At 61.0% G+C, this 113,534-nt stretch carries 105 protein-coding genes, 5 tRNA genes, 1 pseudogene and 1 riboswitch (2 of these 112 running past the window's edge); of the genes and pseudogenes, 55 read left to right on the forward strand and 56 right to left on the reverse strand.

Annotated features, from left to right (window positions below):
* The 7 genes in view from AB1495_RS12670 to thiD are tightly spaced (at most 1 nt apart) and all read right to left on the reverse strand, a layout consistent with a single transcriptional unit that may run on beyond the window.
* A protein-coding gene (locus AB1495_RS12670; protein ID WP_074635048.1) for an ABC transporter substrate-binding protein crosses the window boundary here: on the reverse strand, window positions 1–716 show its 5' portion. 223 nt of this gene lie to the left of the window's left edge; only the first 716 of its 939 coding nucleotides appear in the window; it begins with the start codon at window positions 714–716; the stop codon falls past the left edge of the window.
* A complete protein-coding gene (locus tag AB1495_RS12675) occupies window positions 703–1,725 on the reverse strand; it encodes a ThiF family adenylyltransferase (protein ID WP_074635047.1) in 1,023 nt (340 codons plus the stop codon). The genes AB1495_RS12670 and AB1495_RS12675 overlap by 14 nt, the downstream gene beginning before the upstream one ends.
* Entirely contained in the window at window positions 1,704–2,300 is a 597-nt protein-coding gene (locus AB1495_RS12680) for a thiamine phosphate synthase (protein ID WP_037944071.1), read from the reverse strand. Before AB1495_RS12680 ends, AB1495_RS12675 begins: the two co-directional genes overlap by 22 nt.
* Window positions 2,297–3,070 carry a thiazole synthase gene (locus AB1495_RS12685; protein WP_074635046.1) on the reverse strand — a complete coding sequence of 258 codons (774 nt, stop codon included), beginning with the start codon at window positions 3,068–3,070 and terminating at the stop codon, window positions 2,297–2,299. Before AB1495_RS12685 ends, AB1495_RS12680 begins: the two co-directional genes overlap by 4 nt.
* A 1-nt stretch (window position 3,071) precedes the next feature.
* Window positions 3,072–3,269 (reverse strand): sulfur carrier protein ThiS, encoded by a 198-nt coding sequence (thiS, locus tag AB1495_RS12690; RefSeq protein ID WP_005853074.1) that lies wholly within the window; start codon window positions 3,267–3,269, stop codon window positions 3,072–3,074.
* Entirely contained in the window at window positions 3,253–4,248 is a 996-nt protein-coding gene (locus tag AB1495_RS12695; RefSeq protein WP_074635045.1) for an FAD-dependent oxidoreductase, read from the reverse strand. The genes thiS and AB1495_RS12695 overlap by 17 nt, the downstream gene beginning before the upstream one ends.
* Window positions 4,245–5,051, reverse strand: coding sequence for a bifunctional hydroxymethylpyrimidine kinase/phosphomethylpyrimidine kinase (gene thiD / locus AB1495_RS12700; protein WP_074635044.1), 807 nt, complete (start codon window positions 5,049–5,051; stop codon window positions 4,245–4,247). The genes AB1495_RS12695 and thiD overlap by 4 nt, the downstream gene beginning before the upstream one ends.
* 67 nt (window positions 5,052–5,118) lie before the next feature.
* A riboswitch (TPP riboswitch) is annotated at window positions 5,119–5,219 on the reverse strand.
* A gap of 560 nt (window positions 5,220–5,779) precedes the next feature.
* Between thiD and AB1495_RS12705 the strand changes: the two genes are divergently transcribed.
* Window positions 5,780–6,970, forward strand: a complete 1,191-nt coding sequence (locus AB1495_RS12705; RefSeq protein WP_037944075.1) for a TAXI family TRAP transporter solute-binding subunit — start codon at window positions 5,780–5,782, stop codon at window positions 6,968–6,970.
* Between the two features lie 101 nt (window positions 6,971–7,071).
* Window positions 7,072–9,009 (forward strand): TRAP transporter fused permease subunit, encoded by a 1,938-nt coding sequence (locus tag AB1495_RS12710; RefSeq protein WP_074635043.1) that lies wholly within the window; start codon window positions 7,072–7,074, stop codon window positions 9,007–9,009.
* Window positions 9,010–9,045: 36 nt separating this feature from the next.
* On the opposite strand, the gene arsJ is transcribed toward AB1495_RS12710, so the two are convergent.
* The 3 genes from arsJ to AB1495_RS12725 are packed head-to-tail and all read right to left on the reverse strand — an operon-like array spanning window position 9,046 to window position 12,143.
* Window positions 9,046–10,299, reverse strand: a complete 1,254-nt coding sequence (gene arsJ, locus AB1495_RS12715) for an organoarsenical effux MFS transporter ArsJ (RefSeq protein WP_074635042.1) — start codon at window positions 10,297–10,299, stop codon at window positions 9,046–9,048.
* Window positions 10,296–11,294 carry an ArsJ-associated glyceraldehyde-3-phosphate dehydrogenase gene (locus AB1495_RS12720; protein ID WP_074635041.1) on the reverse strand — a complete coding sequence of 333 codons (999 nt, stop codon included), beginning with the start codon at window positions 11,292–11,294 and terminating at the stop codon, window positions 10,296–10,298. The genes arsJ and AB1495_RS12720 overlap by 4 nt, the downstream gene beginning before the upstream one ends.
* Before the next feature lie 6 nt (window positions 11,295–11,300).
* Window positions 11,301–12,143 carry a helix-turn-helix domain-containing protein gene (locus AB1495_RS12725; protein WP_074635040.1) on the reverse strand — a complete coding sequence of 281 codons (843 nt, stop codon included), beginning with the start codon at window positions 12,141–12,143 and terminating at the stop codon, window positions 11,301–11,303.
* Window positions 12,144–12,339: 196 nt separating this feature from the next.
* On the opposite strand from AB1495_RS12725, the gene AB1495_RS12730 reads away from it, so the two are divergent.
* Window positions 12,340–13,143: a thioesterase family protein gene (locus tag AB1495_RS12730; RefSeq protein WP_037944080.1), complete on the forward strand. Its 804-nt coding sequence runs from the start codon at window positions 12,340–12,342 to the stop codon at window positions 13,141–13,143.
* Window positions 13,144–13,220: 77 nt separating this feature from the next.
* Here AB1495_RS12730 and bioB read toward each other — a convergent pair whose 3' ends face one another.
* From bioB to AB1495_RS12775, 9 genes are all read right to left on the reverse strand, one after another.
* Entirely contained in the window at window positions 13,221–14,204 is a 984-nt protein-coding gene (gene bioB / locus AB1495_RS12735; protein ID WP_074635039.1) for a biotin synthase BioB, read from the reverse strand.
* Entirely contained in the window at window positions 14,201–14,758 is a 558-nt protein-coding gene (locus tag AB1495_RS12740; protein ID WP_005853098.1) for a biotin transporter BioY, read from the reverse strand. Before AB1495_RS12740 ends, bioB begins: the two co-directional genes overlap by 4 nt.
* A gap of 83 nt (window positions 14,759–14,841) precedes the next feature.
* Window positions 14,842–15,510 (reverse strand): GntR family transcriptional regulator, encoded by a 669-nt coding sequence (locus tag AB1495_RS12745; RefSeq protein ID WP_074635038.1) that lies wholly within the window; start codon window positions 15,508–15,510, stop codon window positions 14,842–14,844.
* Between the two features lie 45 nt (window positions 15,511–15,555).
* The gene (locus AB1495_RS12750) at window positions 15,556–16,461 is read right to left on the reverse strand and encodes a nickel/cobalt transporter (protein ID WP_074635037.1); all 906 of its coding nucleotides are present in this window, start codon (window positions 16,459–16,461) and stop codon (window positions 15,556–15,558) included.
* Window positions 16,446–17,096 (reverse strand): DUF1007 family protein, encoded by a 651-nt coding sequence (locus AB1495_RS12755; RefSeq protein WP_074635036.1) that lies wholly within the window; start codon window positions 17,094–17,096, stop codon window positions 16,446–16,448. Before AB1495_RS12755 ends, AB1495_RS12750 begins: the two co-directional genes overlap by 16 nt.
* Window positions 17,097–17,172: 76 nt before the next feature.
* Complete coding sequence (locus tag AB1495_RS12760; protein ID WP_074635035.1) at window positions 17,173–17,907, reverse strand: ABC transporter permease; 735 nt, start codon at window positions 17,905–17,907, stop codon at window positions 17,173–17,175.
* Window positions 17,904–18,839 (reverse strand): ABC transporter ATP-binding protein, encoded by a 936-nt coding sequence (locus tag AB1495_RS12765; RefSeq protein WP_074635034.1) that lies wholly within the window; start codon window positions 18,837–18,839, stop codon window positions 17,904–17,906. The genes AB1495_RS12760 and AB1495_RS12765 overlap by 4 nt, the downstream gene beginning before the upstream one ends.
* On the reverse strand, window positions 18,836–20,008 hold the full coding sequence (locus AB1495_RS12770; protein WP_074635033.1) for an ABC transporter permease: 1,173 nt from the start codon (window positions 20,006–20,008) through the stop codon (window positions 18,836–18,838). Before AB1495_RS12770 ends, AB1495_RS12765 begins: the two co-directional genes overlap by 4 nt.
* Window positions 20,009–20,019: 11 nt before the next feature.
* Window positions 20,020–20,934, reverse strand: a complete 915-nt coding sequence (locus AB1495_RS12775; protein ID WP_074635032.1) for an ABC transporter substrate-binding protein — start codon at window positions 20,932–20,934, stop codon at window positions 20,020–20,022.
* 208 nt (window positions 20,935–21,142) lie between these two features.
* Here AB1495_RS12775 and ampC point away from each other — a divergent pair, with 208 nt between their 5' ends.
* The gene (gene ampC, locus AB1495_RS12780) at window positions 21,143–22,309 is read left to right on the forward strand and encodes a class C beta-lactamase (protein WP_074635031.1); all 1,167 of its coding nucleotides are present in this window, start codon (window positions 21,143–21,145) and stop codon (window positions 22,307–22,309) included.
* A 33-nt stretch (window positions 22,310–22,342) separates the two neighbouring features.
* Here ampC and AB1495_RS12785 read toward each other — a convergent pair whose 3' ends face one another.
* On the reverse strand, window positions 22,343–23,503 hold the full coding sequence (locus AB1495_RS12785; protein WP_074635030.1) for an amidohydrolase: 1,161 nt from the start codon (window positions 23,501–23,503) through the stop codon (window positions 22,343–22,345).
* Window positions 23,504–23,628: 125 nt separating this feature from the next.
* A complete protein-coding gene (gene ftrA, locus AB1495_RS12790) occupies window positions 23,629–24,603 on the reverse strand; it encodes a transcriptional regulator FtrA (RefSeq protein ID WP_244268852.1) in 975 nt (324 codons plus the stop codon).
* Between the two features lie 97 nt (window positions 24,604–24,700).
* On the opposite strand from ftrA, the gene AB1495_RS12795 reads away from it, so the two are divergent.
* Window positions 24,701–25,090 (forward strand): nuclear transport factor 2 family protein, encoded by a 390-nt coding sequence (locus AB1495_RS12795; protein ID WP_074635028.1) that lies wholly within the window; start codon window positions 24,701–24,703, stop codon window positions 25,088–25,090.
* 54 nt (window positions 25,091–25,144) lie between these two features.
* Window positions 25,145–25,525 (forward strand): VOC family protein, encoded by a 381-nt coding sequence (locus AB1495_RS12800; protein ID WP_074635027.1) that lies wholly within the window; start codon window positions 25,145–25,147, stop codon window positions 25,523–25,525.
* 60 nt (window positions 25,526–25,585) lie between these two features.
* Here the strand turns inward: AB1495_RS12800 and AB1495_RS12805 are convergent, their stop codons facing one another.
* Window positions 25,586–26,131, reverse strand: coding sequence for a YaeQ family protein (locus AB1495_RS12805; RefSeq protein ID WP_074635026.1), 546 nt, complete (start codon window positions 26,129–26,131; stop codon window positions 25,586–25,588).
* Window positions 26,132–26,454: 323 nt separating this feature from the next.
* Between AB1495_RS12805 and AB1495_RS12810 the strand changes: the two genes are divergently transcribed.
* Both AB1495_RS12810 and AB1495_RS12815 read left to right on the forward strand, forming a co-directional pair.
* The gene (locus AB1495_RS12810) at window positions 26,455–26,925 is read left to right on the forward strand and encodes a (2Fe-2S)-binding protein (protein ID WP_037962516.1); all 471 of its coding nucleotides are present in this window, start codon (window positions 26,455–26,457) and stop codon (window positions 26,923–26,925) included.
* A gap of 40 nt (window positions 26,926–26,965) precedes the next feature.
* A complete protein-coding gene (locus AB1495_RS12815; protein ID WP_254794800.1) occupies window positions 26,966–29,230 on the forward strand; it encodes a xanthine dehydrogenase family protein molybdopterin-binding subunit in 2,265 nt (754 codons plus the stop codon).
* 284 nt (window positions 29,231–29,514) lie between these two features.
* Here the strand turns inward: AB1495_RS12815 and AB1495_RS12820 are convergent.
* Window positions 29,515–29,589 (reverse strand) — tRNA-Asn (locus AB1495_RS12820).
* Window positions 29,590–29,670: 81 nt separating this feature from the next.
* Window positions 29,671–30,582, reverse strand: a complete 912-nt coding sequence (locus AB1495_RS12825) for an MBL fold metallo-hydrolase (RefSeq protein WP_074635024.1) — start codon at window positions 30,580–30,582, stop codon at window positions 29,671–29,673.
* Between the two features lie 45 nt (window positions 30,583–30,627).
* Between AB1495_RS12825 and AB1495_RS12830 the strand changes: the two genes are divergently transcribed.
* Window positions 30,628–31,956 (forward strand): ATP-binding protein, encoded by a 1,329-nt coding sequence (locus tag AB1495_RS12830; protein WP_074635023.1) that lies wholly within the window; start codon window positions 30,628–30,630, stop codon window positions 31,954–31,956.
* 21 nt (window positions 31,957–31,977) lie between these two features.
* Here the strand turns inward: AB1495_RS12830 and AB1495_RS12835 are convergent, their stop codons facing one another.
* From AB1495_RS12835 to AB1495_RS12845, 3 genes are all read right to left on the reverse strand, one after another.
* Complete coding sequence (locus tag AB1495_RS12835) at window positions 31,978–32,400, reverse strand: lysozyme inhibitor LprI family protein (protein ID WP_244268850.1); 423 nt, start codon at window positions 32,398–32,400, stop codon at window positions 31,978–31,980.
* 164 nt (window positions 32,401–32,564) lie between these two features.
* Window positions 32,565–32,638, reverse strand: a tRNA-Gly gene (locus AB1495_RS12840).
* A gap of 89 nt (window positions 32,639–32,727) precedes the next feature.
* Window positions 32,728–34,764 (reverse strand): ASKHA domain-containing protein, encoded by a 2,037-nt coding sequence (locus AB1495_RS12845; RefSeq protein WP_074635021.1) that lies wholly within the window; start codon window positions 34,762–34,764, stop codon window positions 32,728–32,730.
* Window positions 34,765–35,003: 239 nt separating this feature from the next.
* Between AB1495_RS12845 and guaB the strand changes: the two genes are divergently transcribed.
* The 3 genes from guaB to AB1495_RS12860 all read left to right on the forward strand — a co-directional run bounded on the left by guaB (window position 35,004) and on the right by AB1495_RS12860 (window position 40,051).
* Window positions 35,004–36,452 (forward strand): IMP dehydrogenase, encoded by a 1,449-nt coding sequence (gene guaB, locus AB1495_RS12850; RefSeq protein WP_064215768.1) that lies wholly within the window; start codon window positions 35,004–35,006, stop codon window positions 36,450–36,452.
* Between the two features lie 38 nt (window positions 36,453–36,490).
* Window positions 36,491–37,651: an RsmB/NOP family class I SAM-dependent RNA methyltransferase gene (locus tag AB1495_RS12855; RefSeq protein WP_074635020.1), complete on the forward strand. Its 1,161-nt coding sequence runs from the start codon at window positions 36,491–36,493 to the stop codon at window positions 37,649–37,651.
* 114 nt (window positions 37,652–37,765) lie between these two features.
* Window positions 37,766–40,051 carry an ATP-binding protein gene (locus tag AB1495_RS12860; protein WP_074635203.1) on the forward strand — a complete coding sequence of 762 codons (2,286 nt, stop codon included), beginning with the start codon at window positions 37,766–37,768 and terminating at the stop codon, window positions 40,049–40,051.
* A 12-nt stretch (window positions 40,052–40,063) separates the two neighbouring features.
* Here AB1495_RS12860 and AB1495_RS12865 read toward each other — a convergent pair whose 3' ends face one another.
* Entirely contained in the window at window positions 40,064–40,657 is a 594-nt protein-coding gene (locus AB1495_RS12865; RefSeq protein ID WP_074635019.1) for a gamma-glutamyl kinase, read from the reverse strand.
* 206 nt (window positions 40,658–40,863) lie between these two features.
* On the opposite strand from AB1495_RS12865, the gene recA reads away from it, so the two are divergent.
* The 3 genes from recA to AB1495_RS12880 all read left to right on the forward strand — a co-directional run bounded on the left by recA (window position 40,864) and on the right by AB1495_RS12880 (window position 45,020).
* Window positions 40,864–41,934, forward strand: a complete 1,071-nt coding sequence (gene recA, locus AB1495_RS12870; protein WP_005853202.1) for a recombinase RecA — start codon at window positions 40,864–40,866, stop codon at window positions 41,932–41,934.
* 134 nt (window positions 41,935–42,068) lie between these two features.
* Complete coding sequence (alaS, locus tag AB1495_RS12875) at window positions 42,069–44,729, forward strand: alanine--tRNA ligase (protein WP_074635018.1); 2,661 nt, start codon at window positions 42,069–42,071, stop codon at window positions 44,727–44,729.
* Window positions 44,730–44,732: 3 nt separating this feature from the next.
* Entirely contained in the window at window positions 44,733–45,020 is a 288-nt protein-coding gene (locus tag AB1495_RS12880; protein WP_009826907.1) for a DUF1330 domain-containing protein, read from the forward strand.
* 180 nt (window positions 45,021–45,200) lie between these two features.
* On the opposite strand, the gene typA is transcribed toward AB1495_RS12880, so the two are convergent.
* The 8 genes from typA to AB1495_RS12920 all read right to left on the reverse strand — a co-directional run bounded on the left by typA (window position 45,201) and on the right by AB1495_RS12920 (window position 52,150).
* Window positions 45,201–47,018: a translational GTPase TypA gene (typA, locus tag AB1495_RS12885; protein WP_074635017.1), complete on the reverse strand. Its 1,818-nt coding sequence runs from the start codon at window positions 47,016–47,018 to the stop codon at window positions 45,201–45,203.
* A gap of 104 nt (window positions 47,019–47,122) precedes the next feature.
* Window positions 47,123–47,995 carry a mechanosensitive ion channel family protein gene (locus AB1495_RS12890; RefSeq protein WP_037944141.1) on the reverse strand — a complete coding sequence of 291 codons (873 nt, stop codon included), beginning with the start codon at window positions 47,993–47,995 and terminating at the stop codon, window positions 47,123–47,125.
* Window positions 47,996–48,109: 114 nt separating this feature from the next.
* Window positions 48,110–48,439: a multidrug efflux SMR transporter gene (locus tag AB1495_RS12895; RefSeq protein ID WP_005853213.1), complete on the reverse strand. Its 330-nt coding sequence runs from the start codon at window positions 48,437–48,439 to the stop codon at window positions 48,110–48,112.
* 92 nt (window positions 48,440–48,531) lie between these two features.
* Complete coding sequence (locus AB1495_RS12900; protein ID WP_005853215.1) at window positions 48,532–49,140, reverse strand: YitT family protein; 609 nt, start codon at window positions 49,138–49,140, stop codon at window positions 48,532–48,534.
* A 147-nt stretch (window positions 49,141–49,287) separates the two neighbouring features.
* The gene (locus AB1495_RS12905; RefSeq protein ID WP_009826912.1) at window positions 49,288–50,505 is read right to left on the reverse strand and encodes an NADP-dependent isocitrate dehydrogenase; all 1,218 of its coding nucleotides are present in this window, start codon (window positions 50,503–50,505) and stop codon (window positions 49,288–49,290) included.
* A gap of 173 nt (window positions 50,506–50,678) precedes the next feature.
* On the reverse strand, window positions 50,679–51,260 hold the full coding sequence (locus AB1495_RS12910; protein WP_074635016.1) for an HD family hydrolase: 582 nt from the start codon (window positions 51,258–51,260) through the stop codon (window positions 50,679–50,681).
* A gap of 3 nt (window positions 51,261–51,263) precedes the next feature.
* A complete protein-coding gene (locus AB1495_RS12915) occupies window positions 51,264–51,497 on the reverse strand; it encodes a hypothetical protein (protein WP_005853222.1) in 234 nt (77 codons plus the stop codon).
* Entirely contained in the window at window positions 51,497–52,150 is a 654-nt protein-coding gene (locus tag AB1495_RS12920; protein ID WP_005853224.1) for an alpha/beta hydrolase, read from the reverse strand. The genes AB1495_RS12915 and AB1495_RS12920 overlap by 1 nt, the downstream gene beginning before the upstream one ends.
* A gap of 173 nt (window positions 52,151–52,323) precedes the next feature.
* Between AB1495_RS12920 and AB1495_RS12925 the strand changes: the two genes are divergently transcribed.
* From AB1495_RS12925 to AB1495_RS12975, 11 genes are all read left to right on the forward strand, one after another.
* Window positions 52,324–52,794, forward strand: coding sequence for an Rrf2 family transcriptional regulator (locus tag AB1495_RS12925; RefSeq protein ID WP_005853226.1), 471 nt, complete (start codon window positions 52,324–52,326; stop codon window positions 52,792–52,794).
* 51 nt (window positions 52,795–52,845) lie between these two features.
* Entirely contained in the window at window positions 52,846–53,970 is a 1,125-nt protein-coding gene (locus tag AB1495_RS12930) for a cysteine desulfurase family protein (RefSeq protein WP_074635202.1), read from the forward strand.
* Window positions 53,971–53,999: 29 nt separating this feature from the next.
* Window positions 54,000–55,538 carry a Fe-S cluster assembly protein SufB gene (gene sufB, locus AB1495_RS12935; protein ID WP_139283776.1) on the forward strand — a complete coding sequence of 513 codons (1,539 nt, stop codon included), beginning with the start codon at window positions 54,000–54,002 and terminating at the stop codon, window positions 55,536–55,538.
* Window positions 55,539–55,543: 5 nt separating this feature from the next.
* Window positions 55,544–55,735, forward strand: coding sequence for a hypothetical protein (locus AB1495_RS12940; RefSeq protein WP_005853232.1), 192 nt, complete (start codon window positions 55,544–55,546; stop codon window positions 55,733–55,735).
* 31 nt (window positions 55,736–55,766) lie between these two features.
* Window positions 55,767–56,573 (forward strand): polysaccharide pyruvyl transferase family protein, encoded by an 807-nt coding sequence (locus tag AB1495_RS12945; RefSeq protein WP_074635014.1) that lies wholly within the window; start codon window positions 55,767–55,769, stop codon window positions 56,571–56,573.
* A 91-nt stretch (window positions 56,574–56,664) separates the two neighbouring features.
* Window positions 56,665–57,420: a Fe-S cluster assembly ATPase SufC gene (gene sufC, locus AB1495_RS12950; protein ID WP_005853235.1), complete on the forward strand. Its 756-nt coding sequence runs from the start codon at window positions 56,665–56,667 to the stop codon at window positions 57,418–57,420.
* Complete coding sequence (gene sufD, locus AB1495_RS12955) at window positions 57,420–58,703, forward strand: Fe-S cluster assembly protein SufD (protein WP_074635013.1); 1,284 nt, start codon at window positions 57,420–57,422, stop codon at window positions 58,701–58,703. The genes sufC and sufD overlap by 1 nt, the downstream gene beginning before the upstream one ends.
* Window positions 58,703–59,188, forward strand: a complete 486-nt coding sequence (locus AB1495_RS12960) for a hypothetical protein (RefSeq protein WP_005853239.1) — start codon at window positions 58,703–58,705, stop codon at window positions 59,186–59,188. Before sufD ends, AB1495_RS12960 begins: the two co-directional genes overlap by 1 nt.
* On the forward strand, window positions 59,185–59,784 hold the full coding sequence (locus AB1495_RS12965; protein ID WP_074635012.1) for a Yip1 family protein: 600 nt from the start codon (window positions 59,185–59,187) through the stop codon (window positions 59,782–59,784). The genes AB1495_RS12960 and AB1495_RS12965 overlap by 4 nt, the downstream gene beginning before the upstream one ends.
* Window positions 59,777–60,997 (forward strand): cysteine desulfurase, encoded by a 1,221-nt coding sequence (locus AB1495_RS12970; RefSeq protein ID WP_074635011.1) that lies wholly within the window; start codon window positions 59,777–59,779, stop codon window positions 60,995–60,997. Before AB1495_RS12965 ends, AB1495_RS12970 begins: the two co-directional genes overlap by 8 nt.
* Before the next feature lie 58 nt (window positions 60,998–61,055).
* Window positions 61,056–61,132, forward strand: a tRNA-Arg gene (locus tag AB1495_RS12975).
* A 40-nt stretch (window positions 61,133–61,172) separates the two neighbouring features.
* On the opposite strand, the gene AB1495_RS12980 is transcribed toward AB1495_RS12975, so the two are convergent.
* The 4 genes from AB1495_RS12980 to AB1495_RS12995 form a co-directional block, all read right to left on the reverse strand.
* Complete coding sequence (locus tag AB1495_RS12980; protein ID WP_074635010.1) at window positions 61,173–62,999, reverse strand: histidine kinase N-terminal 7TM domain-containing protein; 1,827 nt, start codon at window positions 62,997–62,999, stop codon at window positions 61,173–61,175.
* A 301-nt stretch (window positions 63,000–63,300) separates the two neighbouring features.
* Window positions 63,301–64,377 carry a dihydropteroate synthase gene (locus AB1495_RS12985; protein WP_074635009.1) on the reverse strand — a complete coding sequence of 359 codons (1,077 nt, stop codon included), beginning with the start codon at window positions 64,375–64,377 and terminating at the stop codon, window positions 63,301–63,303.
* Between the two features lie 16 nt (window positions 64,378–64,393).
* Entirely contained in the window at window positions 64,394–65,323 is a 930-nt protein-coding gene (locus AB1495_RS12990; protein ID WP_074635201.1) for a 5,10-methylenetetrahydrofolate reductase, read from the reverse strand.
* Window positions 65,324–65,371: 48 nt separating this feature from the next.
* Entirely contained in the window at window positions 65,372–65,668 is a 297-nt protein-coding gene (locus AB1495_RS12995; RefSeq protein WP_064215753.1) for a virulence factor, read from the reverse strand.
* A 261-nt stretch (window positions 65,669–65,929) separates the two neighbouring features.
* Between AB1495_RS12995 and AB1495_RS13000 the strand changes: the two genes are divergently transcribed.
* The 10 genes from AB1495_RS13000 (at window position 65,930) to AB1495_RS13045 (ending at window position 74,633) form a co-directional block, all read left to right on the forward strand.
* The gene (locus tag AB1495_RS13000) at window positions 65,930–67,045 is read left to right on the forward strand and encodes a Ppx/GppA phosphatase family protein (RefSeq protein WP_005853251.1); all 1,116 of its coding nucleotides are present in this window, start codon (window positions 65,930–65,932) and stop codon (window positions 67,043–67,045) included.
* Complete coding sequence (locus tag AB1495_RS13005; RefSeq protein ID WP_005853253.1) at window positions 67,045–67,833, forward strand: RlmE family RNA methyltransferase; 789 nt, start codon at window positions 67,045–67,047, stop codon at window positions 67,831–67,833. Before AB1495_RS13000 ends, AB1495_RS13005 begins: the two co-directional genes overlap by 1 nt.
* Before the next feature lie 249 nt (window positions 67,834–68,082).
* A complete protein-coding gene (locus AB1495_RS13010; protein ID WP_074635008.1) occupies window positions 68,083–70,944 on the forward strand; it encodes a monovalent cation/H+ antiporter subunit A in 2,862 nt (953 codons plus the stop codon).
* A 1-nt stretch (window position 70,945) separates the two neighbouring features.
* A complete protein-coding gene (locus AB1495_RS13015; RefSeq protein ID WP_005853256.1) occupies window positions 70,946–71,323 on the forward strand; it encodes a Na+/H+ antiporter subunit C in 378 nt (125 codons plus the stop codon).
* The gene (locus AB1495_RS13020; RefSeq protein WP_074635007.1) at window positions 71,320–72,966 is read left to right on the forward strand and encodes a monovalent cation/H+ antiporter subunit D; all 1,647 of its coding nucleotides are present in this window, start codon (window positions 71,320–71,322) and stop codon (window positions 72,964–72,966) included. Before AB1495_RS13015 ends, AB1495_RS13020 begins: the two co-directional genes overlap by 4 nt.
* Window position 72,967: 1 nt before the next feature.
* The gene (locus tag AB1495_RS13025; RefSeq protein ID WP_074635006.1) at window positions 72,968–73,459 is read left to right on the forward strand and encodes a Na+/H+ antiporter subunit E; all 492 of its coding nucleotides are present in this window, start codon (window positions 72,968–72,970) and stop codon (window positions 73,457–73,459) included.
* Window positions 73,456–73,725 carry a K+/H+ antiporter subunit F gene (locus AB1495_RS13030; RefSeq protein WP_005853262.1) on the forward strand — a complete coding sequence of 90 codons (270 nt, stop codon included), beginning with the start codon at window positions 73,456–73,458 and terminating at the stop codon, window positions 73,723–73,725. The genes AB1495_RS13025 and AB1495_RS13030 overlap by 4 nt, the downstream gene beginning before the upstream one ends.
* Window positions 73,718–74,077: a Na+/H+ antiporter subunit G gene (locus AB1495_RS13035; protein WP_005853264.1), complete on the forward strand. Its 360-nt coding sequence runs from the start codon at window positions 73,718–73,720 to the stop codon at window positions 74,075–74,077. The genes AB1495_RS13030 and AB1495_RS13035 overlap by 8 nt, the downstream gene beginning before the upstream one ends.
* A 186-nt stretch (window positions 74,078–74,263) precedes the next feature.
* A tRNA-Asp gene (locus AB1495_RS13040) sits at window positions 74,264–74,340 on the forward strand.
* 216 nt (window positions 74,341–74,556) lie between these two features.
* Window positions 74,557–74,633 (forward strand) — tRNA-Asp (locus AB1495_RS13045).
* 74 nt (window positions 74,634–74,707) lie between these two features.
* Here AB1495_RS13045 and AB1495_RS13050 read toward each other — a convergent pair.
* Window positions 74,708–76,084, reverse strand: a complete 1,377-nt coding sequence (locus tag AB1495_RS13050) for a M20/M25/M40 family metallo-hydrolase (protein ID WP_074635005.1) — start codon at window positions 76,082–76,084, stop codon at window positions 74,708–74,710.
* 337 nt (window positions 76,085–76,421) lie between these two features.
* Between AB1495_RS13050 and hemA the strand changes: the two genes are divergently transcribed.
* The 5 genes from hemA (at window position 76,422) to AB1495_RS13075 (ending at window position 81,990) form a co-directional block, all read left to right on the forward strand.
* Entirely contained in the window at window positions 76,422–77,645 is a 1,224-nt protein-coding gene (gene hemA, locus AB1495_RS13055) for a 5-aminolevulinate synthase (protein ID WP_037944163.1), read from the forward strand.
* Between the two features lie 117 nt (window positions 77,646–77,762).
* Window positions 77,763–79,007 carry a helix-turn-helix domain-containing protein gene (locus AB1495_RS13060; RefSeq protein WP_074635004.1) on the forward strand — a complete coding sequence of 415 codons (1,245 nt, stop codon included), beginning with the start codon at window positions 77,763–77,765 and terminating at the stop codon, window positions 79,005–79,007.
* Window positions 79,008–79,105: 98 nt separating this feature from the next.
* Window positions 79,106–80,239 (forward strand): flavodoxin-dependent (E)-4-hydroxy-3-methylbut-2-enyl-diphosphate synthase, encoded by a 1,134-nt coding sequence (gene ispG, locus AB1495_RS13065; protein ID WP_074635003.1) that lies wholly within the window; start codon window positions 79,106–79,108, stop codon window positions 80,237–80,239.
* A 60-nt stretch (window positions 80,240–80,299) separates the two neighbouring features.
* Window positions 80,300–81,454: a DNA cytosine methyltransferase gene (locus AB1495_RS13070; protein WP_074635002.1), complete on the forward strand. Its 1,155-nt coding sequence runs from the start codon at window positions 80,300–80,302 to the stop codon at window positions 81,452–81,454.
* Window positions 81,451–81,990 carry a GIY-YIG nuclease family protein gene (locus AB1495_RS13075; RefSeq protein WP_074635001.1) on the forward strand — a complete coding sequence of 180 codons (540 nt, stop codon included), beginning with the start codon at window positions 81,451–81,453 and terminating at the stop codon, window positions 81,988–81,990. The genes AB1495_RS13070 and AB1495_RS13075 overlap by 4 nt, the downstream gene beginning before the upstream one ends.
* 3 nt (window positions 81,991–81,993) lie before the next feature.
* On the opposite strand, the gene AB1495_RS13080 is transcribed toward AB1495_RS13075, so the two are convergent.
* Complete coding sequence (locus AB1495_RS13080) at window positions 81,994–82,476, reverse strand: disulfide bond formation protein DsbA (protein WP_074635000.1); 483 nt, start codon at window positions 82,474–82,476, stop codon at window positions 81,994–81,996.
* Window position 82,477: 1 nt separating this feature from the next.
* Window positions 82,478–83,221, reverse strand: a complete 744-nt coding sequence (locus AB1495_RS13085; protein ID WP_074635200.1) for a DsbA family protein — start codon at window positions 83,219–83,221, stop codon at window positions 82,478–82,480.
* A 139-nt stretch (window positions 83,222–83,360) separates the two neighbouring features.
* On the opposite strand from AB1495_RS13085, the gene AB1495_RS13090 reads away from it, so the two are divergent.
* From AB1495_RS13090 to AB1495_RS13110, 5 genes are all read left to right on the forward strand, one after another.
* Entirely contained in the window at window positions 83,361–84,503 is a 1,143-nt protein-coding gene (locus tag AB1495_RS13090; protein ID WP_074634999.1) for a pyridoxal phosphate-dependent aminotransferase, read from the forward strand.
* Window positions 84,504–84,571: 68 nt separating this feature from the next.
* Window positions 84,572–85,786: an N-acetylmuramoyl-L-alanine amidase gene (locus tag AB1495_RS13095; RefSeq protein ID WP_074634998.1), complete on the forward strand. Its 1,215-nt coding sequence runs from the start codon at window positions 84,572–84,574 to the stop codon at window positions 85,784–85,786.
* A gap of 128 nt (window positions 85,787–85,914) precedes the next feature.
* Window positions 85,915–88,467 carry a penicillin-binding protein 1A gene (locus AB1495_RS13100; protein WP_074634997.1) on the forward strand — a complete coding sequence of 851 codons (2,553 nt, stop codon included), beginning with the start codon at window positions 85,915–85,917 and terminating at the stop codon, window positions 88,465–88,467.
* A 103-nt stretch (window positions 88,468–88,570) separates the two neighbouring features.
* Entirely contained in the window at window positions 88,571–89,695 is a 1,125-nt protein-coding gene (gene prfB, locus AB1495_RS13105; RefSeq protein ID WP_005853284.1) for a peptide chain release factor 2, read from the forward strand.
* 116 nt (window positions 89,696–89,811) lie between these two features.
* Window positions 89,812–91,224 carry an amidase gene (locus AB1495_RS13110; RefSeq protein WP_074634996.1) on the forward strand — a complete coding sequence of 471 codons (1,413 nt, stop codon included), beginning with the start codon at window positions 89,812–89,814 and terminating at the stop codon, window positions 91,222–91,224.
* A 3-nt stretch (window positions 91,225–91,227) separates the two neighbouring features.
* Here the strand turns inward: AB1495_RS13110 and AB1495_RS13115 are convergent, their stop codons facing one another.
* Window positions 91,228–92,010, reverse strand: a complete 783-nt coding sequence (locus AB1495_RS13115; RefSeq protein ID WP_074634995.1) for a helix-turn-helix domain-containing protein — start codon at window positions 92,008–92,010, stop codon at window positions 91,228–91,230.
* A gap of 209 nt (window positions 92,011–92,219) precedes the next feature.
* Between AB1495_RS13115 and AB1495_RS13120 the strand changes: the two genes are divergently transcribed.
* The gene (locus AB1495_RS13120) at window positions 92,220–92,564 is read left to right on the forward strand and encodes a hypothetical protein (RefSeq protein ID WP_009826945.1); all 345 of its coding nucleotides are present in this window, start codon (window positions 92,220–92,222) and stop codon (window positions 92,562–92,564) included.
* Window positions 92,565–92,607: 43 nt separating this feature from the next.
* On the opposite strand, the gene ilvN is transcribed toward AB1495_RS13120, so the two are convergent.
* The 4 genes from ilvN to AB1495_RS13140 form a co-directional block, all read right to left on the reverse strand.
* A complete protein-coding gene (ilvN, locus tag AB1495_RS13125) occupies window positions 92,608–93,168 on the reverse strand; it encodes an acetolactate synthase small subunit (RefSeq protein ID WP_009826946.1) in 561 nt (186 codons plus the stop codon).
* Between the two features lie 76 nt (window positions 93,169–93,244).
* Window positions 93,245–94,996, reverse strand: coding sequence for an acetolactate synthase 3 large subunit (locus AB1495_RS13130; RefSeq protein ID WP_037944177.1), 1,752 nt, complete (start codon window positions 94,994–94,996; stop codon window positions 93,245–93,247).
* A gap of 334 nt (window positions 94,997–95,330) precedes the next feature.
* Window positions 95,331–95,993 carry a response regulator transcription factor gene (locus AB1495_RS13135; protein WP_074634994.1) on the reverse strand — a complete coding sequence of 221 codons (663 nt, stop codon included), beginning with the start codon at window positions 95,991–95,993 and terminating at the stop codon, window positions 95,331–95,333.
* Between the two features lie 32 nt (window positions 95,994–96,025).
* On the reverse strand, window positions 96,026–97,429 hold the full coding sequence (locus AB1495_RS13140) for a cache domain-containing protein (protein WP_074634993.1): 1,404 nt from the start codon (window positions 97,427–97,429) through the stop codon (window positions 96,026–96,028).
* Window positions 97,430–97,689: 260 nt separating this feature from the next.
* On the opposite strand from AB1495_RS13140, the gene AB1495_RS13145 reads away from it, so the two are divergent.
* The 3 genes from AB1495_RS13145 to AB1495_RS13155 all read left to right on the forward strand — a co-directional run bounded on the left by AB1495_RS13145 (window position 97,690) and on the right by AB1495_RS13155 (window position 102,258).
* The gene (locus AB1495_RS13145) at window positions 97,690–98,778 is read left to right on the forward strand and encodes a TRAP transporter substrate-binding protein (RefSeq protein WP_074634992.1); all 1,089 of its coding nucleotides are present in this window, start codon (window positions 97,690–97,692) and stop codon (window positions 98,776–98,778) included.
* 141 nt (window positions 98,779–98,919) lie between these two features.
* Window positions 98,920–99,888 (forward strand): TRAP transporter small permease subunit, encoded by a 969-nt coding sequence (locus AB1495_RS13150; protein ID WP_074634991.1) that lies wholly within the window; start codon window positions 98,920–98,922, stop codon window positions 99,886–99,888.
* A gap of 15 nt (window positions 99,889–99,903) precedes the next feature.
* Window positions 99,904–102,258 carry a TRAP transporter large permease subunit gene (locus tag AB1495_RS13155; RefSeq protein ID WP_037944179.1) on the forward strand — a complete coding sequence of 785 codons (2,355 nt, stop codon included), beginning with the start codon at window positions 99,904–99,906 and terminating at the stop codon, window positions 102,256–102,258.
* Window positions 102,259–102,354: 96 nt separating this feature from the next.
* Here AB1495_RS13155 and AB1495_RS13160 read toward each other — a convergent pair whose 3' ends face one another.
* From AB1495_RS13160 to AB1495_RS13170, 3 genes are all read right to left on the reverse strand, one after another.
* A complete protein-coding gene (locus AB1495_RS13160) occupies window positions 102,355–103,176 on the reverse strand; it encodes an arginyltransferase (protein ID WP_005853310.1) in 822 nt (273 codons plus the stop codon).
* A 67-nt stretch (window positions 103,177–103,243) separates the two neighbouring features.
* Window positions 103,244–103,690 (reverse strand): RDD family protein, encoded by a 447-nt coding sequence (locus tag AB1495_RS13165; RefSeq protein WP_074635199.1) that lies wholly within the window; start codon window positions 103,688–103,690, stop codon window positions 103,244–103,246.
* A gap of 69 nt (window positions 103,691–103,759) precedes the next feature.
* Complete coding sequence (locus AB1495_RS13170) at window positions 103,760–104,167, reverse strand: DUF2852 domain-containing protein (RefSeq protein ID WP_074634990.1); 408 nt, start codon at window positions 104,165–104,167, stop codon at window positions 103,760–103,762.
* A 227-nt stretch (window positions 104,168–104,394) separates the two neighbouring features.
* On the opposite strand from AB1495_RS13170, the pseudogene AB1495_RS13175 reads away from it, so the two are divergent.
* From AB1495_RS13175 to AB1495_RS13195, 5 genes and pseudogenes are all read left to right on the forward strand, one after another.
* Window positions 104,395–107,208: pseudogene (locus tag AB1495_RS13175) on the forward strand (glutamine-synthetase adenylyltransferase).
* Window positions 107,205–107,477 carry a hypothetical protein gene (locus AB1495_RS13180; protein ID WP_074634988.1) on the forward strand — a complete coding sequence of 91 codons (273 nt, stop codon included), beginning with the start codon at window positions 107,205–107,207 and terminating at the stop codon, window positions 107,475–107,477. The pseudogene AB1495_RS13175 and the gene AB1495_RS13180 overlap by 4 nt, the downstream one beginning before the upstream one ends.
* A 148-nt stretch (window positions 107,478–107,625) precedes the next feature.
* Entirely contained in the window at window positions 107,626–108,243 is a 618-nt protein-coding gene (locus AB1495_RS13185) for a DUF6778 family protein (protein WP_074634987.1), read from the forward strand.
* 57 nt (window positions 108,244–108,300) lie between these two features.
* A complete protein-coding gene (locus tag AB1495_RS13190) occupies window positions 108,301–109,527 on the forward strand; it encodes an RSP_2647 family RNA methyltransferase (protein WP_074634986.1) in 1,227 nt (408 codons plus the stop codon).
* Window positions 109,527–110,072, forward strand: coding sequence for an RSP_2648 family PIN domain-containing protein (locus AB1495_RS13195; protein WP_074634985.1), 546 nt, complete (start codon window positions 109,527–109,529; stop codon window positions 110,070–110,072). The genes AB1495_RS13190 and AB1495_RS13195 overlap by 1 nt, the downstream gene beginning before the upstream one ends.
* Here the strand turns inward: AB1495_RS13195 and AB1495_RS13200 are convergent.
* The 5 genes from AB1495_RS13200 to AB1495_RS13220 form a co-directional block, all read right to left on the reverse strand.
* Window positions 110,069–110,752, reverse strand: coding sequence for a M48 family metalloprotease (locus tag AB1495_RS13200; RefSeq protein WP_074634984.1), 684 nt, complete (start codon window positions 110,750–110,752; stop codon window positions 110,069–110,071). The two genes, AB1495_RS13195 and AB1495_RS13200, sit on opposite strands and share 4 nt — an antisense overlap.
* A gap of 111 nt (window positions 110,753–110,863) precedes the next feature.
* Window positions 110,864–111,289, reverse strand: a complete 426-nt coding sequence (locus AB1495_RS13205; RefSeq protein WP_074634983.1) for an OsmC family protein — start codon at window positions 111,287–111,289, stop codon at window positions 110,864–110,866.
* A gap of 84 nt (window positions 111,290–111,373) precedes the next feature.
* Window positions 111,374–112,561 carry a VWA domain-containing protein gene (locus tag AB1495_RS13210; RefSeq protein WP_009826960.1) on the reverse strand — a complete coding sequence of 396 codons (1,188 nt, stop codon included), beginning with the start codon at window positions 112,559–112,561 and terminating at the stop codon, window positions 111,374–111,376.
* Between the two features lie 3 nt (window positions 112,562–112,564).
* Window positions 112,565–112,738: a hypothetical protein gene (locus AB1495_RS13215; RefSeq protein ID WP_005853331.1), complete on the reverse strand. Its 174-nt coding sequence runs from the start codon at window positions 112,736–112,738 to the stop codon at window positions 112,565–112,567.
* An 18-nt stretch (window positions 112,739–112,756) separates the two neighbouring features.
* On the reverse strand, window positions 112,757–113,534 hold the 3' portion of the coding sequence (locus tag AB1495_RS13220) for a DUF2927 domain-containing protein (protein ID WP_005853333.1). Its footprint extends 587 nt past the window's final position; the window shows 778 of its 1,365 coding nt (coding positions 588–1,365); its start codon lies off the right edge, out of view; its stop codon occupies window positions 112,757–112,759.

Here is a 113,534-nt window from a genome sequence, read left to right on the forward strand (position 1 = left end):
TTCACGATATATTGCGTCGCTTTCTCGGTCGCGGCCAGAAACCGCGCGATCATGTCCTTATCCATCGTGTCGCGGTTGGCGACGTAGATCAGCTCGTCATAGGGCGGCAGACCCTCTTCCTCGACGTAGAAACAGGTGCCATCGACGCCTTCGATATCCATCTGGTTCAGTTCGAAATTGCGGAAGGCTCCGATGACCGCATCCACCTGACCGGACATCAACGACGGTGACAGCGACCAGTTGACGTTTACCAGCTCTACATCATCCAGCGACAGCCCGTGATGGGTCAGGATCGCGCCAAGCACGGCCTCTTCGACACCGCCGACAGAGAATCCGACCTTTTTGCCCGCCAGATCCGCAGGAGAGGCGATGGGACCATCGGTCAGCGCCAGCAGGCAGTTCAGCGGCGTGGCCACCAGCGTGCCGACCCGTTGCAGGGGCAGACCTTCGTGGATTTGCAGGTGCAACTGCGGCTGATAGGAAATCGCAAGATCCGCCTTGCCTGCGGCGACCAGTTTGGGCGGGTCAGAAGGATCGGCGGGGGCGATGACCTCTACGCTCAGGTCCTGTTCGGCGAAGTACCCTTTTTCCTGCGCCACGATGATCGGCCCGTGGTCGGGGTTCACGAACCAGTCCAGCAGCAAGACCATGTCGTCCTGCGCCAGCGCCGGGCCAGAGGTCAGCGCCAGCGCGGCCAGAATGTTACGAAGTTTCATCGGTTTGTCCTTTCAACGGGGAAGGCTCGCCCATGGCGAGCAGGGTAATGGGGCCATGCCAGTAGCTGGCCAGATGGGTCGCCGCCTGCCACGCGCGCAGGCCCGAACGGCAGGCGATCACCGCACGGGGTTGATGTGTCGGGCGGGGAGCGTTGCGGAGGAAATCGGGCAGGGTGATGTGCTGCGCTGTGGGTGTCGCGGATGTGGGGGCCTCATCCGGCCCACGCAGATCGACGACCCAATCGCTTGCGCGGATCTGCGAGGGCGCGACAAATCCGAAACCGTGGTCAGGCTCCGGCGCGGTATCAAATCGGAAGCCGCCAAAACGATAGGAGGCAAGATCAAAGCTGATCAATTGCCCCAAAGGGGACGGCGACAGTCCAAGGAGGCAGGCCAGCGCCATCTGTGCTTGTGCGGCACCGATCGTGGCGACAACCGGCCCCATCACCCCCGCCGTGTCACAGCTGGCCGCGCGGTCCGGCAGATCGGGGAATACCGCCCGCAGCGACGGCGCGCCGCCGCAGAACCCGCCAACATAGCCGCCAAACCCAAGGGCCGAGGCGCTGATCAGGGGCAGGTTCGCATGCAGGCAATGATCCGACAGCACATAGCTTGCTGCGAAGCTGTCGGCGCAATCCAGCACGAGCGTCGCATCATGGCACAGCTTTGCCACGGTATCCGGCCCAAGGGTCACGGGGTGGGCCACCACGGTACACGCGCTGTTGCGCGCGGTTAGGGCGCGGGCGGCGGCGGTGACCTTGGGCGTGCCGATATCGGCTTCGGTAAAGAGCGTCTGGCGGTGCAGGTTCGACAGGGCCACGTCATCACCGTCCACCAGCGTGATATGCCCCACACCGGCCCCTGCCAGCAGGGGCAGTACCGGCGCCGCCAGCCCGCCCGCGCCGACCACCACCACCCGCGCCGCCGCCAGCGTCTCTTGGCCCGATGGGCCGACCTGCGGCAGGATCATCTGGCGGGCATAGCGGTTCATCGGGTTGCCCCCAGCCATGCAGTGATGCGATCCTCGGGCGAGGGGTTCAGGGTGATGTCGGTCACCGCCGCGACGCAATCGGCACCGGCATCAAAAGCACCCGCCGCGCGGTCGACCGACATGCCCCCGATGGCCACAAGCGGGGTCTGCCCCACCCGCTCACGCCAGTCGCGCAGACGGTCCAGCCCCTGCGCGTGCCACTTCATTTGCTTCAGGATCGTCGGGTAGATCGGGCCGAGGGCGATATAATCGGGGCGCAGGTCCAGGGCGCGGGTCAGTTCGGCCTTGTCGTGGGTGCTGATGCCCAGACGTGCGCCCGCATTGCGGATGGCGGTGAGGTCGGCGCTGTCCAGATCCTCTTGTCCCAGATGGATAAAATCACACCCTTCGTCGAGCGCGATACGCCAGTGATCGTTGATGACAAGGGTACAGTCGTGTTTGGCGCAGATCGCCTTGGCCTGCCGGATGTCGCGCCGCAGGGCAGGGGCGGGCGTGTCCTTGATCCGCAGTTGCACCAGTTTGATGCCAAGGGGCACCAGCCGCTCCAACCAGGCGGCGCTGTCGAAGATCGGGTAGAAACGGTCCAGGGTCATTCCAGAAACGCCTTTCCGATCAGGGGGGTAGAGGGCGCGGCCATATCGCGGGGCGGCATCGGGTCCGCATCGGCCGCAAGCTGTCCGGCGCGGATCGCGGTGGCAAAGGCCTCGGCCATGGCGGCGGGGTCACCGGCTTTGGCGACAGCGGTGTTCAGCAGCACCGCGTCAAATCCCAGCTCCATCGCCTGTGCGGCGTGCGAGGGCAGGCCGATGCCCGCGTCGATCACCAGCGGCACGTCGGGAAAATGCGCCCGCATGGCGCGCAGCCCGAAAAGGTTGTTCAGCCCCATCCCCGACCCGATGGGCGCGCCCCAGGGCATCAGCACCTCGCAGCCCGCCCGCAGCAATCTATCCGCGACCACAAGGTCTTCGGTGGTGTAGGGAAAGACCTGAAACCCGTCCTCGCTCAGGATGCGGGCGGCCTCGACCAGACCGAAGACATCTGGCTGCAACGTGTCCTCCTCGCCGATGACCTCGAGCTTGATCCAGCGCGTGTCGAACACCTCGCGGGCCATATGGGCGGTGGTGACGGCCTCTTTCACGCTGTGACATCCGGCGGTGTTGGGCAGCACATGGACGTCAAGCGCGCGGATCTGTTCCCAGAAGTCCTGACCGGCGCGATCCCGCCCGCTTTCGCGCCGCAGCGAGACCGTCGCCACCGCCGCCCCGCTGCGCGCAAAGGCGTCTGACAGCACCTTGGGCGAGGGGTATTGCGCGGTGCCCAGCATCAGACCATTGGCAAGGGTTTCTCCGTAAAAGGGGCGCATCTCAGCCTCCTTGCATGGGGGCGAGCACTTCGATGCTGTCGCCGGAGGACAGGGGGTGGCTGGCCCGCAGGCTGGCGGGGATAAAGCTGCCATTGACGGCGGTAGCGACTTTCGCGCCGCCAAATCCTTCGGCCTCTAGCAGGGCGGCAAGCGTGGGCGCGTCACTGTCGAGCGGGGCACCGTTAAGCTGTAGTTTCATGGAAAATCTCCGGTGTTTTGGCGTCAAGGATCAGGTCCGCCACCATGGTCGCCAGCGCGGGGGCGAGCAGGAAACCGTGGCGATACAGACCGTTGGCGCGGATCAGATTGCCCTGCCGTTCGATGCGCGGCAGGTTGTCGGGGAAGGCGGGGCGGCTGTCGACGCCGATCTCTAGGATCTCGGCCTCGCCAAAGGCGGGGGACAGTGCGTAGGCCGCGCTCAGCAGTTCAAGCACGGACCGGACGCTGGCATGGGCACCGGCGCGGCCTTCGACCATTGTGGCCCCGAGCATGTAAATCCCGTCACCGCGCGGCACGACGTAGATCGGCACACGTGGGTGCAGCACGCGGATGGGGCGGGTGATCTCGATGTCGGGGCAGGACAGCAGCGCCATTTCCCCCTTCACGCCGCGCAAATCAGGCAGATCGGCGCGCGCGTGATAGCCGCGGCAATCAACGACGAGGCCGTCTTGCGCCAGCGCTTCGGGATCGGCCTCGCCTTGTTCGAAACTGGCCCCATCGGCCACCAGCCCGCGCCACAGCTCTGCCAGCGCAATGCGGGGCGACAGGTGGGCCTCGGTCTGGAAATAGAGCCCTTTGGCAAAGCGGTCGCCAAGGTCGGGTTCAAGCGCCGTGATCTCCGCGCCGGTCAGGGTTTGGTGGCTTGTCGTGCGACGGGCAAAGCGGGTCAGATCGCTGCTGTCCCGCGCCGGAGAGATCACAAGCGACCCGCGTCGGCGCAGCGATGTGGTGCGCTGCCCCCACCAATCTGCGGCGCTTTGGCCCAGCCGGATCACGGGTTCCTCGGCGCTTTCACTTTCGCAAAACGGGGCGAGCATGCCGCCAGCCCACCAAGAACACCCTTGCGGGCCGGGCTGGCGGGCGCGGTCGATCAGATGCACGCGCATCCCGCGGTCCAGCAAGACACGCGCGGTACACAGCCCCGCGACGCCCGCGCCGATGATGGTGACCTGCGTCATGACCAGACCGCGTGGAAGTGATGCACCGGCCCGTGGCCCGTGCCGATCTCAAGTTGATCCGCGGCGATGATGGCGCGGTGCAGATAGTCATGGGCGGCCTGTACCGCCGCGCCAAGGGGGTTGCCGTGGGCCAACCCCGCGGCGATGGCCGCGGCGTAGGTGCATCCCGTCCCGTGGGTATTGCGCGTGTCGATGCGCGGCGCGCTGAGCCATGTGACACGCTCTGCGGTGACCAGCGCGTCGCTACAGATATTGCCCGCGCTATGGCCGCCCTTCATCAGCACCGCCTTCGGCCCCATCTTTAGCAGCGCGCGGGCCTGCGTGACCATCTGGTCGGCGCTGTCGGCCTCGGGCTGGTTCAACAGGCGGGCGGCTTCGGGCAGGTTGGGGGTCAGCAGATCGGCGCGCGGCAGGATATCCGCGACCAGCGCTGCGACGGCGTCTTCTTGCAACAGCGCATCGCCGGATTTTGCGATCATCACCGGATCGACCACGATGGCCCCCCGAAACGCGGAGAGCGCAGCGGCCACCGCCTGAATAATCTGCGGAGAAAACAACATGCCCAGTTTGATCGACTGCACCGAAAGATCGGACAGCACCGCATCGATCTGGGCCGCGACGATGGGGGCGGGGATCTCGTGTACCGCGCTGACGCTGCGCGTGTTCTGCGCGGTCACGGCGGTGATCACGCTGGCGGCATAGACACCATTGGCCGACATCGCCTTGATATCGGCCTGAATACCGGCACCGCCGCCGCTGTCGGATCCGGCGATGGTCAGGGAAATGGGGGTCGTCTTGGTCACATGCTCGCCTTTCGGTGGTGGGCAAGCAGACGCAAGAATGAGCTTTGTGGCGTGGACCTAAGGCCGATGCACAAAGATACCCGTTCCCTACGCCGGTATTGCCCGGATCAGGTTCGACGGGTCGGTGCACGCACCTCTCAGCCCCCTAGGGCACCCCGACGGATAGATGTTGGAACTGCGGCCCCCGTGGGGGTGTGCAGCGTCGTTGCTTTAGGCGTAGCCAAGTTCGGCAAACGGTGCAAGCCGCAAAATATTCAACCAAAGGTGGCGATATTTTGGGCAAAACGGGTGCGGTTTGGACAGCTCTCCTGACGCTTGTCAGCCGAAACAACGCCTCGTAACCCAAAGCAACGTAACGTCACATTTCCCATATTCTGCGGTGTTAACCCTTTGGCATCAGCAAACTAGGGGTGATCGCGCAAAGACCCCGCGTGGCTGCGGTATCAAGTTCTGTTCTGCGGTATTGGCATCGAAATATCTTGCCCCTAGGCTGATTGACAGATTGAGTCGGATACCCTCGGGAGGAGGGGGCCGACACTCGGGGGGATGCGTTTTCTGGCCCGTTTTACGGGTCATACCGGACGCGTCGCGACAAGCATTGGGAGGTGCTGCGTGACATCTGCAAAGATCACATCTGCGTCCTGCGCATGGGCATCCGCAGCTTTTGCGGTGCCCGTGATCCTGCGATCCCGAACAATCCAAAGATGTACAACAGGGAGAGAGACCACATGAAGAATATGACACGTTTTGCCAAGGCCGCTGTCGGGTCCTTTGCGGTATCCATGGCGCTTTCGGGCGTCGCGATGGCGCAGGAGTATGAGTGGCCGCGCATGCTCGTGATTGCCACGCCGGGCACGTCGACAGGCAGCTTTGCCTCGACCAACGGTTGGGGGCCTGCGTTGCAAAAGGAAACCGGCACCACCGTGCGGATCGTTCCCGAAGACAGCGAGCCTATGCGCTACAAACGTTTGACCGACCGCGAAGATATCGCGATCGCGTCGGTTTCCGCGTCGGAAATGGCGTTGCAAGCGGAAGGGGTCGGCGGCTACGCCTCGGCGAAACCCATGCCGCAGCGGATCTTGTGGCACCACAACGACACGCCTTGGGGCTTTGTTGTGGCTGGCGATTCCGAGCTGCAAAGCCTTGAAGACATTGGCAAAGGCGGCGTGCGTGTCACCTCTGGCGTGTTCTCGCCCGCGATTGTCTCTGCGATCACACAGGCCCTGCCTGCCTTTATCGGCATGACGCCAGAAGAAGCACAGGAAAAGATCGAATTCGTCCCGGCCTCCAGCTACGGTGAAAACTGTCGTTCGGTTGTCGAGGGGAAGTCCGATGTGGCCTATTGCTCGCCGATCTCTTCCGTTCTGTCCGAAATGGAAGGCGCACCGGGCAGCATTCGCTGGCTGCCGATGGACCCCGCCAACAAAGAAGGCTGGGACGGCTACCTCAGCTACCGCCCCATGACGATCCCTTCGACCATCTCTATGGGGGTGAGCACCGCCAAAGGTGTCGAATCCATGACGTCGAACTTCGTCTATGCCGTGCCGGTCACCGCAGAAGAGGATTTCGTCTATAACATGGCGAAGTGGATGAATGAATCCCACGACAACTACAAAGGATCGCACGCGCTGGCGACCCGCATGTCGCTGGAGCATTTCCGCAACTTCCTGGATGCCAACCCGATCCCTGTGCACGAAGGCACGGTGAAATACCTGCGTGAAATCGGGGCGTGGACCGAAGAAGACGATGCCTGGAACAACGAGGCCATCGAGAAGATGGACGCGTGGATCGCGGCACGCAACGCCGGCATGAAAGAGGCGATGGAGCAGGGCGTCGAGATGAATTTCGAGAACCAGGAGTATCTCGACATTCTGGCCAAGCACACCGACGGGCTGGAGCCGTTCCGCTCGCGTCTGTAACGCCGCGCCGGACCGTCATCGACGGCATAAGACAGGACGGAGCACAACGTGCTCCGTCCTCCTAAGACACTGCCACAGCGCCCTTATTTTCAGGATCATCCATGTCAGCAACACAACACCCTCCGGCGGCTGAAACGGCTGTCGAACCCTCGTCCGAGACGACGCGACTGGGGGGATTATTCTCGTTCACCAGCATCGCTTTTGTGTTGCTGTGTACCTTTGGCCTCGGGATGGGGCTGGCCTATGTATTCGGCGTTCCCATCGGCGGGCGGCGCCTGATCGAGGGGCAGTACTACTGGGTCTTCATCGGCACCTTCCTTGCGGCGGCGTTCATCGCGCTGCCAGCGGTGAAATCGCACACCCATGTACCGATCTATGACATCGTGGCGGCCGCCGTGGGCTTTGGCATCTGCATGTGGTTTTCCATGTATGCATGGGAGATCGTGCAGGCGGGCTGGACCAATTTCTACGCGGGCGTCGTGCTTTGGCTGCTGATGCTTGAAGTCGCGCGCCGGTCGGGGGGCATCCCCTTCTTGCTCGTGGTGCTGGTGCTGGGGCTTTACCCGCTGGTGGCCGATTACTTCCCCGGTTTGCTGATGGGCATCCCCTATACGTTTGAACGCATGATCGAGGCGCATGTCTTCCGCACCGAAGGGTTGATGGGCATCACCACCAAGATCGTGGCCGAGATCGTGCTGGGCTTTCTGGTCTTTGCGGGCGTGCTGATCGCCACGGGGGCGGGGCAGTTCTTTATCGATCTGGCCAATGCGGGCTTTGGCAAGTACCGCGGCGGTCCAGCGAAAGTATCGATCGTGGCCAGCGCCTTTTTCGGGTCGCTGTCGGGGTCGATTTTCTCGAACATCGCGGGCACCGGGTCGATCACCATTCCGACCATGAAAAAGGTCGGCTACCCGCCTCATTACGCTGGCGCGATCGAGGCCTGTGCCTCGACCGGCGGGGTGGTGATGCCGCCGGTGATGGGGGCGATTGCCTTTGTCATGGCGATCACCATCGGTGTGGATTACGCGACCGTGATGGTGGCCGCGATCCTGCCGTCGGTGTTGTTCTACTTTGGCCTGATCCTGCAAGTCGACGCCTATGCCGCGCGCAAGGGGCTGGTGGGGATGAAACCCGAAAACCTGCCCTCGGCCCGCGAGGTGATGAAGCGCGGCTGGCCCTTCCTGCTGGTCATGATCTTTCTGGTCTGGGGCCTGCTGTATATGCGGTGGGAATATTACGCCCCGTGGTACGCCAGTGCGCTGATGATCGCGCTGAGCTTCCTGCAACGCGAGACCATGATGACACCTGCGCGCATCTTTGAAACGCTGCGCCAAGTGGGCACGCTGGTCACACAGACCGCAGCGATCATCCTGCCGATCGCCTTTGTGGTCAGCGCCTTGACCATCACCGGTGTGACAGGGTCGATGACCTCGGGGCTGGTCGCTTTGGGCGGGGATAACGTCTATCTCGTGATCGCGCTTGGGGTTTTGGCCTGCTTTATCATGGGCATGGCGGGGCTTGCGATTGTGGCCTACATCTTCCTTGCGGTGACGCTGGCACCCGCGATCATCGAAATCGGCGGGTTGAACACGGTCGCGGTGCACTTCTTCATCGTCTACTACGCGATGCTGTCGGTGATCACGCCTCCGGTAGGGGCTGCGGCGTTTCTGGCGGCGACGATTGCGGGGGCCAAGCCGATGCTGACCTCCTTCACCGCGATGCGGCTGGGGGTGGTGATCTACTTTGTGCCGCTGTTCTTCCTGTTCCAGCCTGCGCTGGTGCTGCAGGGCGATCTGACGCCGCTGGTCTATGTGCTGCCGTCGATCATCATCGGCATCACGCTGCTGTCCGGCGGGCTTGAGGGCTATCTGCTGGGCGTCGGTATGGTGCGGCCTTGGCTGCGCCTGCCGCTGGGGATCGCGGGCTTTGCCTTCAGCTTTCCGGGGCTGACGACGACGCTGGTCGCGGGGGTCGCCTCGGCCGTGCTTGTCGCGGTGATCTGGCGTGACAACCGCAACGGCGTGGTTGCGGTCCCTTAAGATTGGGCGCGCGGGGACATCCCCGCGCGCCGCAGTTCATGACGTTTGCGAAGGGCGCAGCTGTGCCGTCCCCAAGGCGCTCAGCGCCAGCATCAGCGCCGCGGTGCCAAGACACAGCGCCAGCCCCCCCAGTTGATAGGTGAAGCCTGACAAAAGCGTGCCTACCAACCGACCGGCCGCGTTGGACATATAGTAGAACCCCACATCCATCGTGACCCGCTTTGCATCCGTAAAGCTGAGGATCAGATAGGAATGAAGCGCCGAATTCACCGCGAAAATCGCACCGAACACCAGCAAACCGATGACAATCGTGACCGTCAACGCGGGGGAAGGCGCAGGCGTGATCCAGACCAGCGCGGCAAGCACGGCAGGCACGACGACCAGCGCAAGGTTCCAGTGGCGGGCCTGCGCGAGCGTGTCGCCCTCGGTCCGGCCTGTGGCCCGCAGTATCTTCGGGGCCCAGCCTTGCACGGCCCCATAGAGGATCGTCCACACCGCCATAAAGCTGCCGATCATAAAGAAAGCCTCCCGCTTGCTTTCGACGCTGCCATCGGAGAGCACGGCGTAGAAATAGATCGGGATGCCCACGACAAACCACACGTCGCGCGCCCCGAAGAGGAACAGCCGTGCGGCGCTCAGCCAGTTGATATTGCGGTTCTTGGACAGGACTTCGGTAAACTTGGCATCCTTGCGCCCCACCGGCAGGCCCGCGGGCATACCGATGATGACGCCGATCAGGATCACAAACAGGATCGCCGCCATCACCAGCGTCGACGGCACAAACCCCAGCAGCGCCAGCATCCCCGCACCCAGCAGAAAGCCAGCGCCCTTGACCGCGTTCTTCGATCCGGTGAGCAGTGCGACCCAGCGGAACAAGCCGCCCCCCGTGGTGGGGGCCAGCAGCTTGACCGCGGATTTAGAGCTCATCTTGGCCAGATCCTTGGCCACGCCCGACAGCCCCTGCACCAGCATGACAAAGACGACCGAGGCGGCGACGCTCCATGCCGGATCAAGCTGTGTCAGCGCCAGCAGCGCGACCACTTGCAACGACAGCCCCGCATAGAGCGTCGAGGTCAGCCCGAAGCGCGCCGCGATCCAGCCCGCCGACAGGTTGGTGACCACGCCCGCGATCTCGTAGAGCACAAACAGATAGGCCAGCTGTACCGGAGAGAACCCGAGCGTGTGAAAATGCAGCAGCACCAGCATCCGCAGCGCGCCATCGGTCAGCATAAAGGCCCAATAGGCGGCGGTGACAGTGATATAGGCGGTAAAACCGGCAGGGCGTGTCACAGCTGGCCGCCCACCATCAGCGCCACATCCACCAGACGGTACGCATAGCCCATTTCATTGTCATACCACGCATAGACTTTGACCTGTGTGCCATTCACCACCATCGTCGATGGCGCATCCACGATCCCGCTGCGGGTATCATTGGTGTAATCCGACGACACGAGCGGGCGTTCCTCAAAGCCCAGAATGCCCTTTAGCGACCCCTCGGCGGCGGTTTTGAACAGGGCGTTGACCTCTTCCACACTCGTCTCACGCTCCACCTCGAACACGCAATCGGTGATCGACGCGTTCAGCAGCGGCACCCGCACGGCGTGGCCGTTCAGCTTGCCGGTCAATTCAGGATAGATCAGCGTGATCGCCGTGGCGGACCCCGTGGTGGTGGGGATCAGGTTGGTCAGCGCCGATCGGGCGCGGCGCATGTCCTTGGCGGGGCGGTCCACGATGGTTTGCGTGTTGGTCACGTCATGGATCGTGGTGATCGACCCGTGTTTGATCCCGATGCCTTCCAGCAGCACTTTGACAACGGGGGCGAGGCAGTTGGTGGTGCAGCTCGCCGCGGTGACGATGCTGTGCGTGGCTGGATCATAGGTGTCGTCGTTCACGCCATAGACGATATTCGCCGTCGGCCCGTCCTTGACGGGGGCAGAGACAACAACCTTTTTCACGCCCGCCTCGAAATAGGGGGCAAGCTTGGCCTCTGTCTTGAACGCACCGGTGCAGTCGATCACCACATCCACCCCCTCCAGCGGCAGGTCTGTGATCGATTTGGTGCTGGTCACGGGGATACGCGTGCCATCGATGGTGATCGCATGATCTTCTGCGCTGAAGGTCGCAGGCCAGCGCCCGTGAACGGAATCAAATTCGAGCAGATGGGCGTGCATCTCGGGGTCGCCAACGGCGTCGTTGATAAAGGCGATCTTGGCCCCCTGTTCCAGCAAGGGCCGCAGGGCGAGTTTTCCGATGCGGCCAAGGCCGTTCAAAGCATAGGTTGTCATGGTGGTTTATCCTGTGGTCACTGGGTCGGCCCCGATGGCATCGACCCGTTTTTGCAATGCAGCGCGGTCCAGCGCTTCGAAAGGCAGGGCGGTAAAGGCCAGCAGCCGGTTGTGCAGCGCGCCATATGTCTGTTGGAAGGCCAGCCGGCGTTCCGCTTCTGTCCCTTCGGCTTTGACGGGATCGGGCATGCCCCAATGCCCCGACACAGGCTGGCCGGGCCAGGTGGGACATTCCTCGTTTGCGGCGTGGTCACAGACGGTAAAGACGAAATCCATCTGCGGCGCATCGGCGGTCTGGAATTCAGAGATATGTTTGGACCGCAGCGCATCGATGCTGTGGCCCTTGGCGTGCAGCATCTCGACCGCAAGGGGGTTAAGCTCGGACCGGGGCAGGGTGCCCGCGGAATAGGCGGTGAACCGGTCGCCCGCCATGTCCCGCAGGATCGTCTCTGCAAAGATGGAACGGGCGGAGTTGCCGGTACATACGAAAAGCACGTTGAATTTTGTCTGGGTCATCATCTGCGTCCTGTTAATGAGGTCAGAGAACGGGGGCGGGCAGAGATCAGCGCGCCCCCGACAACAATCCACGAACAACCCCGATACGACCTCGCCCGCCGCATCAAGGTTGATGGTATACAAGAGCCGCGTCCCGTCGCGCCGCTGCGAGATCAGCCCGACTTGCGTCAGCGCCGACAGATATACCGACGCCGTGCTGGATTTCAGCGCCAACACCTGCGCGATTTCCCCCGCAGGCAATGCATCGGGATAGCGCCGCATCAGCAGCCGAAACACGGCCAGGCGCTGTGGGTGGCTAAGGGTGGCGAGTCGGTCTGTGAGTAGTGCTTCCATATTTCATGAATATGTGAAATACAGATCAGGCGTCAACACCTCTCTTCGATCCCGCCAAAGGTTTTTTTGCCGCGGGGGTGCGTTCTTGGTGACGTGGCGTTTCAGGGGCAGGGTGTCTTGCGCGCCCTTGGCTTTGCGGGCATCGATTGGGAAACAGCGCGCCCGCGCGCGGTGACAGACGTATAAAGGACCCGACATGACAGATGTGACCCTGGCCGAGGTATTGGCCACAGCAGAGCAGGACGGCACCGCGCCGCGCTATCAGGTGCCAGAGAACTGGGCGCAGGGGCGTACGGCCTTTGGCGGATTTACCGGTGCCTTGCTGGTCAATGCGGCCCGTCGGGACCGCCCCGATCTGCCCGCGCTGCGGTCTGCGCTGATCAACTTTACCGCGCCCGTGTCGCAGCCGCCCACGATCCATGCAGAGGTGCTGCGCGAAGGGCGCAACATCACCACCATCGCCACCCGCGCCGAGATCGACGGCAAGGTCGCGGCAACGGGCACTTTTTCTTTCGGCCATGCGCAGGAAAGCCAATTGAGCGTAGGCCATACCGCGCCCGCCGCCCCCCAAGGGCCGGACGACACGCCCTCCTACTTCCCGCCCGCGCTGAAACGCCCGCCGGTACGGTTCTTTGTCAACTTCGAGGTCAAGCTGATCGAGGGCAGCCTGCCGTTCTCCGGTGCGGATCGCGGCTATGTCCGGATCTGGGCGCGGCACCGCGATCCGGCGATGTGGGGGACGCTCGAGGGGCTGATCGCCATTGGCGACGTGCTGCCCCCCGCCGCCTTCCCGATGATGACGCGGCCGGGGCCGAACTCGTCAATGAACTGGATCATCAACCTGCTGTCCGATCACGCCAACACCCGCGACGGCTGGTATATGATGGAGACACAGCTGACGGCGGGCAACGGCGGTTACAGCTCTCAGGTCATGCGGGTCTGGAATACAGATGGGGATATGGTCGCAGACGGCATGCAGTCGGTGATCATCTTCGCCTAAGCGCGAGCCGAGGCGTGACACGAAAAAGCCCGGCCCGAGGATATCAGGCCGGGCTTTTGCACGTGTCAGGGGCGGATCTACTGCGCCGCGATCTTGGCCGATCTGGACGCGGGCTTGGCCGGTGCCACATGCATGCCGAGCCGTTGCAGCAGGTCGTTGTCCTTCCACGTGGCCGGGTTTTCGGTGGTCAGCAGCTGGTTGCCCACAAAGATCGAATTCGCACCCGCCAGAAAGCACAGCGATTGCAGCTCGTCGCTCATCCCCGTGCGGCCTGCGGAGAGACGCACGACCGAGGCGGGCATCAGGATACGCGCCAAGGCCACGAGCCGGACCAGCGCAAAAGGGTCGACCTTTTCGGATTTTCCCTGAACCGGCACGCCTTTGACCGCGTTCCACAGGTTCACCGGCACGCTGTCTGGGTGGCTGGGCAGCGTGGCGAGGGTGACCAGCATGCTGATCCGGTCCGCCTCTGCCTCGCCCATCCCAAGGATACCGCCGCAGCAGACCTTGATCCCGCCCTTGCGCACATGTTCCACCGTCTCAAGGCGGTCTTCCATCGTGCGGGTCGAGGCGATCTCGGCGTAATACTCGGGCGAGGTATCGATGTTGTGGTTGTAGAAATCGAGCCCGGCATCCTTAAGCTTGGTCACCTGCCCGGGCGACAGCATCCCCAGTGTCATGCAGGTCTCGAGCCCCAGATCGGCCACGCCGCGCACCATGTCGGTCAGCTTGTCCATGTCGCGGTCCTTGGGGCTGCGCCATGCAGCCCCCATGCAGAACCGCTGCGCGCCCGCATCCTTGGCACGTTTGGCGGCGGCGATGACCTCTTCCGCGCCCATCAGCTTGGTCGCTTTGACGCCTGTGTCGTAATGCGCCGATTGCGAACAATAGCCGCAATCCTCGGGGCAGCCGCCGGTCTTGATGCTCAGCAGGCTGGCGGTTTCGATTGCCGTGGGGTCGAAATGCGCGCGGTGCAGCGTTTGCGCCTGATGGATCAGGTCGGGGAAGGGCAGCGCGTGGATCGCTGCCGCTTCGTCAAGGGTCCAGTCCGTGCGGATCATTGATCACGCCCTTTCAGCCGCGACAGGCCCGACAGCAGTGTCGCCACCAGCAGCACCTTGACCACATCGCCCAGCAGGAAGGGGGTCAGCCCTGCGGCCAGCAGCTTGGGTGCGGGCACGAACAGCGCCAGCCACGCCAGACCACCGGCATAGACCACGGTCAGACCTGCCAGCATCGCCAGCACGCGCCCGATCCAGCCGCGCCCCATCGCCAGCCAGCCGGTCAGACCCGCCGCCACAAGATAGCCCAGCAGATAGCCGCCCGTTGGCCCGACCATATAGCTAAGCCCGATGCCGCGTTCAGGCGTGCCGGAGAACACCGGAAGCCCCGCTGCACCGGCCCCAAGATAGGCCGCCATGGCCGCCAGCCCCAGACGCGGGCCAAGGGTGAGGGCGACAAGAAAGACCGACAGCGTGTGCAGGGTCATGGGCACGGGCCAGAACGGGATCTGGACCTTGGCCCCTAGCGTGATCAGCGCGGCACCGGCCAGCGCGAGGCCAAGCCCCTGCGCGAAGGACGGGTTACGGGGTAGGGATGTAATCGCAAGTGCCATCTGGTTTCCTCCGAGTGATAGCTTTCAAGGTCTACCCCAGTAGGACGAAGGACGCGCCTTCTGACAATTCAGATTATAGATAATTATCTGAAAAACTCGGAAGTGCCTGAACCGATTTGATTTTTTAGGGTGCGACTGCGCTTGCCGATCCACCCCACATGGCGCGAGAGCGTGGTGGAGGCCAGATCCACCTGACCTTTGCGCAGCGCGTCGAGGATCAGACGGTGGTCGTGATCGGTGCGGGCTTCCCAATTTGTCCGCCACGCCCGCAGAATGAACCGCGCGCTTGCCGCTTGCAGGTCGTCGATCGACCGCATCAGCCGCGGCATCTGGCAGGGTTCAAGAATTAATCTGTGAAAACAGCGGTTTGATTCTTCCCATTCATGTACATTCTGGGCGCTGTCGCCTTGCAGGTTGGCCTTATGCGCCTTGGCGAGGATATCGGGCGTCAGGTTTGGGGCGGCGTGCCGCAGGGCGAGCGCTTCGAGGCTGGCGCGCATTTCGGCGACTTCCCGAAGCTCTGCCATATCGAATAAAGTGACGCGAAATCCGCGTCTTGGCAGGCTTTCTGCAAGTGATTGTGTCTCTAGCAGGCGAAAGGCTTCGCGCACGGGCACATGGCTTGCGCCGAATTCCTGCGCGATGTGGTCTTGCCGCAACCGCGCGCCCGGGGCCAACTGCCCCGAGATGATGCGGTCGGCCAATATGCGCGCAATCCGGGCGGAGTGGGTCTCTGATCTAGGTTGGGTCATGGATTATAGATAGTTTTGACCGCCCCGCTTGTCGAGCGGGTAAACTCAGATCGCCCGCAGCAGCAATCCGCCCGCCAACAGGGCCACACCAAGCCCCGCGGCAAGCTCGATCAGGGCGGCGATCTGGGCTGCACGGGGGGTACTGGCCCACCCGGCAAGCACGCCGCCGCGCAACGCGCCGGCCCCCAGACCCACGGCGATGGTAATGGTCGCGGTGCCAAAGGCCATCGCGAAAGCACCAGCAATCCCGAGGCCTGCGATCCCCATCTGAAGCGTGATGATCAGCACGAACAACGCCCCCGTACAGGGCCGCACCGCGATAGATCCGATCAGCAGCAGCGTCTCGCGCAGGGTGGTTGCCTGTCGAACCTGTTCAGCGGTGGGGCCATGCGCATGGCCACAGGTGGCGCAGATACCTTCATGGTCGTGATGATGGTGATGATCATGCGGCGCGGGAAGCGTCGCGCGGAAATGGCGCAGGCCCCGCCAGAACAGCCACAGCCCGACACAGGCAATCGCGCCATAGCTGACGGGGGCCATAATCGCCTCTGTCAGCGAGATCATACGCTCGCGCCCCAAGTGCAACAGGCTCACGCCGGTATAGACCAGAGCCACCGCCGTCACGGCCTGACCCAGCGACGACAGCAGCGCAATCACCGACAGGCGCAGCATCGGCACAGCCTTGGCCGCGCCATAGCCGCCAATCAACAGCTTGCCGTGACCGGGGCCTGCGGCATGCACGACACCATAGGCGAAACAGGCGGAAAGCAGGGCGGTTACCGCCTCTGGCTGGCCCGCACGCACAGCACGCAGCGAGAGGGCGATGCTGTTTTGAAACGCGCGTTGATGCGCCGCAGCCCATTGCGCCAGCCGATCAAAGCCGCCGGTCCACCACAGCGCGGCAAGGGCGATGACCACGCCCAAGGCGATCACGGTCAGGGCGCGGCGCATGTCACATTCACCGTGGGGGCCATTTGCGCGCCGATATCCGGCAGACCCGCTTCGGAAGGATCGGTCTGGGCATCCAGCTGGGCAAGCTGTTGTTGCAGCGCCTCCATCGTGGCGGTGACGTCGGGCATGGCGACGCGCGCGCGACAGGTCGGCGCGCGCGTGGTGTCTATTGCGGTCGTGATATCATAGGCGGTGTAATAGGTCGCATCATAGGGTTTGATCGTGATCGCTGTCCCCGCGGGGATTGCGGTTTCCAGCGCGCGGGTGTGCATCGTGGTGATCTGTCCGTTGTCAAGCTGCGTCGCAATCTCGGTCGGGCCGGACAGCGCGATGGTGTTCGCCTCGGTGCTGAGGACCAGATCGCCGTTGAACCCGTCGACCCACTGCATGTCAAAGCCGTTCAGCGTCGCAAGCTCGGTTTCCGTGAGCGCCCCGTCGCCGTCGGCATCAAGGCCCATATCCTCGGTCACCAGCAAAGAATAAAGCGCGTCATATTGCCAGGTCACCCGTACATGGGTCAGTTGCCCTTGATCGTCGGCGACAAGCGAGAGCTGCGTGTCGATAAACACATGGGGGTGCGCGGCCAGCGGCGCGGCCCAGAGGGTGAGAACAAAGGGGGCAAGCTGTCTGATCATAGGGGTGTGATACAAGTCTTGGTCAGGGGGCGCAATTGCACGGGCGGCGGATCGGCGCGCTTCCACTCGGCGCGGTTTACGCACCCATGCGACGGCTCAGGTAGCGTTCAAGCTGGGCCATCGCGTCATAGATAAGCACCGCAAAAAGGCCCACGATCAGCCCGCCCTGCAGCACATAGGCGGTGTTGTTGGTCAGAAGCCCGGCGATGATGACTTCGCCCAGGGTGCGTGCGGCAACGGTGGAGCCGATGGTGGCGGTGCCAAGGGCAATAACGACGGACAGGCGGATCCCGGTCAGGATCACGGGCAGGGCGAGGGGAAGCTCCACCCGCCACAGGCGTTGCCAGCGGTTCAGCCCCATGCCGCGTGCGGCCTCCATCGTGGCGGGGGGCAGGGTTGATAGGGCGGTGATCGCGTTCTCGAAGATCGGGAGCAGCCCATAAAGAAACAGCGCCACCAGCGTCGGCCCCGCCCCGAACCCCAAGGCAGGCACGGCAAGCGCCAGCACCGCGACGGGGGGGAAGGTCTGACCGATGTTGGTGATCGTGCGCGACAGCGGCAGGAAGGACGCGCCCACAGGACGGGTGACAAAGATCGCCAGTGCCACCGCCACCAGCGTCGCCGCAACAGAGGCAAGGGCCACCAGCCCCAAATGGCTGAGCGAGAGCGACAGCAAAGAGCTGCGCGCGTAAATGACCGGACCACCCGCCGGGGCCAGCGGCGCAAAGAGCGGCGCGAACCAATCGGGCCGTAGCACCAGAGCGAGCAACAGCGCCAGCAAACCGGCGCGTAGCAGGTTGCCCGCTGTCATGCGTGCACCTCGGCGCGGGCGCGGATCGCGTCCAGCGTCACGCGGCCGATGATCTTGCCCTTATCGGTGATCGGCACGGCGCTGCGTCCTGTCCACAGGCAGGCCGACAGCGCGTCGCGCAGATTTGCCTCGCGGGGCAGGGGCGCGCCGTTGGCAGGACCGTCCTCCATCACGTCAGCCAGCGGGGTGAGGGAAAGCAGCCGCAGCGGGCGTTCGACATCGCCCACCATATCGGCCACAAAATCGGTCGCGGGGTGGGTGATGATCTCTGCCGGGGTGGCATGCTGCACCAGCTTGCCACCATCCATCACCGCCACGCGGTCGCCCAGACGAATGGCTTCCTCCATATCATGGGTCACGAGGATGATGGTGGAGCCGAGCGTCTGCTGGATGCGGCGCAGATCCTCTTGCGCGCGGGTGCGGATGATCGGGTCGAGCGCGCCAAAGGGTTCATCCATGAGGATCAGATCAGGGCGCGAGGCCAGAGCCCGTGCCACGCCGACCCGTTGTTGTTGCCCGCCCGACAGTTCAGTGGGGTAGCGGTGGCGGAATTCTTGTGGTGCCATCGAGAAGAGATCAAGCAGTTCGTCCACGCGGGCGTCGATCTTGTCACGGGTCCAGCCCAGCAGTTGCGGCACCGCGCCGATATTGCGCGCGACCGTGTGATGCGGGAACAGCCCGTGCCCCTGAATGGCATATCCGATCCGCCGCCGGAGGATATGCGGTTTGACGTCGAGCGTTGATTGTCCGTTGATCCGCACCTCTCCCGAAGTGGGCTCTTCCAGCCGGTTGATCAGCCGCAAAAGCGTTGTCTTGCCCGAACCGGATGTGCCCACAATAACGGTGATCGTGCCGGTATCAATGGTCATCGACACGCCATCGACGGCGCGGGCGCTGTCGTAGACTTTGGTGATATTGTCGATCTCTATCATGGGGTCTCCTTGGGGAGGCGGCGGGTCAGGTCGACCAGAATATCCATCACGATAGCCGCCGTCAGGGCCAGCGCGACCGTGGGCAGCGCGCCCAACAGGATCAGGTCTGTCGCGGTCTGGTTCAGCCCTTGGAACACGAATGTGCCAAAGCCGCCGCCGCCGATCAGCCCCGCGATGACCGCCAGCCCGATGTTTTGGACCAGCACGATACGCAGGCCGGTGAGGATCACGGGCAGGCCGATGGGCAGTTCCACGCGCCACAGGCGTTGCGCCGCTGTCATGCCGATCCCGCGCGCGGCGTTCAGGGCTTGCGGCGGCGTGGCGGCCAGACCGGCCACGGTGTTTCCCACGACGGGCAGCAGCGAATAGAGCACCAGTGCGACAAAGGCCGGTGCGAATCCGATGCCCGCGATGCCCATGCTGCGCGCACCGGGCACGGTGGCACTGACCCAGCCCAGCAGGGGGATCATCAGCCCGAACATGGCGAGCGAGGGGATGGTTTGCAGAAAGCTCAGCACCGGCAGGATCGCGCTGCGCAGCGCGGGCTTGCGGTGGCTCAGAACGCCGATGGGAAAGCCGATCAGCCCCGCCATGCCAAGCGACCCGAAGGCCAGCCACAGGTGACGCGTCGCCTCGGACGCGAAGGCGTCACGGCGTGCCGCAAATTCCTGCATCACTGACAGCGGTGCCAGCGCACCAGAGCCGAGCACGACGGACAGGGCCCCCAACACCGCTGTCAGCAATAGTGCGCGCTGAAAGGGCCCCGGTTTCATCGCGGTGATCGCATCGGCCATGAGCAGGGCAAAGATCACCAGCAAGCACCAGAACCCCGCCGCCGGAGAGACCCTTGCGTAATCGCCCGCGCCCTCCAGCAGCGCTGGCGCGCCCTGGACGAGCAGCCACAGCAATCCCGCCAGCCCCACAAGCGGCCCCGCCAGACGCAGCCCCACGTGTCTTGCAGGCAGGCCTAATGCGAGTCCCGCCAAGATCGCTGCCAATCCGGGGATCATCTGCGATACGGGGACCACCGCCCAGATCGGCACCGCGTCCCCCGCCACGATGCGGTTTGCGGCCAGCGTCATAAAGGGGGCCAGCATCGCTGCGGCCCCCAGAACGGCAAATAGAACCCCCGGCGCGGATAGCCGCGCCCGAGGGGTCTGCAAGGACATCGTGCCCCGGATCAGTCCAGCACCCCGGCTTGGGTGAGGTAATCACGGGCCACGGCCTCTGCCGGTTCACCGCCCACCTGAATCCGCCCGTTGAGCTTTTGCAGCGTCGCCATATCCAACCCCTCGAAAATGGGGTTCAGCACCTCGGGGATCGACGGGTATTCGGCCAGCACCTCGGCGCGGATGATGGGGGCGGGCTCGTAGACGGGCTGCACGCCTTTGTCATCCTCCATCACCACCAGACCTGTGGCCCCGACACCGCCGTCGGTGCCATAGACCATCGCGGCGTTCACACCCGATGTGCCCCGTGCGGCGGCCTGGATCGTGGCCGCTGTATCGCCGCCGGACAGGATCACCGTCTGGTCCGCGTTCAGTTCAAACCCGTAGGTGTCCTGCATCGCGGGCAGCACCGCGGGGGAGGACACAAACTCGGTCGAGGCCGCGAGCTTGACCGTGCCGCCCTGCGCGACCCATGCGCCGAAATCGGACATGGTGGTCAGTTTGTTGTCTTGCGCCACGGGGCCGGTCACCGCGATGGCCCATGTGTTATTGGCAGGGGCAGAGGTCAGCCATGTGACATCGTTTTGCGCGGCGTCGAGCTCGGCCGCGCGGGCGTGTGCGGCTTCGGCGTCTTTCCACACGTCGCTGTCTGCTTCGTTAAAGAAGAAGGCCGCGTTGCCGGTGTATTCGGGGTATATGTCGATCTGGCCGGACAGCAGCGCCTCGCGGACAACCTGCGTGCCGCCCAGTTGCAGGCGGCGTTCGACAGGCAGGCCCGCGTCCTCTAGTGCAAGGGCGATGACATTGCCCAATAGCCCGCCTTCGGTGTCGATCTTGGACGAGACAGTGATGTCGGCGGCCGCGGCCGAGGCCAATGCTACGGTAAGGGTCGCGGCGGATACGGTGATACGAAGGGAATTTTTCATGAGATGCAGGCTCCTTGGCGTAAAAAGTGACTGGTTTGCACAACTTGAGGATCAAGGTAGCGGGCAAAGCCGGGAAGCCAAGGGAAATTACTGTGAAAGCGGCAAGCGGCGGGGCGCGCATCGGTCCGCCCGCGCATTTTCGCATTTGTGCGTTGAAGCCGTGCCGCTTAATGACGTCGGCAAAACTCATAAATAGGTCGAAGCAGATATGAAATCCCCCAACCTCGCGCTGGCAGTCGTGCTGTCGGTCCCCTTTGCTCTTCCCGCGTCGCTGTTCGCACAAAGCGCCAAAAGCGAGCAGATTGTCGAGATCGCAGGTGCCAGCTTTGCGCCGGTAATCGAGCAGTATGGCATCCCCGGATTGGTCGTGGGCATCACCTGGCAGGGGCAGCACAGCTTCTATGCAACGGGTGTGGCGGCGCGCAAAGGCAATGTCGCGGCGACGCCGGATACGATCTTTGAGCTCGGGTCGATCAGCAAGATTTTCACCGCGACGTTGGCCGCATTGGCTGAAGACCGCGGTATGCTTGATCTGGATGCGCCTGTGTCGGACAGCATACCCCAGCTTGAGGGGGCCGCTTTCGGCGCAATAAGGCTGGTTGATCTATCCACCCATGTCACCGGTGGCTTGCCGCTTCAGGTTCCCGGCGAGGTGGGCAATGTGCCCGAGCTGATCCGCTGGCTAGAGAGCTGGCAACCGCCGCAACCGGGGACACGCAGCTATTCCAATGTCAGCATCGGCTTGCTGGGGCATATTACGGCGCAGACCATGGGGATGTCCTTTGCCCAAGCGGCTGAGGATGTGCTGTTTCCCGCGATGGGGCTTGGCAGCACCTATGTCGACGTGCCGGATGACGCGATGGATCGCTATGCCTTTGGCTATGACCGCAAGACGGATGCGCCCATTCGCGTTAACCCCGGCGTGTTGGCAGATGAAGCCTATGGGGTGAAATCGACCGCCCGCGATATGCTGCGCCTGCTGGATTTGGAGCTGGGTCGCGGCGGCGCAGATCCCGCGCTGACCGCAGCGCTTGAACGCACACGGCAGGGGCAGGCAGAGACGGCCTATTACACCCAAGACATGATATGGGAGCAGTACCCTTGGCCTGTCGATGTCGCCAGGATGGAGGCGGGCAACGGCTATGACTTTATCCTGTCGCCCCAGCCCGCGACCCGCCTGACCCCACCGTTGCCGCCGCAGCGTGACGTGATCCTGAACAAGACCGGCGCGACCAACGGGTTCGGCGGCTATGTCGCGCTGCTACCGGGGCAAGACCTTGGGATCGTTGTGCTTGCCAACCGCAACTACCCGAACGAGGCGCGGGTTCGTGCGACCTATGCGCTGATCACCGATTTGCTGGCGACGCAGGACTAGCGGGCTTGGCCGGCGCGTTCAGAAGGGGGCGGGTTACGCTGTGCCCAGAAGATCTCGGGCGATGCGGTCAAAGATCCCGCTGCCGATGGGGATAAGGTCATCGGGGAAGTCATAGTCGGGGTTGTGCAAGGCCGCGTGATCCTCCCCCGGTCCGAGACACAGCATCGCGGCTTTGGCCCCCCAGCCGAATACGCCGAAATCCTCGGAGGCGCGCATGGGTACGTTTTCCTCGCCAAAGGGCACGCCGATCGCCGCCATCGCTTTGGTTGCTACGGCATAGGCGTCTGCGTCGTTGATCGAAGCGGCGAAATGATCGTGCACCTCGAAAGAGACGCCAAGACCGTATTCAGCTGCAATCGTTGATGCGATCTCGCGCGCGGCGGCCTCAAGGTTTTCCAGCCCCGCATCGCCGGCGGTGCGCAGAGTGACAAACACCTCTGCTGCACCCGGCGCGATGCCGAAAGTCGGCTCTCCTATAGTGGCGTGGGTGACGGTGACCAGCCGGAAGTCGTCGTTGCGCGGGCCGCCGTCGCCGTGGCCCAGATCATCCAGCGCGGGGATAAGCCGTGCCACCGCGAGCGCGGGCGATACCCCGTCTTGCGGGTCGGCGGCATGGGCAGTTTTCCCGCTGAGCTTGACCTTGAGCCCCATCGACGCGCAGTTGATCAGCCCCACGCGGGTGGAGACAAAGCCGAAGGGGCTGCCCGGTTCATTGTGGATCGCAAAGGCCCAATCCGGTTTGATCGCATCGAATGCGGGATCGTTGACCACCGCTTTGGCCCCGCTGCCGTCCTCTTCCGCGGGTTGGAACATCAGCACCACGCGCCCTGTGGCAACCGGTTTGCGCGCGATCATGCGCCCCAAAGCCAGCAGCATCGTCATATGACCATCGTGGCCGCACACGTGGCTTTTGCCCGCAACCTCGGACAGCCACGCGATATCGCTGTTGCGTTCCTCAATCGGCAGGGCGTCAAGTTCGGCGCGGAACAGGACCGTCGGGCCAGCCGTGCCGCTGTCGAACACCGCCGCGACGCCGTGCCCCCCAAGACCTGTCAGGATGCGGGTGGGCGACAGGGGCTTTAGCGCGTGAACGATGGTCTTTGCGGTCTCTACCTCTTCGCCAGAGACTTCGGGATGGCGGTGCAGCGCGCGGCGAAATTCGGTCAGTTCCACAAGATCACTATTGGTCAACATAGAACGCGACACCTTCTGCTTGGGGGGTTTCTGGTATGTTACGTCAAAGCCCTAACAAACGCGACGGGGGCAGGGTAGCCGCGTTTGTGCGGGCGGTGCGGGGAAGCAGAGCGTAGGGGTCGGGGCTAGGCGGCAGCCCCGAACCTTTCGCGATACCGGATCGGAGGGACGCCCATCAGTTTGCGGAAATCGCGGCGAAAACTCTCGGCCGAGCCGAAGCCGCAGACGTCTGTTATATCGGCCAGCGGGATGGCGCTGTTTTCCAGCAGTTCAGCGGCGCGGGACACCCGTTCAAGCTTGAGCCAGTTGAGGGGGGTGTCGCCTGTCTCTTCGCGGAACCGGCGGGCCAGCGTGCGTCCGCTGGTCGCGGCAGTTTGTGCCATACGCGCCATCGGCCAGTCCTCGTCAAGTGTGGCGCGGATCATATCCTGTAGCGCTGCAAGATCCGACCCCATCCGCGCCTTGGGCTCGGGGCGGGGCACGAACTGACGCTGCCCGCCATCGCGTTGTGCGGGAAGGACAAGCCGTCGTGCAACAGACGCAGCGACCTGCGCGCCGTGATCCTGCCGAATGATATGCAGCCCCAGATCCAGCCCCGCCGCCGATCCGGCGGAGGTGAAAACCCTATCGTCTTCCACGAATAACACATCAGGGTCCACGGATATGTCAGGATAGCGCGCGGCCAGCTTATCGGTGTAGCGCCAATGGGTTGTGGCGCTTTTGCCTGTCAGCAGCCCCGCCGCGGCCAAGACAAAGACACCTGAACAGATCGACGCGATCCGCGCGCCTTGGGCATAGGCGTCTTGTAAGGCGGCGCATAGCGCGGGCGGGACAGGGGCATCGGCACCGCGCCAGCCGGGCACGATGATCAGGCTGGCTTGCCGCAGCAGATCAAGATCCTCCTGCGCCTCGATCGTGATGCCGCCTGTGGCGCGGATCGGACCGGGTTCGGCCTTAACGGTCGCATAGCGGTACCAATCCGCGAACTCGGGTCGGGGCAGGGCGAAAAGCTCTACCGCGATGCCGAATTCGAAGGTGCACAGCCCGTCATAGGCAAGCGCACAGACCAAGGGGGTGTTTCGGGGCGCAATTTGGGACATTTTGGCAGAATCCGACCGAAGCTTGTCAATATAGCCAGTATCGCGGGTTTCGCAGAAATGGCAATCTTGGATCAGCAACACATACCGGAGGTTTGACATGACCCTGCACCCTGACCTGCTGAGCGCGATAAAGACCTATTTTGACGCGATACACGAGTGTGACACCGACAAGCTGAATGCCGTGTTTCACCCGGACTCGAGCCTTTTTGACGGCGACAATGGGACGGTCTTTGTAGAGCCGATAGACAGTTTCAGCCGCGATGTCGGGGCCCGCGTCTCTCCTGCCAGCATCGGGCAACCGCGCGAGGCCGAGGTGTTGATGATCGACATGCTGTCGCCGCTAAGTGCAACGGTGAAAATCCGCATCCGCGCCCATGACAATGTCTTCGTCGATCACCTTGGTTTCGTGAAGGGCGCGCAGGGCTGGCAGATTGTATCGAAGATCTGGCATCTTGAGCGGCGCATTGACGCGTCCAATGCGGTCTGAGCGGCGGGGCAATTCGATTTTACGACAACACCAAACACTTGAAAGGGATAGGAAATGACCAAGATGAATGCCGTAGGATGGTTCGATATCTATGTGGACGACCTTGATCGGGCGGTCGGCTTCTACGAAGCCATGCTCGACACCAAGCTGGAGCCGATGCCAGACCCGAGCGGTGAGATGCAGATGATGAGCTTCCCGACCGAGATGACAGCCTATGGCGCGGGGGGCGCGCTGACCAAAGCGCCTTATGCGGGGCCAGGGGTCGGGGGCACGATTGTCTATTTCATGGTCGAGGATTGCGCCACCCAAGAGGAACGCGCGACCAGCGCGGGCGGGAGCGTCGCGCAGCCGAAAACGTCAATCGGTGAGTTTGGCTGGATCCTCGTGTGTCAGGATGCCGAGGGCAATATGGTCGGTTTCCACTCCATGCAGTAGCGGCACAAGTTTCGCTTAAGTGCGCGCTGGCGAGGGGTCACCCCCGACGCCAGTGGCGCGTCAGCCTGCGTCTTTCCACGTCTGGGGCGTCAGGTAGACGACGCTGTCATCGACGCTGACCATCACGTCACCGTCCTGAATATGCACGCCAAGCTTCATCGCGCGGTTGGCCAGCTTTGCCAGCGCCGCGGTGTCATGCTCTGCCAGATTGACGACCTCGAGCTTGTCGAAACGGGCGGTGCTGCTGCGGACCTTGTCCCACCAGACCTCTGCCGTTTTGCCGCCATAAGGATAGATCACGACCCGCGCGGATTTGTTGCAGGACTGCCGGATGATCTTTTCACTTGGCAGCCCGAGAGCCACCCAAACGTCGATCTCGTCGCTCAGGCTTTTTTGCCAGATATCGGGTTCATCATCGGTCGACAGGCCCTTTGTCATCTCAAGATGCTCATGCGCGTTCAGGGCAAAGGCCAGCAGACGGACCATCAGACGTTCATCGGTTTCCGACGGGTGTTTGGCCACGGTCAGCTTGTGGGTCTCGTAGTAGTGGCGATCCATGTCCGAGACCGAAAGCTCGACTTTGTAGATCAGAGAATTTTGCGCCATGACGTTGCCGGACCCTTGATGACCGGACTGTCCTATACAGTCTGGTGATGGGGGGCAGTACCTGCCGGTGACTGGATAAACAAGGCGAGACTGCGCTGTGGAAAATCATGCGTGTGTGAGTGGTGACGAAATATTCTTTCGCCAAGTGCACTTTCCGTGTAAGATCGACAAACGCGTATCTCGCATGGACCTCTGACAATCCCGTGATCATCTTGGTCCAGACCTGTCAAAGGGTGCCATGAAACCTATGTTGACCAGTTCGAAACCACGCTGTTATACGCGCCCTCCGCCCTAGGCAAAAATTACCCAAGGACAACGACTTAATGATTGAATTCGAATTGAACGGACGGCAGGTCTCTGTCGACGCAGAGCCGGATACGCCCCTGTTGTGGGCGATCCGTGACGAGATCGGACTGACCGGCACCAAGTTCGGCTGTGGCATCGGCGCCTGTGGCGCATGTACCGTGCATATCGACGGGACGGCCACACGGTCCTGCATCACCTATCTTTCGGATGTCGAAGGTATGAAGGTCACCACCATCGAAGGGCTGGACGAAAACGGCAACCACCCTGTGCAAGAAGCGTGGCGGAACCTGCGCGTGCCGCAGTGTGGATATTGCCAGTCGGGTCAGATCATGCAGGCAGCGTCGCTGCTGAAAGACACGCCCAACCCCAGCGATGACGACATCGACGCGGTGATGACCGGCAACCTGTGCCGCTGCATGACCTATACCCGAATCCGTCAAGCCGTGCGCGACGCCGCCACCGCTATGGGAGGCTCCGACAATGGCTAATTTGATTTCCCGCCTCACAGGCGCAGAGACGCAACCCCAGATGACCCGCCGTGGATTCCTTGTCTCCATGACGGCCGTTGGCGTTGCATTCGGCTTCCCGCAGGCGTCGAACGCGGCGATGAACCCTGCGGTGCCGGATGGCACGCCGGTCACGCCCAATGGCGACACGTTCGAGCCGTCGATGTGGTACTGGATCGACGCCGAGGGTCAGGTCAACGTCAACATCATCCGCGCCGAGATGGGCCAACACGTCGGCACCGCCATCGCGCGTATTCTGGCGGACGAGCTGGAAGTCGCATGGGAAAACGTACACATCACCCATGTCGATACGGCCGAGAAATGGGGCCTGATGGTCACCGGCGGCAGCTGGTCGATCTGGCAAAGCTGGCCTGTCTACCGTCAAGCGGGGGCCGCTGGCCGGACCGCCTTGATCGAAGCCGCAGCGGCAAAGTGGGGCGTTGATGCCTCGGGTCTGACCGCACGCGATGGTGCGGTGACCGATGGCACACAAAGCATCAGCTATGGCGATCTGGTGGCCGAGGGGCTTGACCGCAGCTTCACCGAAGAAGAGCTGGCAGCGCTGCCGCTGAAACCCCACGCTGACCTGCGCCTTGTGGGCCAGGACGTGCATCCGCTTGATCTGGATACGAAAACCACGGGTCAGGCGATCTATGGTCTGGATGCCAAGGTCGACGGGATGGTCTACGGCGTGCCGATGCTGCCCCCGACGCGCTATGGCTCCAAGGTGAATGCCGTGGACGATAGCGGTGCCAAGGACATCAAGGGCTACCTTGAAACCGTGGTGATCGAAGACCCGTCGGGCACTGTGCCGGGCTGGGTTGTGGTGCTGGGCAAAACGCTGCACGCGGCGCGTACGGCGACCTACGAGATCAGCGTCGACTGGACCTCCGGCGAGACGGCGAATGTCTCGGAAGAGGATATCCAGGCGCGTTCGCGCGAGCTGATCCAGGGCGAGGAAGGGTCGATCCTGCACACAGAGCAGCCCGACACGACCGCTGCCTTTGATGCCGCCGCCGATATGCTCGAAGCCGAATACACCACGCAATCCGTACTGCACTTCCAGATGGAGCCGGTGAACGCCACGGTTTTCCAGAACGCCGATGGTGTTTGGGAAACTCACGCGGGCAACCAGTGGCAATCGCTGATCCTGCCCACGCTGGCCGCCGCTTTGGAAGTGCCCGCCGATAAGATCGTGATGCGCAGCTATATGCTGGGTGGGGGCTTTGGCCGTCGCCTGAACGGTGACTATATCGTGCCCGCAGCGCTCGCCTCGAAAGCGGTTGGCAAGCCGGTCAAGCTGGTGTTCTCGCGCGAGGAAGACGCGCAGTTCGACAGCATCCGGTCGCCGTCCGTGCAAAAACTGCGCATGGCGTTCGACGATGCCAAATCGGTCACGGGTATGGAACACCACGCCGCAGCCGGTTGGCCGACGCAGGTGATGGCACCGGGGTTCATGCCCAAAGGTGTCAACGAAGAACCCTATGACCCCTTTGCCATCGACGGTGCCGATCATTGGTACACAGTGGGTGCGCATCAGGTGCGGGCGATCTCTAACGATCTGGCGAATGCGACCTTCCGTCCCGGCTGGCTGCGGTCTGTCGGACCGGGCTGGACCAACTTCGCGGTAGAAAGCTTCATGGATGAAGCGGCGCATAAAGTCGGTGCCGATCCGCTGCAGTTCCGTCTGGATCACCTGAAGGCCGAAGGCATCAACGCGGGCTCTGCGCCCAATGCGGTTGGTGGGGCATCGCGTCAGGCCGCTGTTTTGCAGCGCGTGGCAGAGATGTCGGGCTATGGCAGTGCAGAGCTGCCCGAGGGCACCGCAATCGGTATTGCCACCACCTATGGCCAGTCGCGCAGCATGCCGACCTGGACAGCGGCGGCGGTCAAGCTGGCGATTGATCCTGAAACGGGCGCGGTCGATGTCCAGAAGATGTGGCTGGCGTTTGACTGTGGCACCGTGGTGGACCCCGACGGCGCGCGCGCACAATGCGAAGGTGCGGCCCTTTGGGGGCTGTCTTTGGCGCTGCATGAAGGCACCCGGATCGAGAATGGCAACGTCATCGACCTGAACCTCGGGGCCTATACGCCACTGCGTCTGGCCGATGTGCCCGAGCTTGAAATCGACTTTGTCGAAAGCACCGAAGTACCGGTTGGCCTGGGCGAGCCCGGCACCACCGTGATCGCACCCGCGATCGCCAACGCGATCTTCAACGCGACGGGCGCGCGCGTGCGTCATCTGCCGATCACCGGCGATGCTGTGCTTGCCGCGATGAAGTCCTAAAAACTGATCGGGCGGGCGCAGTCATCGCGCCCGCCCGTTCCGACAAACCAAGTGCCCGCGGCTGATTCAAATCCGTCGGGTACCGTTGCCCATATTTCCCGAAATTTGTTCGTTTTCCCACCGCGCCGCGCCCCTGCGCATCGCGCCGTTCTGCGCAGCGTTTCGCGTGAGGGAGGCACCCCATCAGCTAAAACGCAAAGGATGTGCCACGCAGGCCCCCAGAACGCGAAAAGCGCCCCCGAAGGAGCGCTTTTTCGTTTACCGCCAACCACCTAAGGGGAAGTTGGCTCCGACGGTAGGGATCGAACCTACGACCAATTGATTAACAGTCAACTGCTCTACCGCTGAGCTACGTCGGAACGGTCTGCACCGTATAGCTATGGTAATTTCCGGCGTCCAGAGGGTTTTGCCACTTTTTTCCAGATTTTTTCAAAAGATTTTCAGACCCGGCGAAAGGTGGCTGTCGCAGAGAGGGATTCAACCGGGCCGACGCGGTTTTTGCCTGTAAGGTCAATCAGATGCGCAAGGACGTTGCGGGTCGCGGCACCCAGTAGCGCAGGCGGGGTTTCGGTGTAGATCGCGGCAGCGAGTTGCGCGGCGGTGGCAGGGGCTTGGCCGAGGGCACGCAGGATATCAGCCTCGCGCGAGAGACGGTGCGACACCAGCCAATCGAGCCTTGCCGCAGGGTCGGTCACCGGCGCGCCATGACCCGGATAGAACACCCGCCAGTCGTTTTTTTGCAGCTCGGCACAAGATGCCATGAAATCGGTCAGATCCCCATCCGGCGGCGACACCAGCGAGCTGGCCCAGCCCATGACGTGATCTGCGGTGAAACAGGCGTCATTCCAGCCAAGGCTGATGTGGTTACCAATATGGCCGGGGGTGTGAATCACGCTCAGCGTCCAGTCGTCGCCGGCGATGGTCTCTCCGTGAGTTAGGGGGCGATCGGGGATGAACTCTGCATCAATGCCTTCGCCGCCGCCAATATCGGACACGGCGGCCAGTTGTTGCATCACCGCAGAGCGGCCAGAAAACGCGTCGCCAAAGGCCAGTATCGGCGCGCCGCAGGCACGGGCAAGGTCGCGCGCGAGGGGCGAGTGGTCCAGATGCGTATGGGTTACGATGATGTGGCTGATGTGCTGTTCGGGTCCGATGGCATCGCGTATCGCTTGCAGGTGTCGCGGCGACGCGGGGCCGGGGTCGATCACGGCGATGCCGCGCGTGCCCAGCAGATAGGTATTCGTGCCACGGTAGGTCATGGGCGAGGGGTTGTCGGCCACGATGCGGCGCAAGCCCGGTTCCAAGATCTCGGCAATACCGATGGCGGGGTCGAAGTCGTCAGGGGGCAGCATGGTTTGGCCTTTCGCTGGGGCAGGGGGCTGGCTAAGGTCTATCCCATGTTCTTCGTCTGGCTCAAACGATATATGCCCCGTGGCATCTATGGGCGCGCTGCCCTGATCCTGCTTTTGCCGGTGGTGATCTTGCAGCTCGTGATGACCGTGATCTTTGCACAGCGGAACTATGAGGGGGTCACCAACCAGATGACCGATACCGTCTTGCGCGAGGTCGAACTGGTCATGCAGGTGGTCGATGATGCCCCCTCCGCCGCTGCCGTGCCGGCCACGGTGCAAGATCGGCTGGCCGCGCTGGACATGGGGGTGACGCCTGTGTCAGCCAGCGAGGTGCCGACGCGCAACCGGATGTCGTGGTATGATTATTCCGGTCGGGTGATGGTGGCGCGGTTCGATGAGTATCTGCCATCCTTCCTGAGCCTTGATCTGACGCGGCCGTCGGGGGTGCATCTATATGTGCAGTCGCGCTTTGGCCCGCTTGATCTCCAGTTCGAGAGGCGCAGGATCTCGGCGCAGAACCCGCATCAGCTGTTTGTGTATACGTTCAGCTTCGGCTTTGTCATGACGTTGATCTCCTTCGTTTACCTGCGCAACCAGCTGCGCCCGATCAAGCGGCTTGCCCGCGCGGCCGAAGCCTTTGGCCGCGGGCGTCACGTGCCATATACCCCCACAGGCGCTGTCGAGGTGCGGGCGGCGGGGGCGGCCTTTGTCGATATGCGCGCACGGATCGAGCGGCAGATTGAACAGCGCACCTTGATGTTGTCGGGGGTCAGCCATGACCTGCGCACGCCCCTGACGCGGATGCGGCTTGGCCTGTCGATGATCGACGAGGACGATGCGGAGCCGCTGTTGCAGGACGTCGATGATATGCAAGGCATGCTGGATGCCTTCCTTGATTTCGCCAAAGGCACCGCAGAGGGGGAGGCCGAACCCCTGGACCCGCACGCCCTGATGCAGACCGCGGTCGAGGATGCGCAACGCGCTGGTCGCAACGTGACCTTGCTGCCACCCGAGGGCGACGGCACCGGCACCGTCCGCCTACGCCGCATGGCGATCCTGCGCGCGGTGGATAACCTGATTTCGAACGGGGTGCGCTATGGGGCGCGGGCCGAGGTATCTGTGCTGCTGACGGATAAAACCCTGCGGATCAGGGTGGAGGACGACGGCCCCGGCATCCCCGAGGATCGCCGCATTGAGGCCGTGCGCCCGTTCTCGCGGCTTGACCCCGCGCGCAATCAGAACAGTGGCAGCGGCGGCGTGGGCCTTGGCCTTGCCATCGCGACCGACATCGCCCGCGCGCATGGCGGCGTGCTGCGGTTGGGCAGTTCGGACACTCTGGGCGGTCTGCGCGCCGATATCGTCATCGCACGGTAACGCGCCAAAGGACCGGGGGCGTCAGCGTGCGGTGGCGTAGTCTTGCAACTGCTCAATGCGCGATCGCGTCAGGTCAATCCGGCAGCTCAGCGTCACGTTGATCGCGGCCGTTCCCCCCAACGACAAGCGTTCGGGAAACGCGCAGTGATATTTGCGGTATTCTTCAAATGCGATCTGAGAGCTTTGAAGCAAGGCGCTCGCCGAGGCATCGGCCTTTCGCGAAAACGCCTGATCAAACGCAGCCAGCGCCGCTTGGGCATCGAGATAGGCGCGCACCATGTCACGCTCCACCTGATCGCCCATTGCAAAGAGACATTGATGCACGGCGTCCGGATCTGTCTGCGGCGCGGTGCAGTCTGACAAAAGTTCTGATGCAGGGGGTAGTTTTTCAGCGGTGGCCGTTGCCGGGATCAACAGCAGCGAAAAGAATATGTATTTCAACATCTGGCGTATCCTTTCGGGCGACATGGCAAAGCTACGAAAGAGATACTGCCGCAAAGCACGGCGGAATGCTACCGGTGGGGACAAGGGCGATGATCGACAAACGGCCCTTAGCGGCGAGACATGCCGCGATCCCCGAAAAGGGTTGAGATGATTTTAGGAAATATTGGAGCGGGTAACGAGAATCGAACTCGTAACTAAAGCTTGGGAAGCTGCCGTGATACCTTTTCACCATACCCGCGCGCCGTGAGGTGACTTAATCCGATGTGGCGGGTGCGTCAAGCGGGGTTTTTGCCTGACGCGCCCTTTGCCGATGGTTGCGGGCAGACCTTAGCGGCGGCGGCGGCGGCGGGTGCCGCCGGAGCTGTCGCCGCCGGTGTTGAAGGTCTCGGTCGGGAGGGTGACGATGCTGTTGAGGATCGGGAAGGGCTCTACCGCGTTGGGGATGGCAGAGGCGTTGACGAAATGCTCTTGGAAGCGGGGTTCGATGGCGGTCTCGATCTTGTGGATGTTGCGGACGGTCTCTTCGATCTCGGCGCGGCTGGAGGTGTTGAGCAGGGCAATGCGCGCGCCGGTGCCTGCGGCGTTCCCGGCGGATGTCACCTTGTCGAGCGGGGCGTCGGGGATCATGCCTAGGATCATCGCGTGCTTGGGGCTGATATGGGCGCCAAAGGCACCGGCCAGCACAACGCGGTCCACGTGATCGACGCCGAATTTATCCATCAGCAACCGCGCGCCGGAATAAAGCGCTGCCTTGGCCATCTGGATTTCGCGGATGTCGCGGTTGGTCACGGTGATGCGCGGGCCACCATCGGCAGTGCCATCATAGACCAGATAGGAATTGGTGCGCCCGTCGGCAAAGACATTGGCCGATCCGGTTTGTTCAGCCGTGCCGATCAGGCCGGGGGCGTCGACGATCCCGTGGATGCGCATTTCAGCGACCATTTCGATGATGCCCGAGCCGCAGATTCCGGTCACGCCGCTTGCACCGATCTGAGATAGGAAAGCGGGATCGTCGGACCACAGGTCGCTGCCAATCACCTTAAACCGGGCGATCTTGCTGACGGGGTCAATCTCTACCCGTTCGATCGCGCCGGGGGCGGCGCGCTGGCCGCTGCTGATCTGCGCCCCCTCGAAGGCGGGACCGGTGGGGGACGAACAGGCGAGCACTTTATCGCGGTTGCCCAGTAGGATTTCGGCGTTGGTGCCCACATCGACCACCAGCACCAGATCGTCGGATTTATCGGGGGCTTCCGACAGGGCGACGGCGGCGGCATCCGCGCCCACATGGCCCGCAATGCAGGGCAGCAGATAGACGCGGGCAGAAGGGTGGATGTTCAGGTCCAGGTCCATGGCGCGCAGACGCAGCGCGTTTGACGTGGCCAGCGCAAAGGGCGCTTGCCCCAGCTCGAACGGGTCGATGCCCAGAAACAGGTGGTGCATGACCGGATTGCAGACAAACACCGCATCCACGATCATGCCCTTGTCGATGCCGCCCTCGGTGCTGATTTCATCGAACAATGTGTTCATGCCGGCACGGACCGCGCGGGTCATCTCTACCGCGCCGCCTTCGTTCATCATCGAATAGCTGACGCGGCTCATCAGGTCTTCGCCAAAGCGGATCTGCGGGTTCATCACGCCGGAAGAGGCTACGACCTCTCCGGTTTGCAGGTCGCACAGATGCGCGGCGATGGTGGTGGAGCCCAGATCGACCGCCAGCCCGTAAAGCGACCCTTCGTAGAAGCCGGGCCAGAGATGCATGATGCGGGCCGGGTTCTCATCATCGCCCAAATGCACGGCCACGGTGACTTTCCATGCGCCCTTGCGCAGGGCAGGTTGCAGCGTTTGCAAGATTTGCAGATCGGCGGTGACATTTTCAAGCTGCCACTGATCGCGCAGGGCGTCGCAGAGCCTCTCCAGATCGCCCGAGGGGTCGTGCATGTCGGGTTCCTGCACCTCGACGTAAAAGAGCTTGGTCGACGGGTTGAGCACGATATCGCGCGCCTCGGCACGTTTGCGGACCACCTGTTTGTGCACCTGGCTTTCGGCGGGCACATCGATCACCACGTCGCCCATGATCTGCGCCTGACAGCCCAGACGGCGGCCATCAATCAGACCGCGCTTGTCCTTGTAGCGTTGTTCGACGCTGTTCCATTCGGACAGCGCATCCTGCGCCACAGTGACCCCATGCTTCGAGAACTGCCCATATCCGGGCGAGACCTGACATTTCGAACAGATGCCACGCCCGCCGCAGACGGAATCCAGATCAACGCCCAACTGCCGCGCCGCCGTGAGCACCGGCGTGCCCTTGGCAAAGTGACCGCGTTTGCCCGAAGGCGTGAATACCACAAGGGGATCGTTGCTCATCTATCTTTATCCTCAACACTTTGGCGCACCATAGCGAAGCAGGCGGCAGGTGAAAGCCGCGATGCGGCATAATTCCTGCCATCTGCGCCTGTCTGTGCCCCTGTACCCCCATGACAGCAGCTGCGCGGATCACGTATGCGCGTCGAGCAATGCAGTTAGCGTACAAATGGGTCTTTCCAATCAAGGCCATCCATGAAATATGAAACCGCCAAATGAACCCATGCAAGCCGAGGTGCAAAATGGAGATTCGTGAGGCTCTGACCTTTGATGATGTACTACTGGTGCCTGCGGCATCCAACGTGTTGCCGTCTACGGCTGACACGCGGACCCGCGTTACCAAATCGATCGCGCTGAACATTCCGCTGCTCAGCTCTGCGATGGATACGGTCACCGAAAGCCGCATGGCGATTGCCATGGCGCAGGCGGGGGGCATGGGGGTCATTCACCGCAACCTCACGATCGACGAACAGTCCAAGGAAGTGCGCCGCGTCAAACGGTTTGAATCCGGTATCGTCTACAACCCGATCACCCTGCGCCCTGACCAGACGCTGGCCGACGCCAAAGCGCTACAGGAACGCTACCGTGTCACGGGCTTCCCCGTTGTTGATGAAGCAGGCCGCGTTGTGGGCATAGTGACAAACCGCGATATGCGCTTTGCCTCTGATGATGCCACGCCGGTGCGCCTGATGATGTCCTCCGACAATCTGGCGCTGCTGCAAGAGCCCGCCGACCGCGACGAGGCGATCAGCCTGATGAAGGCGCGCCGGATCGAGAAGCTGTTGGTCACTGACGCCAAGGGCAAGCTGACGGGTCTGCTGACGTTGAAAGACACCGAACAGGCCGTGCTGAACCCCACCGCTTGCAAAGACAACCTTGGCCGTCTGCGCGTTGCTGCGGCAACGACCGTTGGCGACGCGGGCTATGAGCGTTCGCAAGCATTGGTCGAGGCGGGCGTTGATATGATCGTAATCGATACTGCGCATGGCCATTCCGCCGGCGTGGCAGAGGCGGTGCGCCGTGCCCGCGACCTGTCGAGCGACGTGCAGATTGTGGCCGGCAACGTCGCCACAGGGGACGCGACCCGTGCGTTGATCGATGCGGGCGCGGATGCCGTTAAGGTTGGCATCGGGCCCGGGTCGATCTGCACCACCCGCATGGTGGCTGGCGTCGGCGTGCCGCAGCTGACGGCGATCATGGATTGCGCCAAAGCCGCGGGCGATGTGCCTATCATCGCTGACGGCGGGATCAAGTTCTCGGGCGATTTCGCCAAGGCGATTGCGGCAGGCGCGTCCTGCGCGATGGTCGGCAGCATGATTGCGGGCACCGATGAATCCCCCGGCGAGGTGATCCTGTACCAGGGCCGTAGCTTCAAAAGCTACCGTGGCATGGGCAGCCTTGGCGCCATGGCGCGCGGCTCTGCCGACCGGTATTTCCAGAAAGACGCCGCATCGGACAAGCTGGTGCCAGAGGGGATCGAAGGTCAGGTGCCGTACAAAGGCTCTGCCAATGCCGTTGTGCACCAGTTGGTCGGCGGTCTGCGTGCGGCCATGGGCTATACCGGCTGTGCCACGGTCGAAGAGATGCGCAAGAACTGCACTTTCGTCAAGATCACCAACGCGGGTCTGTCTGAAAGCCATGTGCATGATGTCCAGATCACCCGCGAGAGCCCGAACTACCGCATCGGATAAGTTCCTTAAATCAAAGGCGTAATCTACGTGACCCAAGCATGACCCCCGGCGCGCGCATCTCTGCCGCCATCGAGATTTTGAACACAATGGCGGACGGTGTCCCGGCGGAGCAAGCCTTGACCCGTTGGGCCCGTGGCAGCCGCTATGCAGGGTCCAAGGACCGTGCTGCGGTGCGCGATCATGTGTTCGATGTCTTGCGGCAGCGGCGGCTGGCCGCGCACCTTGGGGGGAGTGACACGGGGCGGGCGCTGATGATTGGCGTCTTGCGGGCGCAGGGCATCGACCTTGCGCCGCTGTTCAACGGGCAAGGTCACGCGCCACTGCCGTTGTCGGACGCAGAGGCCACGGCCCCCGACGCGTCAAGTGATATGGCGACCCTGTGGAACCTGCCGGACTGGATCATACCGCTGTTTCAGGCGTCACTTGGGGCAGACGCAGAAGCTGTCGCGCAGGCTCTGCAATCGCGGGCACCGATCTCGGTCCGGGTGAATACGGCACAGGCAACGGTCGCGGATGTGGCAGAAGCACTGGCCGAAGCGGGCATCGAAACACGGACGAATGACCTTTGCGCGACCGCCCTGACGGTGACAGAGGGGGAGCGGAAACTTCGCAACTCTGACAGCTACTTACACGGTGATGTTGAGCTTCAGGATGCGGCCAGCCAAGCGGTTGTGGCGGCGCTTCCCGAAGCTGAGCGGATGCTTGATTATTGCGCAGGTGGCGGCGGCAAGGCGCTGGCAATGGCCGCGCGGCGCGATGCTACGGTCTTTGCCCACGACATCGATCCGCGCCGGATGGTGGACCTGCCCGGGCGCGCAGACCGCGCTGGTGCAACCGTCAGACAGGTGACAACCGATGAACTGGACGGGGCAGGCCCCTTTGACGTCGTTCTATGCGATGCTCCCTGTTCGGGGAGCGGGTCGTGGCGCCGGTCGCCCGAAGGCAAGTGGACGTTTACAGCCGGTCGTCTGGAAGAATTGACACAAATTCAGGATAAAATCCTGGATCACGCTGCCACGCTGACCGCCAAAAACGGGACGCTGGCCTATGCGACATGCTCGGTTCTGCAATCTGAAAACGAAGATCGGGCCGCGGCGTTTTTGTCGCGGAACCCGGACTGGACGCAGGTATTTACCAAGCGTTTCCATGTAGATGCGCAGGGTGACGGTTTTTTCACGGCACATTTTAAGCGTCGTTGAAGGATCTTTGAAACAACTTGAAGATGTTATTTCCTTTGACCTGATACGAAATTAACAGCACATTAACCCTCCTAAGTTTAAATGAACTCGGTTTCATGATTTAGGGGGAAAGTGTTGGCTCAAGAAAGTGCGGCTCGTCAGATCGTCTTTGGTAAGCGTTGGCTGGTGCTATCAGCCTTTGTTATCTTCGCCGCCATCCTTGGTTCAATCGCTCCGGCGCGTTCTCTGGCCATCGTTCTACAGGCTGCCAGCGCCACTGTCGGCCTTGCTGTCTTGGTTAACTTTGTGGTCGCGCTGCGCCGCCAGCGGGTGCAACGCGCGCAGCGTGCGGCGGCAAAAACCACGATGGCTGATGATCCGAACCCCTGTGTACTTACCACCAAGGAAGGCGATATCGTTGCGCAGAACAACGTCGCGTTAACCACCTTTCTGCGTCCGGCACAGCCCACCATCGCCGACCTGCTCGCGCCGCTTTTCGCGGACCCAGAGGCGCTGTCGTCTCGGCTCGCGGCCAAGGCGACGGAAGGGGGCGCTGCGAAAGAAGACATCAACACCCGTGACGGCACCATGCGCCTGTCCGCGCACCGCGTGGGGGAGGATCTATTTTGGCGGCTCGAAACCTTGTGGGACGCGTCCGAAAACGGCGCTGGCACCAGCGATCACGGGTTGCCAATGGTCATGGCCAGCAACTCGAACGTCATTTTGTTCATGAACGCCGCGGCCCGTAGTCTAGTTGGCAGACGCGTGACGGCGCTAAACCAGATCATCGGCGATATCCCCATCGCATCGGGGGAAATGGTCACCGTGCAGACTGCCAAAGGCCCCATATGCATGACCGTCGCCGAGATCGGAGCCTCGGCCAACCGCCGCGCATTGTATTTTCTGCCCCATGCAAACGACCGATTTCAGGACGCAGGGTGGTCCGCGCTTCAAAACCTGCCGATCCCGCTCATCAAAGTCGCCCCGAGCGGCGAGGTTTTGTCCTTCAACGCTCCGGCAGAGCAGTTGGTGGGCGCGGAATTGACGGAAGGCGTGTCACTTGCCGACGTGATGGAGGGGCTGGGGCGGTCAATCTCGGACTGGTTGCAAGATACGCTGGAAGGGAGATTGCTGCAAAAGCCCGAGTTCCTCAGGCTTAAACGCAGCGATCGGGAAGTGTTTGTGCAGATAAGGTTAAGCCTGATTTCCGAAGGCGGCACGCCCACGCTGATCGCCGTGCTACATGACGCGACCGAGCTTAAATCGTTGGAAGCGCAGTTTACCCAAAGTCAAAAAATGCAGGCTATCGGGCAGCTTGCTGGGGGCGTTGCCCATGATTTTAACAATCTGCTCACCGCTATTTCCGGCCACTGTGACCTGCTCCTTCTGCGCCATGACCCGGGCGATCGTGATTACAGCGATCTGGTACAGATCGACCAGAATGCCAACCGCGCTGCGGCTTTGGTGGGGCAGTTGCTCGCCTTTTCACGCAAGCAGACGCTCCGCCCCGAGACGGTCAATATGCGCGACACGCTCGCCGACCTGACCCATTTGCTTAATCGTCTGGTTGGTGAAACGGTGACCCTGACCCTCAGCCATGACCCGATCCTGCAGCCCATCCGTGCAGATAAACGGCAGCTGGAACAGGTGTTGATGAACCTGATCGTGAACGCGCGCGATGCTATGCCCATGGGCGGGGAAATCAAGGTCACGACAGAAAATACCCAGCTGGCTGAACCGCTTACACGTGATCGGGTGACCGTGCCCGTTGGGCAATATGTAACTGTTCAGGTCACTGACGAGGGCGAAGGTATTCCGCGGGACCGGTTGCAAAAAGTGTTTGAACCCTTCTACACCACCAAACGGACCGGCGAGGGGACGGGGCTGGGGCTGTCCACCGCCTACGGTATTGTTAAACAGTCGGGGGGGTATATTTTCGTCGATAGCACGATCGGGGAAGGCACCACCTTCACCCTGTATTTCCCGTGCCATAGCAAGGGCGCCGAGGCATCAGCGCCGATGAGGTTAACCGCTTCCCCGACCGGATCGAAAAGAGAGGACGGGACCGTTCTGCTGGTCGAAGACGAAGCACCGGTGCGCGCATTTGCCAGCCGCGCGCTGCGCATGCGCGGCTATACTGTTCTAGAAGCCGACTCGGCCGAGATGGCACTAAAAACTCTTGAGGACCAAGCGCTTAATATTGATGTCTTTGTCACCGATGTTATCATGCCGGGGATGGATGGCCCTACTTGGGTACGCGAGGCGCTGAAAGCACGACCGGGGGTCCCTGTGGTCTTTGTCTCTGGCTATGCCGAGGATAGTTTCGGCGATGCCCAGATGACGATTCCCAATTCTGTTTTCCTGCCTAAACCGTTTTCGCTGACGGAGCTGACGAATACTGTGAACAGTCAGATCCAATAGGCTGGCTGGTCGCTACTCGATCGAGTCGTAAAGCGCGAATTCATCTGCGAATTTGCGTTTGAAACGTTGCTCTATCTCCGGGGAAAGATGCAGGTCCATTTGGGGGGACACATTTTCTTGTTTCAGATCAAGCGTCACGTCGAGCCTTTGTTCAAGAAAATCTTTTAACCGATCCTGATTCTCGTATCGAAAATAATGGGTTATGCCCGTTCCGTTCGGTTGCGCCGCCATAAAGTTCAGCTGGCTGCCCACGTCGGCAAATCCTGGTTTTTTCCCCTTCATATAGGCAAGAATGAATTCATCAAAACTCACATCAAAGGTGGCATTGGGCTTGCCTTGCATAAAGGGCCGCTGGCGATAACGATACCAACTGCCCAGCCAACTGATCGGCTCGCGCATGACGGCCATCAATTCAAGCTCCGTGTCGCAGACTTTCAGAAACATCGGGCGAATAAACCGGTTGTAGCGATAGACCGGCGCATGTTTCAGCATGGGCGGTTCGGAAATGACCATATCCGCCCGGGGGGCCAAAGCGGTTTCATAGGCTGTCGTTCCGGTTTTTGGAACCGACAAAAACGCAAGGCGTTCCTTAAAGAAAACAAGCACTTGAAAGAAAACCTTTCGTCAGTCGAATAGTAATTTTCGCGTATCAACCGAATGTTAATCAGTTCAATAAATAGATGAAAGGGCAAACAAATACATTGTAATGTTCTCATTTTGATCTCATATGGAACATAGAAAGAACATCAAGATGGTCGGGGCATGATGATTGCGGCTTGCAGACCACTGTGACAGTAAGAGGATAACCTATTATGGCAACGGCAGATCTTTTGACTATGGACAACAAGAAACAAGCTGAGAAGCAAAAGGCCCTGGACAGCGCGCTGGCACAGATTGAACGCCAGTTCGGCAAAGGGTCGATCATGAAGCTGGGGGCCGAGGGGGCCATTCAGGACATCAAGGCAAGCTCGACCGGTTCGTTGGGGCTGGATATCGCGCTTGGTATCGGCGGTCTGCCCATGGGGCGGATCATCGAGATTTATGGCCCGGAATCCTCGGGTAAGACCACATTGACTCTGCATTGTGTTGCGGAGCAGCAGAAAAACGGCGGCGTTTGTGCCTTTGTTGACGCGGAACACGCGCTTGACCCGCAATACGCGCGCAAACTGGGCGTTGATATCGACGAGCTGCTGATTTCCCAGCCTGACACCGGCGAACAAGCGCTTGAAATTACGGATACGTTGGTCCGCTCCGGTGCTGTGAATATGGTGGTGGTCGACTCCGTCGCGGCGCTCACACCAAAGTCCGAGTTGGAAGGCGATATGGGCGACAGCTCTGTCGGGGTGCAGGCCCGTCTGATGAGCCAGGCAATGCGGAAACTGACAGGCTCGATCTCGCGGTCGAACTGCATGGTGATTTTCATCAACCAGATCCGGATGAAAATCGGCGTTATGTTCGGGTCGCCCGAAACGACGACCGGTGGGAACGCGCTGAAATTCTATTCTTCCGTCCGTCTGGACATCCGCCGCATTGGCGCGCTCAAGGATCGTGACGAGGTGGTCGGCAACGCCACACGGGTCAAGATCGTCAAGAACAAGGTGGCCGCACCGTTCAAGCAGGTCGAATTCGACATTATGTATGGGGAAGGGATCTCCAAGATGGGCGAGCTGCTGGATCTTGGGGTGAAGGCTGGCGTGGTTGATAAATCGGGATCGTGGTTTAGCTATGGCGATGAACGGATCGGGCAGGGGCGTGAAAACGCCAAGACCTTCCTGAAAGAAAACACCGCCATGGCAAATGAGATCGAAGATAAAATCCGCGCGGCCCATGGGCTGGACTTCGACGGCTCCGACAGCGACGACGCGGATATCCTCGAAGCGTAAAGGCTTGCACCGCAAGTGGTTAGAAAAGGCGTGCCCCCAGGGCGCGCCTTTTTTCATGGGGGCTGCCTGTGGACAGTGCTCTGTCGCGAGGGTATTCGAAGGTAATTGTTTTTGCCCCTCGAAAGGCCCCGCATATGAAGACGCTCAACGATATCCGATCAACCTTCCTTGGTTATTTTGAAAAGCAGGGTCACTCGATCCAGCCGTCCAGCCCGCTGGTGCCGCGAAACGACCCCACGCTGATGTTCGCGAACTCCGGCATGGTGCAGTTCAAAAACCTGTTTACCGGCGTTGAAACCCGCGATTATTCGCGTGCGACAACAGCGCAGAAATGCGTGCGCGCCGGGGGCAAACATAATGACCTTGACAATGTGGGCTATACGGCGCGCCACCATACCTTCTTTGAAATGCTGGGGAATTTCAGCTTTGGCGACTATTTCAAGGCCGAGGCCATCGCCTTTTCATGGGAGCTGATTACCAAAGAACTGGGCATTGATCCCAACCGTCTTTACGTGACCGTTTACCATACCGACGACGAGGCTGCGGACATCTGGAAGAAAGTCGCCGGGCTGCCGGACGACCGGATTATTCGCATCGCGACAGATGACAACTTCTGGATGATGGGGCCGACCGGCCCTTGCGGCCCATGCTCCGAGATTTTTTACGACCACGGGGATCATATCTGGGGCGGCCCTCCCGGATCGCCAGAGGAAGACGGCGACCGGTTTGTCGAGATCTGGAACCTCGTTTTCATGCAGTATGAACAGTTCGAGGATGGCAGCCGCACCGCACTGCCGAACCAATCGATCGACACGGGCATGGGGATCGAGCGGGTCGCGGCGCTGCTGCAGGGCACGAACGACAACTATGCCACCGACCTGATGCGCAACCTGATCGAAGCGAGCGCCCATGCCTCCAGCACCGATCCGGATGGTCCGGGCAAGACGCACCACCGCGTGATCGCCGACCACCTGCGGTCGACCTCCTTCCTAATCGCGGACGGGGTGATGCCGTCGAACGACGGGCGGGGTTATGTGCTGCGGCGGATCATGCGCCGGGCCATGCGTCACGCGCATTTGCTGGGGTTGAAGGACCCGTTGATGCACCGCCTTGTGCCCGAACTGGTGCGTCAGATGGGCGGGGCCTACCCCGAGCTGGGGCAGGCGCAGTCACTGATTACAGAGACACTGCTGCTGGAAGAAACGCGCTTCAAACAAACGTTGGACCGCGGTCTGAAGCTGCTGGATGACGAACTCAAGGGCCTGCCCGCCGGTGCCGATCTGCCGGGCGAGGCCGCGTTCAAACTCTATGACACCTATGGCTTCCCGGTCGATCTGACCCAAGATGCCTTGCGCGAACAGGACCGCAAGGTTGACCTTGAAGGCTTCAACGCCGCGATGGATGCGCAAAAGGCCAAGGCGCGTGCCGCATGGTCCGGTTCGGGCGAAGCGGCGGATGCGACCGTTTGGTTCGATGTGGCCGAAAAATCCGGCACCACCGATTTTCTGGGCTATGATACCGAAACCGCCGAGGGGCAGATCGTTGCGCTGATCCAGGACGGTGCGCAGGTGGCCGAGGTGAAACAGGGCGACGCCGTTCAGATCGCGCTGAACCAGACACCGTTTTATGCCGAAAGCGGCGGTCAGGTCGGGGACACCGGCACGATCAAAACCGACAGTGGCGTGGTCACGGTGACCGACACGCGCAAGACCGCGGGCGTTTTCATCCATATCGGCGAGGTGACGGAGGGCACAGTCAAGACCTCTCAGGCCGCGGTCTTGGATGTGGACCACGCGCGCCGGACATCGATCCGTGCGAACCACTCTGCCACACACCTGCTGAACGAGGCGCTGCGCAATACCTTGGGGGATCACGTGATGCAGCGTGGCTCTTTGAATGCGGCGGATCGTTTGCGTTTTGATTATAGCCATAACCACCCGATGACGGCCGACCAACTGGCCGCGGTCGAGGAAGAGGTGAACAGCTACATCCGCCAGAACACCGCCGTGGAAACCCGGATCATGACCCCGGATGACGCGCGCGAGATGGGGGCGCAGGCGCTCTTTGGCGAGAAGTATGGCGACGAGGTGCGGGTTGTTTCAATGGGCCGCGAGGCCGGTTCGGGCAAGGGCGCGGACAAGCAGACCTATTCGCTGGAACTCTGCGGTGGTACCCACGTCCGCCAGACCGGCGACATCGGGGCCTTTGTGCTATTGGGCGATAGCTCCAGCAGTTCGGGCATCCGCCGGATCGAGGCGCTGACCGGCACCGAAGCCCTCAAGTGGCTGCGCACGCAGGAAACCGCGTTGACCCGCGTCGCGGCAGAGCTCAAGACCTCGACTGCGGATGTGCCCGATCGCGTCCGTGCCCTGCTGGACGAACGCCGCGCCTTGGCGAATGAGGTCGCTCAGCTGCGCCGCGAGCTGGCCATGTCGGGCGGTAGCGATGCCGGTGCCGCGGCCCCGCGCGAGTTGAACGGGATCAAGTTCATCGCGCAGGTGGTCAACGGTGTGACCGGCAAGGATCTTCCCGCGCTGATCGATGAACATAAGGCCAAGCTCGGGTCCGGTGCGGTGCTGCTGATCGCTGATGCCGACGGCAAGGCAGCGGTCGCGGCGGGTGTCACCGCCGATCTGGCCGCCACGATCTCGGCGGTTGATATCGTCAAGACAGTCGTTGCCGAACTGGGCGGCAAGGGTGGCGGTGGCCGTCCTGAAATGGCCCAAGGCGGTGCCAAAGATGTCGCAAATGCCGAGGCCGCGATTGCCGCAGCCGAAAATGTTCTGAAAGGATAAACGATGCCCGCTTTGTGGATTGCACATGTCACGGTTACTGACGAGGACGCCTACGGTAAATACGCCAAACTCGCTGGCCCCGCCATCGCGGCGCATGGGGGCAGCTTTCTGGCCCGTGGTGGCCGCTTCGTGCAGCTTGAAGGCAAGGAACGCCCGCGCAATGTTGTGGCCCGTTTCGCCTCTGTCGAGGATGCGGTCGATTGCTACAACTCCGACGCCTACCAAGAGGCGCTGAGCCACGCCAAAGACGCGTCAGAACGCGAACTGATGGTCGTAGAGATCGACGGCTAAGCCCAGCTGGCCAAGCCCGCACCCAAGCTCTTATCAGCGGCCAAGCAAGGCCGCTGACCCCATCAAACCTCCCCCCACACATCACCAGACATAAAAAAAGCAGGGCAAAACCAGCCCCGCTTTCCAAATGGTATAAAATCCTGGGGTCCGGGGCAAAGCCCCGGTCCAGCGTCGCTTTGTTTACGCCGACTTTGCCATCCGTTTCCGCTCGTGCGGGTCCAGATAGCGCTTGCGCAGACGGACTGCGTTTGGCGTGACTTCAACCAGCTCGTCGTCATCGATATAGGCGATGGCTTCTTCCAGGCTCAGGGTCATGGGCGTGGTCAGACGGACGGCCTCGTCGGTGCCCGAGGCGCGGACGTTGGTCAGCTTTTTGCCCTTTAGCGGGTTTACCTCAAGATCGTTTTCACGGCTGTGTTCGCCGATGATCATGCCGGTATAGACGTCAGCCTGTGCGCCGATCATCATCTTGCCGCGTTCTTCAAGGTTCCACAGGGCGAAGGCCACCGAGGTGCCGTTCTCCATCGAGATCAGGACGCCCGCGCGACGGCCGGGAATCGTTCCTTTGTGCGGTGCCCAGGAATGGAACACGCGGTTAATGACGCCTGTGCCGCGTGTGTCGGTCAGGAATTCACCGTGGTACCCGATCAGCCCGCGCGACGGGACATGGGCGATGATGCGGGTTTTGCCGGCGCCGGCAGGTTTCATTTCAACCAACTCGCCCTTACGGGTGCCAGTGATCTTTTCGATGACCGCGCCGGAGTATTCGTCATCCACGTCGATGGTGGCTTCTTCGATGGGCTCGTGACGCACACCGTCGATCTCCTGGAACAGAACCTGCGGGCGCGAGATCGAAAGCTCGAACCCTTCGCGGCGCATGTTCTCGATCAGAACGCCCATTTGCAATTCGCCACGACCGGCAACCTCGAAGGCGTCGCCGCCGGGGGTATCGGAGATTTTGATCGCGACGTTGGATTCGGCTTCCTTCATCAGGCGCTCGCGGATCACGCGGGACTGGACTTTCTTGCCGTCACGACCGGCCAGCGGGCTGTCGTTGATGCCGAATGTCACGGTGATGGTGGGCGGATCGATCGGCTGGGCAGGGATGGCTTCGTTCACCGATGTATCGGCCAGCGTGTCGGCCACGGTTGCCTTGGACATACCGGCGATGGAAACGATGTCACCTGCTTCGGCCACGTCGATGGCTGTCTGCTCTAGCCCGCGGAAGGCGAGGATCTTGGTGCAGCGGAAGTTTTCAATCAATTTGCCGTCGCGCGACATCGCCTTGATGCTTTGGCCGGCTTTCAGCGTGCCTGTTTCCACGCGACCGGTTAGCAGACGGCCCAGGAAGGGGTCACCGCCCAATGTGGTTGCCAGCATGGTGAAGGGCTTGTCGGCGTTTTCGATCTGCTTGGGCGCAGGCACATGCTTGAGCACAAGCTCGAACAGCGCGCTAAGGTCTTTGCGCGGGCCGTCCAGCTCTGCATCGGCCCAGCCGGAGCGGCCAGAGGCGTACATATGCGGGAATTCAAGCTGTTCGTCGGTCGCGTCAAGGCTGGCGAAAAGGTCGAAGCATTCGTCAAGCGCGCGGTCAGGCTCGGCGTCGGTCTTGTCGACCTTATTCAGCACGACGATCGGGCGCAGGCCTAGCTTCAGCGCTTTGGAGGTCACGAATTTGGTCTGGGGCATCGGGCCTTCAGCCGCGTCGACCAGCAGGACAACACCGTCGACCATCGACAGGATGCGTTCCACCTCGCCGCCAAAGTCGGCGTGGCCGGGCGTGTCGACGATGTTGATGCGTGTGTTGTTCCAGACGACCGAGGTCGGCTTGGCAAAAATCGTGATGCCGCGCTCGCGCTCCAGATCGTTGCTGTCCATCGCGCGTTCGGTTGTGGCCTGGTTTTCGCGGTAGGTGCCGGATTGTTTCAGAAGCTCGTCAACCAGCGTCGTTTTGCCGTGGTCAACGTGAGCGATGATTGCGATGTTACGCATGTCCATTGGGGTATGCCTTTGATACGGGAGGGGGCCGCGCACGCTCTCGCACCGCAGCATTTGCGCAGCGCTTACCGTGCCCGGCATCAGAAAGCTAGCCCTAAAGGCGATTAGCCGCCGGTGCCTGTGTCTTCTGTGCTGTCGCGGCGGTCGTCGATGGGCAGCGGTTCATTAAAGGTCAGCGTGCGATAGGGGAAGGGGATCTCGATGCCCGCATCATCCAGCGCGCGTTTGACGGCGGCCACGACTTTGTCACGGCTGCTGCGGATGTCGATGGGGCGCGAGCCGGTCCACCATGTGACCTCGAAGTTGATTGCGCTATCCGCGAATTCCTGCGCAAAAATCTCGACGTCGCGCACGTCGTCGCGTACCGCATCCACACCGCGCACCGCATTGGCGATCACGTCGCGCGCGGCATCCACATCCTCGCCGTAGGCCACGCCGCAGATCACCGTGGTCCGGCGCACATCGCGGGCAGTACGGATGGTGACGGGGTTCTTGAAGAACATCGCGTTCGGGGCGACCACAAGCTGCCCGTCGGTCTGGCGCACATGGGTATCGCGGATCGTAATCTCTTCGACCTGACCCTCGAACCCTTCGCATTCGATGTAATCCTCCACCGCGAAGGGCTCGCGGATCAGCAGCAAGATACCGGCAAGGAAGTTTTCGAACACATCCTTGAAAGCGAAACCGATGGCGACACCGCCCACACCCAGGGCGGTCAGCGCCTTGCCGGGGGTGATTGTGGGAAAGGCGATGGTCACCGCGATCAGCACCCCGAAGAGCCACATGCCCACCACGATCAGCATCATGATCACGTCGACAAGCGACCGCCGCATATGGGCGCGGCGCAGGGCACCGGGCACGACGGCCTGAACGATGCGGATGATGGCCCAGAGAAAACACAGGAAAACGATCGACAGGATAAGCTGCGGCAGGACGCTCCAGAACCCGATGGCGTAGCCTTCTAGCTGATTGCGCAAAGGGTCGGGGAGGGTGCCCCAAACGGAGCTTAGTGAGTCTAACATGCGGCGCTTTCGGTCGTTGCGTTACACGCTAACGCCTAAAAGCAGCGGCAGGTTCCGAGAAAGCGCGCGTCAGTGGGTGGCACTGTGGGAAAACAGGTGGATGACCAGCACGCCGCCGATGATCATCGACAGGCCCACCACGGCGGCGAGGTCGAGCTTTTGTCCGAACACGATATAGCCGATGCCCGCGATGCAGACGATGCCAAGGCCCGACCAGATTGCATAGACGATCCCCACGGGCATCACCTTGAGCGTCAGCCCCATCAGGTAAAAGGAAATCGCATAGCAGACGACGACGCCGACGGAGGGCCAAAGCCGCGTAAACTGTTGCGAGGCTTGCAAAGCGCTGGTGCCCAACGTCTCTGTCAGGATCGCGATCATCAACCAAAAGTAATGCATATCCTGACGCCCCCGTTGCTGCTTTCCGGACCAGTCCTGCGGCGGTCACGGGCCGGTGTCAAGAGCGGTGCTGGGTGCTATACGCCTGCGGATCAGGTCGCGATATAGCGGTCGCGGCGGTGGTTGAAGGTGATGATCAGGTTCAGCACCAGTGCCCCAAGCAGCGAATAGCCCACGACAGAGGCTGGAAACAGGAACAATGCGACCGAAAAGATCACGGCGTCGGTGATCAGCTGGACCCATCCGGCTTTGAACCCCGTGGTGTCCTGCACCAGCAGTGCCACCACCCCAAGGCCGCCAAGCGACCCGTTGTGCCGGAACATCGCCAGCAGCCCCAGACCCACCAGCGCGCCAAAGATCACCGCCGCGAGGGCAGGGCTGAGCGACTGGATCGCGAAACCATAGGGCAGGAATTCGGTCACGACCGACAGCATGGTTACGGAAATCAGCGACTTGATCGTGAACTCGGCCCCAAGCCGTTTATACGCAAGGAAGTAGAACGGCAGGTTGATCAGGAAGAAGACCGTGCCAAAGGAATAGCCTGTCAGATAGGCGATGATCACCGCCAAGCCCGCCGTCTGTCCGGTGATCAGACCGGCAGAGGTCAGCACGAAAATTCCGATACCGCAGAGAAAGACCCCAAGGCTGAGGCCTTGAACATCATCTAGCGAAGAATGGTGGAGGGGGTCAGCATATGTCATATCGCCCAGATAGGGCAGCTATGTTGACCTGTCTAGGGGTGCTGCAGTGCAGAATAATATTTTTCCTCATGACATCACGTCACGCGGGGGATCGTGCACAGAAAAAGGGCCACCCGGTGACGATGGCCCTTATTTTAAGCATTCGGCTTACTGCGCGCCAAGCGCCTTGTTCAGGTTTTCGTCCACCTTTTCAAGGAAGCCCATTGTGGTCAGCCAGCCTTGGTCGGGGCCGACCAGCAGCGCGAGGTCCTTGGTCATGAAACCCGATTCCACGGTATCCACCACGGTTTTCTCGAGCGTTTCGGCAAAGCGTGTCAGCTCGGCGTTGCCATCCAGCTTGCCGCGGTGCTTCAGCCCGCCGGTCCATGCGTAGATCGACGCGATGGAGTTGGTCGAGGTTTCCTCGCCCTTCTGGTGTTGACGATAGTGGCGGGTGACCGTGCCGTGGGCGGCTTCAGCCTCGACCGTCTGGCCATCGGGGGTCATCAGCACGGATGTCATCAACCCGAGCGAGCCGAACCCCTGCGCAACGGTGTCTGACTGCACGTCGCCGTCATAGTTCTTGCAGGCCCAGACATAGCCGCCGTTCCACTTCATCGCGCAGGCGACCATGTCGTCGATCAGACGGTGTTCATAGGTAATGCCCGCCGCTTTGAATTTATCTTCGAACTCGGTCTCGTAGATGTGCTGGAACAGCTCAAGGAAGCGACCGTCATACTGCTTGAGGATTGTGTTCTTGGTGCTCAGATACACTGGCCAGCCAAGGTTCAAACCGTAGTTCAGCGAGGCGCGGGCGAAGTCGATGATGGATTTATCAAGGTTGTACATCCCCATCACGACACCGGCGTCGGGGGCGTCGAAAAGCTCGCGCTCAATCTCTGTCCCGTCTTCGCCGACGAATTTCAGGGTCAGCTTGCCCTTGCCGGGAAATTTGAAATCGGTCGCTTTATACTGGTCGCCATAGGCATGACGGCCCACGACAATCGGCTTGGTCCAACCGGGCACAAGGCGGGGGACGTTCTTGCAGATGATCGGCTGACGGAAAATCACGCCGCCCAGAATGTTACGGATCGTCCCGTTAGGGGAGCGCCACATCTCTTTCAGGCCGAATTCCTCGACCCGAGCCTCGTCAGGGGTGATGGTCGCGCATTTGACGCCAACGCCGTATTCCTTGATCGCGTGGGCCGCGTCTATGGTGATCTGGTCGTTGGTCTCGTCGCGGACCTCCATCCCCAGATCGTAATACTTCAGATCCACATCGAGATAGGGAAGGATCAGCTTTTTCTTAATGAAATCCCACATGATGCGGGTCATCTCATCACCGTCGAGCTCAACGATCGGGTTTTCCACTTTGATCTTGGTCATCATCTGCGGTCCTTTGAAATGATACTGACACCCGCATAGCCTATTCAGGCGTGAATGCATAGTCGGTATGCAATGGTATACTGAAAAGAGTTGCGCGGCTTAGCCCATATCATCACGCTGCGACAGGCGTGTGACACGCGTGGTGGGGGATGATGGATAGAGGGGGCGGGCGGTTAGCCCCGTGCGGCAAACCATGCAGAGACACGGGCGCGGGCAAACTCCCAAAGCCCTGGCGCGCCGGTCTGGATTTTGCGGCCCACTTTTTCCACGAATTGCGCTTCGGTCACGTTGTATTCAACCCAGCTGCCGCCGCCCGCCGCGAGGTTCTGCATCGGGGGCTGGAACCGGTCCAGCGATTTCGCAAAGCGGGCTGTGGGGGTCTCATTGGCTTCAAACTCTTCCCAGGTCGCGCGAAGATCATCGCGCAAGTCGTTGGGAAGGATGCCAAAAATACGATCAGCGGCAAGCTGTTCCTGCGCTTCCATATCGGCAGTGTCGTAGCTGCCAAAGATCGGGTTGTCGCCTGCGTCAATCTCTACCAGATCATGCAGGATCAGCATCTTGATCACGCGGGTGATGTCGACATCGGGGCCCGCCTGATCCGCCAGCACCAGCGCATAAAGCGTCAGGTGCCAGCTATGTTCAGCCGAGTTTTCGGCCCGCGACGCATCGCAAAGCAACGTCCCGCGTGTGACCGACTTGAGCTTGTCCGCTTCGTTCAGAAAGGCGATCTGCTGCTCAAGTCTGGTGGTCATACGTCAGCTTTCCTTTGCACGGTGCGCGGCAAGCGCCTTGGCCATAAAGTCACGCCCCTGTGCGGCGGCAAGCCGCGTGCGGATCGCCGTGACAAAGGCTTCTTCCATCGTCTGCGACGACGCGCCCAGAACAGCAGCGACTTCCATAAAAAGCCGCTCCTGTCCGGTTTCGCGTTGGACCGCCAGACATTCTTCGGCCATTTGGTTGGCCAGTTCGACGACTGTCGGATCCGCCATTACCGGGTTGTCTCCGTCAGGCGGCGCTTCACGTAGTCTGTGGTAGAGGTGATCAGCGTCTCCATATGCGGCTCTTCAAAGAAGTGGCCGGCCCCCTCGATCTCTTGGTGGGTGATGGTGATGCCTTTCTGCTCGTGCAACTTGTTCACGAGGTTCACGGTATCTGCGGGTGGTGCCACACGGTCAGCGGTCCCGTTGATCACCAGACCGGAGGCTGGGCAGGGTGCCAAGAAGCTGAAGTCATACATATTCGCGGGTGGTGCGACAGAGATGAAGCCCGTGATCTCGGGGCGGCGCATCAGCAGCTGCATCCCGATCCATGCGCCAAACGAGAAACCGGCAACCCAGCAATGCTTGGAGTTGTTGTTCATCGATTGCAGGTAATCCAGCGCCGAGGCCGCATCGGAGAGTTCACCAACCCCCTGATCGTATTCACCCTGGCTCCGGCCCACGCCGCGGAAATTGAAGCGCAGAACGGTGAAACCCATATTGTAGAAGGCATAGTGCATATTATACACGACCTTATGGTTCATCGTCCCGCCGAATTGTGGATGCGGGTGGAGCAGAATGGCGATGGGTGCGTCGCGTTCTTTTTGTGGATGGTAGCGGCCTTCGAGGCGGCCTTCGGGTCCGGGAAAAATAACCTCGGGCATGAGCGTCCCTGCTTGGGGTTCTAAGTGCAGCGGAATAGTTGACGAATTCGCTAGGGCAGTTTAGAACGGTTCTAACTTGTGTGATCCCCGTTTCTGGGGGTCAGACTTTGCGTTTAGGCATTTCAGGCGTCGTCGTCAATCAAACAGGCGCTTATGGGGAAGGGAGCACTGCGATGAAGCTGTCAACCAAGGGGCGGTATGCGATGGTCGCGTTGGCCGATATAGCGCTTCAGCCTGCGGATCGTCTGGTCAATCTGGGCGATATCGCGACGCGCCAGTCCATTTCCCTGCCGTACCTAGAGCAGCTTTTCGTCAAGCTACGCCGGGCCGATCTGGTGTCGTCGGTGCGTGGTCCGGGCGGCGGCTACCGCTTGGGGCGGCCCGCGTCGGACATTCGCGTTGTCGATATTCTGGCGGCGGTCGACGAGAAGGTCGATGCGATGCATGTGGGGGCCGGTGCCTCTGGCGGGTCATCGGGCAGCCGGGCGCAGTCGCTGACCAACCGTTTGTGGGAGGGGCTGAGCGCACAGGTCTATGTCTTTCTGCACCAGACGCGGCTGTCGGATGTTGTCGCGAACGAGCTTGCCCCCTGTCCGGCGGTGCCGAACCTCTTTGCCATCGTGGACGAGGCGGATGCGGAATGAGGGACGCTGTCCCTCACACTCCCTGGGATTTAGGACCATTTGGAAGCTGATGTGAGAGTATACCTTGATCATAACGCGACCACGCCCCTGCGGGCAGAGGCGCGCGCGGCCATGCTGGCGGCGATGGATGTGGCAGGCAACCCGTCCAGCGTCCATGCCGAAGGGCGTGCGGCCAAGATGATGGTTGAAAAGGCACGCGGGCAGGTGGCTGCGTTGGTCGGCTGCGATGTGTCGGAAGTGATTTTTACCAGCGGTGCCACCGAGGCGATTGCGGGGGTGGTGCAGGACGCGGGCAATGTGACCGGCGCACCGATCGAGCATGAAGCCGTGCGCATCTGGTGCCCGGAGGCCGAACAATTGCCTGTGGGTCGCAATGGTCACGTGGATTTGAACGCGCTGCCGGACGGAGCCTTGGCGGGCAAAACACTGTTTTTGCAACGTGCCAATAGCGAGACAGGGGTGTTGCAGCCGGAAAGCCTGTTGGCCGAGCTGGCGCGTTTGGGCGCGTCGCCCTCAAGCGTGTTCCGTGACGCGGTGCAAGCGGCGGGCAAGTTGTCGGATCTGGGGCGCTGGCGTTCGGATGTGGGTCGTCATGCGTCATTGGCTGTCTCGGCGCATAAGTTGGGCGGCCCCAAGGGCATCGGTGCGCTGATCGCGGGGCCGGGATATACGCCCGGATTGATGCAGCCGATGTTGCGCGGGGGCGGGCAGGAATTGGGCCGTCGTGCGGGGACAGAAAACGTTATCGGCATCGCCGGTTTTGGGGCTGCGTGTGCTGCCGCAGCCCAGGATTTGGCGGATGGCTTATGGGAACGGGTTGCAGAACTTAGAAATGTTCTAGAGAAGGCTCTTGAGGCTGCGTCAAAGAAGACTATTTTTGTTGGGAAAGACGTGGCGCGTTTGCCGAACACCTCTTGCTTTATCACGCCCGGGTGGCGCGGTGAGACGCAGGTGATGCAGATGGACCTTGCGGGCTTTGCGATCAGCGCGGGGTCTGCGTGCTCTAGCGGTAAGGTGGCGACAAGCCGGGTGTTGACGGCGATGGGGTTTGACGACGCTGAGGCATCCTGTGCCGTGCGCGTATCGCTTGGGCCGGACACCACAGAAGAACAGGTCTTGCGTTTTGCCGACGCCTGGACCGCGAAATTGAAGAAACACGAGGCGCGGGCCGCTTGATGCGCACCGCCAGTTGAAGGATGAAAAGCATGGATAGCACTTTGGTCAAGGACGACCCGAACACCGGCGTTAAAGAGGGCGTTGATCAGGAAACCGTGGATGCCGTGCGCGAAGTCGGCGGTGCCTATAAATACGGGTGGTCCACAGATATCGAGATGGACTATGCCCCCTTGGGTCTGAACGCCGATATCGTCAAGCTGATCTCGGAGAAGAACGAAGAACCCGAGTGGATGCTGGAATGGCGTCTGGCCGCCTATGAACGCTGGCTGACCAAGAAAGAGCCGAACTGGGCGATGGTCGACTATCCGGAAATCGACTTTCAACAGCAGTATTACTATGCGCGTCCGAAATCGATGGCGGAAAAGCCCAAGAGCCTGGATGACGTCGATCCCAAGCTGCTGGAGACCTACAAGAAGCTGGGTATCCCGTTGAAAGAGCAGGCGATTCTGGCAGGCGTCGAAGGCGCAGAGAAGATTGGCGACGAGCCCCGCAAGGTGGCTGTGGATGCGGTTTTTGACTCTGTTTCGGTCGGCACCACCTTCCAGGACGAGCTGAAAAAGGCGGGCGTGATCTTCTGCTCTATCTCCGAGGCGATCCGCAAACACCCCGAGTTGGTCAAGAAATACCTTGGTTCGGTCGTGCCGGTGAATGACAACTTCTATGCGACGCTGAACTCGGCCGTCTTTTCCGATGGGTCGTTCGTGTATGTGCCACCGGGCGTGCGCTGCCCGATGGAGCTGTCGACCTATTTCCGTATCAACGCGGAAAACACCGGCCAGTTTGAACGCACGCTGATCATTGCCGACAAGGGGTCCTATGTGTCCTACCTTGAAGGCTGTACCGCGCCGCAGCGCGACGAGAGCCAGCTGCACGCCGCGGTGGTTGAAATCATCATCGAGGAAGACGCCGAGGTGAAATACTCGACCGTTCAGAACTGGTACCCCGGTGATGAAGACGGCAAGGGCGGGATCTACAACTTTGTAACCAAGCGTGCAGACTGCCGTGGCGACCGTGCCAAGGTGATGTGGACGCAGGTCGAAACCGGCTCTGCCGTGACGTGGAAATACCCCTCTTGCATTCTGCGCGGCGACGACAGCCAGGGTGAGTTCTATTCCATCGCCATCGCCAACAACATGCAGCAGGCCGACACCGGCACCAAGATGATCCACCTGGGCAAGCGCACCAAATCGCGCATCGTGTCCAAGGGGATTTCGGCGGGCAAGGCGCAGAACACCTATCGCGGCTTGGTGACCATGCACCCCAAAGCCAAGGAATCGCGCAATTATACCCAGTGCGACAGCTTGTTGATCGGCGACAAATGCGGGGCCCACACGGTGCCTTACATCGAGGTCAAGAATAACAGCAGCCGGGTGGAGCATGAGGCGACCACCTCCAAAGTAGACGACGATCAGCTGTTCTACTGCCGTTCGCGCGGCATGGACGAGGAAGAGGCGGTTGCCCTGGTCGTGAACGGCTTCTGTAAAGACGTGCTTCAGGCGCTGCCGATGGAGTTCGCGATGGAAGCACAAGCGCTGGTTGCGATCTCGCTTGAAGGGTCCGTGGGGTAATCACGATGATGCGCAAGCTGACATGGGACGTGACCATTGCCGCGCTCGTTTTCTGGGTGCTGATGGCGCTGTTTCGCGGGGGCGGGCTGACGCTCGTCGCCTTCGAGAACACGTTCTTCCAGATGCTGATCTTTGCGATGATCTACGCTGCGATCCGTGTGGCCCTGTTGGTGCTGCGCAAGGGGGATGGCGAATGATCACCGTAGGGACCAAAGGCGCAGCGCTCTGATGCAGGCATCGGCGGACACCACTCCCTTGCGCCTGCACTGGTGGAAGGCGGTCCCGAATTTCGGGGACACCATCAGCCCTGTGGTGCTCGCCCATGTCGCGGGCCGGCCTGTGGAGCATGCCGGTGTGCGCAAGGCGGAAGTCTGGGCGATCGGGTCGCTTTTGCAGGTGGTTAAGCGCAACTTTAGCGAGCCGCAGGATCACCGCCCGGTGATCTGGGGGGCGGGCCTGTTGCATCCGGTGCAGGGGACGGGGTTTGTCGATCACGTCGATATCGCCCTGGTCCGTGGGCCGATCACTGCCGCGCTGCTGGGGTTGGAACTGTCGGAGTTCGGTGATCCCGGTCTGTTGATCAACGCCGTGTGGCCGCAGGATCGCGCGCCCAATGGCAAGATCGGCATCGTGCCGCATCATTCGCTGGTGGAGGACCCTGTGTTGCAGGCTCTGATCGCCAGTGACGCGCGGTATCAGCTGATTGACCCGCGCGGGCAAGCGCAGGATGTCTGCGCGGCGATTGCCGCCTGTGATCACGTGTTTGCGTCTTCCTTGCACGGGTTGATCGTGGCCGATGCCTACGGCGTGCCCAACAGCTGGCTGGCCCCGATCGGGCAGTCGCGCTTGAAATATCTGGATTACGCGGCCTCGGTCGGCCGGCCTCTGCGGGCCCCGATCAACGTCGAGGACATCCCGACGGCGGTTCTGCCCGACCCGCTGTCACCGCTTTCCTATCAGGCGGGCATAGATGCCTGCCGCACCGCTCTTTATGACCGTTTTCCCAAAGCCTTACAGGCGGGGAGGGCGGCATGAAATCTTACACCGATGACGGCCCCGCGACGGGGTTTTCATTCACTCAATTCACTGTCATTGCAGCGCCAAAGCGCAAGAAAAGGAACCCATCATGCTGAGCATCAAAGGCCTGAAGGTCAAACTGGAAGAAGAAGACAAGCAAATCCTGAAGGGTGTCGATCTGGAAGTCGAAGCCGGTAAGGTTCACGCGATCATGGGGCCGAACGGGTCCGGTAAATCCACGCTGTCCTATGTGCTGTCCGGCAAAGACGGCTACGAGGTCACCGAAGGCTCCGCCCATCTGGGTGACATCGACTTGCTGGACCTTGAGCCGGAAGAGCGTGCCGCCGCTGGCCTGTTCCTCGCCTTTCAGTACCCCGTTGAAATCCCCGGCGTTGGCAACATGACTTTCCTGCGCACCGCTGTGAATGCGCAGCGCAAGGCCCGTGGCGAAGAAGAGATGTCTGCCGCGGAATTCCTCAAGGTTGTGCGTGCCCGCGCCAAAGAGCTGAAGATCGACGCCGACATGCTGAAGCGCCCCGTGAACATGGGCTTCTCGGGTGGTGAGAAGAAGCGTAACGAGATCTTGCAGATGGCGATGCTTGAGCCGAAAATGTGCATCCTCGACGAAACGGATTCCGGTCTGGACGTCGATGCGATGAAACTGGTCGCTGATGGCGTGAACGCGCTGCGCACCGAAGGCCGTGGTTTCCTTGTGATCACCCACTACCAGCGTCTGCTGGACCACATCAAACCCGATGTGGTGCACATCATGGCTGATGGCCGCATCATCAAGACCGGCGGCCCCGAGCTGGCGCTGGAAGTCGAGAACAACGGGTATGCCGACATCCTGTCCGAGGTGGCGTAATGGCCGAAGCAGCGACACAACAAACCCCGACCGAGGCGTTGATCGCCACGTTGGACCTGCCCCAAGGGGGCTGGTCCGATGCGGCACGCAAGGATGCGTTGTCCCGTCTGCAACAGGCAGGTCTGCCCGAGCGTCGTGACGAATACTGGAAATACACCCGCCCCGATACGCTGACCCAGCCGCAGGCGGTCTCTGCCGCGGTGCGCGCGTCGGAAGACGTGGCCCTGTTTGATCAGATCGACCGGCTGAAGCTGGTGTTCGTCGACGGTGTGTTCGATGCCGATGCGTCGGACGATCTGGCGCTTGAGGGCATCACCATCGAACGGCTGGCCCAAGCGGATGCCGACCTGCATTGGGCGCGTGATCTTTATGGGACGTTGGAAAAGAACGGCCAGACGCCTGTGGCACGGCCCCTGGCGGCGCTGAACACGGCCTTTGCTGCAGATGGTGTGCTGATCCATGTGACGGACAAAGTTTCGAAGCCGGTGAATATCGTCTATCGCCGGACCTCCGAGACAGCGGATGTCATGCTGCACCACGTCGTCAAGCTGGACGCCGGCGCTGAATTCACGCTGCTGGAGAACGGCCCCGTCGCCGCGCGCTTTAACGGCGTGCTTGAGGTTGAAGTCGCGGATAACGCGTCTTTCCACCATGTGCGCGCCCAAGGCCGCGATCACGAACAACGTGCCGCGACGCATATTTTTACCCGTTTGGGGACTGAATCCGCGTTTAAATCCTTTACCCTGACCGCCAATGGCGTGATGACGCGCAACGATTGCGTGATCGAGCTGACGGGTGACGATGCTGCCGCCCATGTGGCGGGGGCCTGTGTGGGCGACGGGGGGGATTTCCACCACGACGACACGGTGTTCATCACCCATGACGCGGTGAACTGCGAAAGCCGTCAGGTGTTCAAGAAGGTACTGCGCAACGGGGCGACCGGTGTGTTCCAAGGGAAGATCCTGGTCAATGCCGACGCGCAAAAGACCGATGGCTACCAGATCAGCCAGTCGTTGCTGCTGGACGAAGACAGCCAGTTCCTCGCCAAGCCAGAGCTTGAGATCTACGCCGATGACGTGGCCTGTTCGCACGGCTCCACTTCGGGGGCGATCGATGAGGACGCGCTGTTCTATCTACGCTCGCGCGGTGTGCCGCATAACGTTGCGACGGATCTGCTGACCTTGTCCTTCCTGGCCGAGGCCGTGGAAGAGATCGAGGACGAGACCCTGCGCGAAGAGATCACCGCACGGCTTGCCGCGTGGCTTGAGCGGCACGCAGCCTGATGGCGGCGACACGCGATATCGTGGCCAGCTACCGCAACCCCGCCGCCGTCGTGCGGCGGTTGTTGGGGCAGGGCCCGCGGGAGGATCGCAACCTGGTCTATCTGATGGTCGCGTGTCTCATCTTTTTCGTGGCCCAGACCCCGCGTCTGGCCCGCGAAGCCCATGTCAACGGCACAGAGCTTGACATGCTGTTGGGGGCGACTCTGCTGGCATGGCTGTTCATCGCGCCGTTGATTTTCTACATGCTGGCGGCGGGGACGCAGATCATCCTTAGGGTGATGCGCGGCCGCCCCAGCGGCTATAGCACGCGTCTGGCGCTGTTCTGGGCCTTGCTGGCGTCCAGCCCGCTTGTGCTGTTGCACGGGCTGACGGCGGGGTTCGTCGGCGAAGGGATCGAATTGCGCATCGTCGGGCTGGTCTGGCTTTGCGTGTTTTTATGGTTCTGGATCAGCGGGTTGCTGGTCGCATATCGGACACGCTCATGAATGCCCCTGATACAAGATCGGTTCTGACCGAGCTGGTCGTGCTTAGCCTGCGCGACCCGCGTGCTGCCGCGAACCAGATCATGGGGTGGCAGCTGGGGCGGGACGTGCTGTGGACCGCGCTGGCGCTGGCGGCTGCGATCAATACGTTGATCTTCTCGGTCAGTCTGGTGCTGCAACCGACGCCCGCGATGCCTGCGTTCTTTACCAGCCCGCTGGCGATGTTTGTCCTGCTCTCGGGCGTCCTGGTGATCACGACCCACGGGCTTTACTGGGCCGGGCGTGCGCTTGGGGGCGAAGGCGACCTTGGCGATGTGCTGGCACTGGTGGTGTTCTTGCAGATCCTGCGCATCATCGCGCAGGTGGCGATTTTCCTGCTGATGTTCATCTCTCCGGGGGTGTCGGTGCTGGCATCCTTGGCGACGGGCCTTATCGGGCTTTGGATATTGGTCAACTTCGTCGCCGCCGCCTTTAACTTTACCGGACTGGGCAAGGCTGTCGGCGTTTTGCTGATTTCTATGGCGGCCATCGTTCTGGGGCTTAGCCTGCTTCTCTCTATCGTGGGCGTTGCCGCCCAAGGAGTGCTTCTTGATGTATGACGTAAACGCCATCCGCAGCGACTTTCCGATCCTGTCGCGCGAGGTGAACGGCAAGCCGCTGGTCTATCTCGACAATGGGGCCTCGGCCCAAAAGCCGCAGGTCGTGATTGATGCGATCAGCCGCTCGTACAGCCATGAATATTCCAATGTTCACCGCGGCTTGCACTATCTTTCTAATCTGGCAACCGATCAGTATGAATCCGTGCGTGGCACCGTGGCGCGGTTTCTGAATGCGGGAAACGAGGATCACATCGTCTTTACCTCCGGCACGACAGAAGGGATCAATCTGGTCGCTTACGGTTGGGCCATGCCGAACCTGCAGGCAGGGGACGAGATCATCCTGTCGGTGATGGAGCATCACGCCAATATCGTGCCGTGGCATTTCCTGCGCGAGCGTCAGGGTGTTGTGATCAAATGGGTCGATGTGGATGCCTCTGGCGCACTTGATCCGCAAGCCGTGATCGACGCCATCACCCCCAAGACCAAGCTCATTGCCGTGACGCAGGTGTCGAATGTTCTGGGCACGGTGGTGGACGTCAAGGCGATCACCGCAGGGGCTCATGCCAAAGGTGTGCCCGTCTTGGTTGACGGGTCGCAGGCCGCGGTGCACATGCCTGTGGACGTGCAGGATATCGGCTGCGATTTCTACGCGATCACCGGTCACAAGCTTTATGGGCCCTCGGGGTCCGGCGCGATCTATATCAACCCCGATCGCATGGCCGAGATGCGCCCGTTTCTGGGTGGCGGCGATATGATCCGCGAGGTCACCAAAGACGGCATCACCTATAACGATGCCCCGATGAAGTTCGAGGCGGGCACTCCCGGCATCGTGCAGACCATCGGCATGGGCGTGGCGCTGGACTATATGATGAACATCGGGATGCAGAATATTGCCGCCCATGAGGCATCCTTGCGCGATTATGCCGTGTCGCGCCTGTCGGGGCTGAACTGGGTGCAGGTGCAGGGCACCACGCCGGACAAGGCCGCGATCTTTAGCTTTACGCTGGACGGGGCGGCGCATGCGCATGATATCTCTACCATTCTTGATAAAAAGGGCGTGGCGGTACGTGCGGGTCAGCATTGTTGCGGGCCGCTGATGCAGCATCTGGGCCAGACCGCCACCTGCCGCGCGTCCTTCGGGATGTACAACACCAATGCCGAGATCGAAACGCTGATCGAGGCGCTTGAACTGGCGCATGATTTGTTTGCGTGACCCAAGGCTGATTTTGTAATTGCAGGGGGCGGGTAGTCTGGCTATACCGCCCCTAGATGGACCCTTAGCTCAGCTGGATAGAGCGCTGCCCTCCGAAGGCAGAGGCCACAGGTTCGAATCCTGTAGGGTCCGCCATCTTCCCTTGATCCAGATATGTTTATGTTGGGCTTCGCCCTCAGGCCTGCACGGCTTCTGGCGTGTCGCCTGTGCTGGCGGGGGTAGGGGTGTCGTCCGTGTTGTCAGCGGCTGACAGGATCACGGCTGGTTGCTGTGCGGCGACGGTCGTGAATTCCATGTGGAAGGTCGTGCCTTCGCCGACTACGCTGTCGTAGAACAATTTTCCCGACATCTGCCGGGCCAGCTGTTGCGAGATATGGAGCCCCAGACCGGACCCCTGTGTCGCATATTGCCCGCCGTTCTTGACCTGTTCAAAGCGGCCAAAGACCTGCCCCTCCATCCCGTCGGGGATGCCGCGGCCGCTGTCCTTGATCGACAGGCGCACATGGCCGTTGCGGATGGAAAGGCTGCCTTCAACGGTGCTGCCTTGTTCGGAGAATTTGATGGCGTTGGACACGAGGTTGTCGATGATCTGGCGGAGGGCAAAGGCGTCACCGGTGATCGTCGCGGTTTGATCGCCTTTCGGCAGCACGAGGTCGATCTTCTGCTCGGCGGCGAACATCTTGTTCTCTTCCAGGCTTTCTTTCAGTAGCGCCCCCAGATCGACCGGCAGCGCGTCAAGCGACAGCGCGTCTACGTCGATCTTTTGCGCCAACAGGATGTTATCGACCAGACGGGACAGACGCATCCCGTTGCGCTGCGCAATTTCGAGGGGGGAGCGGATGCGCGCATCGATCTCGCCCAAACGCCCGCTAAGCGCCAGCGCCAACCCGCCCTTGAGCGAGGTAAGCGGCGTGCGCAGCTCGTGGCTGACGACAGAGATAAATTCATCCTTGGCGCGGTTGGCTTCGTCGGCGCGCAGCAGCGCGTCTTCAAGGGCGCGGGTGATGACGATACGGTCGGTGATATCGACCAGCGTGATGCTCCACCCCAGAATGGCGCCGTTCGGGTCCAACGGGCTTTCGATTTCCTGAATACGGGGGTCATAGATGCGCTGTTCGATGGTCAGGGAAGCGTCCGTCGTGCGGGGGCTGCGGGTGTCGATCTTGGCCAACAGGGCGTTAGCTTCGGCTTCCGACAGGTTGCACAACCCGCTGCGTTTCGCGGCAGAGTTCATCAGCGCGACACGGCGGTTGTTGTCGATCAGGATCACCGGTTCGCTGGTCGTATTGAACAGGATCGACTGTCCAATCGACGCCATGTCCATCGTCTTGTTCGTTAGCAGCATGAAGGTAAAGGCCAGGATACCGACGGTGAACATAAAGGCCGTCGGGTCCAGCCCGAAGACGGTAAAGCCGAACAGCACATAAGACGCATTGGCGGTCAACGGGGTGATCGTGACCACCGCCAGCATCGTCAGCAGCGGCCAGGCAGAGCGGCGCGAACGGGCGAAGGCCTTGATCAGCGCATAGAAGGTCGCGGCGACAAAGCTGTATAGCAGCACCGTTATCGCAAAGAACCCCGGCCCGTGGATATAGGTGATCTGCCGGTCACCGGGCAGGATGGCAGTCTCGGCGGTATAGACCAGCTGGTGCATCGCGTTTGTCGCGGCAAAAACAAAGCAGCCCACGGGCACCAGCACCAGCGCGGCCACCACACGCTTTTTCGACAGCCATTCGGCCTGATGCACATAGGCGAAGACAAAGAAGCACCACGCCACAGGTACCAGCGCATTGCCCAGCCATGCGACGACGGCCATGTCAAACTGGCAGGCAAAGGACGGGGTGGAGGCTTCGGCCCCGACGGTGATCAGGGTCCAGATCATGGCGATGAAGGTCAGGCCGTAGAACCGCTTGCCGTGGAAGTGCTGATATTTCAGCATGCAGACCATAACGACCGCGGCGACAGCGCTCACGCTTGCGGCAGCCCAGAACACGGGCTGCATAGCTACACCTTCAAAGCACGTTGTCATCAATTCACCCACGGGCTGTGTCTTTGCAAAGCAATCTAGGCATACGGATGTGTTGAAACTTTGACAGAAGTTAGACAGTAGGCCTGTGCGTTCGGGGCCGTCGTTCTGTGTCAAAGACAATACAAGGCATAGTATAGCTTTGCGCCTTGATCATGCGTGTGTGGGATGTGGGGTCAAGCGCTGGACGGGTTAAACACTGGCCTGAACGCAAAAGAAATCCCCGCAAAACCGTGGTTTGCGGGGATTTTGACCTTGGGGGTAGGGAGAATCCCCATTACCGGCGGCGGCCACCCTTGCGGCCGGCGCGACCACGCCCCTCTTGACCGGCCTTGGGCGCGACCTTGTTGAACTTGATCCATTCGGTGCCGTGAGGGTCGCGGTCGAACAGGAAGTTGGCGGCGCGGATCGCCTCCATCTCTTTGCCGGGGGTGGGTTTGGTCGACCCCATCCCGAAGAGCGTCACAAAGGTCTCGTCGTCGATCTCGTCCGGCAGGATGATGCCCGCCGTCACCAGTTCGGCCTTCTTCTCGGCAATCTTGGTCTGGTTCACTGGCAGAGTGATCGGGTTCATGATCGCCGAGGTCATGCCAGCGCCCATTGCCATCGGCAGGAAAGCGTTGTTGATGCCGTGACGGTTGGGCAGGCCAAAACTGATGTTGGAGGCACCACAGGTCGTGTTCACGCCCAGTTCCTCGCGCAGACGGCGCACAAGGGTAAAGACCTGATGCCCCGCCGTCGCCATTGCGCCGATGGGCATGACCAGCGGGTCGACCACGATATCATGGGCCGGAATACCGAAGTCGGCAGCGCGTTCTACGATCTTCTTGGCAACGTCGAAACGCACGTCGGGATCTTCGGAAATGCCCGTGTCGTCGTTCGAGATCGCAACCACCGGCACGTTGTATTTCTTGACCAGTGGCAGCACGAGCTCCAGCCGCTCTTCCTCGCCGGTGACCGAGTTCAGCAGCGGGCGGCCCTCGCAGGCCTCAAGACCCGCTTCCAGCGCACCGGGGACCGAGCTGTCGATGCACAGCGGGATGTCGACGACGTTTTGCACGACGCGGATCAGTTCGGGCATCAGCATCGGTTCGACAAAGTTATTATCCGCATAGCGGGCGTCTTCGGCCATCTTGTTCGAGAAAACGGCACCCGAGTTCACGTCCAGAATATTCGCGCCCGCCGCGGCTTGCGCAATGGCATCCGCCTCGACGCGGCTGAAATCGCCACGCTCCAGCTCTTCGGCGAGGATCTTGCGGCCGGTGGGGTTGATACGTTCCCCGATCACGCAGAAGGGCTCGTCAAAGCCGATGATCGCTGTTTTTGTTTTGGATTCGACGACAGTTCTGGTCATGGTGTTCAGTCTTTCCTTAGACGGAGTTGGCTGGTTGAGCAGCGGGTCCGCCATTTTCAATGGCCCAATTGGCATTCGTCTTGATCCCACCCAGCGGGAAGAAATGCACATGGGTAATGTTGAAATCTGGGTTGGCGGCCTTGTGGGCGGCCAGTTCGGTGATCACATCTGTCGGCTCGTAGGGCAACAGCAGTTTGGTGACATCCATCGCGCGCTTTTGCAGCACCTTCAGCGAAGGGCCGACCCCGCAGGCGATGGCGAATTTGATCAGGGTTTGCAGCTTGGCGGGGCCTGCAATGCCGATGTGGATCGGCAGGTCGATGCCCGCGTGTTTCAGGCTATCGGCCCATTCGATGATCGGCTGTGCCTCGAATGCGAATTGTGTGGCGATGGCCATCTTCGCGTCCGTCCGTTCGGAGAAACCCTGCTTCCAGCGCAGCGCATCATCCACCCGTAGACGTGATCCATCGGTGTCGATGTCGCGGTTGCCCTCGGGGTGGCCCGCGATGTGCAGCCGTTCAAACCCGTGTTTGTCGAACAATCCGGTGTCCATCAACTGCATGGAGTCGCTGAAATCGCCGTGGGGCGTCGTGACGCCACCGGCCAGCAGCAAGGCTTGGCGTACGTCAGCCTCGCCCTGATACATGGCGATCCAGTTTTCCAGCGTGGCACGATCCTTGATGATGCGGGCGGGAAAATGCGGCATGACCTTATAGCCGTCCGCATTGAGCCGCGCGGCGGTGGCGACCATGTCTTCGATCGGGGTGCCATCGATATGCGCGATATAGACCCGTGTCCCCTCGGGCAGCAGATCGCGGAAGTCTTCGACCTTTTCCGCCGTGCGGGGCATCACCTCGATCGAGTAGTCGCGCAAAAAATCCGCGACCTCGGGGGTAGGCAGATCGGACACGGGGGCTTCTTTGCGCCGGAAGTTCAAAAGGGACATGAGCATTTCTTTCATGAAGGGATCAACTTTTGCACCGGCAACGAGCGGTCAGGCCCAGCCGTCATTGGCAATCAGCGTCTTGATGCGGTCACGGTCGAACTCTGCGTCGATGCGCGCGACCTCTGCATCGGCCACGGCGTCGGCTTCGCCGTCGACCGTATAGGGATCGGCCTTGCGCCATTCGGCCAGATAGGCATCGCTGTCATCCGCGCCGATTTTCATCGCGGCACGGTCGATGGCCTGTTCGAACCGTTCGGGCAGCGGACGCTTGGACCCGCGACGGCCTTTGCCGACGATGACCTGCGCAGGAATATCACGCCAATAGACGATGGTAACTTCGGGCATGATTGATTCCTCTGCTGTGCATGTTTTTCTTAGCGGCTGTTGATCTGTCCCCGTCGCCGTTTTTCGACATTCAGAACGGCGTCTGCGACGTGGTCACACTACAGCGCGCGACCGCGACAGGCGAGGGGGGCGGGGCGTCATAATTCTCAAGATGGTTGTGAGGGCGACTATAAGCTAACGCTGCCGGATCTCTGGTTTCCCGCTTGCCCCTTGCCCGCAGAAACATTACCTTGGGGGCAACTCAATATGAAAGGCGCAATCATGGCGCCACAGCGTCCCAAAGGTGCGGGCGCGCTCGATGTACCGCCGGCTCTGAGCCCCGCGCCAGTTCCGCCCAGATCGACCGAACTTTATGCGGCCCTTGATCTGGGCACAAATAGTTGTCGCATGCTGATCGCACAGCCAAAAGGCAGCGGTTTCCATGTCGTCGATAGCTTCTCGAAGTCTGTCCAGCTTGGGGCAGGGCTTGAGAAAACCGGGCGATTGTCGCGCGGATCGATGACGCGTACCATTCAGGCATTGCGGATTTGCCAGCAAAAGCTGCGCCGTAACAAGGTGCGGCGGATGCGGCTTGTCGCGACCGAGGCGTGCCGCCGTGCCGCCAACGGTGCGGAATTCATGCAGCGTATCCAGCGCGAGACAGGGCTCAAGCTTGATATCATCAAGCCCGAGGAAGAAGCCCAGCTTGCCGTGATTTCCTGCGCGCCGCTGGTGAACCGCAAGACCCACAACCTGCTGGTGGTGGATATTGGCGGCGGTTCGACCGAATTGGTCTGGATCGACATCTCTAAGGTGCCAAAGGCGGATCGTGCGCAATCCATCATGCGGCTGCATGGGGGCTTCCATCAGGCGAAAACAGACGTGCCCGCCGCGCGTGTGGTCGACTGGATCAGCGTGCCTTTGGGCGTGGCGACCTTGCGCGATCAATTCTCTGATGTGGAAGACGACGCCGCACGCTTTGCCTTGATGAGCTGGTTCTTCGAGGAGAACCTGACCGACTTCACCCCTTATCAGTCGATCCAGTCGCAGGACCATTTCCAGATTGTCGGCACCTCGGGCACGGTCACCACTGTTGCTGCCAGCCATTTGGGGCTAAAGCGCTACGACCGGACAAAGGTGGACGGGCTTCGCATGACCTCGGCGCAGATCGACAAGGTGATCCATTCCTATCTTGCGATGGGGCCGGGGGGGCGGCGTGCCGATCCGCGTATCGGGCTGGACCGTCAGGCGTTGATCATGTCGGGGGCCGCGATTTTGCAGGCGTTGATGCGGTGCTGGCCGACGGATAGATTAAGTGTTGCAGACCGTGGTCTGCGCGAGGGGCTGCTATATGCCCAGATGAGCGCGGATGGCGTTTTGGAAGAAGGATTAGGCTGATGGCGAAAACTCCGACAGGCAAGACGCCCACGGGCGGTGCGTCGGGCGGGAAGACCCCCACTGGCAAGAATACATCAGGGCGCGGCCAGCGTGACCTCAAGGTCAAGGTCAAGTCGGCCCGCGGGCGCAAGCTAAGCTCGACCCGTTGGTTGCAGCGGCAGTTGAACGATCCTTATGTCAAACGCGCCAATGCCGAAGGGTATCGCGGGCGCGCGGCTTACAAGATCATGGAGCTCGACGACAAATACCGCTTTCTGGTGCCCGGTGCGCGGGTGGTCGACCTTGGCGCGGCCCCCGGTGGCTGGTGTCAGGTCGCGGTCAAACGCTGTAACGTTCTGGGCGAGAAAAAGGGCAAGAACGTCGGGACCATTCTGGGGATCGACCTGCAAGAGATGGAGCCGATTGCAGGCTGCGAATTGCACCAGCTTGATTTCATGGAAGACGACGCGGACGAGATCGTCAAAGGCTGGCTGGGGGGCAAGGCCGATGTCGTGATGTCTGACATGGCGGCGTCAAGCTCGGGCCACAAACAGACCGACCACAACCGGATCATCGCGCTGTGCGAAGCTGCGGCGTATTTTGCTTTTGACGTGCTTGAGGATGGCGGCACGTTTGTCGCGAAAGTGCTGGCCGGCGGGGCGGAGGGCGACTTGCAACAGCTCCTCAAACGTCGGTTTACCAAGGTCGCCAATATCAAACCCCCCGCCAGCCGGTCCGACAGTTCCGAGAAATTCGTGGTCGCCACCGGTTTCAAAGGGGCGCTACCCGAAGACCAAGAGAATCTGTAGGCCCCGCACCGCCCCAAGGCGCGCGGAATTATCAAATGTGATGCGGCAGTTAGACGACTGCCGCATTTTTTTGTGCGGTGGATGCGGTTGCTCTCTTACATATTCGTGAAATGGACCTAAATTGGAACATCGCGCCGCGGCAAAGTTCAATTGCTGCGACAAGAAGCCCTCATAAATCCGTATTTTTCCATCGCAATTTTCGAAAAGAGGGCTGGTCGTTTTGGCGTGGCTCATGACATAGTTGCGGCCATGTCTTTGTTCCTGATTATAGCCCTCCCGTTTCTTGGCGCCTTGCTGCCCGGCCTGATGTATCAGGCAGGCCGTCAAAGCTGCTTTTTGGTGACCTTTCTGGTGACGGCCTGCGCCGCGATCGGCCTTGCGACACATGCACCGGCCGTTCTTGCAGGCGAGGTCGTGACCGCTAGCCTCTCGTGGCTGCCGCAGCTGGGGTTGAATGTGAACCTGTTCCTCGACCCGCTGGGGTTGATGTTCGCGGGTCTGATCCTTGGCATCGGGATGCTGATTATCCTTTATGCGCGGTTCTACCTGTCGCGTGACGACAATATGGGCGCGTTCTTTACCTATCTGCTGCTGTTCCAAGGTGCGATGGTCGGGATTGTTCTGTCGGATAACATCTTGATGTTGCTCATTTTCTGGGAGCTGACGTCGCTGTCGTCCTTCCTGCTGATCGGGTTCTGGAAGCATCTGCCCGAAGGGCGTCAGGGCGCGCGTATGGCCCTGACCGTGACGGGGATGGGCGGTCTGGCGATGATCGGTGGCATGCTGCTGTTGGGGCAGATCGTGGGCAGTTATGACCTGACCGTGATCCTTGAGAACCGCGAGCTTATCCAAGCGTCGCCGTTGTATCTGCCTGCGCTGATCCTGATCCTGCTGGGCTGTTTCACCAAATCCGCTCAGTTTCCTTTCCACTTCTGGCTGCCGCACGCTATGGCGGCCCCGACGCCTGTGTCGGCCTATCTGCACTCTGCCACGATGGTGAAGGCGGGGCTGTTCCTGATGGCGCGCATGTGGCCGGTGCTGTCGGGTACTGAAATCTGGATCGTGCTGGTCTGCTCTGCCGGGTTGATCACGATGGTGCTTGGCGCGCTAATCGCGATTTTCAAAAACGACCTCAAGGCGCTGCTGGCATTTTCCACCGTGTCGCATCTGGGGCTGATCACCTTCCTGCTGGGCACGGGCACCTCCTTTGGGGCGATGGCGGCGGTGTTCCACATTCTGAACCACGCGAGCTTTAAGGCCGCCTTGTTCATGAGCGCTGGCATCGTGGATCACGCGGTGCACACGCGCGATATGACCCGACTGGGGGGCTTGCGCCGTCTGATGCCGATCACCTTTGCGATTGCCACGTTGGCCGCATTGTCGATGGCGGGTATCCCGTTGCTGAACGGGTTCCTGTCCAAAGAGATGATGCTGGAAGAGGCGCTGCACACCACGCTGTTCGGCTCGCCCTATCTGGTGGCGGCAGTGGCAACGCTCGGCGCGCTTTTCTCGGCCGCGTATAGCTTCCGGTTTATTGCGCATACCTTCTTGGGCAAAGAGCGGAACGATTACCCCGCCAAACCCCACGACCCCGAGGTTGGGCTGTGGATTTCCCCCGCCTTGCTGATCATCCCCGTGATCGTGATCGGTGTGGCACCGTTCCTGGCTGAACCCTTTGTGCGCACCGTGACCCAAGCGGTCATCGGCTCTGCCGCTGAGATGCCAAGCGCGCATATCAAGCTGTGGCACGGCTTCGTGCCCGCCCTCGGCATGTCGGCGATTGCTGTGGTGGGTGGTTTGCTGCTGCTCGCCGCCTTCGGCCCGCTGGCGCGTCTTTGGGCCGCCACCCCGCGCCCCGAGGCCAAGGACATCTTTGACCGTATCATCGCCGCGGCCGTGGGTCTTGCCAGTCTGGTATCGGAGCGGCTGCACAACGGGTCCTTTACCCGCTACGCCGCCGTCTTCGTGACCGCCGTCGTCGCCATCGGGGCGCATGCGTGGTTTACCGGTACCGATGGCGCCCCCGCACGCGAGATGCTGCCCATCACGCCCGTCGGCTTTGCCGGTTGGCTGATGCTGATGATCGCGACGGGTTTCCTTGTGACGGTGCACCGCAACCGTCTGGCGGTTCTGATCCTGATGGGGATTATCGGCTTGATGGTATCGGTCGGGTTCAACTATTTCTCGGCCCCGGATCTGGCGCTCACGCAGATCTCGGTCGAGGTGGTGACGATTGTCCTGTTGTTGCTGGCGCTCAACTTCATGCCCAACAGCACGCCTAAGGAAAGCACCATTCTGCACCGCAGCCGCGATATCGTGGTATCGGGTGTGGCAGGGCTGGCGGCAGCGGGCCTGATCTATTCGATCCTGATGTCGGATTTCCCGATTGCCTCTATCGCTGATTACCACCTTGCCAATTCCTACAAAGGCGGCGGCGGCACCAATGTGGTCAACGTGATCCTCGTGGATTTCCGCGGCTTCGACACCTTTGGCGAGATCATCGTTCTGGGGATCGCCGCGCTGGTGATCTATGCGCTGACAGAGGCGCTGATGTCCGGCCCTGTGCGCGCGCGTCTGCTGAACCGTGGCTATGAGGAAGAGCGCGCGGGCGATGCGCATCCGCTGATGATGGTGGTGCTGACACGCGTGTTGATGCCCGTGGTCCTGCTGGTCGGTGTCTATATCTTCCTGCGCGGTCACAACGAACCGGGCGGTGGTTTTGTCGCCGGTCTGGTGGTCGCGATCGCGGTCGTGATGCAATATATGGCCAGCGGCTTTGCTTGGGCGGACAAGCGCCAGCGCTATCATTACCACGGGATCATCGGGGCAGGGGTGCTTTGCGCGGGTCTGACCGGTATCGGTGCGTGGTTTGCCGGTGCGCCGTTCCTGTCCTCTGCCTTTGGCTACTTCCGCATCCCCCCGATGGAGAAATTCGAGCTCGCCACCGCTATGGGCTTTGACCTTGGGGTCTTCCTCGCTGTTGTCGGCGCGGTGATGCTGTCGCTTGAAAGTTTCTCGCGCTTGGGCCGTCGCGCCGGCATCGAGGAAAGCGAACACGCAATGGATATCGACCCGTCACGGGATGAACCGAAAACCGAGACGGAGACCTGATATGGAGCTTTTAGTCGCGTCCGCCATTGGCGTTCTCACCGCTGCCGGGATCTATCTTATCCTGCGCCTGCGTACCTTTCCCGTGATCATCGGCACCTCGCTGATCAGCTATGCGGTCAATGTGTTCCTGTTCGCCTCCGGGCGGCTGGCGTTGAACGCCCCACCGATCCTGCGCGACGGGGTCGAGGTCTATACCGATCCGCTGCCCCAAGCGCTGGTGCTGACGGCGATCGTGATCTCCTTTGGGATGACAGCCGTGGTCGTGATGATCGCGGTCGGGTCCTACCTCAGTGCGGGCGATGATCTGGTCAACGAACCCGACACGCTGGCCGGAGCCGATACCGCAGAACCCTCTCCACGCGGAGGAGGCCCGGCATGACCCATTGGCTTATTCTTCCGATTGTTCTGCCAGCCATGCTGGCGGCGTTCATGGTGCTGGCCGCGCGCTATCACCTGCTGATCCAACGGGTGCTGTCCGTTACGGGCACGCTGGGACTGCTGGCACTGGCGCTTGGGCTGTTCTGGCAAGCCTCTGACGGGACGGTCAGCCTGTACCAGCTTGGCAACTGGGCGGCACCTTTCGGTATCGTGCTGGTCGCGGATCGTCTGTCGACGCTCATGGTCCTGCTGACCTGTGTGCTGGCCGTGCCGGTGCTGCTTTATGCGATCGGGTCGGGCTGGGATAACCGCGGGCGGCATTTCCATCCGCTGTTCCAATTCCAGCTTATGGGCATTCTCGGGGCCTTCCTGACGGGCGACGCCTTCAACCTGTTCGTTTTCTTCGAAGTGTTGCTGATCGCCTCTTACGGGTTGATGATCCACGCGGGCGGGCAACGGCGTCTGCGCGCGGGGACGCAATATGTGCTGTATAACCTGCTGGGCTCGACCCTGTTCCTCTTTGCCCTTGGTACGATCTATGCCGAGACAGGCACGCTGAACATGGCCGATCTGGCGATGCGCGTGGCGACGCTGGATGCGGGTGATGGTGCGGGTATCCGCGTTGCTGCCGTGCTGTTGCTGCTGGTCTTTGCGGTCAAGGCCGCGATCCTGCCGCTGCATTTCTGGCTGCCCGCCAGCTATAGCGAGGCACCGGCCCCCGTGGCGGCGCTGTTCGCGATCATGACCAAGGTCGGAGCCTATTGTATCATCCGTTTCTACACGCTGGTTTTCCCCCCCGATCTTGAGATCACGCAGGGGCTGTTTGATGTCTGGCTGATGCCTGCCGCGCTGCTGACCGTCGCCCTTGGTATGGCGGGCGTGTTGGGGGCCAAAAGAGCCGACCGCATGGTCGCGTTCTCGGTGATCGGGTCGATGGGCATGCTGCTGGCCGCTGTGTCGGTCTTTACCCCTGCCGGTATTTCCGCCGCCCTTTACTATGCGATCCATTCCACTTTTGCCGCCGCAGCGCTGTTCTTGCTGATCGACGTGATCCGCAGCCGTCGCGGCGCGGCCGAGGTGTCCTTTGTAGATGCGCCGCCGCTGGCAGGTGGGGCGCTTGTCGCGGGTATGTTCTTTGTCGCGGCGATTGCGATGACCGGTCTGCCGCCGCTCTCGGGCTTTCTGGGCAAACTGCTGATCCTTGACGCGGCACGCAGCGCTGACCTGATGTGGTGGGTCTGGGGTGTAATCCTTGTCGGGTCGCTGATCGCGGTTGTTGGTTTCTCCCGCGCGGGGAGCCAGATTTTCTGGAAAGCGCACCAGTCCGCCCCAGAACCTGCCGAGGGTGATGAGGCGCCGGTTGTTGCCGAGGGGCAGGGCGTCTTGCCGATGGTGGCCATTGGCGGGTTGCTCGCCCTGCTTGTCGCGCTGACCGTTGCGGCGGGGCCCATGACCCGCGTGCTGAATGCGACCGCTGCCCAGCTGTTTAACCCCGAACGCTATCTTGCGGTGGTCCTGACCACGCCGGGTAAAGAGATCACGGACCATCACGCAAAGGATGACCACGGCGCTGCCGAAGGATCAGTCGATGCGACAGAGGACCACGGCGCAGAGGATGCCGCCGCACCAGAAAAGGATCACTGATATGTTGTCCCGACTGCTTCCGCACCCGATGCTGACGGCGATCCTCGCGATTGCCTGGTGTCTGCTGGTCAATGAAATCAAGCTTGGCACAATTGTCTTTGGTGTCATTCTGGGGCTGCTGATCCCGATTGCCACCGCGGCCTATTGGCCTGACCGCCCGCCGGTCGCAAAACCGGTCAAGCTTCTGGGCTATCTGATCATGGTCATGTGGGATATTCTGGTCGCCAACGTCGTGGTCGCGATGATCGTCCTGTTCAAGTCCAACAAGAACATGCGCCCCGCCTGGGTCGTCATCCCGCTAGAACTGCGCACCCCCGAGGCGATCACCCTGCTGGCGGGGACAATCACCCTCACGCCCGGTACGGTGTCGGCGGATGTGTCCGAAGACGGGAAAGCTTTGCTGGTCCATGCGCTGGATGCAGAAAACCCTGACGCGGTGCGTGACGATATCAAACAGCGCTACGAGCGTCGCCTGAAGGAGATTTTCGAATGATTCTGATTGCATTGAATATCGCCTTTGTCGCTGTCGCGGTCTCGCAGCTTCTGGCGATGCTGCGGTTGTTGAAAGGCCCCAATACCGGCGACCGTATCCTGTCGCTGGATACGATGGTGGTGAATGCGATTGCCCTGATCATCCTGCTGGGGATGCGTTTGGGCACCGACATCTATTTTGAAAGTGCGATGATCTTTGCCATGCTTGGCTTTGTGTCGACCGTGGCCATCGCGCGCTTTGTACTGCGAGGTGATATCATTGAGTGATCTACCGCTAATCCCCGAAATCATCATCTCGGCCCTGCTGATCGTGGGCGGGTTCTTTACCCTTGTCGGTTCCATCGGTCTGATCAAGCTCGACAACTGCATGTCCCGTCTGCACGCGCCGACCAAAGCATCGACACTGGGCGTGGGGTCGCTGCTGATGGCGGCGATGATCTATTCCTTCGTCTCCGGCACGGGGTCCCTGCACGAGATTCTGGTAATGGCGTTCTTGTTCGTCACAGCCCCCATTACCGGCAATTTCATCGCCAAGGTGAATTTGCATCGGCTGCATCAGACCAAGGATATGCCGCCAGCGCCCAGTGATCACGTCTGGGGCACATACTCCGACAAATAAGCCAAGCCCGCGCCCCAAAGCGCGGGTTTTTTCTTGGGCGCGAGGTAGGTCGGGCAGGGCCTCTGACGGCGGATCAAAGAAAATTTCAATTTTCCTGCCGATCCATGCAAAACCCCGCTTGACGCCATCGCGAGCAAACCCTATCACCACCAAACGCTTCGACGGCAACGACGAAGTACGCAGTGGGCGGTTGTAGCTCAGTTGGTTAGAGTACCGGCCTGTCACGCCGGGGGTCGCGGGTTCGAGCCCCGTCAACCGCGCCACCGCTGCATTTTATCAAACATTTTGATAACAAGCACACGCCCTTCGGGGCGTGGTTTGCTTGTGCGTTCAGGCCCCTGATTTCCGCCACGAGCAGGGGATTTCCGGCGCTGATTCATACGCAAAATGCGGCGATGAAAATTTCCAAAATTCTTTGTAGTTTTCTGCGGTTAATCGCTTGACGCTCTGCGCTGGTTATCTTATTCCGCCCTTACTGCGCGGTTGTAGCTCAGCTGGTTAGAGTACCGGCCTGTCACGCCGGGGGTCGCGGGTTCGAGCCCCGTCAACCGCGCCACTTCTCCCTTTTTAGATTTCTGATTTACCTCGTCCTAAAAAGGGAAAAGCGGGCCGTTAGGCCCGCCCGTTTGCTTACGTCATCGCATCCAGAATACGTGCCCAGCTTCGGATTCCCTTGTGGAAGCTTTCGAGGTCGTATTTCTCGTTCGGGGAGTGGATGGCGTCGTCGTCTTTGCCGAATCCGATCAGCACCGGTGTGGTATCCAGAATTTTCTGGAAATGCCCCGCAATGGGAATCGATCCGCCACAGCCGACATAGGCAGCGGGAACATTCCATTCATCGGTCAGCGCTTTGCGGGCATCTTCAAATGCGGGGGCGGTGGTCTCGAAGACCGATCCTTGGCTCGACCCGTGGGCGTGAAACGTCGCTTCGCAGTCCTCGGGCATCATTTCGGTTACCATCTTGCGAAAGCTTTCGCGGATGACGTGAGGGTCCTGGGTGCCCACCAGACGGAAGCTGATCTTGGCTTGAGCCTGCGAGGGCAGCACGGTCTTGAAACCGGCACCTGTGTATCCGCTCCACATGCCGTTGACCTCGCAAGTGGGGCGCGACCAGATCATCTCGATCGGCATGCGGTCCTGTTCGCCGGCGGGTTTCGACAGGCCCACATCGCCAAGGAAACTGTCGTGATCAAAGGCAAGCCCTTGCCACTGCGCCTGAATGTCGTCGGGCAGTTCCGGCACGCCGTCATAGAAACCGGGCACCGTGATGCGGCCCGTGTCATCGTGCAGGGAGGCGATGACCTTGGACAGGACGCGCGCGGGGTTCATCGACACGCCGCCGTACATGCCAGAGTGCAGGTCAAGATCGGGGCCGGTGATGGTGACCTCTTCGCCCATCAACCCGCGCAGCATCGTCACGATCGACGGCACCTTGGACTGGAACATGCCCGTGTCGCAGATCATCGCGTAATCGGCGCGTAGCTCTTCGGCATTCTCTTCCATAAAGGGCACCAGCGACGGGGAGCCTGATTCTTCCTCGCCCTCGAAGAAGAAGGTCATACGGCAGGGGAAATCGCCCTTGACCGCTTTCCACGCGCGCAGCGCCTCGACAAAGGTCATCAGCTGGCCCTTGTCATCTGCGGCACCGCGCCCACGGATCACGCGGCCTTTTGCCGTGTCCTCGACGGCAGGATCAAAGGGATCGCGGTGCCACAGGTTCAGCGGATCGACAGGCTGGACGTCATAGTGACCGTAGAACAGGATATGCGGCTTGTCGGCGGGGCCGTCGACATGGCCCACCACCATCGGGTGACCGGGGGTGGGGCGTTTGCTGGTCTTGATGCCGATGCTGTTCAGATCCTCGACCAGCCAGTCGGCGGCGCGGTCGCAGTCTTCCTTGAACGCAGGATCAGTCGAGATGGAGGGGATGCGCAGCAGATCGAGCAGCCGGTCGGTGGCCGCATCCAGATCATGATCGATCCGTGCCAATACGTCGGGTAGGGACATGGGGGTAAACCTTTCAGTCAGGGTGAAGATTGCCGCGACCGTATCAGCGCGCTTGGCCTTGTCCAGTGGTCCGCCCGAGGTGGCCGCAGCTTGCGCGCCATACCGCGTGAGAATCGCTTGAGAATCAGGCCTTTGACGCAAGCGGGACAGCGTGCAGGTTTCCGATGCGCGACATCCGACTGCGATGCGACGCGCCCCGGGGCGGCACCTGCGACAATCGGTTCCTATTAAGGCATTGAATTGAATGGCTCTAAACTATATTCATTCTAAAGCACGAATATGGCGAATGATCCGGTTGCCTTTGCTGGTCCCGCCACCGACGAAGGAGCAAGGCGCAATGGACTATACCAAACAGCTTGATCAGGCGATTGACCGGCTGCACGAGGAAGGTCGCTACCGCACCTTCATCGACATTGAACGCCGCAATGGTCAATTCCCCCACGCTGTCTGGACCCAACCCGACGGGCAAGAGAAGAATATCACCGTCTGGTGCGGGAATGATTACCTTGGGATGGGGCAAAACCCTGTCGTTCTGGCCGCGATGCACGAAGCACTTGATGCGACAGGTGCAGGGTCGGGCGGGACGCGCAATATCTCGGGCACCACGATTTACCACAAACGTCTCGAGGAAGAGCTGTCGGACCTGCACGGCAAGGAAGCCGCCTTGCTGTTCACCAGTGCCTATATCGCCAATGACGCGACGCTCAGCACGCTGCCCAAGTTGTTTCCCGGCCTGATCATCTATTCCGACGAGCTGAACCACGCGTCGATGATCGAAGGGGTCCGCCGCAATGGCGGGGCCAAGCGTATCTTCCGCCATAACGACGTGGACCACCTGCGCGCGCTTATGGCCGCTGATGATCCCGCCGCACCCAAGCTGATCGCCTTTGAATCGATTTACTCGATGGATGGCGATTTCGGCCCGATCGAGGCGATTTGCGATATTGCCGATGAATTCGGCGCGCTGACCTATATCGACGAGGTCCACGCCGTGGGGATGTATGGCCCGCGTGGGGCAGGGGTCGCCGAGCGTGATCGCCTGATGCACCGGCTGGATATCATCAACGGAACGCTGGCCAAGGCCTACGGCGTGATGGGTGGCTATATCGCGGCCTCGGCCAAGATGTGCGACGCCATCCGGTCTTACGCGCCGGGTTTCATCTTTACCACGTCCCTGCCGCCAGCGGTTGCCGCCGGTGCTGCGGCCTCGGTCGCCTACCTCAAGACCGCGCCCGAATTGCGCGAGAAGCACCAGCAGCAAGCCAAAGTGCTGAAACTGCGGCTCAAGGGATTGGGTCTGCCGATTATTGATCACGGCAGCCATATCGTCCCTGTGATTGTCGGAAACCCCGTACACACCAAGATTCTGTCGGATCGCCTGCTGGAGGATCACGGCATCTATGTGCAGCCGATCAACTTCCCCACCGTGCCCCGCGGGACAGAGCGTTTGCGCTTTACCCCGTCGCCCGTACATGGCCCGCTGGAAATCGAAGGGCTGGTCCACGCGATGGACGCTTTGTGGTCCCATTGTGCGCTGAATCGTGCCGAAATGGCGGGGTGACCCCGAATATTTCGTATAGTCCGTTGATTTATGCTACCGATATCGAAAGAAAAGCTTAATCTCGAATCAACATGTTGTTTCGATTAAGGGCAGCGGGCATAGCTACGGGACATTTTTATGATTGGGCGGTGGTCTTCCAAGTCGGCAGATAACGAGCAAGTTGAAGCCAAAGGTTTCGACGCGTTCGACTTGCGCCTTGGTGATCTGATGCGCGGTGAACGCGCGACGCTTGGTAAATCGCTGCTGGACGTTCAACGCGAGCTTCGGATCAAGGCATCCTACATTGCCGCCATCGAAAACGCCGACCCGGAAGCCTTTGATACACCTGGATTTATTGCCGGTTACGTGCGGTCTTATGCGCGCTATCTGAACATGGACCCCGACAAGGCGTTCGCGGCCTTCTGCGCTGAATCCGGTTTTGCCGTGGCGCATGGCATGTCCTCTAAAGCGTCCGTCGTCAAAAAGCCCACCCGCGAAGAGCGTATGACCCGCAATGGCGAGAGCGATATTTTTGCCCGCCCTGCGACGCCCTTCACACCCGTCGGTGATTCCCTTCTGGCGCGCATAGAGCCCGGTGCTTTGGGCTCGCTGCTGGTGCTCGTCGCTTTGATTGGCGGGATTGGCTATGGCGGGTGGAGCGTGCTGAAAGAAGTGCAGCGTGTGCAGGTCTCTCCGGTGGATGAAACCCCTGTTGTGCTGTCTGACCTTGATCCGCTTCAAGGCGCACTTGCCTCTGCCCCTGAAACGACAGAAGACCCCGATGCGCCGACCGCGATGGCTGTGCCACGTTCCGACGCGCTGGACCGGCTTTATCGTCCTGCCGCGCTGGATGTGCCTGTTCTGGTCGCGCGGGATGCGCCGATTTCCTCGATTGATCCGCGCAGTATCGGCAGCTTTGCCTCGACCTCGCCTTCGCCTTCCGTCGGGGATGCGCTGCGCACCGCTGAAAACACCGTGGTCCAACGGGATACGCCCGATGTGTTGCCGGGTGCCGTGCCGCAGGTGGTCGAAGGGCCCGCGCCGCAGCTGCGTATGGTTGCAGCCTATCCGTCCTGGGTGCGTGTACGCGCCGCAGATGGCAAGGTTATCTTTGAAGGCATCATGAACAAGGGCGACAGCTGGGATATCCCCGCGACTGAAGAGCCCCCGACGCTGCGCACCGGCGAATCCGGCGCGCTGTATTTCGCGATGGACGGACAATACTTCGGGCCTGTTGGCGATCGTGGGGCTGTGACGTCGAACCTGCCGCTGCACCGTCAGGCGCTGGCGGAGCTTTACGAGCCGGCCGTACTGGAAGAGAATTCCGCGCTCGCGACAATGGTGGCCGAGCTGAAGAATGCGGCGACTTCACCGACGGAATAAGCCGGATACCATTGCAACAACGCGACGGGCTGAATAGGTGTAGGGCGAACCGAACCTGACAGACCCTTCGACTGTTTCATTGCCAAAGGTAGCTTTGCATGTCCCTCAATCACATTCGCCCGTGGCGCAACATTTACCGCCGGAAGTCCCGTCAGATCATGGTGGGGAATGTGCCGGTCGGGGGCGATGCGCCGATCACGGTGCAGACGATGACGAACACGCTGACCACGGATGTCAAAGCGACCATCGCGCAGATTCAGGCCGCTGCCGATGTGGGGGCCGATATCGTGCGTGTGTCGGTGCCGGATGTCGAAAGCTCCAAGGCGCTGAAAGAGATCGTGCGCGAGGTATCGGTGCCGATCGTGGCGGATATCCATTTCCACTACAAACGCGGAATCGAAGCCGCCGAGGCGGGGGCTGCCTGTCTGCGGATCAACCCGGGCAATATCGGCGACGAAAAGCGCGTCAAAGAGGTGATCAAAGCCGCGCGGGACAATAATTGTTCGATCCGCATCGGCGTCAACGCAGGGTCGCTGGAACGTCACCTGCTTGAGAAATACGGCGAGCCATGCCCCGATGCGATGGTCGAAAGCGGGATGGATCACATCAAGATCCTGCAAGACAATGATTTCCACGAATTCAAGATCAGCTGCAAAGCCTCTGACGTCTTTATGGCCGCCGCTGCCTACCAGCAGTTGGCCGAGGCGACGGATGCTCCGATCCACCTTGGCATCACCGAGGCGGGGGGGTTGACATCTGGCACGATCAAATCGGCCATTGGCCTGGGCAATCTATTGTGGATGGGCATCGGTGACACGATCCGCGTGTCCCTGTCTGCGGACCCCGTGGAAGAGGTCAAGGTCGGCTACGAGATCCTGAAATCTCTTGGCCTGCGTCACCGTGGTGTGAACATCATCAGCTGCCCCAGCTGCGCGCGGCAGGGCTTTGACGTGATCAAGACCGTCGAGGCGCTGGAACAACGGCTGGAGCATATCAAGACCCCGATGAGCCTGAGCATCATCGGCTGCGTCGTCAATGGCCCCGGTGAGGCGCTGATGACGGATGTGGGCTTTACCGGCGGGGGCAACGGGTCGGGCATGGTCTATCTTGCGGGCAAACAAAGCCACAAGCTGGGCAATGACGCGATGATCGATCACATTGTCGAACAGGTCGAAGCCCGCGCCGCCGCCATCGAAGCAGAGACCCAAGCGGCAGAGCAAGCAGCCGAGTGACTTTGCCCCAAGCGGCGCATTTGCCATCGACAGATATTTGCGTATTCCATATCAATAGATATGCCTGATCACGCCGCCAAGACCCCGACGTACGCCGAGTTTTTCTGCGGCGGTGGCATGGTGCGCGCGGCCCTGCAGGACCGGTGGGAGTGCGTGCTGGCCAACGATATCGACGCGATGAAATGCAAGGTCTATGCCCAGAATTGGGGGCAGGCGGCATTGCATCAGGGCGATATCGCGGCCATGCCCGATGACCTTCTGACGCGTCAGATCGATATGTATTGGGCGTCGAGCCCGTGTCAGGATTTCAGCCTTGCGGGCAAGGGGCGGGGCTTGGGCGGCGCGCGCAGCGGTGTCTTTGCCCATTGGGCCGACAAGATTGCCACGGCCATAAAAGCAGGATTTGCGCCGCGTATCATCGCCTTTGAGAACGTCGTCGGGCTGGTGTCGCGCAATGGTGGGGCGGATATGAACACCGTACTCGCGACCTTTGTGCGGCTTGGCTATAAAGTCGGCGCGCTCGAGATCGACGCGCGGCGTTTCCTGCCGCAAAGCCGGCCGCGTCTGTTCGTTGTGTGCGTGCGCGAGGATATCGACATCTCGGGGCTGACGGTGCCAAAACCGTCCCATGTCTTTCACGGCAAGAAGCTGCAAAAATTTCTCGCCTCCGCCGCACGGCCGGTCCGTTCGAACTGGGTCTGGTGGAAGCTGGGGGACGCCCCTGCCGACGAACAGGCGCTTGAGGGTGTGCTGGAACGGCGTGCCACCATGCCGTGGTTCAGTGCCGCGGATACCGACCGTCTGCTGACGCTGATGTCGCCCCCCAGCCTTGAACGGCTGCGCGTGGCGCGCAAGGCGGGGCGCACCGTGGTGGGCACGATTTATAAACGCGGGCGCCCCGATGCGGATGGGAATGTGCGCCAACGGGCAGAGCTGCGGACCGACGGGATTGCGGGCTGCTTGCGGACCCCTGCGGGCGGGTCCTCGCGGCAGATCCTGATGTTTATCAAGGGCAACCAGACCAAGGCCCGGCTTGTCTCCTCGCGCGAGGTGGCGCGGCTGATGGGGTTGCCGGACAGCTACAAGATGCCCGACACCTACAACAACGCCTACCGCGTGGCGGGGGATGGGGTCGCCGTGCCTGTCGTGCGCTATCTCGACGAGGTGTTGTTCGCGCCCCTGCTTGAGCGTCAGTCACTGGGGGCCGTCGCGTGAACGCGGCGCAGGCGTTTCGGGGCAAGGCACTGGCGGCGCTGACCAATCAGATCGGCGTCTATGCGCTTTGTGATCTGGACGGCAACCCGATTTATGTGGGCCAGTCGGTTGATGGTATCCGCACGCGGGTGCGCCGGCATCTGACATCGGCGCGGTCCGATGTGATTGCCAACCGTCAGATCGACGTGTGGGAGATCGCCTTTGTCTGGGCCTGGCCGGTGGCGACGAAGGCAGAGGTCGAACCGCTGGAGCGCGCGATCTTTGCTCGTTACGACGCTGAATTGCCGCTGATGAACGGCAAGGCGATGGTGGCGGATGCACCGCTGTTCGATTGGCCGGAAAAGCAGGTGGTGCAGGTCATCGACGAAGAGGAACGACAGTCGCGTCTGACCCCGTCAAACCGGCTGCCGCGCCAGATCAAGCAATATGACTTGCTGGTCGATTATATCCTCAACGTGAAAGAGGCCCCGCATCTCAAGCGATCGCTTGATGCGCATTTCAAACGCATGGTGCGCTATCATCAGCGGTTTCTCTAAGCGCTACGGAGCCAGATACCGTCGCAGGACGATGTCGGGCATATGGCCGCGCAAGATGCGGTCTGCCATCACGTAGAAGGGAGGATCGGTCATGCCAAGCTCTGCCGCAAGGGCGGCGCTGGCAGGATTAGACATCATGTGGTGCGTGAAGGTGATGTCGTATGTATTTGTTATGTCTGCCAATTCCGCCAGTGCGAGATCGCAGTCCGGGCATCCGTCACCGGTAAACAACGCAATCGGCGCTCCGGCTAATATTTGATCTGTCAGGGATGAGATAAGCGCGAGATCCGCCTGCGCCTTCTCTTGATAGGCTTCGGCAGCATAGTTTCGAGGGGCCACAGCGGGTGCTGCAAGCTCGGGCTCTGCCAGAAGCAATGCCCGCACTTCTTCCCCCAAGGCGCGCCGTTCTGCATGGGTTAACGCGCCAAAGTCGGTCTGCGCGGCCACCGGGAAAGCCGCCACGCAACAGGCTAGTGCCAAGCGCATCTTAGCCGCGTTTTTCTTCCAGAATGGCTTTCATCTGGTCGTAAGGCAGATAGCCGCGCAGCAGTTCGTCCTGCATCACAAAGGTCGGTGTGCCGGAAATCTGCAGCGTCTGTGCCAGCGCGCGGGTCTTTTCGATCTCGGCGGTGACTTCGGCACTGTCCATCTTTTCCTGAATGGCCTCGGCGTCCAGATCAAAGCTGCTGGCCAAGCGACCCAGCGATGTTGGTGTGATGTCGCCGTTAAAGCTCATCAAGGCGTCATGCACGGATTTATAGGCCTCGTCCCCCGCAACGATCTTGGTCGCGATGGCAAAGCGCGAGGCGACCATGGATTGCTCGCCCAAGATCGGCAGCTCTTTCACGATAAAGCGGATGTTGCCGTCGCCATTGACCAGTTTCTCGACCTCGGAGAACGCTTTTTTGCAGTAACCGCAACGGTAGTCCATGAACTCTACGATGGTCATGTCGCCTTCGGGATTGCCACCGACATAGGAATAGCCGTCATCAAAGATCGCGGCCGCATTGTCGGACACCAGCGTGAAATCCGCCTGCGCCTGTGCTTCGGCCTGACGGGCCTGCAGCTGGTTCACCGCTTCCATGATCACTTCGGGGTTTTCCATCAAATAGGCACGCACCTCGGCGCGGAATTGCGCGCGTTCGGCATCAGTCAGTTCGGTTAGGTCCATCGCGTGGGCGGGGGCTGTCAGGGACAGGGCCATCAGGGCGGGGGCGATCAGCTTTTTCATCAGGGTCACTCGCTTGTTGTTGCGCGGGGGTGCAGGCACCGGTTGCAAGGGTGGTGCGCGATTTTGCCAGCGCGCACAAGGGTTGACGGCACCGGCGGGGTGCGGTGAAAGGTCCGGGCTCAACAGTAGGATCAAGCCCATGCGCATTTCAACCCGATCTCAGGTCGATCCCTTTATCGTGATGGATGTGATGCAGGCCGCCGCCGCCGCCGAGGCGGAGGGCCGCCACATCATCCATATGGAGGTCGGCCAACCCGGCACGGGCGCGCCCAAAGGGGCCAGCACCGCATTGACCGCCGCGATGGAGCAGGGCGCGCTTGGCTATACCGTCGCATTGGGACTGCCTGCGCTGCGCCAGCGGATCGCGCGGATGTACGGGGAGTGGTACAATGTCGATCTGGACCCGAACCGCGTGGTCATCACCTCTGGCTCTTCGGGCGGGTTCATCCTGACGTTTACCTCGCTTTTTGATACCGGGGACCGTGTGGGCATCGGGGCACCGGGGTATCCAAGCTACCGCCAGATCCTCAAGGCGCTGGACCTCGCTCCCGTCGATCTGCCCACTTCGCTTGAAAACCGCTTGCAGCCGGTGCCTGCGGATTTCGCGGGCATGGATCTGCAGGGGCTGCTGGTCGCGTCGCCGGGCAACCCGACGGGCACGATGCTGGATCACGCTGCCATGTCCGCGCTGATCGACGCGACAAAAGCGCAGGGGGCATCCTTCATCTCGGACGAGATTTACCACGGCATCGAATACGAGAAAAAGGCCGTGACCGCGCTTGAGATCACCGATGATGTCTATGTCATCAATTCGTTTTCCAAGTATTTCTCTATGACCGGTTGGCGTGTCGGCTGGATGGTTGTGCCAGAGGATCACGTGCGCGTGGTCGAACGGATCGCGCAAAACATGTTCATCTGCGCCCCCCACGCCAGTCAGGTCGCCGCGCTTGCCGCGATGGATTGCACCGATGAGCTTGAGGCGAATATGGATGTCTACCGCGCCAACCGCGCGATGATGATCACCGGCCTGCGCGAGGCGGGATTTACCCGTTTCGCGCCACCCGACGGGGCCTTCTATGTCTACGCCGATGTGTCCGAGCTGACGGATGACAGCCGCGCATTGGCGCGGGATATTCTGGACAAGGCGGGTGTGGCCGTGACCCCGGGGCTCGATTTCGATCCGGTGCGCGGGCATCACTGGCTGCGGTTTTCCTATGCGCGCAGCACCCAGGATATTGCCGAGGGGCTGGGGCGGCTCAAGACCTATATGGCGGGCCGCTGAAAGGCTGGCTCGGGTTGCGGCGGGGTGCTATACCTGCCGCAACCACCCCGAGCAGAACGGTGACAGGCATGCGTATTCTTCCCATTATCGCAACGGTTTGCGCGCTGTCCTTGCCAGCGTCCGCGCAGGATCTGACCGCGCTGGCACGCGTGGACCCTGCCAAAAGCGCCATCTCGGATGGTTGGTTCGGGGGCACGACGCTGACGCTTGGGCTGAGCCAAGGGGTGCCGTTTCGGGTGTTCTTGCTGGATGATCCGGCGCGGCTGGTGGTCGATTTCCGTGAGGCCGACTGGAGCGGTGTGAACACCGCAGACCTGCTGCCTGAACCCGGACGGATTACCGGTCTGCGCTTCGGCCCGTTCCAACCCGGTTGGTCGCGGCTTGTCGCGGATCTGGCCGAACCGATGATCCCGCGCGAGATCGGGATGCCGGTCAACAAGGGTTCCGGCCAAGCCACGCTTGAAATCGCCTTGAAATCTGCCACCCCCGAGGAATTTGCCGCCGCCGCCGGTGCGCCCGTTGATCCGGCGTGGACCATGGCGCTGGCCGCACCGCCCAAGGCGGTTGCCGACCTGAAAGAGGTGCCGTTTCGTGTGGTGCTGGACCCAGGTCACGGGGGCGTTGATCCGGGGGCAGAGACAGATGGTATCCTGGAGAAAGACCTGATGCTGTCCTTTGCGCAAGCGCTGCGCGACACATTAGTCCGCGATGGGGTCGATGTGGTGATGACCCGTGACACGGATCATTTTGTCGCGCTTGAAACCCGCGTCGCCATTGCGCATCAGGCCGAAGGCGATCTGTTTATCTCGCTCCATGCGGACAGTTTGCAGCACGGCGGCGCAAAAGGGGCGACGGTCTATACGCTGTCGGACGACGCCAGCGATACTGCCACCGACCATCTGGCCGCACGCCACAACCGCGCCGATATTATCGCAGGGGCCGACCTGACCGGATCGGATGACGAGGTCGCCAGCGTGCTGCTTGATCTTGCCCGCCAAGAGACAGAGCCGCGGTCGGTCGCCGCCGCTAAAGTGCTGGTTGAAGGCATGAAAGCCGCCGGCGGTCCGATGAACCGCCACCCGCTGCGCAACGCGGGCTTTTCGGTGTTGAAATCGGCTGACATCCCCTCGGTTCTGATTGAAATCGGGTTCCTCAGCTCGAAGCGTGATCTTGCCAATCTGCGAGACCCGATCTGGCGGGCGGTCATGGTGTCGGCGATTGCGGATTCCATCGCCAAATGGCGCGACGCGGATGCCGCGCTCAAGCCCTTGATTCGCCAGTAAACCGCACCCGAACGCCCCTCTAGGTGTTGCGCGGGTTACCGCACAGGGCCACTGCATCGTGTTTTGACGATTCCCGCAGGGTTGCGTATAGACGGGTCACCAACCCTCCTTGCAAGGAACTGCCAGCCGTGTTTCGTTTGATCCTGTCTTTCTTCGGGGGTATTTTTACCACCCTCACCATGAGCATCGGTATGGTTGCGCTGACCATCGGCGCGGTGTTCTGGATGTATGGCCGCGATCTGCCCAGCCACGAATCCCTTGCGCAATACACGCCCCCGACGATCAGCCGGATTTATTCGGGGCAGGGGCGGTTGATTGATGAATTCGCCAAGGAACGTCGCCTGTTCGCGCCGGCCAACACGATCCCGCCGCTGATCAAACAGGCCTTCATCTCGGCCGAGGACAAGAACTTTTATACTCACGAAGGCTATGACCTGCGCGGCATCGGGGCAGCGGCCGTAGATGCGGTGCGCACAAGGGGCAAGGACGTTCGCGGTGCATCGACCATCACGCAGCAGGTGATGAAGAACTTTCTTCTGTCCGGCGACCGTCGGGCCGAACGCAAGATCAAGGAAATCATCCTCGCCGCACGGCTTGAGGAAACGCTGCCCAAGGAAAAGATCCTTGAACTTTATCTGAACGAGATCTTCTTGGGCCAGAACTCCTACGGTGTGGCCGCCGCGTCGCAGACCTATTTCAACAAGACATTGGGGGAGCTGGCCCCACACGAGGCTGCGTTCCTTGCCTCGCTGCCCAAAGCGCCGTCCGATTATCACCCCGTGCGCCGCAAGGACCGGTTGCTGGCACGCCGGAACTTCGTGCTGCGCGAGATGAAGGAAAACGGCTATATCACCCCCGCCGTCTACGAGACCGAGGTCGCACAGCCCTTGCGATCGGTGCAGAACGGGGACTTTGAAAGCTTCAAGGCCGAACTGCCGCCGCGCGATTACTTTACCGATGAAATCCGCCGCCAGCTGTCCGAGAACTTCGGCGAGGGCGAATTCTTTACCGGCGGTCTGACCGTGCGTGCCACCATCGACAACGAGATGCAGCCCATTGCCGCACAATCCTTGCAGCAGCAGCTTGAGGAATATGATCGCGGCATCGGTATCTACCGCGGCACCGGCAAGAAGATCGCGCCCGAAAAGCTGACCACCGAGGCGGATTGGCGCGAAGCCCTGTCGGACACCCGTGTGCCACGTGACGTTGATCTGGAAAACCCGTGGTATCCTGCCGTGGTGCTGAGCCTGACCAATGACGCCGCCCGCATCGGGATCGAAGGCGTGGATGAGGACGCAGACGGTCATTTCATCCCCGCCAAGGATGTTCAATGGGCACGCAAACGTCTTGAGAACGGCAAGCTCGGCAACCGCGCCCAAGTGCCCGCTGACCTGCTTGAGGTCGGCGACGTGGTGCTGGTGCGCCGCATGACGGCGGATAGTGACGGGTCGTTCATCCGCTGGACTTTGCGTCAGATTCCGGAAGTGCAGGGCGGCTTTGTCGCAATGGACGTGAATACAGGGCGGGTGATCGCGATGCAGGGCGGTTTCTCCTATCAGGCGTCGGTGTTCAACCGTGCGACGCAGGCGAAACGCCAGCCGGGGTCGAGCTTTAAACCCTTTGTCTATGCCGCGGCATTGGACAGCGGCTATACCCCTGCGACCATCGTTGTGGATGCCCCGATCGAGATCAACACACCCCAAGGCATGTGGCGGCCGCGAAACTCGTCGAACAAGTTCTACGGGCCGACGCCCTTGCGGACGGGTATCGAACAGTCGCGGAACCTCATGACCATCCGTCTGGCGCAAGAGGTCGGAATGAACACCGTTGGCGACTATGCCGAACGGTTCGGGGTCTATGACAACCTCTCGCCGGTACTGGCCAACGCGCTTGGTTCGCAGGAAACCACGCTCTACCAGATGGTGTCGGCCTATGCGATGTTCGCCAATGGTGGCGAGCGGGTGCAGCCGACGCTGGTGGACCGTGTGCAGGACCGCTACGGCCGCACTGTCTACAAACACGACCAACGCATCTGTAACGATTGCCAGCTTGAAACGCTGGCCCCCGGCGTGGGGCCGCGCATCATCTCGAACCGTGAACGGGTGATGGACCCGATCACGGCCTATCAGCTGACATCGATGATGAAGGGCGTCGTGGATCGCGGTACGGCGCGTGGGGCGGTGAACCTGCCCGTGCCAATCGCGGGCAAGACCGGCACCACCAACGATGCCAAAGACGTCTGGTTCGTCGGCTTCTCAAGCAACATCGTGGCGGGCTGCTATATCGGTTTTGACAACCCGCGCTCGCTGGGGCGTCGTGCCTATGGGGCGGGGATGTGTGGCCCTGTGTTCCAGCGGTTCATGAGCGAAGCAATCAAGAAATACGGCGGCGGCCCTTTCGAAGTGCCCCCCGGCGGTCACTTCATCAAGATCGACCGCTTCACCGGTGCACGTCTGTCTGACAGCGCCGCAGGTAACAACGTTGTGGCCGAATACTTCCGTGACGGCGAAGAGCCGCTGTTCGGGATCACCTTTGATGGTGGCTTTGCGATGGGTGCGGATCTGCCGCTGGTCGAGGAAGCCGGCGGCGGCGCGCGCGAGGTCACGACCTCTACCGGTAAAAAGGCGCGTGTCGGGCCCAAGGCAAGCTTTGGCAGCATCAACTCCGGCGGGTTGTACTAGGCCCGCTCCCCATTCTACAGCGCTTGCCCAAGTTGCGGCGCTGGTCTATTTGAAACGCGGCCCCGGCTATTCGGGGCCGCGATCTATTTAAAGGCAGGATACCATGCGCGCAGATGCACAAAACACAGCGGATAAGATCAGCAAATCGCTGGAGCTGTTGGCGCAGCGTCTGGACGTTGAAACCGCGCCATACCGTCTGGAAGAATTCAACGCCCGTGTCGAAGACCCCAATCTGTGGGATGATCCCGATGCGGCGCAAAAACTGATGCGCGACCGTCAGGCGCTGGTCGATTCCATCGCCACCTACGAGGGCATCAAACAAGAGCTGGCCGACAACATCGAACTGATCGAACTGGGCGAGATGGAAGGCGACGACGAGGTCATCGCAGAGGCCGAGACCGCATTGAAAAAGCTGGCCGAGACAGCCGCCCAGAAAGAGCTGGAAGCGCTGTTGAACGGCGAGGCCGACGGGAATGACACTTTCCTTGAAATCAACGCAGGGGCAGGCGGCACCGAAAGCTGTGACTGGGCCAATATCCTGTCGCGCATGTATGTCCGTTGGGCCGAGAAAAAGGGCTATAAGGTCGAACTGCAATCCGAAAGCCCCGGCGAAGAGGCGGGGATCAAATCGGCGACCTACAAGATCAGCGGCCCGAATGCCTATGGCTGGCTCAAGTCGGAATCCGGTGTGCACCGTCTGGTGCGGATCAGCCCCTTTGACAGCGCCGCCAAACGGCACACGTCCTTTACCTCTATCTGGGTGTATCCGGTGGTCGACGACAATATCGAAATCGACATCAACCCCAGTGACATCCGCATCGACACCTATCGGTCCTCGGGGGCCGGTGGTCAGCACGTAAACACCACTGACTCGGCCGTGCGGATCACGCACCACCCCACCGGCATCGTGGTTACCAGCTCTGAGAAATCGCAGCACCAGAACCGCGACATCGCGATGAAGGCGCTAAAATCGCGGCTGTATCAGATGGAGCTGGACCGCCGCAACGCGGCCATCAACGAAGCCCATGAAAACAAGGGCGACGCGGGTTGGGGCAACCAGATCCGGTCCTACGTCCTGCAGCCGTACCAGATGGTCAAAGACCTGCGCACCAACTATGAAACCTCGGATACCAAAGGGGTGCTGGATGGCGACCTTGACGGGTTGATGGGCGCCGCGCTGGCGCTTGCCGTGTCGGGCAAGACCCGCGCCGAGGCGCAAGAAGGTTAAGGCCAAATATCAGGCAAAGACGCGCGGGCGGCCTTGTCTCGTGCAGCAGTTTTGCTAGCACCCCTTGCATCCCGCTGCGGCCTTCCGTTCTATGACCCCGAACGGAGGGCTCGGCCATGAACATACTAGACATCGGGGCCTTGGCCCAATCGGAGGCATTGGCGAACGGCAGCCTGACGGCGCGTGCTTTGATGGAGGCCACGCTAGAGCGCATCGACGCCGTAAACGGCACGGTCAACGCCATCGTCGCGCTGCGCCCGCGCGCGGAGCTTCTGGCCGAAGCCGATAGGGCCGATGCCACGCCTCGGGCCGGATGGCTGCACGGTATTCCCATTGCGATCAAGGATTTATCCGATGCCAAGGGCTTGCCAACCGCCAAGGGATCACCGCTGTTTGCCGGAACGATTGCCCAGAAGGACAGCGTCTTTGTCGCCCGCATCCGTGCGGCTGGGGCAATCATCATCGGTAAAACCAACACGCCTGAATTCGGCTTGGGCAGCCACACGTTCAACCCCGTCTACGGCCCGACGCGGAACCCCTATGACCACACACGTTCGGCTGGCGGGTCTTCGGGCGGGGCGGCGGCTGCCTTGGCAACGGGGATGCTAAGCATCGCTGACGGGTCCGACATGATGGGCAGCCTGCGCAACCCCGCGGGCTGGAACAACGTCTACGGCATGCGCCCCAGCTGGGGCGCTGTACCGGCAGAGCCAGAGGGCGATATGTTCCTGCATCAGCTGAGCATGGCAGGCCCGATGGCGCGCTGCCCCCGCGATCTGGCGGCCTTGCTGGACACAATGACCGGAGAGGACCCCAAGCAACCCCTCGGCCTGTCACCGGCGCCGATCTTGCCGCAGATGGATACCCCGTCGCCCACGCGCCGCATCGGGTGGCTGGGCGATTGGGGCGGGGCCTTTGCCTATGAAGACGGGATCGAGGACGTGAGCAAAGCGGCCCTGGATCAACTGGTCGCCCTGGGGCATCAGGTGACCGCTGTGCCAGCCCCCTTTGACGCGGACGCGATGTGGGACAGCTGGACCACGCTGCGGTCTTTTGCCGTTGCTGCCGGTTTGGGCGCGCTCTACCGCGATCCGGAAACCCGCGACAAGCTCAAGCCCGCCGCCCAATGGGAGATCGAGCGCGGGCTCGGGTTCACGGGGCAGGAGGTGCAGCAAGCCAGCCTGACGCGGTCGGACTGGTATCGCCGTGTCACCGCGCTGTTTGACGAGGTTGACGTGCTGGTGCTGCCTTCGGCGCAGCTTTGGCCCTTTGACGTGGATCAGGTGCATCCGACACAGATCGCCGGACGGGACATGGATACCTATCACCGCTGGATGCAGGTCGTGGTGCCCGCCGGTCTGGTGGGGCTGCCGGTTGTCAATATCCCCGCCGGTTTCGGCGCAGAGGGGCTGCCTGCGGGGCTACAGATGATTGGACCGCGGGGCAGCGATACGGCGCTGCTTCAACTGGCGCAGCAATGGCACGCGGCAACGCAGTGGCCACAGATGCGCCCGCCGCCGCTGGCGTAGCGGTCATTCAAAGGCGAATTCCGTGCGCAGAAGGTGGCGGTGAAAGGGTTCAAGATCGCTTGGCTCGCACAGCCCCTTCAAGCGGGCGGCCTGCAACACGGCCGACGGGGTTTGCGGCAGGTATTCATAGACCAGCCGCGTCGCCCGCAACCCGATCGAATTTTCCGGCACCGTGCGGGTGATGTATCCGACCCAGAAATTATTGTTGAACGACGCGATCCGCCCCAGATAGTTGAACGAAGAGGTCATCGCGCCGCGCCGCGAGGCGATAATGGCGATGCCTTCTTCCTGCTGCAGCACCACGCCGCGATATTCGCGCAATTCCGAATGGGTGGGCAGGCTTTGGATGCGCATGGCGTGAGGGGCCTCGTAGCCGCGCAGATAGGTATGCCGGCCACTGCGAAACACCATAACCAATCCCAAGGCGAATTTCTCGGGGTAAAGAAAACTACGGCGCGAGAACCGGTAGAAACCGCTGGGAAACGTGGCTTCGGGCAGGTCCAGCGCGCCCGAAACGATAAAGTCGCCCATGAAATCCGGGGGGGAGGGTTCGATCTTCTCGATCTCTTCCAAGGGCTCCAGAAGGACACGCGCATCAACGTCGAAAAACTTGCACATCCGGTCCAGAATATCGGGGCGCGGAAAGCTTTCACCCGATAGATATCGATTGAACTGCGTGCGATTGATCCCCAGTTCCTGCGCGAGGTAGGTGATGGAGGGGTAACCTACTGAAAGTTTTTTTAAATTTGACCCGAAAATTGTCCTGATATCGGCGGGGTTCGTCATGAAATCAGTCCGTTAAAATTAATTGAACTAAACCTCACAACCTTTGAACGAATTTGCAAGGAGATTTGCAATATAGGGCTGTGTAGTGACGCTAATCAGCGTCAAATTTCGGTGCGCGCGACACAAAATGATTTCGTAAAAAAATCGACAATTTGTAAAAATGACATGATTATCTCTCATGTCTGCAAGCATCTGGAAGGAACAGTTAAATGTACGGTGTGGTACTTTGGAGCGATGCCCGATCCAACAAAGCTGTGTTCTGGTGCGAGGATCACGGCGACCTTGCATATTTCCAGGGTGACCCAGCGACAGTGAACCAGACGACAAGCTGTTTTGATGCTGGTGATCTTGTCCAGTTCGAGGTCTACCACGAGGCCAAATTGCGCAAGGCGCTTAACCCCAAGGTCGTGCGATCCAAGGCGGACGCTGATTTGCCTAACAAACTGCTGCGCCATTCCGCGGGCATTACCCGAAAGCAAACAGGCGGCGAGGTGCTTCCATTCCGCCCAAAAGCCGCCCCGCCGGTAGAGTTCCGCCATCGCGGTCAGGCCTAGTCCGGCCGAAGCCGGCCAGACGTCAACCTGCCACCTCAGCGCATCAGTCGCCGCGCGACAGGGCTGCCACACCCGTCCGTGCCACTGACACCAGCCCCAAGGGGCGCATCAATTCGGCAAATGCGTCAATCTTCTCGGGCGCGCCGGTGATCTCGAACACGAATGTTTCCAGGGTGCTATCGACAACGTTGGCGCGGAAGATATCCGCCAGACGCAGAGCTTCGACCCGTTTGTCGCCGGTGCCATTCACCTTGAACATCGCAAGCTCACGCTCGACCACGGGGCCTTCGACGGTCAGGTCATGCACCTCGTGTACCGGCACAATCCGCCCCAGCTGCGCCTTGATCTGCTCGATCACCTGCGGCGTGCCCGAAGTGACGATTGTGATGCGGCTAAGGTGGCCTGTGTGGTCGACCTCTGCCACGGTAAGGCTGTCGATGTTGTATCCACGGCCCGAAAACAGACCGATGACGCGCGCCAGCACACCGGGTTCGTTCTCGACCAGTACGGCCAGCGTGTGACGTTCGATCACATCCGAGAAATTGGGACGTAGGTTATAGGCGGAATGGCTGTTGGAGCCTTTTTTGATCTTTAGGGCTGACATGACACTGTCCTTCTAAGATTTGTTCAATCTCGGCGCGCGACCCCGCGCCGATGTGTTTCCTTGTGCCGTTGGCGGCTTAGACCAAGACCGATCCTTTGGCGTCGATCACCCCTTGCGTATCGACACCGGCCAGCATCATGTCGTTATGCGCTTTGCCCGACGGGATCATCGGGAAACAGTTTTCGTGTTTTTCCACCAGACAGTCAAAGATCACCGGACCGTCATAATCGAGCATCTCCATGATCGCGTCGTCCAGATCGTCGGGATCCGAACAGATGATCCCCTTGGCCCCGAAAGCTTCGGCCAGCTTGACGAAATCGGGCAGGGATTCAGACCAGCTTTGGGAATAGCGCTCGCCGTGCAGCAGCTCTTGCCACTGGCGGACCATGCCGAGGCGTTCGTTGTTCAGGATGAACTGTTTCACCGGCAGGCCGTATTGCATGGCGGTGCCCATTTCCTGCATGTTCATCAGCCAGGACGCTTCGCCCGCAACGTTGATGACCAACGCGTCAGGATGCGCCATCTGCACGCCGATGGACGCCGGGAAACCATAGCCCATGGTCCCCAACCCGCCAGAGGTCATCCAGCGGTTCGGATCCTCGAAGCCAAGGTATTGCGCGGCCCACATCTGGTGCTGGCCCACTTCGGTGGTGACATAGCGGTCACGCCCCTTGGTCAGCGCCTCAAGTCGCGAGAGCGCGTATTGCGGTTTGATGATCTTGCCCTTTTGCTCGAACTTGAGGCAGTCAACGTTGCGCCATTCCTCGATCTTCTTCCACCATTTGCCAACGGCTTCGGTGTTTGTCTTGCGGCCGCGCGATTTCCAGACCTTCAGCAGGTCTTCCAGCACATGGCCCACGTCGCCGACGATAGGGATGTCTACGCGGATGATCTTGTTGATCGACGAGGGGTCGATGTCGATATGCGCTTTCTTGGATTTCGGGCTGAACATGTCGACAACGCCGGTGATCCGGTCGTCGAAGCGCGCGCCGATGTTGATCATCAGATCGCAGTCGTGCATCGCCATATTGGCTTCGTAAAGACCATGCATGCCGAGCATCCCCAACCATTTGTCACCCGACGCCGGATAGCTGCCAAGCCCCATCAAGGTGGAGGTGATCGGAAAGCCTGTCGCCTCGACCAACTCGCGCAGCAGTTGCGACGCCGCAGGACCGGAGTTGATGACCCCGCCGCCGGTATAGAATATCGGGCGCTTGGCGGTCTCGATGGCGGCCACCAGTTCGGTGATCTCGGTCATGTCGCCTTTGACGGGCGGCTGGTAATGCGAGGTGGACGGCTTCTTGGGCGTGTATTCCCCCGTGGCGAATTGCACGTCTTTCGGGATGTCGACCAGAACGGGGCCGGGGCGCCCGCTGGTGGCCACGTGGAACGCCTCGTGCAGAACGCCGCCCAGCTTGTCGGTCTCTTTCACCAGCCAGTTGTGCTTGGTGCAGGGGCGGGTGATGCCCACGGTATCGGCCTCCTGAAACGCGTCAGAGCCGATCATGAAGGTCGGCACCTGACCCGTAAGGACCACCAGCGGAATGGAATCGAGCAAGGCATCCGTCAGGCCGGTCACCGCATTGGTGGCACCGGGGCCCGAGGTGACAAGAACAACGCCCGGTTTTCCGGTCGAGCGCGCATAGCCTTCGGCGGCATGCACCGCCCCTTGTTCGTGACGCACCAGCACGTGTTTGATGCTGTTTTGTTGGAACACCTCGTCATAGATCGGTAGGACAGCGCCGCCGGGATAGCCAAATACGGTATCGACACCCTGATCAATCAGGGCTTGAACGATCATTTTCGCTCCGGTCATTTTACGTGTCATCTTGGTGCTCCGTCAGGCGGTGGTTTATCAAAAAATACGTTGCGCAAAAAAAAGCCCCCGATTTTGACGGGGGCGCATGGTGACTATTATGGTCTGCCGTTACCGGCCCATGCGCGTGTGTCTTAGAATGACGACGATATCTGTCAAAGCTAGATCTGTCATAGCCAAAGGCCCCTCATTGCGTGCATGGACATTATGAGCGCCACAAAGGGGCGTCAATGCTCTATTGTCGATAAAAGTGTCGCTGCGTGCAAAAAATCTTTTCATTTATTGCGCGAAATCCTGAATTTTCTAATTTTTGCAAAATTGGGGGCATTTCTCGGGCGCATATCAGCTAGAGTCGCACTCCGGTTCCCTGCAGCACGCCGTGTTCCATCGCGTAGCGCGTCAGCCCTGCGGTGGAAGAGATGCCAAGCTTGCGCTTGATATTCTTGCGGTGGGTTTCGACGGTGCGCACAGAGATATCCAAGGTCAGCGCGACCTCTTTGTTGGATTTCCCCTGTGCCAGTTGCAACAGGATCGTCTGTTCGCGTTCGGTCAGGGATTCACGCGCGGCATCCTTGGGTTCAAGCGACCCTTGCGCGCCGGTGCATAGATACCGTTCGCCGCGCATCACCGTATCGATCGCCAGCTTGATCTCGTCCGTCGGTACATCCTTGAGGATATAGCCCATGGCGCCGTGGCTTAGCGCCGAAGAGATATATTCGGGGTTATCATGCATCGACAGGATCACGATGCGGGTGTCGGGCTGGCGTTCCAGCAAGATCTCGGTCGCGGACAACCCGCCGATCTCTGGCATGTTGAGATCCATGAGGATCACATCGGGGTCCAGATCCGCGACGCTGTCGATCGCGGCGCGGCCATTGGGCAGACAGCCGACCACATTGATATCGTCATAGCTTTCAAGAATGGACTGGATGCCTTCGGCGACCATCGGGTGATCGTCCACAATCATCACTTTGATCAACTCGGGCGGCTGGGTGTCTGAAAGGGTCATGGGGCAGCTTTCGGGAAGGGGCATATCAGGGCTTAGGGCAGGGCGGTCGGCGGCGGGCGCAGCATATGGGTCAACGGGACGGTAGCGGTAATCTCGGTGCCGCCTTGGGCAGAGGTTTGCATGGTCAGCGTGCCGTCTAGCTGCTCGATCCGCTCTTGCATATTGCGCAGGCCCAACCCTCCGGCGGAGGAGCGTGTCTTGGCCAGCCCCAGCCCGTTGTCAGAGATCGACAGCGTCGCGCCCTGTCGGTGACCGCGCAGATCGACGATAACTTCGGTGGCGCGTGCGTGGCGTTCGATATTGGTCAGCGCCTCTTGCGCGATCCGGTAAAGCGCGATCTTGGCCTCGTCGTCCAAGCGGTTGCGGAATACCACGGTATCGAAGCGGCATTGAATACCGGTGCGTAGGGCGAATTGTTCGACCAGCGTTTTCAGCGCGGGACCAAGCCCCAGATCATCCAGAATACTGGGGCGCAGGTCGCGGCTGATGCGGCGCACTTCGGCGATGGACTGTGCAAGGCTGTCGATCCCCTTTGCCAAAGGCTCTGCCGCGCGGGCATCGCCCCTTTCCAGCCGGCGTCGCGCATTGTCGAGCGCATAGCGCACCCCCACCAGGATCTGGCTGATGCCGTCATGCAGTTCGCGCGCCACGCGGCCACGCTCTTCCTCTTGGGCGTCAAATACCCGCTGCGTCAGCTTTTTAAGCTTCGCATCCGCAAGCCGCCGTTCACGCAGATTGACCAGCATGCCCGTGCCAAACACCAGCAGCAGGGCGGTCACCGTAATAACGCCAATATAGAAGAACGTACGCTGCACCCGCGCCTGCACATCGGATCGCGCCGCGGCCCCGCTGGCAAGCACATCGTCGATGAACACACCCGTCCCCACGGCCCACTGCCAACTGGGGAAAGAGGTGACATAGGTGATCATCTGCGCATCCTCTCCGGTAGAGGGTTTGGGCCACATATAGGTGTGATACCCGCCGCCACTGCGTGCGATGCGGATCAGCTCGTCCACCACGGGCGTGCCGTTGCTATCCGTCTCGCCAGCAAAGTTGCGGTTGATCCGGTCGGTCTGGCGCGGGCTGACAAGGGCGGTGCCGTCGTAGTCATAGACAAAGAACTGACCTTCCTCGCCATAGATCATCGCCGCGAGGATCTGCGCCACCTGCGATTTCGCCGCCCCATCATCAGGAGAGGCGGACCCGTAGACGAAGTAAAAGCCGTTGCGCGCCTGTGTCACATAATTGCGCAGCTCTACCTTCTTGGCGTCCAGCAACTGCTGTTCAAGCGTTGAAATCTCGCGGTCGGCCACCGCGCGCGCCTGCAGTGCCACGACAAAGGCAATCGCCGTCACCGCCAGCACCAGCGGCACAGAGGCGATGAGTGTCAGCTTTTGGGCGTAGGTGGGGGCGATCATGAAAGACGGGCGGCGCATGCAGCGCTGATACTGGGAAATCCACGCGAATCAAAGTGCTAGATGCAGTCACAAATCACCCGCTATACGCGTGTATGCACAACATATGGCAGGTCCGGCGGAACATTTGCCGCATATTTGGGCGGTAAATCTGCACCCTCTACGCAGTAGTTGGTATTTTCAACGTTTCGCTAATGCGTAGAGTGAACGACACTTGAAATGACCCGCGCGCATATAATGAAGCGCGGGCACCCTCATATAACTCGGGAGGAGTATCCAATATGGACCGTCGTTCATTTCTGAAGACATCCGCGCTTGGCGGGTCTGCCGCCGCTGCATCGACACTGGCCGCACCGCTGTACGCCCAAGGTAAACGCACGCTGACCATGGTCACCGCATGGCCCCGTGGCTTTGCCGTGCTTGATGACGCCGCGACCTACCTCAACAACATGGTTAACGAGATGTCTGACGGCACGTTGACCATCGAAAAGAAAGCCCCGGGCGAGCTCGTCGGCGCGTTCGAGGTCTTTGACGCCGTTTCCTCCGGTCAGGCGGATATGTATCACGCGGCTGACTACTACTTCATCGGCCAGCACCCCGGTCTGGCGTATTTCACCGCCGTGCCTTTCGGTGCCACAGCACAAGAGCTGACCAACTGGTATCTGCACGGTGGCGGCCATGACCTGCACAACCAGATCGGTGAAATCTTCAACATGAAGATGTTCCTCGCCGGTAACTCCGGTTCGCAGTCCGGTGGCTGGTTCCGCAAGGAAATCAACTCTGCCGCGGACTTCAACGGCCTGAAATTCCGTATGCCCGGTCTGGGCGGCAAGGTGCTGGGTAAACTGGGCGCGTCTGTTCAGAACATCCCCGGTGGCGAACTGTATCAGGCGCTGTCCTCCGGCGCGCTTGACGGGCTGGAGTGGGTTGGCCCCTTCGCGGATGAGCGCGCAGGCTTCCAGGAAGTCGCCAAGATCTACTACACCGCTGGTTTCCACGAGCCAGGGTCTGGCCTGACAGCATCGGTCAACCTTGATGTGTTCAACGACCTGACACCGGCGCAGCAGAAGATCATCGAATATGCATCGATGGCGACCACGCACACCGGTCTGGCCGAAACACTGGCCAACAACGGTGCCGCCTTGGCGCGTCTGCAGCAGCAGGGCGTGAAAACCATGCAGTTCCCCGATGATGTCTGGGATGCATTCGGTGCGGCTTCCAAAGAGGTTATGGACGAGAACATGGATGACACGCTGTTCGCCGACATCCGCAACAGCTTTGAATCCTCGCTGTCCGCATCGGCTGAATGGCTGTCCAAATCCGACGCCTATTATGTCGAACAGCGCCAGCGCGTTCTGGGCAAAATGTAAGCCATCCCCACGGGATGACAGGGGGGCTGCCTTTGGGCGGCCCCACACGCGACTTTGCGATCCGGAAAACGGGCGCGCAAAGCGAGGACAATTTTCGCACCAAGCCCAAACTGAAACCGGGCGGGCGAAGGGGGGATATCAATGGCAGAAGATGCAGTATGCGCTGGATTTTTCCGCGCGGCGGAAGGGGCCAAGATCAGCTGCTTGGACCAGTTCCAAGAGGGCAACCTGATCAGCTTCATTCTGGGCAACCTACTTGAAGCGTTCTACAATTTCTTTGCAGCGGTGCTGAACCCGTCCATGTGGCTGGACTGGTCCAACAGCGAAGCCTTGATGCGGTTCATCTATTACGGTGCCTCGGTAGAGCTGTTCTTTGTCTTGCTCGTCGGACTGCTGATCGTCACGGCTGTCGGCATCTGGGAACGCAGCTTTATGTGGGGCTGTGTGCGCGGGCTTGAAGGCTTCGCCAATGTCACCGGGCGTTTCTTTGCCTGGGCCGGGCTTTTGATGGTGCTGCAACAGATCATCATCGTCTTCATGCAACGTATTTTCACCCGGCCTGATATCTCTATCGGCTTTGGTATTCCGCTGCAGTTCGACATCAGCTGGTTTGCAGAAGAGTTGAAGCTTTTCAATGCGTTGGTCGTCTGTCTTTGTGTGTCCTACACCTTTGTACAAGGCGGGCATGTGCGTGTTGACCTTTTCTATGCCGGCGCAAAATTCCGTACTAAGCGCGTGATCGACATGTTCGGCGCGCTGTTCTTCATGATCCCCTTTGCGATTGTCACATGGCTTTATGGCTGGTTCTTCCTGTGGCGCCATCTGGTGACACCGAACCCATCGGCCTCTGACCGGTTGGAGCTGCTGCTGCGCAAGGCGCGCTTGCTCAAGTGGAACGTGGAAACCATCGGCTTTTCGCCCAACGGGTTCAACGGCTACTTCTTGTTCAAGATCCTGCTGTGTGCCTTCTGCGCAATGGTGATCTTGCAAGCAATATCAGTGTTTTATCGCGCTTTGTTAGAGTTCCGTGAAGGGCCTGAAAGCGAAGATAAATATCTCGACCGCGATACGTTGGGCGAGGGCGAAGAAGCCTATGAGGGCACACATTAATTCAAGGGGCGTCCCATGCTATTTGGTCTCGACGGGGTCGAAATTGGCCTGATCATTGTTTTTGCCTGCCTCTTTGGCGGCATCCTGTCCGGTTTCCCGGTGGCCTTTGCCATCGGCGGTGCTGGCATCATCTCTTTCGGTATCATCGCCGCACTCGATAGTGCGGGTCTGATGGTGCATCAGGCGATTGACCAATCGTCGCAAGCCTATCGCGATCTGGTGAACTCGGGCGTTCCCAATGACGCGGTATCGAAATTCCGCTATCCGGATTTGCCGCTGATCGGTGAATCTGTATTCCCCCAAGGCTGGGAAGTCGCGCTGGACCGGAACGTCAGCTTTATCGTGAACCGTATGAACGAACGCGTTCTGGCGGGGCAGTCGATCGAGACGCTGTTGGCGGTTCTGATGTTCGTTCTGATGGGCATCACGCTGGAACGCTCCAAGATCGCGAACGACCTGTTGACCACGATGGCGCGCGTCTTCGGACCGCTGCCCGGTGGTTTGGCGGTGTCGATTGTGGTTGTGGGCGCGTTTCTTGCGGCCTCTACCGGGATCGTGGGCGCGACGGTTGTCACCATGGGGCTGCTGGCGCTGCCGACCATGTTGCGCAACAACTATTCGCCTGAAATTGCGACAGGTGTCATCGCGGCGTCTGGTACTTTGGGCCAGATCATTCCGCCGTCCATCGTTATCGTCCTTCTGGGCACATTGGCGGGCGATCTATACTCCGCCGCCCAGGAAGCGCGTGCCACCGCCGTTGGCTGTACCGATGCGCTGACCTACTTGGGCCAGCCCGCAGTTGTGTCTGTAGGGACGCTGTTCCAGGCCGCGTTGCTGCCGGGGATCATGCTGGCGTTGCTTTATGCGCTTTACGCCTTTGTATATGCGCTGCTGAACCCTGAAAAGGCGCCCGCCGTGCCGATGGGGGCGACCAATGCCGAACCCATAACGCGGGGCGAGGGCTTTACCTGGTTCCTTGGTATGCCAGCCCTGCTGATCGTGGGCACGATTGTTCTTGGCAACCTTGGCATCGTGGGCAGCCAGTCGACTGTTGTGTCCAGCTTTAGCGACATCGGGCAGGGTGCCAGCCTGCGCACCAACGTAGGCGAGGCCTGTCAGGCCGCGATGATCGAACTGCATGGGCAAAGCGCATGGGATCAAGCGGTGACCGAGCAAGCCGCGATCGAGGCGGCGGGCGGTCAACAGGCCAGCGAAAAGCTGACCGAAGAAGCGCTGGCCGCCAAGCAGGCTGAAAAGATCGCCAATGCCGCCCCCATCGGGACCGGTGTTGCGATCATCCTGATCCTGCTGGCACTGGTCATGACGACCGGTCGCGGTGTCGCCCCATCGGCGGACAAACGGCCGCTGATCATCGGTGGCATCGGTCTGGTGCTGACACTGCTGGTCGATATCCTGCTGGTCGGTCCGGCCACGTCCTCGGGCACGATGGTGCTGCTGATGGCGCTGCCTTTCGTGGCTGTCATGTATGGTGTGGTCTATGCGCTGAAGCTTTGCGCCGGTAACGAGCTGATCCGCGTGGTCTTCCCGCCGCTGGTCCTGATCGTTGCGGTACTGGGGTCGATCCTTGGCGGGATCACCAACCCGACGCCCGCGGCGGCCTTGGGGGCAGGTGGCGCGATCATGCTGGCCGCCTATCGCAAGCTCAAGGATATGGACCGGTCGCCCAAGGTGATCATCTGGTCCACCCTGGCCATCCTGATCGCGATCCTTGTCGGCGTGAACTTTGACCTGCGCATCAACCAAGAGGGCGTGAGCGTCGAAAGCTGGTTTGCCTTCTTCGTCGCCTATGGCGCGTATCTGTACGCGGTGTTCGGTCTGCTGTTCTCGTGCTGGATCCTTTATACCTCGGGCGTGCTAAGCCCCGTGGTCCGCGAGACGGCCAAGGTGACCTCGATGGTGTTTACCATCCTGATCGGATCGCAGTTGCTGAACCTTGTGGTGATCTCCTTTGGTGGCGAACACTACATCCAGCAGTGGCTGAAAAGCTTCGACAACGAGCTGACGGTCTTCCTGATCGTGATGCTGGTGCTCTTTGTGCTGGGCTTCGTGCTCGACTTCCTCGAGATCATCTACATCGTGATCCCGATTGTCGGGCCGGTGATCTACGGCGGCACTTTCGACCCGAAGTGGGTGACGATCATGATTGCGGTGAACCTGCAAACCTCGTTCCTGACACCGCCTTTTGGCTTCGCGCTTTTTTACCTGCGCGGCGTGGCCCCGGCGAGCGTCACCACCTCGCATATCTACCGCGGGATCATTCCTTTCGTCTTGATCCAGGTCGGGGCACTGGCACTGTTGTGGATGTTCCCGGTCATCGTGACCATCGTGCCGGACCTGATCCCCAATTGATCGGGGGTCAGGCCACCACAAAACAAAAGGCACCCTGCGGGGTGCCTTTTTCGTTTCAGCGGATGACAGCGGTTCAATACGCCTCAGCGTTACGATTTACCCTTTGGTCGGGCTCAGATCGGGGAGGGCGATATTGGCCACCTGTTCGGCAATCGGGTCGGTGTTCAGCGGATGCTGTTCGGGTTCGAAATCATCGGGGTTGCGCATCTTCTGCCACGCGCCGCCCATATAGACCTCAAGCCCCGAGAACTTGGCCTTATAGCCCATCTTGGGGCTGCCGGGCACCCAATAGCCTAGATATACATAAGGCAGACCCGCCGCACGGGCGATTTCGATGTGGTCAAGGATGATGTAATTTCCCAACCCGTCACGGGGCCGGTCAGGGCTGTAGAACGAATAGACCATGCTCACCCCGTCATCGAGCACATCCGTCAGGCAGACGCCAATCAGCTCGCGGGTTTGGGTATCGGTATATTCGATCACACGGCTGCGGATCGGGGTTTCCTCGATCATCGCGGCGAATTCGAAGACATCCATATCGGCCATGCCACCGTCTGCATGGCGGCTGTCAAGATAGGTGCGGAAGAGGTCGTATTGCTCTTCCGTGGCCCAAGGCGATGTCGCCCGCCGCGTCAGCCCCGCGTTGCGCTTGATCGTGCGCTTCTGGCTTTTGCTGGGGGTGAAGTCGGCCACGTTGATGCGCGCTGACAGACAGGCCGCGCAATCCGTGCAAGACGGGCGATACAGTACATTCTGCGACCGCCGGAAGCCTTGCCCCGACAGGCTGTTGTTCAGCTTGGTCGCGGAGTCGCCCTGCAGCGCGGTGAACAGTTTACGTTCCATCCGGCCGTCCAGATACGGGCAGGGCTGTGGCGCAGTCACATAGAACTGCGGAGCGATGGGGAGTGTATGGCGCATGAAAATCCGTTGTTGTTCGGAGGAAATTCTAACAACTGGTCCAAAGCGCGCCAAGCACAAGTTTGGGTCAGTTCACGCTTTCGACACGACGGTTCAGCGGGACTGTGCCGAGGATCACGTCGCTCAGGCTCTGGTGGCGCGAGGTGGCGCAGATGAGAATGATCGAAATCACCTGCAAAGGCATCATGGCAACGCTGACCGTATAGCCCGAAGTATGCAAGAACGCCGAGGCCAGATCCAGCGGTTCATCGCGCGCCGTGCGCAACTCCATGCCGAACAGGCGCATGCCCCAGGTGGCCGACCCGCTGGCAAGCGTCGCGACACGGTAGGTAAAGCCCACCATCAGCATCAGCAGCGGGAAAAAGAACAGGCCGGTGAAGGCGGTGAACGGCAGGATCAACACGCTGGTGATCAACACCAGCAGGGCGTCAACAACCCAAGCCATGAACCGTTTGGTCGGAATACCGCTATAGAATTCAGGCTGGTCGAATGGATCGGGGGTGGTGGGGGTCATCATGTCCTGTCCCTTGAGAAAATCGGCCCCCCGCCGTGGCGGAGGGGGTGTTGATTGAACGCGCAGGCTTTAGGCCTTTTGCGCATCATCGTCGTTTTTGGAGCCTTCGGCCATGAACTGGTCGAACTCTGCCTTATCCTTGGCGTCGCGCAGACGGCTCAGGAAGGCTTCAAAATTGGTTTGCTCTTCCTCCAGACGGGCCAGGGTGTCGGCCTTATAGGCATCAAAGGCGGCGTTTCCGGTTGAACGTCCGGTGATAGACCCACGGCGGGCGCGTTTGCTGCAAGACGAAGATTTAAACATGCGTTTGCTCCAGATCATATAGGCAAGAAGGGCAAGGCCAAGCGGCCAGAAAAGAATGAAACCGACAACCATGGCGGCGATCCAGGCACCTTTGCCCTTGTCGTCAAGAAAGTCCTCGGTACGGCCCAGCCAACTGCGTTGTGCGGTGTAGGTGGGTGCATAGGTCTGTGTCATCAAGTTCCCTTTCGGTCAGAGTGTGGTGGCCCTGAACGCTGCGGGCCGGTGCGGTGGCGGGCAATGTAAATGCCTTTCACATTACAATAGATCGGGGTGCGCCCTGTGGTTTGCAAGGGATAATGTAAATCTTTTTTACATTATTTGGATTTGCACGTATTTGGCGGGGGTTAGCAGGTGCCACGGCACCATTGACGACGGGCATAGAACCAGCGAATGCTTGGCGTATGAGAACACTTGCCAGTCAGATCACCCGCTGTCCCCGCATCTTTACGGCCGATCAGGCGCAGGATGCGCGCGCGCTCTTTCCCGATGCGCCGCCCGAAATTGCCGCGCTTGTGGCGGGGGCGGGATCGACGTCGCCCTATCTTCTGGGGTTGATGCAAAAGGAAACCGACTGGTGTCATGCGGCCTTCGATGATCCCGCAGGGGCGGTGCAGCAGGTGATCGACAGCGCGGGCGCGGTGCCTCCGGACCAGTTGTCCAGTCATCTACGGCAGGGCAAACGGCGCGTGGCGCTGATGACGGGGCTGGCTGATCTGGCGGGGGCTTGGTCGCTGGAGGAGGTGACCGGCGCGCTGACCGATTTTGCCGACGCCGCCGCCCAAGCCGCGCTGACCGCAGGGCTGAAAGCGCAGATCAAACGCGGCAAGCTGCCCGGCATGACGGAAGAGGACGCCGACAGCGGCGCAGGCATGGTCGTGCTGGCTATGGGCAAGATGGGCGCACGCGAGCTGAATTATTCGTCCGATATCGATCTGATCTGCCTGTTCGACGAAACGCGTTTTGACGCCAGCGATTTTCACGATGCCCGCACCGCCTTTGTCCGCGCCACCCGCGCGATGAGCGGGACGCTCAATGATCTCACGGGCGAGGGCTATGTCTTTCGCACAGACCTGCGGCTGCGGCCCGATTCCGGTGTGACGCCCGTGTGCATCGCGATGGAAGCGGCAGAACGGTATTACGAAAGTCTGGGCCGCACATGGGAGCGTGCCGCCTATATCAAGGCACGCCCTGCGGCGGGCGATCTGGCGGCGGGTGATCAGTTCCTTTCGGTGCTGCGACCCTTCGTCTGGCGCAAGCATCTGGATTTTGCCGCGATACAGGACGCCCATGACATGCGCCTTGCGATCCGCGAGCACAAAGGGTTGGGGGGCAGTGTCTCGCTTTCGGGGCACAATATGAAGCTGGGGCGCGGCGGTATCCGCGAGATCGAATTCTTCACCCAGACCCGTCAGCTGATCGCCGGTGGGCGCGACGCAGATCTGCGCGTGCGCGGCACCTGCGAAGGCATGGCCGTGCTGGCGGAAAAGGAATGGATCCCCTCAGAAGTCGCCGAGACGCTGTGCGATCACTACCGCGCGCATCGTACCGTGGAACACCGCGTGCAGATGATCCGTGACGCCCAGACCCATACGTTGCCCCAAACGGACGAGGGGTTCGACCGGCTGGCCGCGATGATGGATATGGATGTCCCCGCGCTGCGCAGTGACCTTGAACGGCGGCTGGAAGAGGTCCACCAACTGACCGAAGGGTTCTTTGCGGGCTCGACCTCACGCCCTGAAGCGGCTGCCCCGCCCGAGGAACATGTCTTTGACGCTGCGATCGTGGACCGTTGGCTGAACTACCCCGCCTTGCGCAGCGCCCGGGGGGCGGAGCTTTTTGCAGAGCTGAAACCTGGATTGCTGGCGCGTCTCGCACGGGCCACCAAACCGGACGAGGCATTGCTGGCCTTTGACGGCTTTCTTGGCGGGCTGCCCGCGGGGGTGCAGTTATTCTCGTTGTTGAAGATCAACCCGCAACTCTCTGATTTGCTTGTTGATATCGTCAGCGCGTCACCCGCGCTCGCCGCTTATCTGTCGCGCAATGCGCAGGTGTTCGACGCGGTGATAGGCGGGGATTTCTTCAGCGAATGGCCGGCAGAGGACGCTTTGGTCGACAGTCTGACAGAGGTGCTGGAGGCCGAAGAGGATTATGAGGCGCGGCTGGATACCTGTCGTCGATGGGCCAAGGAATAGCATTTCCGTATCGGGGTGCATCACCTGCGCGGGCTGATTGATGCGGCGACGGTGGGCGCGCAATATGCCGATCTGGCGCGGGCGGTTTTGCGCGGGCTCTGGCCGGTGGTGATCGACGAATTCTCGCGCCGTCACGGGCCGCCGCCGGGGCGCGGTGCGGTGCTGGTCGGGATGGGATCGCTTGGCGCGCGCCGCCTGACCGCTGCCTCTGATCTGGATATGATTGTGGTCTACGATTCCGCTGGCGTCGAAAGCTCTGACGGCGCGCGCCCGCTGGCGTCGCGGCTGTATTATGCGCGGTTGACGCAGGCGATGATCACCGCGATGACCGCGCCGATGGCCCAAGGCAAGCTTTACGAAGTGGACATGCGCTTGCGGCCCTCGGGAACGCAGGGGCCGGTGGCGACCAGCCTTGCGAGTTTTGAAAGCTATCAGATGGGGCAGGCCTGGGTGTGGGAGCATCTGGCCCTGACCCGCGCCGATTGTGTGACCGGCCCCGATGATCTGATGCAGGATGTGGCGCGCCTGTGCGACAAGGTGCTCGCCCGTTCGCGCGACCGTGCCGATACCCTGCACGAGGTCGCGGCGATGCGCGCACGTCTGGCAACGGCCAAGGCGGCGGGCGGCATCTGGGATGCCAAGAACGGGCCGGGGCGCTTGCAGGATATCGAATTGCTGGCGCAGGCCGGGGCCTTGCTGGCGGGCACCACGGCGCGGGATATCACCTCTGCGCTCGGGGATGCGGAGGCGCAGAACGTCATCACCGCCGATCAGGCAGAGGTGCTGCGTCGCGTCTACCGCACCTGTTGGGCGCTGCAATCCGCGACGCGGTTGCTGTCATCCTCTGTCCTACGCGAGGATTCTCTGGGGCAGGCGGGTTTGCGGTTTCTGTGCCGCTCCCTCGATGTGGACACGCCCGAAGAACTGCACGCGCATCTCGCGCAAAGCTACGATCAGGCCGCGACGATCATCGCCGATGCACTTGCCGCTTACGTAGATAAGGCGGACGGGGGCGCGACATGAGCAAAGGGGACCCCAGCGATCCCAAAGGGCTGATCTTTGAATCCTACCGCATAGAGGGGATCACCCAGGCGGAGTGTCGGTCAATCTTTCTGGATTGGGCGCTCAGCCTGCCAGCGGAAGCGGATACCAAAGCCGCCCTGCGCGCCTTGTTGGACAGCGTGGCAGCAGAGAAGCAAGACCATCCCATGACCGAAGTGATGCAAGAGGGGTTGATCGACATGGCCACGCCTCGGCGGCGCGGCGGCTGGCGCACCCGACCGCGCAGCTAGACAGGCCGACATTAAGGCGCAAACGTGCCGAAATACCCTAATGATGCCTTAGGTTTTGAACATTCCTGCCCCATTCCTGCCTTAATTGAGCAGCATTACCGTTACATGGCTGCACAATCCGTATCGTCAGCAGCTTTTGGAGGGGTAAATGAAACATCATAAACTGTTGATCGCTTTGGCCTGTGCCGCTGCCGTGTCCGGTTGTGCACCGGCGGATATTGCCAGCCGGAATGCGATGTATGACACATCCTCGACCCGCATGTCCTTGCTGGACAATCTGAACGCCTACCAGCCCGATACGTTGCTGGACGCGGTACATATCCAGCACACCAACGTCTCTGTGCCCGATCACCTGCGGGTCGCACAAGCGCCAAGCCTGCTGCAATCGGCCGACATCGTCTGGCATGGCGAAGCAGACACGGACCGCCGCGATCAGGTGCGCGCGATCTTCGAGGCCGCGATCCGCCAGGGGGCGGTGACTGCCTATGGTCCCGTGCCCGCCGCGCTGGAGGTCGAGGTCTTGCGGTTCTACAACCCCGTCTCGGAAGCCCCGTCGGCAGAGTTTATCCTGACCGTTGTCGATGCCCGCAATGGCAACCCGCTGGCCGAGCCCCGTCAGGTCGCGGTAGAGCTGAGCAGCTTTGCGCCCCCCGTCGCAGAGGCGCAGCCGGACAATGCGGTGATGATCCATGATCTGGCCCGTGCGATTGAACAGCAGCTCGCCACACCGGGCAGCTATAAACGCACGAAACTTGCCGCCTATTAAGGCCGCAATCGAACTCTGCGCTTCCCCAAACGCGCGGAACCGACTAATGGGGGCGGTATGACAACGCCCCTTTCCCCTCCCGCTTCGACCGACCCTTCCGATTTGCCTGTGGTGCGCCTGCTGCCCAAGGCGAATGCCCGCGCCATCCGGCACGGGTTTCCCTGGGTTTATGCCAACGAAATGGTCACCGACCGACGCACCAAGGCGCTTGCGCCCGGCAGTCTCGCGCTGCTGGAAGACAGCGCCCGTCAGGTGATGGGGGTGGTCGCGGTGAACCCGGCCTCCAAGATCTTCTGCCGGATGCTGGACCAGAACGCGCAAGCCGTGGTGAACCAGAACTGGTTCGAGGCCCATATCAATCGCGCCGTGCAACTGCGTGACCAGATGTATGACGCGCCCTATTACCGGTTGATCCACGCCGAAGCCGATGGGTTGCCCGGTGTGGTGATCGACCGCTTTGGCGATACGGCCGTCATTCAGGCCAACGCCGCATGGGCCGATGTGCATATCAATGCGCTGACAGCAGCGCTGGTGGAACAAACCGGCGTGCGCCATGTGCTCAAGAACGCGTCGGGCCGGACCCGCAGCCTTGAAGGGCTGGATGACGTAAGCGGTGTGCTGCATGGCGAGGCCCCAAGCGCGCCTGTGCAAGTGCCGATGAACGGTGCTATCTATATGGCTGACCTCACCGGCGGCCAGAAAACCGGCCTGTTCTACGACCAACGCCCGAACCACGCCTTCGCGGCGAACCTGTCCAAAGGCAAACGCGTGCTGGATGTCTTCGCCCATGTTGGGGGGTTCTCACTCGCCGCGCTGGCAAATGGCGCGTCTTCTGCGGTTGCGGTCGATGGATCGGCGCCCGCGCTTGAATTGGCGCAGCAGGGCGCGGAGGCTATGGGCGTCACGGACCGCTTTGCCACGCGCCAGGGCGACGCCTTTGACATCCTGACAGCACTGCGGGCGGAAGGCGAAGAGTTCGACGTGGTGATCTGCGATCCGCCCGCCTTCGCCCCCGGTAACCCCGCGCTTGAAGCCGGTCTGCGCGCCTATGAACGTGTGGCGCGTCTGGCGGCGCAACTGGTGGCCGAAAACGGCGTGCTGGGTCTGTGTTCCTGTTCCCATGCGGCGGATCTGACGCAGTTCCGCACCGCATCTGTGCGCGGTATCGGTCGTGCGGGACGGCGCGCGGCGCTGCTGCATACCGGTTTCGCCGGTCCTGACCACCCGCAGCTGCCGCAACTGGCCGAGACGGGATACCTCAAGTCGTTGTTCTTCCGCCTGTAATGGCGCTGCGCATCCTGATCGACGCTTGCGTGCTCTATCCAACCGTCATGCGCGAGATGGTGATGGGCGCGGCGCGGGCGGGGGTGTTTGAACCGCTGTGGTCCGCGCGCCTGTTGGAAGAATGGGCGCGCGCCGCGATCAAGCTTGGCCCCGAGGGCGAGGCACAGGCCCGCGCAGAGATCGCCTTACTGCGCGCCGCCTGGCCCAAGGCGGAAGTGCCCCCGAGCCCCGGTGTGGCGGCACGGCTGTACCTGCCGGATGAAAACGACGTGCACGTGCTGGCCGCCGCGATCACCGGCCATGCCGATATTATCATGACGCTGAATGCCAAGGATTTCCCCCGTGGCACCTTGGCTGAAGAGGGGTTGGCGCGGGTCGATCCCGACAGCTACTTACACGGCGTCTGGCTGGCGCAGCCGCAGGCGATGGAAGCTGTCGCCGCCCATGTTCTGGAAGAGGCACGCCGTCTGTCAGGCCACCCGTGGGAGATGCGACCGTTGCTGAAGAAAGCAAGGCTGCCGCGGCTGGCAAAGGCGCTTGGTTAACGATCCCAGGCGGATCGCAGCGCAGTGAGCGCGTCGATCCTGTCTGCGGTCTTCGGGTGGCTCAGCAGCCAGGCGGGGGCGGTGCCGTGGTTGCTTTGGGTCAGTGCCTCCAGCTTCTCGAACAAGGAAATCTGTGGCGCGATGCCGATACCCGCTTTGGTTAGCAAGGCGGCGGCATAGGCGTCCGCCTCGTATTCATCGCTGCGCGACAGGCGCGCGGCCAGGAGCGTCGCCAGCATATTGGCGATCCAGATACCGACACCGGGGAGGATACGCCCCAAGATCATCCCAAGCGCCGCGCGCATGGCATTCTGCCCAGAAAAATCGATCATCCGTCTTCGTGAATGCCCCAAGGCCACATGGCCGAGCTCATGTGCAATCACACTCGCGAGCTCCTCGGCGGTGACGGCACCGGATTTGAATTTCTCGTAAAAACCGCGGGTAATGAAGATCCGCCCATCGGGGGCGGCAAGACCATTGACGGGGGCGACTTCGTAGATATGCACCTTGATCCGCGGCAGATCGAGGGCGCTGGCCAGTTTCGATGTCATCTCGCGCAGGGCAGGGTCGAGCAGTTCTGTCGATTTGTCATCCAGCTCTTTCGCGGTGCGCCAAGCGGAAAAGCGATACATGGCAAGCCCGTAGAGCACGGCGAGAAGGATGGGGAGGATGCGGATCATGTATCCAATATGGACGGGGGGGCGCGGGGTGCAAGGGTGGAATGAGTATTTGGGAAAGGGTGAAGGGGCAAAGACAAGGGCCGCGGGTGGGCGCGGCCCTTGGGGGCAGGGTCAGGATAGTTTTGCGTCCATCGTGATGTCGGCGGTCATCAGTTTGGAGATGGGGCAGTTTTCCTTGGCGGTTTTGGTCGCCTCTTCGAACTGCTCTTGTGTGGCATCGGGAATGACACATTCAACGTCAAGGTGGATCGTCGGCACGTGGAAGCCGCCGTCTTTTTGTTCAAGGAAGACGGTGGCCTTGGTTTCGATGCTATCGGCGACCAGATCGTAGTCTTCAAGGATCATTGACAGCGCCATCGAAAAACAGGACGCGTGGGCCGCGCCGATCAGCTCTTCGGGGTTGGTGCCGTCTTTGCCTTCGAAACGGGTGTTAAAGCCGTAGGGTTGGTCACTGATCACGCCGGTCTGGGTGGAGACATGGCCTTTGCCCTCTTTGAGGTTGCCTGTCCATTTTGCGGAGCCTGATTTCTTGATCATGGGAATTCCTTTCACCATTTGGGTTCATGGTGAAAACGCGGGGGCGCGGTGGAATGTTCCGATCTGTGGTGGGGTGGCGGCTGATTACCGGGTCAGGGTCTTCATCCCGCGGCTCAGCCCCTCGAGGGTCATGGGCACCATTGCCTCTGCGCCAAAGATTTCCTGCACCATCTTGATGGATTGTGTGTAGGGCCAGTATTTCTCGGGGATCGGGTTGATCCAGAGGTTGCTGTTCCATTGTTCGCGCGCCCGAGAGAGCCAGACCGATCCGGCCTCGGCGTTCCAGTGTTCATTGGCGCCACCGGGGTAGGCGATTTCGTAAGGGGACATGGACGCGTCGCCCACAAAGATGCATTTGTAATCCGGCCCGTAGGTGCGCAGCACTTCCATCGTGTCCAGCTGTTCTGTCCAGCGGCGGCGGTTGTCGCGCCAGACGCCTTCATACAGGCAGTTGTGGAAGTAGAAGTGTTCGAGGTGTTTGAATTCGGACTTGGCAGCGCTGAACAGTTCTTCGACGGTTTTGATATGCGGATCCATAGAACCACCCACATCCAGGAACAGCAGCACCTTGACCGCGTTGCGCCGCTCGGGTCGGGTTTTGACATCGAGGTAGCCGTGTTCAGCCGTCGCACGGATGGTGCCGCCCAGATCAAGTTCGTCATTGGCACCGTCACGGGCCCACCGGCGCAGACGTTTCAGCGCGACCTTGATGTTGCGGGTGCCCAGTTCGACCGTGTCGTCGAGGTTCTTGAATTCGCGTTTGTCCCAGACCTTGACCGCACGCTGGTGGCGCGATTCATTCTGGCCGATGCGCACGCCTTCGGGGTTGTAGCCATAGGCCCCGAAGGGCGAGGTGCCTGCGGTGCCAACCCATTTATTGCCCCCCTGATGGCGGCCTTTCTGTTCCTCGAGCCGTTTGCGCAGCGTCTCCATCAGCTTGTCAAAACCGCCCGCGGCCTCGATCTCGGCCTTTTCCTCGGGGGTGAGGTGCTTTTCGGCCATTTTCTCCAGCCACTCGTGCGGGATGTCCACGGCCTCCATCACATCGTCGAGGCTGATGTTTTCAAGGCCCGAGAAGGCAGCCGCAAAGGCGCGGTCGAATTTGTCGATGTTGCGTTCGTCTTTGACCATGCTGGTGCGCGCGAGATAGTAGAAGGCATCGACATCATAGGTCGCGAGCCCGGCTGCCATCCCGTCGAGAAAGGCGAGAAACTCGCGCATGGACACCGGCACCTTGTGTTGGCGCAGTTGGTCAAAGAACGGCAGAAACATGAATTACGCTCCGGTTAGGACTCGGTCCAGAACGACTGTAAGGATCATGCCGACGATGATAAAGGCCATCGCAAACCCGGCCGCGTATTGTGCGATATCCTTGCGGTTGCCGTTGCGTTTACGGGCGGTCAGCCCCCCGATAACAGCGCCGATCACGGCGAGAAGTATGACGATCATTTTAACCCATTTCGCTAGTTATTTGAGCGGGTTAAGCGACGCGATCTCGCGCATTTTGGCCCGCACAGCCCAGTCAGAGCCAAATCCGTACCGTGCCCAGCCCAAACTGTCCAGCCTGACGGCCTGTGCCTCGGCCGCGCGGTTCTCAAGCTCGAGCGCTTCGGCACGCAGCAACAGCAGGGTGCTGAGCAGGGCGGCGTTCTCGCGTCGGCGTGCGGTGTCGATATGCGGCGCGATCAGACGTAGCGCTTCGGCACCCTGACCCTTGGAGACTGAATAGGCCCCCAGTTGCGTCGCCACATAGGCGCGGTGCAGATCGGTGCCGGGGGTGCGGGCGTAGAAGAGATCGGACATCTTGTATTGTTCATGCGCGGCTTCAGCATCACCTGATTGCAATGCGCGCCCCATGGCGTAATGGGCAAACGCGCGGCGGTGATCCTGCCAGCCCAGGCTTTGTGCGATCTTGATGGCGCTATAGGCCGCGTCCTGGCGTTGCCCGCTGGAGCGTCCGGGCCCGAGCGCGCCCTGAACAGCGGCATTCCAGGCGCGGGGGGTACGGGTCAGGAAGCGTGCTTTGGTCGATGTGCCGCCCGGATTGATCCGTGCCAGAATACCCGGCAGGGCGTTTGCCACCTGGCCTCGTGTCATGCCCGACCGCAGCGCCGGATCATAATAGGCGCGCAGGATCATCATATCAAATCCGGTCAGCACCGTATGCACATTGTCGTCGTTAAAGACGGAATCCGGCAGGCGATACAGATCGTTGAGAGGGCCAAGCGCTTGGGCCAGTTCTTCG

Origin of the sequence: Sulfitobacter pontiacus (assembly GCF_040790665.1) — a bacterium.
Lineage (GTDB): Bacteria > Pseudomonadota > Alphaproteobacteria > Rhodobacterales > Rhodobacteraceae > Sulfitobacter > Sulfitobacter pontiacus.

Coding starts and splice junctions, on each gene's coding strand:
- AB1495_RS13130 (WP_037944177.1), bottom strand. CDS start 94,996: ATGACACGTAAAATGACCGGAGCGAAAATGATCGTTCAAGCCCTGATT.
- AB1495_RS13170 (WP_074634990.1), bottom strand. CDS start 104,167: ATGACACAGACCTATGCACCCACCTACACCGCACAACGCAGTTGGCTG.
- AB1495_RS13180 (WP_074634988.1), top strand. CDS start 107,205: ATGAGCAAAGGGGACCCCAGCGATCCCAAAGGGCTGATCTTTGAATCC.
- typA (WP_074635017.1), bottom strand. CDS start 47,018: ATGGACATGCGTAACATCGCAATCATCGCTCACGTTGACCACGGCAAA.
- AB1495_RS12960 (WP_005853239.1), top strand. CDS start 58,703: ATGGCGGCGACACGCGATATCGTGGCCAGCTACCGCAACCCCGCCGCC.
- AB1495_RS12965 (WP_074635012.1), top strand. CDS start 59,185: ATGAATGCCCCTGATACAAGATCGGTTCTGACCGAGCTGGTCGTGCTT.
- AB1495_RS12910 (WP_074635016.1), bottom strand. CDS start 51,260: ATGACCACCAGACTTGAGCAGCAGATCGCCTTTCTGAACGAAGCGGAC.
- AB1495_RS12895 (WP_005853213.1), bottom strand. CDS start 48,439: ATGCATTACTTTTGGTTGATGATCGCGATCCTGACAGAGACGTTGGGC.
- AB1495_RS12970 (WP_074635011.1), top strand. CDS start 59,777: ATGTATGACGTAAACGCCATCCGCAGCGACTTTCCGATCCTGTCGCGC.
- sufC (WP_005853235.1), top strand. CDS start 56,665: ATGCTGAGCATCAAAGGCCTGAAGGTCAAACTGGAAGAAGAAGACAAG.
- AB1495_RS12995 (WP_064215753.1), bottom strand. CDS start 65,668: ATGCCCGAAGTTACCATCGTCTATTGGCGTGATATTCCTGCGCAGGTC.
- AB1495_RS12810 (WP_037962516.1), top strand. CDS start 26,455: ATGATTGAATTCGAATTGAACGGACGGCAGGTCTCTGTCGACGCAGAG.
- AB1495_RS13205 (WP_074634983.1), bottom strand. CDS start 111,289: ATGATCAAGAAATCAGGCTCCGCAAAATGGACAGGCAACCTCAAAGAG.
- AB1495_RS13090 (WP_074634999.1), top strand. CDS start 83,361: ATGCGCATTTCAACCCGATCTCAGGTCGATCCCTTTATCGTGATGGAT.
- AB1495_RS12745 (WP_074635038.1), bottom strand. CDS start 15,510: ATGACCCAACCTAGATCAGAGACCCACTCCGCCCGGATTGCGCGCATA.
- AB1495_RS12760 (WP_074635035.1), bottom strand. CDS start 17,907: ATGACAGCGGGCAACCTGCTACGCGCCGGTTTGCTGGCGCTGTTGCTC.
- ftrA (WP_244268852.1), bottom strand. CDS start 24,603: ATGTCCCAAATTGCGCCCCGAAACACCCCCTTGGTCTGTGCGCTTGCC.
- AB1495_RS13140 (WP_074634993.1), bottom strand. CDS start 97,429: ATGCGCCGCCCGTCTTTCATGATCGCCCCCACCTACGCCCAAAAGCTG.
- AB1495_RS12800 (WP_074635027.1), top strand. CDS start 25,145: ATGACCAAGATGAATGCCGTAGGATGGTTCGATATCTATGTGGACGAC.
- AB1495_RS13135 (WP_074634994.1), bottom strand. CDS start 95,993: ATGACCCTTTCAGACACCCAGCCGCCCGAGTTGATCAAAGTGATGATT.
- AB1495_RS13110 (WP_074634996.1), top strand. CDS start 89,812: ATGAACATACTAGACATCGGGGCCTTGGCCCAATCGGAGGCATTGGCG.
- AB1495_RS12880 (WP_009826907.1), top strand. CDS start 44,733: ATGCCCGCTTTGTGGATTGCACATGTCACGGTTACTGACGAGGACGCC.
- recA (WP_005853202.1), top strand. CDS start 40,864: ATGGCAACGGCAGATCTTTTGACTATGGACAACAAGAAACAAGCTGAG.
- AB1495_RS12695 (WP_074635045.1), bottom strand. CDS start 4,248: ATGACGCAGGTCACCATCATCGGCGCGGGCGTCGCGGGGCTGTGTACC.
- AB1495_RS13020 (WP_074635007.1), top strand. CDS start 71,320: ATGACCCATTGGCTTATTCTTCCGATTGTTCTGCCAGCCATGCTGGCG.
- AB1495_RS12905 (WP_009826912.1), bottom strand. CDS start 50,505: ATGACCAAGATCAAAGTGGAAAACCCGATCGTTGAGCTCGACGGTGAT.
- AB1495_RS12785 (WP_074635030.1), bottom strand. CDS start 23,503: ATGTTGACCAATAGTGATCTTGTGGAACTGACCGAATTTCGCCGCGCG.
- AB1495_RS13015 (WP_005853256.1), top strand. CDS start 70,946: ATGGAGCTTTTAGTCGCGTCCGCCATTGGCGTTCTCACCGCTGCCGGG.
- sufD (WP_074635013.1), top strand. CDS start 57,420: ATGGCCGAAGCAGCGACACAACAAACCCCGACCGAGGCGTTGATCGCC.
- ilvN (WP_009826946.1), bottom strand. CDS start 93,168: ATGTCAGCCCTAAAGATCAAAAAAGGCTCCAACAGCCATTCCGCCTAT.
- AB1495_RS13215 (WP_005853331.1), bottom strand. CDS start 112,738: ATGATCGTCATACTTCTCGCCGTGATCGGCGCTGTTATCGGGGGGCTG.
- AB1495_RS12710 (WP_074635043.1), top strand. CDS start 7,072: ATGTCAGCAACACAACACCCTCCGGCGGCTGAAACGGCTGTCGAACCC.
- AB1495_RS12765 (WP_074635034.1), bottom strand. CDS start 18,839: ATGATAGAGATCGACAATATCACCAAAGTCTACGACAGCGCCCGCGCC.
- AB1495_RS13195 (WP_074634985.1), top strand. CDS start 109,527: ATGGCGCTGCGCATCCTGATCGACGCTTGCGTGCTCTATCCAACCGTC.
- AB1495_RS13095 (WP_074634998.1), top strand. CDS start 84,572: ATGCGTATTCTTCCCATTATCGCAACGGTTTGCGCGCTGTCCTTGCCA.
- AB1495_RS12925 (WP_005853226.1), top strand. CDS start 52,324: ATGAAGCTGTCAACCAAGGGGCGGTATGCGATGGTCGCGTTGGCCGAT.
- AB1495_RS12705 (WP_037944075.1), top strand. CDS start 5,780: ATGAAGAATATGACACGTTTTGCCAAGGCCGCTGTCGGGTCCTTTGCG.
- AB1495_RS12900 (WP_005853215.1), bottom strand. CDS start 49,140: ATGACATATGCTGACCCCCTCCACCATTCTTCGCTAGATGATGTTCAA.
- AB1495_RS13050 (WP_074635005.1), bottom strand. CDS start 76,084: ATGTCCCTACCCGACGTATTGGCACGGATCGATCATGATCTGGATGCG.
- AB1495_RS12795 (WP_074635028.1), top strand. CDS start 24,701: ATGACCCTGCACCCTGACCTGCTGAGCGCGATAAAGACCTATTTTGAC.
- AB1495_RS13025 (WP_074635006.1), top strand. CDS start 72,968: ATGTTGTCCCGACTGCTTCCGCACCCGATGCTGACGGCGATCCTCGCG.
- AB1495_RS12755 (WP_074635036.1), bottom strand. CDS start 17,096: ATGATCAGACAGCTTGCCCCCTTTGTTCTCACCCTCTGGGCCGCGCCG.
- AB1495_RS12740 (WP_005853098.1), bottom strand. CDS start 14,758: ATGGCACTTGCGATTACATCCCTACCCCGTAACCCGTCCTTCGCGCAG.
- AB1495_RS13145 (WP_074634992.1), top strand. CDS start 97,690: ATGGACCGTCGTTCATTTCTGAAGACATCCGCGCTTGGCGGGTCTGCC.
- AB1495_RS12825 (WP_074635024.1), bottom strand. CDS start 30,582: ATGCTGCCCCCTGACGACTTCGACCCCGCCATCGGTATTGCCGAGATC.
- alaS (WP_074635018.1), top strand. CDS start 42,069: ATGAAGACGCTCAACGATATCCGATCAACCTTCCTTGGTTATTTTGAA.
- AB1495_RS13150 (WP_074634991.1), top strand. CDS start 98,920: ATGGCAGAAGATGCAGTATGCGCTGGATTTTTCCGCGCGGCGGAAGGG.
- prfB (WP_005853284.1), top strand. CDS start 88,571: ATGCGCGCAGATGCACAAAACACAGCGGATAAGATCAGCAAATCGCTG.
- ispG (WP_074635003.1), top strand. CDS start 79,106: ATGTCCCTCAATCACATTCGCCCGTGGCGCAACATTTACCGCCGGAAG.
- AB1495_RS12805 (WP_074635026.1), bottom strand. CDS start 26,131: ATGGCGCAAAATTCTCTGATCTACAAAGTCGAGCTTTCGGTCTCGGAC.
- AB1495_RS13030 (WP_005853262.1), top strand. CDS start 73,456: ATGATTCTGATTGCATTGAATATCGCCTTTGTCGCTGTCGCGGTCTCG.
- AB1495_RS12730 (WP_037944080.1), top strand. CDS start 12,340: ATGACAGATGTGACCCTGGCCGAGGTATTGGCCACAGCAGAGCAGGAC.
- AB1495_RS12725 (WP_074635040.1), bottom strand. CDS start 12,143: ATGGAAGCACTACTCACAGACCGACTCGCCACCCTTAGCCACCCACAG.
- AB1495_RS13115 (WP_074634995.1), bottom strand. CDS start 92,010: ATGACGAACCCCGCCGATATCAGGACAATTTTCGGGTCAAATTTAAAA.
- AB1495_RS12720 (WP_074635041.1), bottom strand. CDS start 11,294: ATGACAACCTATGCTTTGAACGGCCTTGGCCGCATCGGAAAACTCGCC.
- AB1495_RS12985 (WP_074635009.1), bottom strand. CDS start 64,377: ATGACCAGAACTGTCGTCGAATCCAAAACAAAAACAGCGATCATCGGC.
- AB1495_RS13200 (WP_074634984.1), bottom strand. CDS start 110,752: ATGATCCGCATCCTCCCCATCCTTCTCGCCGTGCTCTACGGGCTTGCC.
- AB1495_RS13010 (WP_074635008.1), top strand. CDS start 68,083: ATGTCTTTGTTCCTGATTATAGCCCTCCCGTTTCTTGGCGCCTTGCTG.
- AB1495_RS12915 (WP_005853222.1), bottom strand. CDS start 51,497: ATGGCGGATCCGACAGTCGTCGAACTGGCCAACCAAATGGCCGAAGAA.
- sufB (WP_139283776.1), top strand. CDS start 54,000: ATGGATAGCACTTTGGTCAAGGACGACCCGAACACCGGCGTTAAAGAG.
- AB1495_RS13155 (WP_037944179.1), top strand. CDS start 99,904: ATGCTATTTGGTCTCGACGGGGTCGAAATTGGCCTGATCATTGTTTTT.
- AB1495_RS12770 (WP_074635033.1), bottom strand. CDS start 20,008: ATGTCCTTGCAGACCCCTCGGGCGCGGCTATCCGCGCCGGGGGTTCTA.
- AB1495_RS13160 (WP_005853310.1), bottom strand. CDS start 103,176: ATGCGCCATACACTCCCCATCGCTCCGCAGTTCTATGTGACTGCGCCA.
- AB1495_RS12775 (WP_074635032.1), bottom strand. CDS start 20,934: ATGAAAAATTCCCTTCGTATCACCGTATCCGCCGCGACCCTTACCGTA.
- AB1495_RS12945 (WP_074635014.1), top strand. CDS start 55,767: ATGCAGGCATCGGCGGACACCACTCCCTTGCGCCTGCACTGGTGGAAG.
- bioB (WP_074635039.1), bottom strand. CDS start 14,204: ATGATCCGCACGGACTGGACCCTTGACGAAGCGGCAGCGATCCACGCG.
- AB1495_RS12815 (WP_254794800.1), top strand. CDS start 26,966: ATGACCCGCCGTGGATTCCTTGTCTCCATGACGGCCGTTGGCGTTGCA.
- thiS (WP_005853074.1), bottom strand. CDS start 3,269: ATGAAACTACAGCTTAACGGTGCCCCGCTCGACAGTGACGCGCCCACG.
- AB1495_RS13070 (WP_074635002.1), top strand. CDS start 80,300: ATGCCTGATCACGCCGCCAAGACCCCGACGTACGCCGAGTTTTTCTGC.
- AB1495_RS13190 (WP_074634986.1), top strand. CDS start 108,301: ATGACAACGCCCCTTTCCCCTCCCGCTTCGACCGACCCTTCCGATTTG.
- ampC (WP_074635031.1), top strand. CDS start 21,143: ATGAAATCCCCCAACCTCGCGCTGGCAGTCGTGCTGTCGGTCCCCTTT.
- AB1495_RS12990 (WP_074635201.1), bottom strand. CDS start 65,323: ATGTCCCTTTTGAACTTCCGGCGCAAAGAAGCCCCCGTGTCCGATCTG.
- guaB (WP_064215768.1), top strand. CDS start 35,004: ATGGAGATTCGTGAGGCTCTGACCTTTGATGATGTACTACTGGTGCCT.
- AB1495_RS12845 (WP_074635021.1), bottom strand. CDS start 34,764: ATGAGCAACGATCCCCTTGTGGTATTCACGCCTTCGGGCAAACGCGGT.
- hemA (WP_037944163.1), top strand. CDS start 76,422: ATGGACTATACCAAACAGCTTGATCAGGCGATTGACCGGCTGCACGAG.
- AB1495_RS13000 (WP_005853251.1), top strand. CDS start 65,930: ATGGCGCCACAGCGTCCCAAAGGTGCGGGCGCGCTCGATGTACCGCCG.
- AB1495_RS12830 (WP_074635023.1), top strand. CDS start 30,628: ATGTTCTTCGTCTGGCTCAAACGATATATGCCCCGTGGCATCTATGGG.
- AB1495_RS12940 (WP_005853232.1), top strand. CDS start 55,544: ATGATGCGCAAGCTGACATGGGACGTGACCATTGCCGCGCTCGTTTTC.
- AB1495_RS13080 (WP_074635000.1), bottom strand. CDS start 82,476: ATGCGCTTGGCACTAGCCTGTTGCGTGGCGGCTTTCCCGGTGGCCGCG.
- AB1495_RS12855 (WP_074635020.1), top strand. CDS start 36,491: ATGACCCCCGGCGCGCGCATCTCTGCCGCCATCGAGATTTTGAACACA.
- AB1495_RS12920 (WP_005853224.1), bottom strand. CDS start 52,150: ATGCCCGAGGTTATTTTTCCCGGACCCGAAGGCCGCCTCGAAGGCCGC.
- AB1495_RS12980 (WP_074635010.1), bottom strand. CDS start 62,999: ATGCAGCCCGTGTTCTGGGCTGCCGCAAGCGTGAGCGCTGTCGCCGCG.
- AB1495_RS12685 (WP_074635046.1), bottom strand. CDS start 3,070: ATGCGCCCCTTTTACGGAGAAACCCTTGCCAATGGTCTGATGCTGGGC.
- AB1495_RS13005 (WP_005853253.1), top strand. CDS start 67,045: ATGGCGAAAACTCCGACAGGCAAGACGCCCACGGGCGGTGCGTCGGGC.
- AB1495_RS12835 (WP_244268850.1), bottom strand. CDS start 32,400: ATGTTGAAATACATATTCTTTTCGCTGCTGTTGATCCCGGCAACGGCC.
- AB1495_RS13120 (WP_009826945.1), top strand. CDS start 92,220: ATGTACGGTGTGGTACTTTGGAGCGATGCCCGATCCAACAAAGCTGTG.
- AB1495_RS13085 (WP_074635200.1), bottom strand. CDS start 83,221: ATGAAAAAGCTGATCGCCCCCGCCCTGATGGCCCTGTCCCTGACAGCC.
- AB1495_RS12750 (WP_074635037.1), bottom strand. CDS start 16,461: ATGCGCCGCGCCCTGACCGTGATCGCCTTGGGCGTGGTCATCGCCCTT.
- AB1495_RS12680 (WP_037944071.1), bottom strand. CDS start 2,300: ATGACCCTGGACCGTTTCTACCCGATCTTCGACAGCGCCGCCTGGTTG.
- AB1495_RS13165 (WP_074635199.1), bottom strand. CDS start 103,690: ATGACCCCCACCACCCCCGATCCATTCGACCAGCCTGAATTCTATAGC.
- AB1495_RS13060 (WP_074635004.1), top strand. CDS start 77,763: ATGATTGGGCGGTGGTCTTCCAAGTCGGCAGATAACGAGCAAGTTGAA.
- AB1495_RS12675 (WP_074635047.1), bottom strand. CDS start 1,725: ATGGCTGGGGGCAACCCGATGAACCGCTATGCCCGCCAGATGATCCTG.
- AB1495_RS13210 (WP_009826960.1), bottom strand. CDS start 112,561: ATGTTTCTGCCGTTCTTTGACCAACTGCGCCAACACAAGGTGCCGGTG.
- AB1495_RS13185 (WP_074634987.1), top strand. CDS start 107,626: ATGAAACATCATAAACTGTTGATCGCTTTGGCCTGTGCCGCTGCCGTG.